This is a genomic window from Piezobacter thermophilus, from assembly GCF_055386745.1.
The window spans coordinates 2,500,001-2,609,475 of sequence record NZ_AP042380.1 but is presented as its reverse complement, the minus strand read 5'-3'; the positions used below and the strand labels follow the sequence as shown (position 1 = coordinate 2,609,475).

The following is a 109,475-nucleotide window of genomic DNA, read 5'->3' as shown; positions in this document are numbered from 1 at the left end:
GGTCTTTTCTTCCTCGGTTTCCTCGTCCACCAGAGTCACGGTGGCGCCGAACTTGATCGCCCCGTTCAGCGAGGCCGGATCGATCACCTCGGCGCGGCCCAGGATGCCTTCCAGCTCCTTGATCCGGCCTTCGATGAAGGACTGCTTTTCGCGGGCGGAATGGTATTCGGCGTTCTCCGACAGGTCACCATGTTCGCGCGCCTCGGCAATCGCCTTGATGATTGCCGGCCGCTCTTCGGACTTGAGCTGCTTCAGTTCTGCTTCCAGCGCGGCATAGCCCGCCGGGGTCATCGGGATCTTTTCCATTCTGTCCTGGTCCATCAATTGCCTCTGGCCCCGCTGCGGGTCGCAACGGGGCGAGTGTCAGGGTCGGATCATTCCTGACTCAATCGGGGGGCGGAAAGCAAGAGAAAGGCGCAAGCGGACCCCCGTCACCGGATCCGGCCGCGCCCCGGCCCCGTCCTGCCCCCCCCCTCGTGCCGCATGGTTTCGATTGACGTTGCGGTGCAGCAAACGTTATCCAACCGCGAAGCGAAATTGAGCCCCCGCGGGGTCGGGGGACGGTTCAGCGAGGGAGCGCCGCGATGTCCGGGATAGAACGCGAAGCGATGGAATACGACGTGGTGATCGTCGGGGCCGGCCCGGCCGGGCTTTCGGCGGCGATCCGCCTCAAGCAGCTTGATGCCGATCTGAACGTGGTGGTGCTCGAGAAGGGCTCCGAGGTCGGCGCGCACATCCTGTCGGGGGCGGTGCTGGACACCTGCGGGCTCGACCGGCTGATCCCCGACTGGAAGGAGCGCGGCGCGCCGATCACCGTGCCGGTGAGGAAGGACCGCTTCTACATGCTGGGCGAGGCCGGCGCGATGCGCATCCCCAACTGGCCGATGCCGCCGCTGATGTCGAACCACGGCAAGTATATCGTCAGCATGGCCAATGTCTGCCGCTGGATGGCCGAACAGGCCGATGCGCTGGGGGTCGAGATCTTCCCCGGCATGGCCTGTTCCGAGATCGTCTATGGCGAGGGCGGCGAGGTGAAGGGCGTGGTCGCCGGCGAGTTCGGAAAGAACCCCGACGGCACGCCGGGGCCGAACTACGAACCCGGCATGGAGCTGCTGGGCAAGTATGTCTTCATCAGCGAGGGCGTGCGCGGCTCGCTGGCCAAGGAGCTGATTGCCAGATACGACCTGAGCGCCGGCAAGGAGCCGCAGAAATTCGGCATCGGCATGAAGGAGATCTGGGAGATCGACCCGGCAAAGCACCGCGAGGGCACGGTCATCCACACCATGGGCTGGCCGCTGGGTGGCAATGCGGGGGGCGGCTCCTTCATCTATCACCTGGAGAACAACCAGGTCTATGTGGGCTTCGTGGTCCACCTGAACTACGCCAACCCCTGGCTCTACCCCTACATGGAGTTCCAGCGCTTCAAGCATCACCCGATGGTGGCCGAGTTGCTCGAGGGCGGCAAGCGCGTGGCCTATGGCGCGCGGGCGATCTCCGAAGGCGGCTGGCAGTCGATGCCGAAGATGGTGATGCCGGGGGCGGCGCTCTTGGGCTGCGCGGTGGGCATGGTCAACGTGCCGCGCATCAAGGGCAATCACAACGCCATGCTCTCGGGCATTGCCGCGGCCGAGGCCGCGCATGAGGCGATTGCCGCCGGGCGCGCCTCGGACGAGCTGACCGCCTATGAAGAGGCCGTGCGCGAGGGCGAGATCGGCAGGGATCTGAAGCGGGTGCGCAACGTCAAGCCGATGTGGTCGAAATGGGGCATGCTGCCCAGCCTGGCGCTGGGCGGGTTCGACATGTGGACCAACCAGCTGTTCGGCCTGTCGCTGTTCGGCACGCTGGGCCACGGCAAGACCGATGCCGAGGCCACCGAGCCGGCCGACCGGCACAAGCCCATCGACTATCCCAAACCCGACGGCCGGCTCAGCTTCGACCGGCTGACCAATGTCTCCTTCTCCTTCACCAATCACGAGGAGAACCAGCCCTGCCATCTGAAGCTGGCCGATCCCGAGCTGCCGATCCGGGTCAACCTGCCGAAATACGCCGAACCGGCGCAGCGCTACTGCCCGGCTGGCGTCTACGAGGTGATCGAGGAAGAGGGGCAGGCGCCGCGCTTTGTCATAAATTTCCAGAACTGCGTGCATTGCAAGACCTGCGACATCAAGGACCCCAGCCAGAACATCAACTGGACCACGCCCCAGGGCGGGGACGGGCCGAACTATCCCAACATGTAGGTCACAAGGACGGCAATGGCCGGGGCTGCGCGGGGACCGGCCATTGCCTGTCGGGCCGAGAAGACCTAGCTTGTGATTCAGCTCATGACGAAAAGCAGGTTCCTTCCCGTGTCATCGATTTTCCGGCGAGCGGCCCTGGCCGCAACCGCTCTGTCTCTGGTTCTGCCATCCCTGGCCGCTGCCCAAAGCATGTCGGGGGCCTACCTGGCCGGGCGCCAGGCCGTGTTCGAAAGCGATTTCGCCGCTGCCGCCCGCTATTTCGAACAGGTTCTGCAATACGATCCTGACAATCCGCGTTTCCTTGAAAACGAGATCCTGTCGCTGGTGGCGCTGGGGCGGTTCGACAAGGCCCTGGCCGTGGCGCAGCGGATGGAGGGGCTGGGCCTGGACAACCAGATGGCCAACATGGTCATCGCCGCCAGCCTTGCCGCCGAGGACCGCTATGACGATCTTCTCGGGCGGCTGGGCCGGGATTCGGGCGGCATCGGTCCGCTGGTCGATGGCCTGGTGCAGGGATGGGCGATGATGGGAAGCGGCACCGTCTCGGCCGCGATCGCCCGGTTCGAGAAGGTGGCGACGCGAAATGGCGTGCGCGGCTTCGCGCTGTATCACAAGGCGCTGGCGCTGGCCTCGGTCGGCGATTTCGAGGGTGCCGAGGCGGTGTTTTCCGGGAAGAACGGCCGGCAGTCGCTGTTTTCCCGCCGCGCGCTGGTGGCACGGGCCCAGATCCTGTCGCAACTGGATCGGGCGGACGCGGCGCTGAAGATGCTGGAGGATGCACTTGGCGGCGCTGATCCGGCGGTGGCACGGTTGATCGAGCGGCTGAAGTCGGGAGAAAGGCTGCCCTTCGATGTGATCCGTTCGCCGCGCGAGGGCATTGCCGAGGTGTTCTACTCGATAGGTGCCGCATTGCGCGGGGACGCGTCCGACGAATATGCGTTGCTTTACGCGCGTCTGGCGGAATATCTGAACCCCGGCCATGTGGAGGCGATGCTGCTGGCCGCCGATCTGCTGGAAAGCCTCGGCCAGCTCGACCTTGCCGAAGCGGCCTTCAAGCGCGTCCCGCCCGACAGCCCCGAACATTTTGCCGCCGAGTTGGGCCGGGCCGAGGTGCTGCGGCGTGCGGGCAAGCCGGATGCGGCGGTGGAGGTTCTGGAACAACTTGCGCGCGATTACCCGGACCAGCCGCAGGTCTATTCCTCGCTGGGGGATCTTCTGCGGCAGCAGGAAAACTACCGGGAAGCGGTGAAGGCCTATGACAAGGCGCTGAAGCTCACCCCGGAGGGGGCCGACAACCGCTGGTTCCTGTATTATGCACGCGGGATCGGATACGAGCGGCTGGACCGGTGGGAGAAGGCCGAGGCCGATTTCCGCAAGGCGCTGGAGCTCCGCCCGGATCAGCCGCAGGTGCTGAACTATCTGGGCTATTCGATGGTCGAGAAACAGGCCGATCTGGACGAGGCGCTGTCGCTGATCGAGCGCGCCGTCGCCGCCCGGCCCGACAGCGGCTATATCGTGGACAGCCTCGGCTGGGCCCTGTTCCGTCTCGGCCGCTACGAAGAGGCGGTCGGGCACATGGAGCGCGCGGTCGAGCTGATGCCGGTGGACCCGGTGGTCAACGATCACCTGGGCGATGTCTACTGGGCGGTGGGGCGCAAGCGCGAGGCGCGATTCCAGTGGCGCCGGGCGCTGTCCTTCATCCCCGAGGATGGCGGCGATGGCGAGGCCGATCCCGAACGCATCCGCCGCAAGCTGGAGATCGGGCTGGACGCGGTTCTGGCCTCGGAGGGCGCGCCGCCGCTGGTGAAGGTTGCCAATGGCGACAGGTGAGGTCTTCGCGGAGGAACTTGCCCCGGCGAAGGTCAACCTGACCCTGCATGTGACGGGGCGGCGGGGGGACGGATATCACCTTCTCGATTCGCTGGTGGTGTTTGCCGATTTCGGCGACCTGATCCGGGTGCGTGTGGCGCGCGGGGGGGTAACGCTGCGGGTGACCGGACCGACGGCCGGTGCGGTACCGCCGGGCGAGAGCAATCTGGTCATGCGTGCAGCGCGCCTCGCGGGGGCCGAGGGGGTCGAGATCACGCTGGAAAAGCATCTTCCGGCGGCGGCGGGCCTGGGGGGCGGGTCGTCGGATGCCGCCGCCACGTTGCGGGCGCTGCGCCGCATCCATGGTCGGCCTGAGCCCGATCCGGCCGTGCCCGATCCGGCCGTGCCCGATCCGGCCCTGCTGGGTGCGGATGTGCCGGTGTGTTTGCAGGCGGTCAGCGCGCGCATGTCCGGGATCGGCGACGAGGTGGTGCCGGTCACCGGCATTCCGCCGTTGCCCGCGGTGCTGGTCAATCCCGGCGTGGCGTTGCGTACGCCTGATGTTTTCGCTGCGCTGGAGCGGCGCGACCGGGCCCCGATGCCGGAGTTGCCCGCATTTGGCGGCGTTGCCGATTGCGCGGCCTGGCTGGCCGGGCAGCGCAACGATCTCCAGGAGGCGGCCGTGGGGTTGGTTCCGGTGATCGGGCAGGTTCTGGCCGTCTTGCACGGGTCCGGGGCGGCTCTGGCACGGATGAGCGGCTCTGGCGCGACCTGCTTCGGGCTGTTTTCCGACATGGAGGATGCGCGCCTGGCCGCGCGGCGGATTGCGGCGGCCGAGCCGGGATGGTGGGTGCGGGCGGTCACGCTGGCCACGGATTGATACCGTGGACAACCGGAGGCCCGCGGGGCGGGCCACGCCCTTCAGCCGCGCCCTGGCGTGCGCGGCGGTGCCTCCGGCGGGAGTATTTTCGGCAAGAGGAAGAGGAGAACGGGGTCAGTTGAGGCGGGCGACCACGTAGGCGGCAAGGTCGCTCAGCATCTGGCGCAGCTCGCTCTCGGGCAGGGGGGAAAGGGCGCGTCGCGCCTTTTCGGCCCAGGCGTTCGCGTCGTCCCGGGTCGCGTCGAGGGTGCCGTATTTGTGCATGAGCGACAGGGCGTGGTCGAGGTCGTCCGCCTCCTGCCGGCCCTTTTCGATGGTGCGCTGCCAGAAGGCGCGTTCTTCCGCGGTGGCGCGGGCGACGGCCTTGATGACGGGGAGGGTGAGCTTGCGTTCGCGGAAGTCGTCGCCCACGTTCTTGCCGGTGGCGCGGCTGTCGCCCTGGTAGTCCAGCAGGTCGTCGGCGATCTGGAAGGCGATGCCCAGCGCGTCTCCGTAATCGTGGAGCGCCCGGACCTGATCGTCGGGGGCTCCGGCGATCACCCCGCCCACCTGCGTGGCGGCGGCGAACAGTGCGGCGGTCTTGCCGCGCACCACCTTGAGGTAGGTCTCTTCCCCGGTGCGCAGGTCCTGGGCGGCGGTCATCTGCAGCACCTCGCCCTCGGCGATGGTGGCCGAGGCATTGGCGAGGATGTCGAGCACGCGCAGCGAGCCGGTCTCGACCATCAGCTGGAAGCTGCGCGAGAACAGGTAGTCGCCCACCAGAACGCTGGACTTGTTGTCCCAAAGCAGGTTGGCGGTGGGCCGGCCGCGGCGCCGGACGCTTTCGTCCACCACGTCGTCATGCAGCAGCGTGGCGGTATGGATGAATTCCACCGTCGCGGCCAGCCGGATGTGATGGTCGCCTTCGTAGCCGCACAGCCTTGCGGCGGCCAGCGTCAGCATCGGGCGCAGGCGTTTGCCGCCGGCTTCGACCAGGTGGGCGGTGACCTCGGGGATGCGCGGGGCATGTTCGGAGGCCATGCGCTGCCGGATCAGGTCGTTGACGGCGTCCATTTCCGCAGCCAGTGCCGCGGCAAGGCGTTCATGCGGTCCGGTTGCCGTGATCGTGTCCATCAGGCCCCTGCTTCAAGGCTCGACATTGCGGTGGCCTTGCCTTTAGATCCATCCCCATGAAGGAACTCTTGCGCAGCACGGATCCGACCGTCATCGCCTTTGCAACCGCCCTTCTCGAGGGCGAGGATATAGACTGCTTTGCAATGGACGTAAACATGAGTGTCCTCGAAGGTGGGATCGGGCTGTTCCCGCGCCGGCTGATGGTTCACGACGATGATTTCGACGCCGCGCTGGTGGTGATCCGCGACAACGAGATACCCTTGCGGTCGTGACCCGGATCGCGCAGGAGGAACTGACCCGCGATGCCTTTCTGGGCGGGCGGGTGCAGCTGTGGCAGCCGCGGCGCGGCTACCGGGCCGGGGTAGATCCGGTGTTTCTTGCCGCCAGCGTGCCGGCGCGGGCCGGGCAGACGGTTCTCGACCTCGGCTGCGGGGCGGGGGCTGCGGCATTGTGCCTCGGGGCGCGGGTAGGCGGGCTGCGGCTGACCGGGGTGGAGCTGCAGCCGGCCTATGCCGAGCTGGCCCGGCGCAATGCCGAGGAGAACGGGCAGCAGATGGAGGTGATCTGCGCCGACCTGACCGAGCTGCCCGATGAGTTGCGCCGCCGCTCCTTCGATCATGTCATTGCCAACCCGCCCTATTTCCGCGCCGGCGCGCATACCGGTGCACGCGATGCCGGGCGGCGCGTGGCGCTGGGCGGGGCCACGCCGTTGTCGGAGTGGATCGCGGTTGCCGCCCGGCGGCTGGCGCCGCGCGGGTTTTTCCACATGATCCAGCGCGCCGCGAGGCTGCCCGAGATGCTGGCCGGCTGCACCGGGCGGCTGGGGTCGGTCGAGGTTCTTCCCCTCATGGCGCGCCCCGGCCGTGCACCCGAACTGGTCATCCTGCGCGCCCGCAAGGGGGGACGCGCGGATTTTCGCCTGTTGCCGCCGGTCATCCTGCACCGCGGCCGCCAGCACCTGGGCGATCGCGAACATTACACGCCGGAAATCCTTGCCGTGCAAAGGGATGGCGCACCCATGCCCTGGCCGTCCGGGCGCCGGGGGTGAAACCGGTCCCGCCCGTATCCGCGCGCCCCGGAGGGCGTCTGCCCCGGTTGTTTCCGCCCCGCTGCGTACATATCTCGGATTCGCCACAACTTGTGCGTCCTCTCGCGTGACTCGACGCCGGGGATGTGGTCAACTCGAACTGTCATAGTTCAGAAGGAGGATTGCCATGAGCCTGAGCGCGCACCTGGAAGAACTGAAGAAGAAGCACGAGACGCTCGATCACGAGGTCGAGGAACTTCAACGAGCTCCGGGCATCGATACGCTCCAGCTGGCGGCCCTCAAGAAGCAGAAACTGAAGCTCAAGGAAGAGATCGAGAGGCTGTCCTCCTAGGACGACCCCGAACCGGTGCGAGCGGCGCGCGCGGCCAGACCCGCGCCGCCGGCGATCAGAAGGGCGGCGGCGACCAGCGCCCACGAGGGCGCCGCGATGCCCGCGCCCACGAGGATCAGCGTGGACAGCAACGGGGCGGCATAGGACGCGGTGCCCAGAAGCTGGATGTCGCCGTGCTTGACCCCGATATCCCAGACATAGAAGGCCGCCCCCACCGGGCCCAGCCCCAGGCCGATGGCCGCCGCCCAGCCCGGCAGGCCCGGGGGCCAGACGGTTTCCTCGAAAGCGAAATGCAGCCCCCACGAGGCTGCAGCCGTGACCAGGCAGAACACGGTAACCGAACTGGTCGGGATGTGGCCCAGGCGGCGCGACAGCACCGAATAGCCCGACCATGTCAGCGCGCACAGGAAAGCCAGCGCATACCCGGCCAGATAGGCCGCCCGGAACCCGCCGCCGCCCCCCGCGATGACAAGCGCCGCCCCGGCAAAGGCCGCAGAGGCGCCGATGAGGTGGCCGCGGCGCAGCCGCTCGCCCGGCAGCAGGCCGGAAAACAGCACGATCAGCAATGGCCACAGATAGGCGATCAGCCCGGCCTCGGCCGCCGGGGCCAGGCGCAGTGCCGAGAAATACAGCGCGTGATAGCCGAACAGGCCCAGCGCGCCGAAGGCATGGACCCGCAGGGGCACGCGGGCAAGGCCGGCAAGCTGCCCGGTGGCGGCGGTCCAGATCAGCCCCAGCGCGCCGCCGATGCTGAAGGCTATGGCGTTGAGCAGCAGCGGCGGCGTCGGCGCCGTGCCAACGGTCAGCAGGGCCAGCAGCGACCACATGAGAACGGCGGAAAATCCGATGGCGGTGGCGCGGGTTCTGCTCATGCGGCCCCCCTTGAGGGCGGATCGTTGCCTCCAGCCTCGGAGCATGTCGCTCAAAAGCGGGAACCGGTTTTGAGCTTCTCGGACATGCGTAAACAAGGGGGTGGAGCGTATCGGGTGAATGTGAATGAACGCGATATGCTCTAAGCGCATCGGTGGCAACGGGCAAGAGCGATGCGGAATGTCTCCTGCCGCGGCGGCGGAGATGAAACGGGCCGGTCCCGCAGGCCCGGCCCGATAGATTCCGGTAACGGAGGTTCAGACGAAGAACTGGCCACCATTGGCCGACACGGTGGAACCGGTGATGAAGCCCGCCTCGTCGGCGGCAAGGAACACCACGCAGCGGGCGATTTCCTCGGGCTCGCCCAGGCGACCGACGGGGATCTGGGCGATGATTGATTCGCGCACCTTTTCCGGCACCGCCATCACCATGTCGGTGGCGATATAGCCGGGGCAGACCGCGTTGGCGGTGATGTTGTAGCGCGCCCCTTCCTGCGCCAGCGACTTGATGATCCCCAGATCGCCGGCCTTGGTGGCGGCGTAGTTGACCTGCGCGAACTGGCCCTTCTGCCCGTTGATCGAGGAAATCACGATGACCCGACCGAACTTGCGTTCGCGCATCCCCGGCCAGACCGGGTGGATGGTGTTGAAAACGCCGGTCAGGTTGGTGTCGATCACCTCCTGCCACTGCTGCGGGGTCATCTTGTGGAACGGGGCGTCGCGGGTGATGCCGGCATTGGCCACGACCACGTCGATCGGGCCCAGATCGGATTCCACCCGGTCGATGCCGGCCTTGCTGGCCTCGTAATCGGCCACGTTCCACTTGTAGGTCGCAATTCCGGTCTCGTCGGCGAATTTTGCAGCCGCTTCGTCGTTGCCGGCATAGGTTGCGGCGACCTTGTAGCCCTCGGCCTTCAGGGCCCTGGAAATGGCCGCACCTATGCCGCGCGATCCGCCGGTGACGAGTGCAACTCTTGCCATGATGTCCTCCGTTTTGTGTCTTCTGTTGGTAACTCTGTTACGAAACTAATGCTGGATGCGCAATATTATTACCTAAAGAATATGCCGCACCGCGGTATATTTTTTGTCGCAAGGCAGCGAGGGGCTGTCTTTTCCCTGAAAGCAAAGGGGCGCCCGGACAGGGCGCCCCTATCGTCAGATGATGCGGATGCGATCGCGGGTTCAGGGGCGCTCGACGCACATGGCGACGCCCATCCCGCCGCCGATGCAGAGCGTGGCGAGGCCCTTCTTCGCGCCGCGGCGCTTCATCTCGAACAGCAGGGTGTTGAGGATCCGGTTGCCGCTGGCGCCGATCGGGTGGCCGATGGCGATGGCGCCGCCGTTGACGTTGACGATCTCGGGGTCCCAGCCCATGTCCTTGTTCACCGCCAGGGCCTGGGCGGCAAAGGCTTCGTTGGCCTCGACCAGGTCGAGGTCATCAACCGTCCAGCCGGCTTTTTCCAGCGCCTTGCGCGAGGCGGCGACGGGGCCAATGCCCATGATCGAGGGATCCACCCCGGCGGTGGCCCAGGAGACGATCCGGGCCAGCGGTTCGATGCCGCGCTTTTCGGCGTTCTCGGCGCTCATCAGCAGGACGGCGGCGGCGCCGTCGTTGATGCCGCTGGCATTGGCGGCAGTCACGGTGCCGTCGCGGGTGAAGGCCGGGCGCAGCTTCTGCATCGATTCGATACTGGCGCCGTGGCGGATGTATTCGTCCTTGTCCATCACGATGTCGCCCTTGCGGGTGCGGATGGTGAAGGGGATGATCTCGTCGTCGAATTTGCCCGCCTTTTGCGCGGCTTCCGCCTTGTTCTGGCTGGCGACGGCGAATTCGTCCTGCGCCTCGCGGCTGATCTGCCATTTTTCAGCGACGTTCTCGGCGGTCTGGCCCATGTGATAGCCGTTGAAGGCATCCCACAGCCCGTCGCGGATCATGGTGTCGATGAAGTCGAGATCGCCCATCTTGTGGCCGGCCCGCAGCGGCGCGGCGTGTGGGCTCATGGTCATGTTCTCCATGCCGCCGGCGCAGACGATGTCGGCATCCCCCAGCTGGATGTGCTGGGCGCCCAGCGCCACCGAGCGCAGCCCCGAGCCGCAGACCTGGTTGATGCTCCAGGCGGCGGCCTCGATCGGCAGACCGGCGTTCACATGCGCCTGCCGGGCCGGGTTCTGGCCCTGGGCGGCGGTCAGGACCTGGCCCATGATCGTTTCGGAAACCTCGCCCTTGTCGATGCCCGCGCGCTCGACGACGGCCTCGAGAACGGCGCGGCCCAGGTCGTGGGCCGGCGTGTTGGCGAAAGAGCCGCCAAAGCTGCCGACACCGGTGCGTGCGGCGGATGCAATAACTACGTTGGTCATGTGATCAGGGTCCTCTGCCATGATGCGCGCGCAACCCCCCGGCAGCACCGCCCCTGTCGCCGGCGTGCGACCGTTTCGTTTCGCGCTTCATGCAGGCGGAATAGCGGATTGCTGCAGGTGCAGCAACAGTCAGGGTGACACAGGGGGCGGACGGCAGGGCGCATCAGCGGGCTGCGCATCGGGCCGGCGGATTGCCTGAGGCCCAGCCGGGCCGGACGGTGGGCGCGCCGAACAGGTAGCCTTGCAGGCAATCGACGCCGTTGGCGACCAGGAATTCCGCGTCCTTCTCGGACTCGACCGATTCGGCGATGGTCAGCATGTCGAATTCCCGCGCGATCGCGAGCAGTGCCCGGGCGAGCGCCTGGTTGTCGGGGTTGGCATGGATGCCGCGCACGAACTGGCCGTCGATCTTCACCGCGTCGAAGAAGAAGTCGCGGAAATGGCGCAGCGCGATCTGCCCTGCGCCGAAATCGTCGAGCGCGAAGGCAATGCCGCGGCCGTGCAGCCTGTCCATGAAGTCGGTCACCAGTTCCGGCACGGTCATGGCCGAGCTTTCCGATATCTCGAGGATCAGGCGCTGACCCAGCGACGCGTCGCGGCCCAGATGGCGGTCGAGCACGCGCATCCAGCGCCGGTAGCCGATCGAGCGCGCCGACATGTTGATCGACAGCCGCAGATCGGGGTGGCGGGCCAGCATGCGCAGGCCGATGTCCAGGGCGATGCCGTCCAGTTCCCGCCCCAGTTCGGAGTTTTCGACGGCCGACATGAAGTCGCGTGCCGGAATCACCCGTCCCGTTGCGTCCAGCACCCGGATCAGCCCTTCGTGAAAGGCGGTGCCGTGCGGGGGGCGGGCCCGCATGACCGGCTGGAAGGCCAGCATGCAGTTGCGGTGCCGGATCGCGCGCTCCACCATGTTCAGCATGTCGCGGTCGCGCGCTGCGACTGCCGCGTTCAGCGGGCTGTCGCCCCCAGGCGGGATGTCGGCAAGTCGCTGGCGGCGCGTCGCTCGGTCGGCCATGTCTGCACCCGTTCGTTGGTTTTTGCCGGAGAGTCGGGAAAATCCGTTGATTGCGGGTTAAGCTTCGGGTTTGAATCGGATTTCGTTCAATATCGCGGGAACGGGTGCCATGGAGCGCTGCGGCTGGGTCGGGTCCGAGCAGATCTACAGGGATTATCACGACACCGAATGGGGCGTGCCCGAGCGCGACAGCCGCGCGCTTTGGGAGAAGCTTGTACTGGACGGGTTTCAGGCGGGGTTGAGCTGGATCACCATTCTGAAGAAGCGGGAGAATTTTCGCCGCGCCTTTGCCGGGTTCGATCCGGAGGTGATCGCGCGGTGGGGCGAGGAGGAGGTGAGGCGATTGCTGGGTGATGCGGGCATCGTGCGCCATCGCGGCAAGATCGAGGCAACCATCACCAACGCCCGTGCCTGGCTGGAGATCGAGGCGCGCGAGGGGTTCGACCGTTTCCTGTGGCGATATGTCGATGGCCGCCTCTTGGTGAATCATTGGCAATGCCTCGACGAGGTGCCCGTGGCGACGGCTCTTTCGGAACGGATCTCGAAGGATCTTCGGGCGGCGGGGTTCCGGTTCTGCGGGCCGACCATCGTCTATGCCTTCATGCAGGCGGTGGGCATGGTCAACGATCATCTTGTGAGCTGCCCGCGGCATGCGGAGGTGATGCGGCCTGACTGATGGCGGGCGGGGGAGGTGCGAAAGGGGGCTCTGCCCCCTCGGCCTGCGGCCTCACCCCCGGAGTATTTTGGGCAAGAGGAAGGGGGGCGGCGGGGATCAGCCGGTGCCGGATCGGCGGATGTCGGGGGGGGCGTGCCGCGTGGCGCTTGATCTGGTCGGTGGTCAGGCGCGAGCCGTCATGGCTCCAGCCCGGCGGGCCGAAGGCATAGCCGAGGCGTTCGCGCAGGGTCAGGCCGGGGCGGAACAGGTCGCTGAAGAGGGCGAGCCATTCGTGAAACGCCACCCGCAGGGGGTTGAAGGTGCCCAGGTTGCGGATCAGCCCGTAATCGGGGCGTTCGTCGTCGTTTTCGGGGACGAAGGTGCCGAAGAGCCGGTCCCAGACGATGAACACGCCGGCATAATTGGCATCCAGGTAGCGCGGGTTGCGGCCGTGGTGGACGCGGTGGTGCGAGGGGGTGTTGAAGATCGCCTCGAACCAGCGCGGCATCCGGCCGATGGTTTCGGTGTGGATCCAGAACTGGTAGATCAGGTTGAGCCCGCCCACGAACAGCACGATCGCCGGGTGAAAGCCGAGCAGGATCAGCGGCGCGCGGATGATCATCATGAAGGTGAAGGTGCCGGTCCAGCTCTGCCGCAGCGCCGTGGTCAGGTTGTAGTGCTGGCTGGAGTGGTGGTTGACGTGGCTGGCCCAGACCCAGCGGATGCGGTGTCCGAGGCGGTGCACCCAGTAATAGCGCAGATCGTCGAGCACGAAGCACAGCGCGACCACCGGCAGCGAGGCGCCCAGATCCAGCGGCGTGATCCGCCACAGCCACATGAAGAAGCCCCAGGTGACGAAGCCGAACGCGATGCCGGAGGCCACGTTGCCCGCGCCCATGATCAGCGACGTCACCGCGTCGCGGGTCTCGTAGCGGCCGCCCCGCCGTTTCCATGAGATCCAGAGGATTTCGGCCAGGATCGCCGCGATGAAGAGCGGAACGGCCAGCTGAACGACGTCCGGGTATTGGAGCGAAGCGGTCTCCTGCGTCATCGAATGCCCAGTTTCTCAAGCCAGATATCGCGTGATTCGGGGGGGATGTGCAGGCGGACCCTCGGGGCAGAGAAGTCGGAGAAGCGGATGGTCAGCCCGTTCGGATCCTCGGTGACATCGAAGTCGTGCAGGCGCCGGGCCGTGGGGTCGATGCCCATCGACCAGATCAGGCCCCTGCCTTCGCGGGTGAGGATCAGCGCGGCAAGCCCGTCGGGCGTGATCATGACCTCGACGGCTTCGTCATCGGGGAATTCGCGGTGCCATGCCGCCCGCGCGTCCTCGGGTGACATCGGCATGCGCCGTGACAGGCCCATCACGTGCAGCAGCACCGCGATACCCGCGATACCTCCGGCGACCAGAGCGATCAGGACCGATATCGACATGCTGAATGCCCCCTTTTTCATATGTGAAGAATGTGGGTGGCGTCTGTCAAACTTCTTCGTTGGGAAGGCGAGGGCGCGCGGCTGCGATCTTCCCATGCGTGCAGGGGGGGATCGGGGGCGTTCGTGCCGGCGCGCGCGGCAGGGGGAAGGGGTCGGGGCCTATTCGTGTGCGATCAGGGCGCGGACGATGGCTCGTGCGCTGTCGGATTCCCAGTCTGCCTCGCCCATGAGGCGGGCGATCTCGCGCCCCTTGGGGTCGATGATCACCGTTGCCGGCAGGCCGAGCACGCCCATCTTCCGGGCAAGGGCCATCTTCGGATCGGTATGGCCGGGCAGGTTGGTCACGTTGATCTGTTCGAAGAACTTTCGGATTGCGGTCGGCCGGTTGCGTCCCGTCGCCAGGGTGACGACCTCGAAGCGGTCGCCGCCGAATTCGTCCTGCAGCGCGGCCAGCATCGGCATTTCCTTGCGGCAGGGGGCGCACCAGGTGGCCCAGAAGTTCAGCAGCACGTATTTGCCCCGGAACATGGCCAGCGTGGCGCTGCCCGCCCCGTTTTCCAGCATGAAGGGGGTGTCGGGGACGGGGGTTGGCCGGTCGAGGAATTCCAGCTTGCGCATGTCGCCGTCGGCCAGCGCCCGCAGCGCGGCGATATCGGCGGCGGCGGCCGCGTTTGCACCCAGCGCGAGGGCCAGATAAAGGAGAGCGGAACGGATCAGGCGCATTTTTCCTCCAGAGGGGCACGACATGGCAGACCAGACCTCGAACCGCATGTGGGGCGGCCGCTTCGCCGCGGGGCCGGACGCGATCATGGAGGCGATCAACGCCTCGATCGGGTTCGACCGGCGGCTGGCGGCGCAGGACATTGCCGGCTCGCGGGCCCATGCCGCCATGCTGGCGGCCACGGGCATCATCAGCGATAGCGATGCCGAGGCCATAGATAAAGGGCTTGTCGCGGTCCTGGGCGAGATCGAGTCGGGCGATTTTGCCTTTTCGACGGCGCTGGAGGACATTCACATGAATGTCGAGGCGCGGCTGAAGGAGATCATCGGCGAACCGGCCGGCCGTCTGCACACCGCGCGTTCGCGCAACGACCAGGTGGCCACCGATTTCCGGCTGTGGGTGCGCGAGCAGCTGGACGCGGCGGCGGCGGGACTCGAGGCCCTGATGCGGGCGCTGCTGGCGCAGGCCGAGGCCGGCGCCGACTGGGTGATGCCGGGCTTCACCCATCTGCAGGTGGCGCAGCCGGTGACCTGGGGGCACCACATGATGGCCTATGTGGAGATGTTCTCGCGCGATCTGTCGCGGATGCGCGATGCGCGGGCGCGGATGAACGAATGTCCCCTGGGCGCGGCGGCGCTGGCCGGCACCTCGTTCCCGATCGACCGGGAGATGACCGCGAAGGCGCTGGGCTTCGATCGGCCCTGTGCCAACTCGCTCGATGCGGTCAGCGACCGCGATTTCGCGCTGGAGTTCCTCTCGGTAGCCGGCATCTGCGCCATGCACCTGTCGCGGCTGGCCGAAGAGCTGGTGATCTGGTCCTCGGCCCAGTTCCGCTTCGTCACCCTGTCCGACCGCTTCTCCACCGGCTCGTCGATCATGCCGCAGAAGAAGAACCCCGACGCGGCCGAGCTGATCCGCGCCAAGATCGGGCGCATCTTCGGGGCCAACGTGGCGCTGATGATGGTGATGAAGGGGCTGCCGCTGGCCTATTCCAAGGACATGCAGGAAGACAAGGAACAGGTCTTCGACGCCGCCGACAACCTGATGCTGGCGCTGGCGGCGATGGAGGGCATGGTGCGCGACATGACCGCCAATCGCGATGCCCTGGCGGCGGCCGCGGGCAGCGGGTTTTCCACCGCCACCGATCTTGCCGACTGGCTGGTGCGGGTGTTGGGCCTGCCCTTCCGCGAGGCCCATCACGTCACCGGCGCGCTGGTAGCGATGGCCGAGAAGGCGGGCTGCGACCTGCCCGATCTGGGCCTGGACGAGATGCGCTCGGTCCATCCCGGGATCACCGAAGATGTCTACAATGTGCTCGGCGTGGAAAATTCGGTAAACTCGCGCACATCCTACGGCGGCACCGCGCCGGCGCAGGTGCGGGCGCAGATCGCAGGCTGGAAGGAGCGGATCGGATGATGCGACGGGTGGTTCTGTCCCTTGCCCTTCTGTCGGCGCTTGCGGCCTGCGGCGCCGATGGCGAACCGGTGCCGCCGTCGCGGGCGGCGCCCTCGCCGCTGGCGGCCGGGTTCTGAGCGCCCGCCCCATGTCGGCGCTGCGCGCGGCATATCTCCTTCTGGCCCTGTGGGGGGCGGTGCAGCCGGGGCTGCTCATGGCCACCTGGCTGCGCGACAACGGCCCCGATCCGCAGGCGCTGCTCGCGGCCTGGATGGCGGGTGCGGCGAGCGGCGCGCTGTTCTGGCAGCTGGTGGTCGCATCGGCGGCGCTGGCGCTGTGGATCCTGGCCGAGGTTGCGGTGCGGCGCAACTGGGAGGCGCTGCTGGCCATTCCCGCCACCGCCCTGCTGGGGATCGGCTGTGGGCTGCCGCTCTATCTGTTCCTGCGCAGCCGGCCGGTGCGCTGAGACCGCCCGACCCCGCCCGGCAGCGGAGGGGCGGATTTACGATTGAACCATGCGCGGGTTTCTGTCTAATCGCGCGCATGGACCATTTCATCTACCGAGACGGCCGGCTGTACGCCGAGGACGTGCCCGTGGCCGAAATCGCGGCGGCGGTGGGCACACCGTTCTATGTCTATTCGACGGCCACGCTTCTGCGCCACTACGCGCTGTTCGAAGAGGCGCTGGAAGGCACCGATCACCTGATCTGCTATGCGGTGAAGGCGGCCAGCAACCAGGCGATCCTGACCACCCTGTCGCGCGCCGGCGCCGGCATGGACGTGGTTTCCGAGGGCGAATACCGGCGTGCCCGCGCCGCCGGCGTGCCGGGCGAGCGGATCGTGTTCTCCGGCGTCGGCAAGACCGCGGACGAGATTCGTACCGCGCTTTCGGGCGGCATCCGCCAGTTCAACGTGGAATCCGAACCCGAGATGGAGGTCGTGAACGCGGTGGCACTGGATCTGGGCAAGGTGGCGCCGGTTGCCTTCCGGGTGAACCCGGACGTGGATGCGCGCACCCATGCCAAGATCTCCACCGGCAAGGCGGAAAACAAGTTCGGCATCCCGATTGCGCGCGCGCGCGAGGTCTATGCCCGTGCGGCGGCCCTGCCGGGGCTGGAGGTGATCGGCATCGACATGCATATCGGCAGCCAGCTGACCGATCTCGAACCCTTCCGGCTGGCCTACGAGAAGATGGCCGCTCTGGCCGAAACCCTGCGCGCCGATGGCCACGACATTCGCCGCCTCGATCTCGGCGGGGGCCTGGGCATCCCCTATGCCCGGTCGAACGAGGTACCGCCCCTGCCGCGTGAATACGGCGCCATGGTCCGCCGCGTGCTTGGCCATCTGGGCTGCGAAATCGTGATCGAGCCGGGCCGGCTGATCGTCGGCAATGCCGGGCTGATGGTGACCCGCACCATCTATGTCAAGCGGGGCGAGGGGCGCGATTTCGTCATCGTGGACGCGGCGATGAATGACCTTGTCCGTCCGGCCATGTATGACGCCCATCACGACATCATCCCGGTCGAGGAGCCGGCGCCGGGTGCCGAAAAACACGCCTACGACATCGTCGGCCCGGTCTGCGAAACCGGCGACACCTTCGCCCGGGCGCGCGCCATGGCGCCGATTTCCGCCGGCGACCTTCTCGCCTTTCGCGGGGCGGGGGCCTACGGCGCGGTGATGGCCAGCGAATACAACACCCGCCCCCTCGTCCCCGAGGTGATGGTGAAGGGGGATCAATTCGCGGTTATCCGCCGACGCCCGAGCTTTGACGAAATCCTCAAACGCGATACCATCCCCGAATGGCTCTGACGCAATCCCGCGCGGGGCCGCGAAACTGCGCCCCGTGACCGGAAGGAGACCGCGCCATTGACCGCCCCGACGCCCGGCCCTGAAACCCTGCTGCGCCGTCTGCGCTGGCCGCTGGCGGCAACCTTGGCCGGGATGGTGGCGGAACGCGCGCTGCGCGCGTTCTGGCCGTTCTTCACCGTGGTCATGGCGGTACTGGCGGCGCTCATGCTGGGGGTGCAGGACGCGCTGCCGCAGGGGGGAGTGTGGATCATCGGAGCTGCCAGCATTCTGGCGGCGCTGGTGGCGCTGGTTTTCGCGGCACTGCGGTTTCGCTGGCCCGGCCGGGACGAGGTTCTGGCGCGCCTGGATACGACCGCGCCGGGGCACCCGATCAGCGCGGTGCTGGACCGGCAGGCGATCGGGGCGCGGGATGCGGCCAGCCGGGCAGTCTGGGCGGCCCACCAGGAGCGCATGGCCGCCCGCGCCAAACGGCTCCGCCCGCCCCGGCCCGATCTGCGCATCGCCCGGCTCGACCCTTACGCGCTGCGCTATTCGGCGATGCTGGCGCTGGCGGTGGCGCTGCTGTTCGGCTCGGTCTGGCGGGTGGGCTCGGTGGTCGATCTGGCGCCGGGCGGCGCGGCGGTGGCCGGCGGCCCGTCCTGGGAGGGCTGGCTGGAGCCGCCCCGCTATACCGGCCTGCCGACGATCTACCTGGCCGATGTCAAGCCCGGCGCCCCTCTGCGCGCGCCGAAGGGCAGCCGCGTCCTGCTGCGCCTTTACGGCGATCCGGGCGCGCTGGCGGTGACCGAAACCGTCTCGGGCGAGGCGGCGCCGCAGGCCGAGGGTCCGCAGGTCGAACGCGACCTGACCGTGAACCGCGACGGCATCCTGCGCATCGACGGGCCGGGGGGGCGCGAATGGGCGGTGGAGATGATCCCCGACACGCCTCCGGCCGTGACGGTTGCCGGCAAGGCCGAGCTGCGCCCGGGGGGGGCGATGACGCTGCCGTTCACGGCGCTGGACGATTACGGGATCGTATCGGGGCGGGCCACCATCGCGCTGGACCTGGCGGCGGTGGAGCGCCGGCACGGGCTGGCCGCCGAACCCGACCCGCGCGACCCCGTGACCGTCGATCTGCCGCTTCCCGTCATCGGCGACCGCTCGGCGTTCGAGGAGGCGTTGGTCGAGGATTTCTCGAAACACCCCTGGGCCAACCTGCCGGTGACGATCACCCTGACGGTGCGCGACGGTGCCGGGCAGGAGGGGCGCTCGGACTCCTTGTCGGTCCCCCTGCCGGCGCGGCGCTTCTTCGACCCGCTGGCGGCGGCGGTGGCCGAGCAGCGCCGCGACCTGCTGTGGGCGCGTGCCAACGCGCCGCGGGTGGCGCAGATCCTGCGGGCGGTCTCGAACCGCCCCGACGACATCTTCCGCAAGGAAACCGATTACCTGCGGCTGCGGTTCATCGTGCGGCAGCTGGAAGGCTACGCCCGCGCCGGCCTGACGCCGCAGCAGCAGGACGAGATCGCCGAGGCGCTGTGGAACCTTGCCGTGGCACTGGAAGAGGGTGACCTCAGCGACGCCCTGGAACGGATGCGCCGCGCGCAGGAGCGGCTTTCGCAGGCGATGAAGAACGGGGCCAGCGATGCCGAGATCGCCGAGCTGATGCAGGAGCTGCGCCGCGCCACCGACGATTACCTGCGGCAGTTGTCGCGCCAAGCACAGGAAAACGGCGAGAACGGGCAGCAGCCGCAGGGCGACAGCCTGCAGATGAGTCAGGACGACCTGCAGCGGATGATGGACCGCATCCAGGAGCTGATGGAACAGGGGCGCATGGCCGAGGCGCAGGAGGCGCTGCGCGAGTTCCAGCAGATGATGGAAAACATGCGGGTGACGCAGGGACAGGGCCGTTCCGGCCGGTCCGACGGGCAGCGGGCGCTGGACGATCTGGCCGAAACCCTGCGCCGTCAGCAGGGGCTGAGCGATCAGGCCTTCCGCGACCTGCAGGAACGGTTCGATCCTGATGCCCGTTCGGGGCAAGGCAATCGCAATCAGGGCGACCGGCAGCGCGGGGAAGGCCCCGAAGGCCGTGAGGGCCGCGGCCAGGGCCAGGATCAGGGGCAAGCGCCCCGGGGCGGCGGACCGGACGGCGGCGAAGGGTCCCTGGCCGATCGCCAGCAGGCCTTGCGCGAGGAATTGCGCCGCCAGCAGCAGGGGTTGCCGGGGGCGGGAACCCCCGAGGGCGACGCCGCCCGCGAATCGCTCGACCGGGCCGGGCGGGCGATGAAACGGGCCGAGGATGCGCTGCGCGAGGACGACCTGGCCGGCGCGCTCGATCGTCAGTCCGAAGCGATGGAGGCGTTGCGGGAGGGCATGCGGTCCCTGGGCGAGGCTCTGGCTCAGGCCCGGCGCGACCGGCAGGGGCAGGGCAGCAGCGAACGCGCCATGGGCGGGCAGGAGCGCGACCCGCTGGGGCGTCGTACGGGCAACAGCGGAGTTGCGGGAACCGAGCAGGATCTGCTGAACGGAGAGGATGTCTATCGCCGGGCGCGCGAACTTCTCGACGAGATCCGCCGCCGTTCGGGCGATGCAGAGCGCCCCCGGATCGAACGCGACTACCTGCGCCGGCTGCTGGATCGGTTCGGAGAGCGGCAGGGCAACGCGCCCTGATCCGGCGGTTCACACGCGACGGGAAACAGGGGCGGGTGCATGCCCTCTGCCGCACATTGCGTCGAATTCCGTCAGACGCGACATGTTCCGGTCGGTCGGGGCCGTGCGCTGGGGGGACTGCCGCCGGCGCGGCGCTCAGGGTTCGGCCCTGGGCAGCAGCGCGTTGGCCTGATCCTCCAGCCAGACGCGTGCCTGATCCACTAGGCCGGTATAGGCGGACAGCACCGGATCGAGCGCGGGCACCGCCGCCGAGATTGCCTCGGACTTGGCATAGACCACCGCTAGGGCCGCCGCTATTGCCAGCGCAACGGCGAAGCCGCGCAGGAAGCCGCTTTTTTCCGGGGCTTCGGGTTCGAATGCCTCTTCGCGCAGAAACGGGCCGATCTCGGTTCCGGGGGTGCGTTCCTCGCCGGGGCGGAGGGAAGAATTGATCTCCTCGATATCCGGCAGAAGATCGCGCCGCGAACCGGCATCCGCGGCCGCCCCGACCGTGTCTTCGCCCCGGATCCGGGCCATGCGCTCGCGTGCCTCGCGGCGGCGGCGTTCGTCCATTCCGTCACCGGCTTCCAGGCCCAGATCGGGCTGGGATTCCAGCGGTTGCCCTTCCTGCTCCCGCGCGCGCAGGCGGGCTTCGCGTTCGGCCTCTTCACGGAGAATCTCGGAAATGCCGGGGTCGATTTCCCGGCGCGCAGCGGCGGGGCGGCCGGCCGCGGTGCCGCCTTGTTCATGCGGAAAATCCCCCCCCGGCGGCGGGGCCTGCAAGGTTTCGGCAAGTTCGGGGTGATCGGGATGCACCTGATACCAGGTGTGACCGCAGTTCGAACATTGAACATCCCGCCCCTCGGGCGGGATCACTTCGTCCGGCACCTCATACTCGGCGTCACAGTTCGGACAAATGAGCCGCATTCTGCCTCCTCAAACCGGGCGCCTTGCGCCGGTCGAATTTTTTCCGGGATGATATGTGTTCGGCTTCGGAACGCAAAGAAGGATTTTTCCAGCATCGGGTATCGGCCCAAGGTTGCGTCAAATCTGCAGGCATTGCAACGGGCAGGATGCTGGGGCACAAGGTGGCGTGAGCGTCGGGAGGCAGCCGTGATCGAGCTGGACAATGTGGGATACAGCTATGGCGGAGGCGAATTGCTGCGCGAGGTCACGCTGCGCCTTGCGCCGGGTTCGTTCCATTTCCTGACCGGGCCTTCGGGGTCGGGCAAGACGACGCTGATCCGGCTGTGCTATGGTGCGCTGCATCCCGCCTCGGGACAGGTGCGGGTGTTCGATACCGATCTGCGCCGGCTCGACCGCGACCAGATGGCGCTGATGCGGCGGCGGATCGGCGTCGTGCATCAGGACTGCCGTTTTCTCGACCACCTTCCCGTGGCCGACAACATCGCCCTGCCGCTGATCGTGTCGGGGCGGGACGTGGGGGCGGAGGCGGGCAATCTCGCCGAGCTGATGAAATGGGTCGGGCTGGGGGCGCGGGCCGACGCGTTGCCGCCCGAGCTGTCGGGCGGCGAACGCCAGCGTGCGGCACTGGCGCGGGCCGTCATCATGTCGCCGGACGTGATCCTGGCGGACGAACCCACCGGCAATGTGGACTGGGAGATGTCGCAGCGCCTTCTGCGGCTGCTGGTCGAACTCAACCGGATGGGCAAGACGGTGCTGATCGCCAGCCACGACCTGGGCCTGATCCGCGCCGCCAAGAGCCAGGTTCAGGCGCGGGTGCTGCGGATCTCGGATCGGCGGGTGCAGCTCGCGGGGGCGGATCTGTGAAGCGCGGGGCCATACGGACGGTCCTTCTGGGCGATGCTCAGGCTGGGCGGCTGGTGCCGCCCAGCGGGCAGACCGCGCATCTGACCCTGTTCGTGGCCGGTGCCATGGCCTTTCTTGCCGTCTTTGCCCTGGCGCTGTCCCTGGCCGCGGGGCGGTTGGCCGATCGCTGGGCCGAGGAGCTGGCCCGCAGCGCCACCCTGAGGATCAGCGCGCCGGCCGACCAGATGGCGGCCCAGACCGAAGCGGCGCTGAAGATCCTGCGTCAGACCCCCGGCGTCGCCCGTGCCAGGGCGCTGAGCCGCGAAGAGCAGGCCGCGCTTCTGGCGCCGTGGTTCGGAGCCGGGCTGTCGCTTGAGGACCTGCCGGTTCCGCAGCTGATCGAGATCACCGCGGCCGAGACGGGATATGACGAGGCGGGATTGCGGCTGCGGTTGCAGGCGGCGGTGCCGGGGGCGGTGCTGGACGATCATTCCCGCTGGCGGCGGCCGCTGGTCAGGGCCGCGCACAGCCTGCGCCGGCTGGGCTGGATCTCGGTGCTGCTGATCGGGGGCGCCACCGCGGCGATGATTACCCTTGCGGCCAATGCGGCGCTGGCCGCGAACGCGCAGGTGATCGAGGTGCTGCGCCTCGTGGGCGCCCGCGACGGCTATATCGCCGGCGCCTTCATGCGCCGTTTCACCCTGCGGGCGCTGATCGGGTCGGCGGTCGGGACCGGGCTGGGCATGATCGGGGTCATGGCTCTGCCCGAGGCCTCGGCCGAGGGCGGGTTTCTCACCGGTCTGGGCTTTCAGGGGGCGGGCTGGCTGTTGCCGCTGGCGATTCCGCCGCTGGGGGCGCTGGTGGCGCTGGCCGCCACCTGGGCCGCCGCCCGGCGCAGGCTGAAGGAGCTGTCTTGAAGGGGCTGTCGTGATGGGCGGAGCGCTACAGTGGCTGCGGTCGCTGCTTTTCATCATTCAGGTGTATCTGGCCATGGCGGTGCTGGGCATCGGGTTTGCGCCCTGGGCGCTGGTATCGCGCCGCGGTGCGCTGGTGGCGTGCAAGCTGTATTGCCGCTGGGCGATGTGGACGGCGCGCTGGATGGTGGGCATCCGCTGCGAGATCCGCGGCGCGGTGCCGCAGGGCGAGGTGATGATTGCGGCCAAGCATCAGTCGTTCCTCGACATCCTCATGATCTTCGACGCGGTGCCCCGGCCCAAGTTCATCATGAAGCGCGAACTTCTCTGGACCCCGTTCATCGGGCTTTACGCGAAGCGGTTGGGCTGCATCCCCGTCGATCGCGGCAAGCGGGGCAAGGCACTGGCCAGGCTGGTGCGGGACGTGGCCGAGGAGTTCAAGGAGCCCGGCCAGCTCATCATCTACCCGCAGGGGACGCGGGTGCCTCCGGGCCAGTACCGCCCCTACAAGGTCGGGCCGGCAATCCTTTACCATCACCTCGGCCAGACCTGCGTGCCGGCGGCCACGAATGTCGGTCTGTTCTGGCCGAAGAAGGGCGTGATGCTGCGCCCCGGTGTTGCGGTGGTCGAATTCCTCGACCCGATCGCGCCGGGCATGGACCGCAAAGCCTTCATGGCCGAGATCGAGCAGCGGATCGAAGGGCGCTCGAACGAGCTGATGCGCGAGGCGGGGTTCGATCCCGGGCCGGGGGCGCCGGGGGGCGCTCAGGCGAAGGGATCCTCGGGGTAGCGCACCCGCGCCAGGTAGAGGCCATGAGGCGGGCAGACCGGGCCGCAGGCGGCGCGGTCGCGTGCCTGGAGTGCGGCGCGCACGTCGTCGGGGCTCCATGCGCCGGCACCGACGCGCTCCAGCGTGCCAATGAAGCTGCGCACCTGGTTGTGCAGGAACGAGCGGGCGCGGACGTGGAAATGCACCTCCGGCCCGGAGAGCCCCTCGGCCGGTTCGATCCGCAGCTCGTCCAGCGTCTTGACCGGGCTGGCCGCCTGGCAGATCGACGAGCGGAATGTGGTGAAGTCGTGGTGCCCGACGAGATGCGCCGCCGCCGCGCGCATGGCGGCGATGTCGAGCTGGTGTTTCACCTGCCAGACCAGCCCGTTTTCGACCGTGGCCGGCGCCCGGCGGATCAGGATGCGGAACAGGTATTGCCGTTCGACTGCCGAGAAGCGGGCGTGCCAGTCGTCATCCACCCGTGCGGCGGCGGTGATGGCGACAGGGAGGGGCTTGAGATGGTGGTTGAGGGCTTCGCTCAGGCGGAAGGGATCCCATTCGCGTTGCAGCTCGCAATGCGCGACCTGTCCCAATGCGTGAACGCCCGCATCGGTGCGACCGGCGGCGGCGATGGTATGGGGGCCGGGCTCCAGCCGCACCAGCGCGTCTTCGATCGCCGCCTGCACCGATGGGCGGTCCTTCTGTCTTTGCCAGCCGGCGAAGGGGGCGCCGAGATATTCGACTTTCAGGGCGTAGCGGGGCATGGGCGGGCTGGTAGCGCGGGCGGGTCGGCGGGGCAAGGGTGGATGCGCGGGCGAGGGGGCTGTCTGCCCCCTCTTGGCCCGTTCCGGGCCAATTCACCCCCGAGAGTATTTCGGGCAAGAGGAAGCGGGCAAGGTGCTGGCATGTGGGGCGGATCGCTTCTATCCTTGGGGCAGGCGGGATGATCGGGGTGCGGTGCAGGTGATTTCTTCGTTGGCGGACGGGGTCATGCGCGGGGTGGAAGCCGCCGGCGAGCGGGTTTCACAGGCCCTGTTCGAGCCGGTGATCCGGCTTGGCGTGACCGGGCTGGCGCGGTCGGGGAAGACGGTGTTCATCACCTCTCTGGTGGCCAATCTGATCGATCGCGGGCGGATGCACGGGCTGGCGGCGGCGCGGGAGGGGCGGATCGAGGCGGCGTTTCTTCAGCCCCAGCCCGACGACACGGTGGCGCGTTTCGATTACGAGGGGAATCTTGCCGCGCTGACCGGCGCCGATCCCCACTGGCCCGCGAGCACCCGGGCGGTGAGCGAGCTGCGTCTTTCGCTGCGGGTGCGACCGGCGGGGTTCCTGGCCGGGTTGTCGGGGCCGCGCAGCGTGCATCTGGATATTGTCGATTATCCCGGCGAGTGGTTGCTGGATCTGGTGCTGCTGGAGCGGGATTACGAGGGGTGGGCGGCGGACGTGCTGGCCCGGTTCGAGGGGCGGGATTTTGCCCGGGATTTCGTGGCGCGCGCCTGTGCTGCGGATCCGGGTGCCGACCATGACGAGGCGCTGGCGCAGGATCTGGCCCGGCGGTTTGCCGGGGTGCTGCGCGATGCCCGCGCGCGGGGCTGGCACGACTGCACGCCGGGCCGGTTCCTGCTGCCAGGCGATCTGGAGGGATCGCCGGTCCTGACCTTTGCGCCGCTGCCGGCGGCGGGGCGGTTGCGGCGCGGCTCTCTGGGGCGCGAGATGGCGCGCCGGTTCGAGGCCTACAAGAACCTCGTGGTCAAGCCGTTCTTCCGGGACCATTTCTCGCGCATCGACCGGCAGGTGGTGCTGGTCGATGTTCTGGGCGCCATTCATGACGGCCCGGCGGCGGTCGAGGACATGCGCCGGGCAATGGCGGGGATTCTGGGCGCCTTCCGGCCGGGGCGAAACGGCGTGCTGGCGCGGCTGCTGCATGGCAGGCGGGTGGAGCGGATCCTGTTTGCAGCCACCAAGGCGGATCATCTGCATCATGTCCAGCATCCGCGGCTCAGCGCGATCATGGAGGCGCTGACCCGTGACGCGCGCGAGCGGGCCCGCTTTGCCGGGGCCGAAACCGCCGGCATGGCCATTGCCGCGCTGCGGGTCACCACCGAGGAGATGCGCCGCCATGACGGGCGCGATCTGCCCTGCGTGCGGGGGCGCCTGGCCGGCGGGCGCGCGGCGGCGTTCTATCCGGGCGAGCTGCCCGAGGATCCCTCGCAGCTTCTGGGGCCGGCGCGGGCCGGGGCCGAGGCGTGGCTGGATGCCGAGTTTCAGGCCATGCGTTTCGAGCCGGCCCCGCTGACGCTGCGCCCCGGCGACGGCCCGCCACATATCCGGCTGGACCGGGCGGCCGAATTCCTGATCGGAGACCGGCTGTGACCGTCGAGCTGCGCCCCGCCAGGCCCACCGATGCCGGCGTCATTGCCGAGATCCTGTGGCGGTTCCAGCAGGAAACCGAGTGGATGCCCAAGCTCCACTCGGGCGCCGAATACGTGGCGTTCTGCGGCGCGATGATCGATTGCGGCTGGGTCACGGTGGCCTGTGTCGAGGGGCGGGTCCAGGGCTTTCTGGCCCGCGACGGGGCCGAGATCTGCGCGCTTTACGTGGCGCCCTGGGCCACGCGGGCGCGGATCGGGGCGCGGCTGCTGGATTTCGCCAAGGCGCGGGCGACGCGGCTGACGCTGAGGGTGTTCGAGGCCAACGCGCGCGCGCAGCGGTTCTATCTGCGCCACGGTTTCGTCGAGGTCGCCCGTGGCGACGGGGCCGATGTGGAGGAAAACCTGCCCTACATATCCTTCGTCTGGACCAGGGAGGAGCGGAAATGACCCGGGGCCCGATCCTTTTCGATGTCGGGGACAAGGACGCGCCGCATCCGTCGGTGGCCGATGCCCCGCCGGTTCCCGACCCCGGCGGAGCGGTGCCCTCCGGCGTGGCGGTGCAGCGGGCGGTGCATGCGGCCGGGCGGGCGCCGTCGCGGCTGGCGCGGTGGTTCTGGGGGCTGACGGCGGCGGTGATCGGGGCGGCGGTTTCCGTGGCCGCGTGGGATTTCGCCACCGGCCTCGTGCAGCGTGCGCCGGTGCTGGGCTGGATCGTGGGGGGGCTGCTGGTCGCGCTGGCGCTTGTGGTCCTGGCCATCCTTGTGCGCGAGGGGGCGGCGATTGCCCGGCTGGGGCGCATCGACGGGCTGCGCCGGGCGGCGGTGCAGGCGCTGGCGGCGCAGGATCTGGAAGCGGCCCGGGCGGTGGCGCGGCGGCTGGCGGCCTTCTACCGCGCCCGGGCCGAGACCCGCCGGGGTGCGGTGCGGCTGGAACAGCGCGTGGACGAGCAGTTCGAGGCCGACGCCCTGCTGGGGCTGGCCGAGGACGAGATCCTGGCGCCGCTCGACGCACGCGCCCTGCGCGAGGTGGAGGCGGCGGCACGCCAGGTGGCGACGGTCACGGCGCTGGTGCCGCTGGCGCTGGCGGATGTGGCCACCGCGCTGCTGGCCAGCCTGCGCATGATCCGGCGCGTGGCCGAGATCTATGGCGGGCGCTCGGGCCTGATCGGCAGCTGGCGGTTGACCCGCGCGGTGTTTGCCCATCTGGTGGCCACGGGGGCGGTCGCCGTGGGCGACGATCTGCTGGAACCGGTCCTGGGCGGGTCGATCCTGTCGAAGCTGTCGCGCCGCTTCGGCGAGGGGCTGGTCAATGGCGCGCTGTCGGCCCGCGTCGGCGTGGCGGCGATGGAGGTCTGCCGGCCGCTGCCGTTCTCGCCCCGTCATCGGCCCTCGGTCCGGGCGATCGTGGGCCGGGCGCTGGGCGGGCTGGTTCCGGGGCGGGGCGAAAGGCGGGATGTTTCAGAGGCGCCGTGACAGAGGATGAAGGGGAGGACAGGCCATGCCCGACAGCCGGGACGTTGCCGATCATTACACCAGCGGGTCGCTGCTGAAGAAGATCGAGGAAGGGCTGCGCGCGGCCGGCGCCGGGCGGCCGGTGCCGTTGGAGCTGCTGGCGGCGGTGGACGAACTGCACATCGGCGGGCGTGCGGCAACGGAGCTGCTGCTGGAGAGTCTCGGCTTGCGCGAGGGGCAGCGGGTTCTGGATGTCGGCTGCGGCATCGGGGGACCGGCGCGGTTTGCGGCACATGACTGCAAGGTCGAGGTGGTCGGCCTCGACCTCACCGCCGAGTTCGTCGAAACCGGCCGGGCGCTGACGGCGATGGCCGGGCTGAGCGACCGGGTGAGGCTGGTGCAGGGCAGCGCGCTGGAGCTGCCTTTCGGGGCGGGGGAATTCGATGCGGCGTGGATGATCCATGTCGGCATGAACATCGCCGACAAGCACCGCCTCGTGGCCGAACTGGCCCGCGTGCTCGCGCCCGGTGCGCGCCTTGCCATCTTCGACGTGATGAAGGTCGGACCGGGCGATATCGACTACCCCGTGCCGTGGGCGCAGGGGCCACGGCAAAGCGCGCTGGCCGCACCGGCGGTCTATCGCGAGGCGATCGCCGCGGCGGGGCTGGAGTTGCTGTCCGAGACCGACCGCACCGCCTTTGCCGAGGCCTTCTTCGCGCGCCGGGCCGCCGCGGCCGCTGGCGGCGAAGGGCCGCCGCCGCTGGGGCCGCACCTGGTGCTGGGCGCGGATGCGGGGCAGAAGATGGGCAACGTGGTCGCCAATCTGCGGGCGGGCAGGATCGCCCCGGTCCAGATGATTGCGCGCAAGCCCGGCTGACCTGCCGCGGCGGGGGGTGTCCCGGGGCGGGGCCGCTACGAGCCGTCTTCGCCCTGAAGATCGGCGTTGTTGGCCAGGATGTCGCGCAGGACGGCGGAGTCGTCTTCGTGTTCGACCCGTCCCAGAAGGTCGCGCCGCATGTAATAGGTCAGCACGGCAACCGAGCGCATGATGTCGTCCTGTTCGCGCGCGTCGAAGCGCTCATCCGTGATCGCCTTGTCGAGGCGTTGCAGCACGTCGTTGAAGTGGCGGATGACCAGGGCGCTGCCGATCATCGCCAGCTTGTGGTTGAGGATCCGCAGCTCGGCCAGTTCCGAGGGCTCCATCCGGCCGCGCTCCACCACCTCTCCGACATGTTCGATCAGCGCCTCGTAGATGGTGCTTTTCTGGTTGAGCAGAAGAACCTGGCCCTCCTTGCGCAATTCCAGTTCGGTCTGCTGGTTGAGCAGCAGCGCGGTGATCAGCACCGTGGCGATGGCGCCGATGAAGACCAGCAGAAGTTCCTGCGAAAAGGGAAAATCGCCGGCGATGCCATAGAAGAAGCGAAAGCCCAGATAGCCGGCGACAATGGTGACCAGCAGCAGCACCAGCAGGACGGTCCGGCTTTCCGGCAGTGGTTTCATGTGCGCATTCCCCAAGGCGGACTCGGGGCAAAGTCTTTCCCCCCTTTGCCCGCGGCGCAAGCGAAAAGCGCCGCCTGGGGCACTGGACGTCCCGGTGCCGGGCACCTATAAGGCGCGCCATGACCGGGCCGAGCCTCATCATCATTCGAATTATCTTCCCGGCGCTCTGAAACCTCTCGGGCGCCGGGCAAAGGCGCTGGAAACTTCGCGCCGACCGCTTTTTGATACAACCCGACCACCATCCGACATCCGAAGGACGCGATCCATGTGCGCCGACAGCCCCGACTACAAGGACAGCCTGAACCTGCCGCGAACCGATTTCCCGATGCGCGCCGGTCTGCCCCGGCGCGAACCGGGCTGGCTGGAGCGGTGGGAGCGGATCGGCATCTATGACCGCCTGCGCGAGAAGGGCGCGGCCGAGGGGCGCAAGCCCTTCATCCTGCACGACGGCCCCCCCTATGCCAACGGGCATCTGCATATCGGGCACGCGCTGAACAAGATCCTCAAGGACATGGTGGTGCGCAGCCACCAGATGATGGGGCATGATGCCCGCTATGTGCCCGGCTGGGACTGCCACGGCCTGCCCATCGAATGGAAGATCGAGGAGCAGTATCGCGCGAAGGGCCGCGACAAGGACGAGGTGCCGGTGATCGACTTCCGCCAGGAGTGCCGGAAGTTTGCCGAAGGCTGGATCGACATCCAGCGCGCCGAATTCAAGCGGCTGGGTGTGATCGGCAACTGGGACGATCCCTATCTGACCATGGATTACCACGCCGAGGCGGTGATCGCCGGTGAGTTCATGAAGTTCCTGATGAACGGGGTGCTCTACCAGGGCTCGAAGCCGGTAATGTGGAGCCCGGTGGAAAAGACCGCGCTGGCCGAGGCAGAGGTGGAGTATCACGACCACACCAGCCACACGATCTGGGTCAAGTTCCCGGTGGTGCGGGCGGTCGAGGCGACGGGTGCGCGATCGGATCTGCTGGGGGTGAACGTGGTGATCTGGACCACGACGCCGTGGACGATCCCCTCCAACCGGGCGGTGGCCTTCAACCCCGATCTCGCTTACGGGCTTTACGAGGTCACCGAGGCGCCCGAGGACAACTGGGCGCGCCCGGGCGAACGCTATCTTCTCTCGGACAGGCTGGCCGAAGAGGTGTTCCGGGCCGCCCGCGTCACCGGCTGGACGCGCCTGCGCGACGTCAGCGCCGATCAGCTCGACCTGATGATCTGCGCCCACCCCTTCCGCGGGATCGAAGGCGGGCAGGGCGAATGGGATTACGACGTGCCGATGCTGCCCGGCGCCCATGTCACCGACGAGGCCGGCACCGGCTTCGTCCACACCGCGCCCAGCCACGGCGCCGACGACTTCGTGCTGGGCGTGCGTCACGGGCTGAAGATGACCCACAACGTGACCGAGGACGGCGCCTTCCGCCCCGACCTGCCGCTGTTCGGTGGCCGTTTCATCATCACCCCCAGGGGCAAGGAGGGCGATGCCAACAAGGCGGTGATCGACAAGCTGGCCGAGGTCGGGGCACTGATCGCGCGCGGGCGTATCACCCATTCCTACCCCCATTCCTGGCGCTCCAAGGCGCCGGTGATCTACCGCAACACGCCGCAGTGGTTCGCAGCCATCGACCGCGAGGTGGGCGACGGGCAGGACGATTACGGCCGGACGATCCGCGAACGCGCGCTCACCTCCATCGACAGGCTGGTCAGGTTCACCCCGCCATCGGGGCGCAACCGGCTGCATGCGATGATCGAGGCCCGCCCCGACTGGGTGCTGAGCCGCCAGCGCGCCTGGGGCGTGCCGCTGACCTGCTTCGTGAAGAAGGGCGTGGCACCCGATGACGCCGATTTCCTGCTGAAAAACCCCGAGGTCAACGCCCGCATCATCGCCGCCTTCGAGGCCGAGGGCGCCGATGCCTGGTATGCCGAAGGGGCGAAGGAGCGCTTCCTCGCCGGCATCGTCGATCCGGACGATTTCGAACAGATCTTCGACATCCTCGACGTGTGGTTCGATTCGGGCTCGACCCATGCCTTCGTGCTGCGCGACCGCCCCGACGGCAGCCCCGACGGCATCGCCGACCTCTACCTGGAAGGCACCGACCAGCATCGCGGCTGGTTCCACTCCTCGCTGCTGCAGGCCTGCGGCACGAAGGGGCGCGCGCCCTACCGGGGCGTGCTGACCCACGGCTTCACGCTGGACGAAAAGGGCATGAAGATGTCCAAGTCGGTGGGCAACACCGTCGCCCCCGAGCAGGTGATCAAACAGTATGGCGCCGACATCCTGCGGCTGTGGGTGGCCCAGTCCGACTACACGGCAGACCTGCGCATCGGGCCCGAGATCCTCAAGGGCGTGGCCGACAGCTACCGGCGGCTGCGCAACACCATGCGTTTCATGCTGGGCTCTCTGGCCGATTTCGCGCCGGCCGACCGCACCGATCCGACCCGCATGCCGCCGCTGGAGCGCTGGGTGCTTCACCGGCTGGCCGAACTGGACGGCCATGTGCGCGAAGGCTATGCCCGCTACGACTACCAGGGCGTGTTCCAGGCCCTGTTCAACTTCTGCACCGTGGACCTGTCCGCCTTCTACTTCGACGTCCGCAAGGATGTGCTCTATTGCGACGGCGACACGCTGCGGCGGCGCTCGGCGCGCACGGTGCTGGACCTGCTGTTTCACCGCCTCACCACCTGGCTGGCACCGCTTCTGGTGTTTACCATGGAGGAGGTGTGGCTGGCGCGCTATCCGGGAGAGGACAGCTCGGTGCACCTTCAGGACTTCCCCGAAACCCCGTCCGGCTGGCGCGACGACGCGCTGGCCGAAACCGTGGCCCGGGTGCGCCGGGTGCGCCGGGTGGTGACGGCGGCGCTCGAGGTGCAGCGGCGCGACAAGGTGATCGGCTCCAGCCTCGAGGCGGCGCCGGTGGTGCATGTGGAGGATGGCAATCTGATGGCGCTCCTGCGCGGCATCGACCTGGACGAGCTGTGCATCACCTCGGGCCTGGTGCTCAGCGCCGACCCTATCCCGGCCGAGGCCTTCCGCCTGCCCGAGATCCCCGGCGTCGGTGTCGTGTTCGAGAAGGCCGAAGGCGAAAAATGCCTGCGCTGCTGGAAGTTCCTGCCCGATGTCGGAACCCATGCGCATCCCGGCGTCTGCCGGCGCTGCGACGAGGCGCTGGGCGGCACCCGATGATGACCCCCGGTCTTCTTCCCGGTCCTTTTCTGGCCGGAAATATCCCGGGGGTCCGGGGGCAGCGCCCCCGGCGCGGCCGTGCAGATGCCCGTGACGGCGGCGAGGAAGGCGGAACCGCCGGGAATGCGGCTGCCGGTCCGCCACCCTGACCCATGAGCGCGACGGTCTTTTTCGCGGTCCTTCTGGCGGCCCTGCTGCACGCGGGCTGGAACGCGCTGGTCAAGACCGGCACCAGCAAGCAGACGGCCATGCTGATCCTGACGCTCGGGCATGCGCTGATCGGAGTGGTGGTGGTTTCCACCCGATCCTTTCCCGCCGCGCAGGTCTGGCCCTGGCTGGCCGCCTCGGGCGCGATTCACATGGCCTATCAGCTGTTTCTGGCCTATGCCTACGAACAGGGCGACCTCAGCCGGGTCTATCCGATCGCCCGCGGCGCGGCGCCGATGATCGTGACGCTGGTCAGCGTGGCGGTCCTGCCGGACCCGGTTTCTCCGACCGAATATCTGGGCATCTTCGTGCTGGGCCTGGGCATCCTGACCATGTCGATGGGTGCGTTCAGGTCGGGAGAATCGCGCCGTCTCGTGCCGCTGGCGCTGGGCTCGGCGGTGGCGACGGCGGGCTATACGCTGACCGACGGGGTGGGCGCGCGCATCTCGGGCGATGCGGTGGCCTATGTGGGCTGGCTTCTGATCCTGTCGGCCGTCTTCTACACCCCGGTTCTGGTGGGGTTGCGCGGCAGTGTCGTGCTTCGGGCCAGCCCGCGCGCCTGGGGGGTGGGACTGTTGGCCGCAACCGCATCCTACGCCGCCTATGCCATGGTCGTCTGGGCCATGACGCAGGCCCCCATCGCCCTGGTGGCTGCGCTGCGCGAGACATCGATCCTGTTCGCGGTGCTGATCGGGTGGCTGGTTTTCGGCGATCGGATGGACCGGGGCAAGGCGCTTGCCGCCGGGCTGATCGTGGTTGGCGTGGTGCTGACCCGGCTGTAGATCGGGGCCCCGCCCGTGGCCCGGCGGCGTCATGTCGCCGGTTCGGGCCTGCGCATGCGCAAAATCGGTTGTGTTCCGGGCATTCGCGGCCCACGCTGGATGTCGGAAAGAGAAAAGGGACGGAAAAGGACGATGAGCAGCATTCAGGACCGTGCCGCCTTCAAGCTGGCGCTTCGCGACCGGATGATGGCGATCGAGGCCGAGGCGCTTGAGGCGGCCAAGGCGCATCATGACGAACTGCTGCGGGAATCGGTGCTGGACGACCGCGAGGGGCACGACAAGGAGGACGTGGCCGCCTCGCGCGAACACGCCGATCTGGCGGCGGCCTTCGACGGCCCGGTTCTGACCCATCACGCCAAGATCGACGTGCTGGAAAATCTCGACTTTTCGCTCACCGACACGGTGCAGCCCGGGGCAGTGGTGCTGCTGCCCGATCTGAGCTTCGTCGTCGCGGTGGCGACCGAGAAATTCGAAATTGGCGGCCGCACCTTCATGGGGATTTCACCGCAAAGCCCGATCTACAAGGCGATGGAGGGGCTCGGGGCGGGCGACAGCTTTACCCATGCCGGCAAGGAGTACGAGATTCAGGACGTTTTCTGACCTCTTTGCGCAGGGCTGCGTTCGGGGAAGATCTGCTGGACGATGCCGGCAAACAGCAGGTAGAGGCTGGTCACGATCAGCCCCCAATGCGCCCAGCTTTGCGGGTGGAAGTCGACCCAGGCCGCCCAGCCGGCAAAGAAGGTCCAGGCCAGCGCCGCAGGCAGGCTGACGCGCCGCCAGCGCCGGGTGCGCACGGGGTGGATGAATTTCAGCGGCACGAACATGGCGATGGCCAGGACCGTCACCAGCGCCAGGATCACCCAGAAGCTGGGCTTGAGCGCGAAGATCACCAGCACCACCATGTTCCAGCAGCCGGGAAAGCCGGAAAAGGAATTGTCCTTCGTCTTCATCCGGGTATCGGCGAAATACATGGCGCTGGCGAAGGTGATGACGATGATCGCCACCCAGCCGGTCCAGCCATCCATCAGCCCCGACTTGAACAGGGCGAAGGCGGGAATGAACACGTAGGTCAGGTAATCGATGATCAGGTCCAGCAGGTCGCCGTCGAATTCCGGCGCGTATCGCTTGACGTGATGGCGCCGCGCCAGCGGCCCGTCGATGCCGTCCACGAGGAAGGCGACCACCAGCCACAGGAACATCAGGCTCCATTCCCGGTCGGCGGCGGCCAGCATGGCCAGCATGGCAAAGACCGCTCCGGTGGCGGTAAAGAGATGGACGGACAGGGCCCTGAGTTGCGGTGTCATGGAACAGTGATGGAGGAATTCGCCCGCATTGGCAATTGCCGCGCCACCGGCGGATGATGCGCGGCCTGCGTCCGGCACACCCCGGAGCCGTGTGGCCGGGTGGGCCCGGGGCAGGGTGGCCGGCTCATCCCCGCAGGGGTGCGACCCGGTTCACATGCCCCATCTTGCGCCCCGGGCGGGTTTCGGCCTTTCCGTAAAGATGCAGTGCCACATGCGACTGCCGGGCCAGCTCGGGCACGCGCGCAATGTCGTCACCGATCAGGTTTTCCATCACCACGTCGGCATGGCGCCGGCCGTCGCCCAGCGGCCAGCCGGCGATGGCGCGGATATGCTGCTCGAACTGGTCCACGGCGCAGCCCTGCTGGGTCCAGTGGCCGGAGTTGTGCACGCGCGGGGCGATCTCGTTGACCAGCAGGCCCTGGGCGGTGACGAACAGCTCGACCCCCAGCACGCCCACGTAATTCAGCGCGCCCAGGATACGCGAGGCAATCAGCACCGCATCGCTGCGCTGCGCCGCGGACAGGCGGGCGGGCACGGTGGTGCGGCGCAGGATGCCGCCTTCGTGGACATTCTCGCCCGGGTCGAAGCAGGCGATCTCGCCGCTCATGCCGCGCGCGGCGATGACCGAGATTTCGTGGCTGAAGGGGACAAACCCTTCCAGTATGGCCGGCGCGCCCTCCATTCCGGCCAGGGCGGCGGCCGGGTCGTCGCCGGGGCCGATCCGCACCTGCCCCTTGCCGTCATAGCCGAAGCGGCGGGTTTTGAGCAGCGCCGGGGTGCCGATGCGATCCAGCGCCGCGCGCAGATCGTCGGTGTCGGCAATGTCGGCAAAGGGCGCGGTGCGCAGGCCCAGATCGTTCAGGAAGGTCTTTTCCGTCAGCCGGTCCTGGCTCACGCGCAGGGCCTCGCGCCTGGGCCGCACCGGCACCCGCGCCTCCAGCAGATCGAGCGCCGCGGTGGGGATGTTCTCGAACTCGTAGGTGATGACGTCCACATGTTCGGCAAAATCCGACAGGGCGGCGCTGTCGTCATAGCCGGCGGAGGTTATCCGTTCGGCCACATGGCCCGCGGGCGGGTTCTCGCCCGGCTCGAAGATGTGGCAGCGATAGCCAAGCCGGGCGGCCGCCACCGACAGCATCCGCCCCAGCTGCCCGCCGCCGAGGATGCCGATCACCGATCCGGGGGCAAGCGGCTCAGTCGTCATCGCGGGGCTCCTCGGGGATCGAGGCCGACAGCTCGGCCCTCCATGCTTCCAGCCGCTTTGCCAGCGCCGGATCGGACAGTGCCAGGATCTGCGCCGCCATCAGCCCGGCATTGGCTGCGCCCGCCGCGCCGATGGCCATGGTCGCCACCGGAAAGCCGCGCGGCATCTGCACGATGGAGTAAAGCGAATCCACCCCCGAAAGGGCGCGCGTGAGCACCGGCACGCCGATCACCGGCAGGCGGGTCTTGGAGGCCATCATGCCCGGCAGATGCGCAGCCCCTCCCGCGCCGGCGATGATCACGCGCAGGCCGCGCTCGACCGCCCCGCGCCCGTAATCCCACAGCCGGTCGGGTGTGCGATGGGCGGACACGATTCGCTTCTCGTGGGCGATGCCGAGTTCGTCGAGGATCCGGGCGGCCTCTTTCATGGTGGGCCAGTCCGACTGACTGCCCATGATGATTCCAACGCGGATTTCGGCCATTGCGACTCCCTCGTGCTGAAAGAGCGCGCACTATAGCCGAAACCGGGCGGCGGGCAATGCGGTGATGCGCGCGGATGCGCCCGCGCCGGGAGGGGTGGACACGCCCTCAGGCGATGATGTCGGGGGTCAGTTGATCCTCGATGAAGGCGATGCGGTCCTTCAGGCGAAGTTTCTGTTTCTTCAGGCGCTTGAGCGTGAGCTGATCGGCTGTTCCCTTTTCCTGCAACGCGGCGATCGCTTCGTCGAGATCCCGATGCTGTCGGCGAAAGACCTCCAGCTCGACGCGCAGGACTTCTTCGGTCTTCATGGACATGTCGGTCGGGGCATTCATGGGGCGACTCGGTCTGGTGATGATCGCGTGTGCGCAAGGATACGCCGAACGGGAAAAATCTCCTAGCTCTTGTTAACGCGCGATAATCTTCCCATATTCCGGGCAATGCGGTTGCCGCTTCGGGGCCGCAGCTCAACGTCGCTTTGGCAAAAGGACGAGAAACGTGTCGAAACTTACCCTTGCTTCATACCCGCATCTTCTGGGGTTCGAGCAGCTTGAACGCCTTCTGGAGAGGACGGCCAAGGCCGGCACCGAAGGCTACCCGCCCTACAACATCGAACAGACCTCGGATCATTCCTATCGGATCACGCTGGCCGTGGCCGGTTTCGCCGAGGAGGACCTGTCCATTACCGTCGAGGACCGCCAGCTGGTGATCCGCGGCCGCCAGACGGACGACAGCGAAGGCCGGGTGTTCCTGCATCGCGGGATCGCCGCGCGCCAGTTCCAGCGCGTGTTCGTCCTGGCCGACGGGGTCGAGGTTGGCGAAGCGGTGCTGGAAAACGGGCTTCTGCATGTGGACCTTGCCCTGGCCCGCCCCGAGACGGTGGTGCAGACGATCAAGATCAAGAGGGGGTAAGCGATGAATACGCCTTTCGATTTCAACGATGAAGGCCGCCGGATCGTCTATGTAAAGGCGGTGGACGTTGCCGACCTGCCCGAGAACATCCGGGCCGGCGCCGGCAATCGCGAACATTTCTATGCCGTGCATGACGCGGACGGCCAGCAGCTTGCGCTGGTGGCCGACCGCCGCCTGGCCTTTTTCCTCGCCCGGCAGCACGACTTGGCACCGGTCCCGGTGCATTGATGCAGGGCCGCACCGGCGCCCGGGCGCGAAGGCGGCCCGGTCGGGATGGCATGACCTGAATGCCGTGATCTGGAAACGGGGGCAGAAGACCTGTAGTTCGGCACCAAGGCCAGCCGCGACAGGAGAGCGCCCCCGATGACCACCGGACCCGCGATCGGATTTCTGCCCTATGGAACCCGGCTGGGCCCGGCGCTGGCGCGCATGCCGCTGGAACGTCTCAGCTGGCCTCTGGGGCTGCCATCACGGCTCGAGGGCGGCGTGGTCGGCGATCTCGGCCCAGAGGATCACCTCATCACCCTGCCCAATTCCTCGGTGCATTTCCGCCTGAAACGTGGAAGCCGGGCGCGCTTCTCGCTGGTCTTCGGCGAACCTTCGACCTTTCACGCAAGGCATCTGCGCCTGCTGCGCCTGACGCATCGCCGCTTCTTTCGGGTGCTCAGCTTCAACGAAGACCTGCTGGCCCGGATCCCGAACGGAATCTTCTTCCCCTTCGGCAGCACATGGGTGCCGGAATGGCGCCAGCTCGATCCGCAGAAGACCCGCATGGTGTCTCTGATTGCCTCGGCCAGGCGCGAATCCGAAGGGCACCGGCTGCGCCACGCGGTGGCCGAGCGGCTGCGGCACAGCGGGCAGGACGTGGAGATCCTCGGGCGCGGCTACTGCCCCTTCGCGCGCAAGGCCGAGGGACTGGCACCCTATCGCTATTCGGTGGTGATCGAGAACGTGCGCGAACGCAACTACTTCTCGGAAAAGCTGGTGGACGCGGTGCTGTGCGACACGGTGCCGATCTACTGGGGCTGCCCGAACATCGACCGCTTCGTGGACCCCTCGGGCATGATCCTGTGCGAAAGCGAGGCCGACATCCTCCGGGCGGTCGCAGCGGCCTCCCCTGAAGACTATGCCGCGCGGCTTCCGAAACTGCGGGCAATCCGCGAAACCATGGCGCGCTTTGGCGCGTTCGAACGCCGCGCGGCCGAGGCCGTGCGCGACAGCCTGCCTTCCTGATCCCGGCACCCTTCCTCTTGCCCAAAATACTCCCGCCGGAGGCATCGCGCGCGACCCGCGCGCGATTTCCGACCGCGCCAAGCCCGCCGGCGGAGCCGCAAGGATGGACCGGCAGGGTCAGAAAAAGCTCTGCGGGTCGATATCGACCGCCAGCCGCAAATCGCCACCCAGCCGCACAGGCGCGATCCAGCGCGCTATGGCCTGTTGCAGCGGTGCAGCCCGGTCGGCCCTGACCAGCAGGCGCATACGGTGCCGCCCCCGGATCCGGGCGATCGGTGCCGGGGCGGGGCCGAAAACCTGCGCCCCTATCTGCCGCAGCGGCGCATCGGCGCGCGCCAGGCGATTGCCCAGATCGGAGACTGCGGCCAGGTCGGTTCCCGACAGGATGATGCCGGCCAGGCGCCCGAAGGGCGGCATGCCCGCGGCCCGGCGCGCTTCGGCCTCGGCCTGCCAGAACCCCCTCTCGTCCCCCGACAGGATCGACCGGATCACCGGGTGATCGGGCTGATGGGTCTGCAGCAGCGCCAGCCCCGGCCGCTCCGCCCGCCCCGCCCGGCCCGCCACCTGCCGCATCAGCTGAAAGGTCCGCTCGGCCGCGCGCAGATCCGACCCCTGCAGGCCCAGATCGGCATCCACCACCCCCACCAGCGTCAGCCGCGGAAAATTGTGCCCCTTGGCCACCAGCTGGGTGCCGATCACGATGTCGGCCGCGCCCCGGGCGATTTCCTCGACCCTGGCCTTGAGCGCCCGCGCGCTGGCAAACAGGTCCGAGCTCAGCACCGCCAGCCGTGCTTCGGGAAAGGCTGCCGCGGCCTCTTCGGCCAGCCTCTCGATTCCGGGGCCCACCGGCGCCAGGCGTCCCTCGACTCCGCATGAGGGGCAGCTGTCGGGGATCGGTTGCGTCTGTCCGCACTGGTGGCACATGAGGCGTTTCAGAAAGCGGTGCTCGACCATGCGAGCGTCGCAATGATCGCAGCCGATCTGCCGGCCGCAGGCCCGGCACAGCGTCACGGGCGCATAGCCGCGGCGGTTGATGAACAACAGCGCCTGCTCGCCCCGGCCCAGCCGGTCCTCTACCGCCCGCCTGAGGGTCGGGGAAATCCAGCTGCCGGGCGGCATCTTCTCGGCCCGCATGTCGATCGCGCGCATCTCGGGCAGGATCGCCGGGCCGAAGCGTGCCCCCAGTTCCAGCCGCTCGTATTTTCCGGCCTCGGCATTGCTCCAGCTTTCCAGGCTGGGGGTGGCCGAGGCCAGCACCACCTGCGCGTCGCAGATCGAGGCCCGCAGCACCGCCATGTCGCGGGCGTTGTAGAGCACCCCGTCCTCCTGCTTGTATGAGGCGTCATGTTCCTCGTCCACGACGATCAGGCCCAGATCGCGGAACGGCAGGAACAGGGCCGAGCGGGCGCCCACCACCAGCGGCGCCTTGCCCTGCCCGGCCATGCGCCAGATGCGGCGGCGTTCGGTCATGGTGGCGCCCGAATGCCATTCCGCCGGCCGGGCGCCGAAGCGTTCCTCGACCCGGGCCAGGAACGCGCCGGTCAGGGCGATTTCGGGCATCAGCACCAGCGCCTGCCGCCCGCGGGAGAGGCATTCGGCCACCGCTTCGAGATAGACTTCGGTCTTGCCCGATCCGGTCACCCCCCACAGCAGCGTGGTGCCATAGCGCCCCGAGCGCACCCCTTCGCGCAGGCGCCGGGCCGCTGCCGCCTGATCTTGGGTCAGCGCCTTGCCGGGGCGGGAGGGATCGAGCGCGGGGAAGGGCAGGTCGCGCGGGGCGGCCTCCTCGCGCAGCGCGCCCTGCGCCACCAGCCCCTTGATGACCGAGGGCGTCACCCCCGCCTGCCGGGCCAGCTCGCCCAGGGTGAAGGAAAGGCCGCCGAATTCGTCCAGTACCTCCAGTACCCGGCGGCGGGCATCGGTCATCCGCCCGGGTTGGTGCGGGCCGCGGCGATAGATCTTGCGCATCGACGGCGGATCGCCCAGCCCCGGCGCGCGCGTGGCCAGCCGCAGCATCAGAGGCAGGGGTGTCAGCGTATAGTCCGCCGCCCGTTCGAGAAAGCGGCGCAATTCCTCGCGCATCGGCGCGGCGTCCAGAACCCGGACGATCCGGCGCACCCGCGAGAGGTCGAAATCCCCCTTGCCTGGCCCCCAGACCACGCCGATCACCTTGCGCGGGCCCAGCGGCACCTCGACGAAAGCGCCGAGCGCGCAGCCCCCTTCGGGCGCGCGATAGTCCAGCATGCGGTCCAGAGGCTGGGTGGTCAGCACCGCCACCAGCGCGCCTTCGTCGAAGAAATCCGGGTCTGTCGTCGCCTGCGCCATGTTCCCTGATCCGTCTGGCCGCCCGGGTCCGCGCGCCCCGACCGTTCCCCCGGCCTGCCGTCATCCGGCAACCGACGGGGTGGCGGCGGGGGTTTCCGCCGCTGCCCTCATGGGGTAATGCCAAGGCCGAGCAAGGCCAACCCATCAAAGGATGCGTGCAGATGAAATTCTTTGTCGATACCGCCGAAATCGACGCCATTGCCGAGCTGAACGAGCTTGGCATGGTCGATGGCGTGACCACCAACCCGTCGCTGATCCTGAAATCGGGCCGCGACATCCTGGAGGTGACGCGCGAGATCTGCGCGCTGATCGACGGCCCCGTTTCCGCCGAGGTGGTGGCGACGGAGGCGCAGGCGATGATCGCCGAGGGCCGCAAGCTGGCCGAAATCGCCCCCAACATCGCCGTCAAGGTGCCGCTGACATGGGACGGGCTGCGCGCCTGCAAGGTGCTGACCGGCGAAGGCCGGATGGTCAACGTCACGCTGTGCTTTTCCGTCAACCAGGCGATTCTGGCGGCCAAGGCCGGGGCGACCTTCGTGTCCCCCTTCATCGGGCGGCTTGATGACATCAACCTCGACGGGATGGAGCTGATTGCCGATATCCGCAGGGTCTACGACAATTACGGCTTTGACACGCAGATCCTGGCGGCCTCGATCCGCTCGGTGAACCATGTCGCCGAGAGCGCGCGGATCGGGGCCGACGTGGTCACCGCTCCGCCGGCCGTCATCCGGGCCATGGCCGGCCATCCGCTGACCGACAAGGGGCTGGCCGCCTTCCTGGCCGACTGGGAAAAGACCGGGCAGAAGATCCTCTGAGATCGTTCCGAAGCCGGGCGGCATCCTGCGCCCCGCCCGGTTTGCTGCGGAAAAAATCCCGCCACCGGGGCGATTTCTTGACCGCTCCGCCGAAAATGCGTGCTATAACCTCGCGCAAAACGAACCGAGGCAGACATGAGCAGCAGTCCGAAACTGGATGAAACCCTGCGCAGCGTGATCATTTCCCGCCCCGATGCGGTGCTGGATGACAAGGACGTGATGCATGCGCTGATCGCCGCGAACGAGAAGGCGATGGGCGGCAACATCGTCGATCTGCGCGGCATCGCGATGGAGCGGCTCGAATCCCGGCTGGACCGGCTCGAGGACACCCATCGCAGCGTGATCGCCGCCGCCTATGAAAACCTTGCCGGCACCAACCAGATCCACCGCGCGGTTCTGCGCCTGCTGGAGGCGCCGGATTTCGAGGCCTTTCTGCGCGATCTGGGCGGCGAGGTCGCCGACATCCTGCGGGTCGATGCGGTGCGCCTGGTGCTGGAATCGGCGCAGGAGACGGCGGATGGAGCGATTTCCCGGCTTGACGGCATCCTGACCGTGGCCGAGCCGGGCTTTTGCGACGACTACCTCACGCGCGGGCGTGGCGGTCCTGCGCGCGCGGTCAGCCTGCGCCAGATTCAGGACGGGTCGCCGCGCGTCTATGGCGAGGCCGCGGACTGGATCCGCTCCGAGGCCTGCCTGCGGCTGGATCTGGGGCCGGGGCGCTTGCCGGGGATGCTGGCGCTGGGGGCAGAGGACCCGCACCAGTTCACGCCTCAGCACGGCACCGACCTGCTGGCCTTCTTCGGCGGCGTGTTCGAACGCGCGATGCGCCGCTGGCTGGGATGAGCGCGATCTCGCCACATGCCGGCGATGCGTTGCGGCTGTGGCTCGAGGGGCAGCAGGCGCTGGCGGGGGCATCGGCCAACACGGTGACGGCCTATCGCGGGGATGTGGCGGAATTCCTCTCCTTCATGGCCGTGCACAAGGGGGCGCCGCAGGGGCTGGCGGCGCTGGAGCGGATCGGGGTCGGCGACATGCGGGCGTGGATGGCCCATATGCGCGGGCGCGGGATCGGCGCGCGTTCGCTGGCGCGCAAGCTTTCGGCGGTCAAGTCCTTCTATCGCTGGCTGGCCGAGCGCGAAGGCTTCGAACCCACCGCGGTCCTGTCCACGCGGGCGCCGAAGTTTCGCAGGAAACTGCCTCGTCCGCTGGCCGAGGATGCGGCAAGGGCGGTGATCGACGGGGTGGAGGTGTTCTCGGCGACGCCCTGGGTGGCGGCGCGTGACGTGGCGGTGGTCACGCTGCTCTATGGCTGCGGCCTGCGGATATCCGAGGCGCTGTCGCTGAAGGGGGCGGATGCGCCCCTGCCGGGGGTGCTCAGGATCACGGGCAAGGGCGGCAAGGAGCGCGTGGTTCCGGTGATCGATGCGGCCCGCGACGCGGTAGAGACGTATCTGCGCCTGTGCCCCTGGCCGTGCGAGGCGCAGGCGCCGCTGTTTCGCGGCGTGCGCGGCGGGGCGCTGTCGCCGCGGGCGATCCAGAAGGTCATGGCGCAGGTGCGGATGCAGCTGGGCCTGCCGGCAAGCGCCACGCCGCATGCGTTGCGCCACAGCTTTGCCACGCATCTTCTGTCCGCGGGCGGAGATCTGCGCGCGATCCAGGAGCTTCTGGGGCACGCATCGCTGTCCACCACGCAGGCGTATACGGCGGTGGACAGCGCCCGCCTGATGGAGGTTTACGAGCGCGCTCACCCGCGCGCCTGATCCCTTGTCCGTCGTCCCCTGTCCCTGCGGGGCCGCAGATCGCGCGTTCCGCGCGATGCCTCCGGCGGGGATATTTGTGGCCAGAAAAAGAGCCGGGTTGTGCAGGGGATGCCCTTGGCGGCGGGTCAGTCCTTGCCGAGTTTTTCTTCGAGCGCCTTGATCCGGGCCTCGAGGGCTGCGTTTTCCTCGCGCGCCTTGCGGGCCATTTCGCGCACCGCGTCGAATTCCTCGCGGGTCACAAAGTCGTGACCGGCCAGCCAGCGGTCGAGCATCGACTTCATGGCGGTTTCGGCCTCTTCCCGCGCGCCCTGGGCCACGCCCATCGCGTTGGTCATCAGTTGCGAGATGTCGTCGAGAATTCGGTTGCGGGTCTGCATGGCAGGGTCTCCGGTATGGGATGTTGCCCCCTGTATGCGCCAGGGCGCCGATCACGGCAAGGTCAACCGGGCAGTGTTGACTTGAAGCTTCGGGGAGGCCATGTCTGCCGCCATGCAGGCAGCCATCCGTTTCCCCGATATCTCGCCCGAACTCTTCTCGATCACGATTTTCGGGATGGAGTTCGCCCTGCGCTGGTACGCGCTGGGCTACATCTTCGGCCTTCTCATCGCGTGGCGCCTTGCCTTGCGCGCGGTTCGCCGGGCCGATCTGTGGCCGGGCGGCGCGCCGCCGATGACGGACCGGCAGATCGAGGATCTTCTGACCTGGATCATCATCGGCGTGATCGCGGGCGGGCGGCTTGGCTTCGTGCTGTTCTACCAGCCGGGCTATTACCTGGCCAATCCGGCCGAGATCCTCATGGTCTGGCGGGGCGGCATGTCGTTCCATGGCGGGTTCCTCGGGGTGGTGATCGCCGCCTGGATCTATACCGGACGGCACGGGATTCCCCGGCTGGCGGCGGCCGACATGATCGCCCATACGGTTGCGCCGGGCCTGTTTCTGGTCCGCATCGCCAATTTCATCAATGCCGAGCTTTGGGGGCGCCCCACCGATCTGCCATGGGGGGTGATCTTTCCGGGGGCGGCGGCCCAGTTCTGCCCCGGGGTCGAGGGGCTTTGCGCGCGCCATCCCTCGCAGCTTTACGAGGCGGCACTCGAGGGAATCGTGCTGGGGGCGGTGTTGCTGTGGCTGGTCTATCGCCGCGGGGCGCTGAAGCGCCCGGGCCTTGTTCTTGGCGTCTTCCTTGCCGGGTATGGCATCGCCCGTTTCCTGGTCGAGTTCGTTCGCCAGCCGGATGCGCAGTTCATTTCCCCCGGCAACCCGCTGGGGCTTGCCTTCCAGATCAACGGCTATGGCCTGACCATGGGGCAGGCGCTGTCGCTGCCGATGATCGCGGTCGGGCTGTGGTTTGTCCTGCGCGCGCGCCGTCAATCCGAAGCTGCATGAGCCTGCGCGACGAGCTGATCGCCCGGATCCGCGCGGGCGGTCCCGTCAGCCTGGCCGACTACATGGCCGAGTGCCTTCTGCACCCGGTGCATGGCTATTACGTCACCCGCGACCCTCTGGGGGCTGCGGGCGATTTCACCACCTCGCCGGAAATCAGCCAGATGTTCGGAGAGCTGATCGGCCTGGCGCTGGCGCAGTGCTGGCTGGATCAGGGCCGCCCTTCCCCCTTCACCCTGGCCGAGCTGGGCCCCGGACGGGGAACGCTCATGGCCGATCTTCTGCGCGCCGCGCGGGCCGTGCCCGGTTTCCTCGACGCTGCCCGGGTCGCGCTGGTCGAGGTCTCGCCGGCGCTGCGTGCGGAGCAGGCGCGCAGGCTTGGCAGCCATGATCCGCAATGGTTTGACGATGCCTCCCGGCTGCCCGAGGGGCCGCTTTTTCTGGTTGCCAACGAGTTCTTCGACGCCCTGCCGATCCGGCAGTTCGTCCGCTCCGGCACGGGCTGGTCCGAGCGGCTCGTGGGGCTGAGCGGTGATGCGCTGGGCTTCGGACTGGCGCCTCCGGCAGCGGTGCCGGCGCTGGCCCATCGCCTGGCCGACACCCGCGAAGGCGACGTGGTCGAGATCCGCCCCGGCGCCGGGCCGATAATGGCGCAGCTGGCGATGCGAATCTCCCGTCATGGCGGCGCGGCGCTGATCGTCGATTACGGCGGCTGGCGGTCGCTGGGCGATACCTTTCAGGCGCTGAAGGGGCACCGGTTCGCCGACCCGCTGGAAGAGCCCGGCCGGGCCGACCTGACGGCGCATGTGGATTTCGAGGCTCTGGCCCGGGCGGCAGCAGAGGCGGGAAGCGCCCATGGCCGCCTGACCCCGCAGGGGGTTTTCCTCGAACGGCTGGGGATTGCCGCCCGGGCGCAGGCGTTGGCCCGCGCGCTGGACGGGGACAGGCTGGAGGCCCATCTGGCCGCATATCGCCGGTTGACGCACCCCGACGAAATGGGAAACCTGTTCAAGGTGCTCGGCCTTCATCCGCCGGGTGCCACCCCACCGCCCGGACTGGACCCATGACGCTGGAAATCCTCACCTCGGATCGGCTTTCCCCGTTGCGACACGGGTTTTTCACCCGTCGGGGCGGGGCCTCGTCGGGCATCTTCGAGGGGCTGAACTGCGGACCGGGTTCCTCCGATCAGGCGGAGGCGGTCGCGCTCAACCGCCGGCGGGTGGCCGAGGCGCTGGAGGTGGCGCCGGAAGACCTGGTCGCCCTGCATCAGGTGCATTCCGCCCGGGTGATCGAGGTCACCGGCCCGATGGAGGGCCGCCCGCAGGCCGATGCGATGGTGACCGCGACGCCGGGGCTGGCGCTGACGATCCTCACCGCCGATTGCCAGCCGGTGCTGTTTGCCGATCATGCTGCCGGGGTGATCGGCGCCGCCCATGCCGGATGGCGCGGCGCGCTGGATGGTGTGCTGGAGGCGACGGTCGAGGCGATGGAGGCGCTGGGGGCACGGCGCGACAGGATCGTGGCCGTGATCGGGCCGGCGATCTCGCAGCAGGCCTACGAGGTCGGGCCTGAACTCATGGCCAGTTTCGTCGCCGACGATCCCGGGAACGTGCGCTTCTTCGCGCCCGGAAAGGACGGCCGGTACCATTTCGACCTGCCCGGCCACGGGCTCGACCGTCTGCGCCGGGCGGGGGTGGGGCGGGCGGAATGGACCGGCCATTGCACCTATTCCGATCCCCGGCGGTTCTTCTCATACCGCCGAAGCGTGCACCGGGGTGAGGCCGATTACGGACGGCTGCTGTCGGCCATCCGCCTCTGAACCGGCCGGGTTCCTGCCGCAACCTTGTCCGATACCCCGTTCGGCACATGGCCCGCTACATGGTTCGGTTCGGGGCGCCTGGCCCGGAATTTCCCCCAACCGGCCCAAACTCTGCCGCAATGCTTCGCGAGTCTGAACCCGGGCAAGACGCGGACCGCAACACGGGCAGGCGCCTCGGCCCGGCAACAACCGGCCCGATAACCGGATCGACCAAGACTGGCAGGAGCATCAAATCATGAAGACCGGAACCCGTTTCATCAAGTCGGTGATCAAGACCGCGAAATCCTGCGATACGCCCATGCCCTGGGCGCGCGGTTCGCGCCGGGCCGGATTCGTCGTCCGCCGCCGTGGTTCTTCCGAAAAGGCTTCGCTGCGCTCGGCCTGACAATCCTCCACTCTGGCAGCGGCACCCTGTTGTCGCGCGGCGTTGAACGGTCCCGGCCGGAGGCAGCGTGTGTCGACCGGGAGCGATAGGCCGTCCCGCCCGGTTCGGGTGGGGCGGCATCTTCTGACTGATTCCCGGCGAATTGTGGCAGGACTGTTCATGCTGCGTGAAAGATCGGATTCGGTGCGGGGGACTGGTGACGGATTCGCGGACAGTATTGGCCGAATTTTGACAATTGCGGCGGGAATTGGACATGATTTGGGTACTTCAGATGCTGACAACTTCAAAACCTGTCCGTCTGTCGTTGTCGGTGGGGGCCGACGCGGATGTGACCCGACCTGGAAGGGCATGACCGATGGCGATCCCCCACACGCTCGTTCGCGCGGCGCGCAACGCAATCGAGACCAGCGCCATTCTCAAGGATCCGGCTGCCATGCGCAGCCCGAACCGGCCGCAGCTTCGTCGCTGCCGTATCGCTGCGCTTGGCGAGAAGGGGCAGATCATCGAGCATACCCATATCACGCCGGTCCTGCCGCTGTTCGAGAACGCCTTCTGCGCCTTCTCGCGCGGTTCGCTGATCGAAACCGAATCGGGGCCGATGGCGATCGAGGACATCATGCCCGGCGACCGGGTCGTGACCCGTGACGGTCCGGCCCTGCCGGTGATGTGGAAAGGATCGACGCAGGTCTTGCCGGGGCGGCCGGATGCCTCGGGCCGAAGCGTTGCGCTGACCCGCATCATGTCCGACAGTTTCGGGATCGAGCGGCCGATGTCCTCCATCATCGCCGGCCCGGCCGCGCGGATCCTGCGCACGCCGGGGCATTTGCGCCGGATATTGGGAAGTGCGCCGACGCTGGTTCCGGTCTCCGAATTCGTCGATGGCCTGAGCGTGATCGAGACCGCCCCGCCGACTCCGGTCGAGCTGTATCATCTCTGCCTCGAGCGGCACGCGGTGATCCGGGTTTCGGGGCTGGAATTCGAGACCTACCACCCCGGCATCAATGCGCTGCGCATGACCAGCCACGCGATGAAGTCATTGTTTCTGAGCCTGTTTCCGCATGTGGGCGATGCGGCCGATTTCGGGCCGCTGGCCTGTCCGCGCGCGGGTGATGCAACCCCCGTACCGCTGACTGCCTGAAGCGCGCCGGCCTCCGGGCGGCCGGTGGCGGGAGGGGGCGGAGCAGGGGGCTCTGCCCCCTCCGGGCCTGCGGCCCGTTCACCCCCGGAGTATTTGGAAGCAAGAGGAAGAGGCGGGGGGCGTAGTGCGGGAGGCGGTCGGGCGATCGCGCTGCGGGGTCAGGGGGCGCGGCCGAGGCGTTCTTCGAGAACGTCGAAGGGCACGCCCGGTTCGTCCTTGGCGTCGCGGATCACCAGCGAAGTCTTGACGGAGGCGACGTTGGGGGCGGTCAGCAGCTCTCCGGTCAGGAAGCTCTGGAAGCTGGAGAGGTCCGGTGCCACGCATTTGAGGATGAAATCCACCTCGCCGTTGAGCATGTGGCATTCGCGCACCAGCGGCCAGTTGCGGCAGCGCTCCTCGAAGGCGCTGAGAGCCGATTCGGCCTGGTTGTCCAGCCCGACCATCACGAAGACCTGCACCTCGAAGCCCAGCGCGCGGGCGTTGATGTCGGCGTGATAGCCGCGGATCAGCCCCGATTCCTCGAGCGCGCGCACCCGTCGCAGGCAGGGAGGCGCCGATATGCCCACGCGTCTGGCAAGTTCCACATTGGTCATCCGGCCATCAGCCTGAAGCTCGGCCAGAATTTTTCGGTCAATCGGGTCCAGTCGTGAGGCGACCATTTCAGGCTCCCAGAATTTTGCGTTTCTTATAGCAGCGCCCCGAGCGTGCGCAACAATGTTTCACTGCGGCGCAACAATCTTGTTCGCGCGCCGGTGCCGGGCGTCATGCGGCAGGATGGGGGGTTTCCGCCGCCGGCCGGGGTGTCTATATCCACGCCGCAATGCCGCAAATGCGGCCCCGCTGCGATCTTCCGATCGGCCGGGCCGTGCCAGACGAATGGGGGACATCATGGCCGACACGCGTCACACGAAGGTTCTGATCATCGGCTCGGGCCCGGCCGGCTACACGGCGGGCATCTATGCCGCGCGCGCCATGCTCGAACCCGTTCTGGTTCAGGGGATGGAGCCGGGCGGGCAGCTGACCATGACGACCGAGGTGGAAAACTATCCCGGCTTTGTCGAGGTGCAGGGCCCGGATCTGATGATGAAGATGCAGGAGCATGCGCAAGCCACCGGCTGCGAGATCGTATCCGACATCATCACCGCGCTGGATCTGTCGCAGCGGCCCTTCCGTGCCAGCGGTGACAGTGGCACCGTCTATTCCGCCGATGCGGTGATCCTCGCCACCGGGGCGCGGGCGAAATGGCTGGGGCTGCCCTCCGAGGAGAAGTTCAAGGGCCACGGCGTCAGTGCCTGCGCCACCTGCGACGGATTCTTCTATCGCGGCGAGGAGATCGTGGTGGTCGGTGGCGGCAACACGGCGGTGGAAGAGGCGCTGTTCCTGACCAAGTTCGCCTCGAAGGTGACGCTGATCCACCGCCGCGACGAGTTGCGCGCCGAAAAGGTGTTGCAGGAGCGCCTGTTCCGCAACCCGAAGATCGAACCGCTGTGGTTCCACACGCTGGAAGAGGTGCTGGGTTCGGAGGATCCGCTGGCGGTGACGGGCGTGAAGGTCAGGAACGTGAAGACGGGTGACGTGACCGAAATCCCCTGCAAGGGGGTGTTCATTGCCATCGGTCACGCGCCGGCCAGCGAACTGGTCAGGGACCAGTTGGAGACCCATATGGGCGGTTACGTGAAGGTCGAGCCGGGTTCGACCCGGACCTCGGTTCCCGGCGTGTTTGCGGCCGGTGACCTGACCGATCACGTCTATCGCCAGGCGGTGACCAGCGCGGGCATGGGGTGCATGGCGGCGCTGGATGCCGAGGCCTTTCTGGCGGCCGAAGAGGCCGGTTGAGGGGCGGCAGGGGGCTCTGCCCCCTCCGGGCCTGCGGCCCGTTCACCCCCGGAGTATTTGAGGCAAGAGGAAGGGCGGGGCCGCGTGCGTGCGGGCGGAGATCGTCTGCCTCCGGATCGGCGCGTCTCGGGGAAAACGGTGTGCTTTGGTGCCGCGGGGCGTGACATCATCCCGATTTTCGCCGTTTTTTGCCGGCCCAACTGGACATTTTCCCCGTTCAGCGGCTATGCCCCCGCGTGATCGGGCCGGCAGGGTCCGCGATACGGGCAACCTGAGAGATTTGACATGACGATGCTTGCGAACCTCGCTCCGATCTCGGAGCTTTATGTTTCCTATGATTCCGCCCAGAAACTGAAGGCCGAGGCCGCCGGTCTGAAAAGCCACGATCTGACCCCCCGCCAGATCTGCGACCTGGAACTGCTGATGAATGGCGGGTTCAATCCGCTCAAGGGGTTCCTGAGCGAGGAGGACTACGACAGCGTCGTTGAAACCATGCGCCTTGCCGACGGCACGCTGTGGCCGATGCCGATCACGCTGGACGTGTCCAGGGAATTTGCCGAAAGCATCGAGATCGGCGAGGACATCGCCCTGCGCGACCAGGAGGGGGTAATCCTGGCAACCATGACCGTCACCGACCGCTGGGTGCCGGACAAGGCGCGCGAGGCCGATAAGGTCTTTGGCGCCGATGATGTGGCCCATCCGGCGGTGAACTATCTGCACAATACCGCCGGCAAGGTCTATCTGGGCGGGCCGGTGGTCGGCATCCAGCCGCCCGTGCATTACGATTTCAAGGCCCGCCGCGACACCCCGAACGAGTTGCGCGCCTATTTCCGCAAGCTGGGCTGGCGCCGCATCGTCGCCTTCCAGACCCGGAACCCGCTGCACCGGGCGCACCAGGAACTGACCTTCCGCGCCGCCCGCGAGGCCCAGGCCAACCTGCTGATCCATCCGGTGGTGGGACTGACCAAGCCCGGCGACGTGGACCATTTCACCCGCGTGCGCTGCTACGAGGCGGTGCTGGACAAGTATCCGGCGGCCACCACCACCATGAGCCTGCTCAACCTGGCCATGCGCATGGCCGGCCCGCGCGAGGCGGTCTGGCACGGCATCATCCGCCGCAATCACGGTTGCACCCATTTCATCGTCGGGCGCGACCATGCCGGACCCGGCAAGAACTCGGCCGGCGAGGATTTCTACGGCCCCTATGATGCCCAGGAGCTGTTCCGCCAGCACCAGGAGGAAATCGGCATCGAGATGGTGCCCTTCAAGCACATGGTCTATGTGCAGGAACGCGCCCAGTACGAGCCGGCCGACGAGATCCCCGACCGCGACAAGGTGACGATCCTGAACATTTCGGGGACCGAGCTGCGCCGCCGGCTGCGCGAGGGGCTGGAGATCCCCGAGTGGTTTTCCTTCCCCGAGGTGGTCGAGCAGCTGCGCCGCCGCTATCCGCCGCGCAGCCAGCAGGGCTTCACCGTGTTCTTCACCGGCTTTTCGGGCTCGGGAAAATCGACCATTGCCAATGCGCTGATGATCAAGCTGATGGAGATGGGCGGGCGGCCGGTGACGCTGCTCGATGGCGATGTGGTGCGCAAGAACCTGTCGTCCGAGCTGGGCTTTTCCAAGGAGCATCGCGATCTCAACATCCGCCGGATCGGCTTTGTCGCCGCCGAGATCACCAAGAACGGCGGCATCGCCATCTGTGCGCCGATCGCCCCCTATGCCGCCACCCGCCGCGCCGTGCGCGAGGAGATCGAGCAGTATGGCGCCTTCGTCGAGGTCCATGTGGCGACCAGCCTCGAAGAGTGCGAACGGCGCGACCGCAAGGGCCTCTACAAGCTGGCGCGCGAGGGCAAGATCAAGGAGTTCACCGGCATCTCGGACCCCTATGACGTGCCGGAAAACCCAGAACTGCGGCTCGATACCGAGAATGTCGAGGTCGATCACTGCGCCCACCAGGTGCTGCTCAAGCTCGAAAGCATGGGGCTGATCGCCGGCAGCTACTGAGCGGGACGCGACGGGCCGGCCGCTGACGGACCCGGGCCAGGAACGGCAGGCGGGGAGGGGGCGCTGCCCCCTCTTGCCCCATGCCGGGGCAATTCACCCCCGGAGTACTTCCGGCAAGAGGAAGGAAGGGGGGCGTTGTCATGATTTCCGCCTCCCGGTAACGGCAATCCTTTTCATCCTGCGGGCATGGCGGTCTTCATGGCCGGCTCAAGGCACTTGCGCCCGGGCATGCACCCGCCCCCGCAACCGCACAGCCTTGGCAAAAGGCTTTCCGGAAAGGCGCGGCAACACCCCTTCCTTCCTCTTGCCCCCAAATACTCCGGGGGTGAACGGGCCACAGGCCCGGAGGGGGCAGCGCCCCCTCGCCGGACACGGGTGCCCCTCTCAGGCGGGCAGGGCCTCGGGGCCACGGTCGAGCAGGAAATCCGTGGCCATCGCCCCGACCCACATGCTGAACAGCGCCAGCCACGCGGTGCCGACAAGGATCGAGGTGCCGGTGACGCCGGCGCCGATCGCGCATCCCCCCGCCAGCATGCCGCCAAAGCCCATCAGGGCCGCCCCGACCATGGAGCGGCGCATGGGTGTGACTCCGCTGAAGGCCTGGAATTTCAGCTCCCGCGTGAGCAGCGCGGCGAGGAAGGCGCCCAGGAAGACTCCGGGGATCAGGCCGATGTCGAAGCGCAGCAGCGGGTTGCTGTCAAGCACGAACATCAGCATGTTGGCCGAGGGGCCTGTGAAGGTGATGCTGTTGACCTGAACCGGCTCGAAGGAGACCTGCGCCAGCGCATAGGTCAGCACCCAGCCCACCGCAACCGAAAAGCCCACGCCCGAGGCGAAGACCAGCCGCGAAGGGCCGATCCGGTTGGCGCGGGCCAGCACCAGCGCAAGGGCCGCGATGGCGCCTCCGGTTGCCAGCCCGCCCCATGACGGCAGCCCCAGCGCCACCAGAAGATCGAGGTTGTGCCCGCCCGATGTCACCCACATCCCGGCCAGCGCGTTGCGCAGCGGCGCGAGCATCCCGTGCAGGCTCATCTGCGCGACGACCGCGAAGATCAGCCCGGACACGATCGAGCGCAGGTTCCCCGTCGCCGCCAGCACCAGAAGCCGCCCCGAGCAGCCCCGCGTCAGGATCATGCCGACGCCGAACAGAAGCCCGCCGATGATCGCGCCCGACCAGCTTCCCGGTACGGCCATCATGCGCGCCTCGTCGCTGTCCATGAGACCGGCCAGCCGCGCCGCCTGCACCCAGACCAGCGCGGTGGAAAAGGTCAGCAACCAAACGGCAACCGAACTGCCCATCCGGCCGCGGGCGAATTCGACCGTCGCCGCGCGCAGGCAGAAGCGCGACCTTTGCGCGGCCACGCCGAACATGACGCCGGCGATCAGGCCGAACAGGGCGGCGGTATTGCCTTCTCCCAACCGGTCGAGCAGTGCAATCAGGTCCATGACACCCTTTCCATGCCGGGGGACTTCGGCCCGTGGATAGACGTGCGCGCGGGGGCATGCCTTGACCAAAGTCATAAACATTCCGGTAACGGCATGTGACATTTCGTAGCCGCTGCCGGCTTGACCTCGTGCCGCCACGCCCCTAGAGCATGTCGCGTTCATTCACATTCGCACGACATGCTCCAGCCCCTTGTTTTCGCATGTCCGAGAAGCTCAAAACCGGTTCTCACTTTTGAGCGACATGCTCTTGGCGCATGGCGAACCGGACCGGAGATGCCTGATGCCGACCTTCACTGCACTGACGACGCTGAAAGGAAAACCTGCGGCGCAGGCGCTGGGCGAGGCGCTGGAGCGCATGCAGGTGCCTCCCGACGGTGTCGGCGTGTTCGAGATGGAGGACGGCTCGGGCCTGTGGGAAGTGGGCGCCTATTTCACCGCCCGTCCCGACGAGGCGGCGCTTGCGGTGCTGGCGGCGGCCTTCGATGCGGCCCCTTTCGTGGTGTCGGAGCTGCCGGAAACCGACTGGGTCGCGCATGTCCGGCGCGAACTGGCCCCGGTCAGGGCCGGGCGGTTCTTCGTCTATGGCAGCCACGATGCGGACAAGGTGCCGCCGGGCGTGGAGCCGCTGCTGATCGAGGCGGCGATGGCCTTCGGCACCGGTCATCACGGAACCACACTGGGCTGTCTGCGGGTGCTCGACCGGCTGATCGACCGCGGGTTCGTGGCCGCGCGGGTGGCCGATATCGGCTGCGGGACGGCGGTGCTGGCCATGGCCGCGGCGCGGGTCTGGGACGGGGTGTTCATCGCCGGCGACATTGACCCGGTGGCGGTCGAGGTGGCCCGGGCCAACCTGGCGGCCAACGGCCTGGAGGGGCGCGTCGGGTGTGTCGAGGCCGCGGGTTTCAATCACCCCGTTCTTGCCGGCAATGCGCCTTTCGACCTGATCTTCGCCAACATCCTGAAGGGCCCGCTGGTGGCGCTCGCGCCCGACCTGGTCAGACATCTTCGGCCGGGCGGGCAGGCGATCCTTTCGGGGATTCTGGCCGAACAGGCCGACGAGGTGGCGCAGGTCTATGCGCGCGAGGGAGCCGGCGAGGTCGCGCGCGAGCAGATCGGCGACTGGGTGACGCTGCATCTTGCCCGGTCGGCATGAATCCTCCGCAATGTGGCGCGAATGTGGCGCCTGCCCATTTTCCGCCGGAAACGGGGGGTAGGGTGGCGGCCTGATCGGGCGGGGGCTGCATGGACACGGGTCGCCGGATGGATCGGGGTCAGCTTGAATTTGCCGAACGCCTGCGCCGACTGGGGTGCAAGCATGGTGCGATGGCACATGGCCATGTGCCTCACCTGCGCGCCGATGGCCTGATCATTCCGCGGCCGCGCCGGGCACGGCGGCGTTTCTCCCTCGGGCCGCTTCTCTTCGGCATTTTCGCGCTGCTGCTGTTCAAGGGGATCTTCCTGTTCTATCTGGGGCCGGCGGATTATGCCGACCGCCTGGCGCGGCTGGAACGGGGAAGCGTCATCGAACGGGCCGGCGCGCGGGTGATGCGTCCCGATCCCGTCTCGGAGTGGATCGCGGCGCGGATCCGCTCGGGCCTGCGCTGAGCGCGACAAGAAAAACGGCGCCGCGCGAGCTGTGTCACGCGGCGCCGGCTTCGCCCTCGGGGAGGAGGAACAAGGGCGGAAGGTTCAGCGGGTCAGCCGGCCGGTGGCGATCGCATCGATGTCGCCGCGGGTCAGGCCGATGTCCTCAAGCTCCCGATCGGTCAGCGCCGACAGGGCCTTGCGGGTCTTGCGGGCGTCGTTCCACGCGGCGACCGTGCCGGCAAGAGATGCAAAGACGGAGCCGATGCGGCCGACGAGGCCGTGACCGGTGTGGGTGGTTTCAATCGCAGCCATATCCGTGTCCTCTGGGTTGGGGGTGTGCACTGGTATCGTTCCCGGCGCGATCTAGTGGGCGTTTCGGCAACCGACAAGCGCAGGTATTGCAAGGTCCGTATGCGATGCCTGCATGGCTCTTCACGCAGGTTTCAGTCTTGAAATGAAACCGGAAAACCCGTTCCCGGAATGTCGTTTTCTGCACCGCAGCATGTCGTTTTCGGATCATTTGCCGCCCGGATTCGGGTTCGGCCGGAGATCGCGCCGGTGGGCAAAACGGTTGGATCATGTTCGCCTTTCGTGCTAGTGCATCGAAAAAGCGACATTTCGGGCAGGGTCAGGGGCAGTCCATGCGCATCATCGGCATCGATCCGGGACTTCGCACCCTTGGCTGGGGCGTGATCGAATCACGGGGCAGCCGCCTCGGCCATGTGGCCAACGGGCAGCTGAGCCCGACCGGTGCCGATCTGGCGGCGCGGCTGTTGTCGCTTCACGTGCAGTTGCGGGAAATCGTTGCCTGCCATGCTCCCGACTGCGCCGCGATCGAACAGACCTTCGTGAACAAGGACGGCGCCGGGACGCTGAAGCTGGGGCAGGCCCGGGGTGTGGCGCTGCTGACGCTGGCTCAGGCGGGGCTGCCGGTGGGGGAATATGCGCCCAACAGGGTGAAGAAGACGGTGGTCGGGGTGGGGCATGCCGACAAGGTGCAGGTGCAGCACATGGTGCGGCTGCAGCTGCCCGGCTGCGAACCGGCGGGGGCGGATGCGGCGGATGCGCTCGCCATCGCCATCTGCCACGCCTATTACGGGGGCGGGCGGCAAAGGCTGCGCGAGGTCGGGACATGATCGGCAGGTTGACATGATCGGAAGGTTGACGGGGCGGCTGGATTACCGGGCATCGGATCATGTCCTGATCGACGTGCACGGCGTCGGCTATATCGTCCACTGCTCGGAGCGGACACTGGCGGTGCTGCCCGGCCCGGGCGAGGCGGTGTCGCTTTATACCGATCTGGTGGTGCGCGAGGATCTGATGCAGCTGTTCGGCTTCACCAGCCTTGCCGAAAAGGAATGGCACCGCCTTCTGATGGGGGTGCAGGGGGTGGGGGCGAAGGTGTCGCTGGCCATTCTGGGCGCGCTGGGGCCCGACGGGGTGAGCCGCGCGATCGCCCTGGGCGACTGGGCCGCGGTCAAGGCGGCCAAGGGGGTCGGGCCGAAGCTGGCGCAGCGCATCGTGCTGGATCTGAAGGACAAGGCGCCTTCGGTGATGGCGATGGGGGACAGCGGCGGCGATTCGATGCAGGTGTCTTCCGGCGACGTGATCGAACGAGCGGCCGACCCGGTGGCCTCGTCCGCGGCCGCGCCCCGGACCCGCCCGGGCCGGGCGTCGGTGAGTGCGCAGGCCGATGCCCTGTCGGCGCTGGGCAATCTGGGATACGCGCCGGGCGAGGCGGCGGCGGCGGTGGCCGAGGCGGCCGGCGTCGATCCGGGGGCGGATGCGCCGGCGCTGATCCGTGCGGCATTGAAGCTGCTGGCGCCGAAAGGGTAGGCTGAGACATGACCGGAAGCGACCCGACCCTGCGCCCCGATCCGCTGCCCGAGGACAACGACCGCGCGCTGCGTCCGCAGGTTCTGGACGAATTCATCGGGCAGGCCGAGGCCCGGGCCAATCTGCGCGTCTTCATCGAAAGCGCCCGGCGCCGGGGCGAGGCGATGGATCACACGCTGTTTCACGGCCCCCCCGGTCTGGGCAAGACCACGCTGGCGCAGATCATGGCGCGCGAACTGGGGGTGAATTTCCGCATGACCTCGGGGCCGGTTCTGGCCCGCGCCGGCGATCTGGCGGCGATCCTGACCAATCTCGAGGCCCGCGACGTGCTGTTCATCGACGAGATCCACCGCCTCAACCCGGCGGTGGAGGAGGTGCTCTATCCCGCGCTGGAGGATTTCGAGCTGGATCTGGTCATCGGCGAGGGCCCGGCCGCGCGCACCGTTCGGATCGAGTTGCAGCCCTTCACGCTGGTGGGGGCGACGACACGGATGGGGCTGTTGACGACGCCGTTGCGCGACCGCTTCGGCATCCCCACGCGGCTGCAGTTCTACACGGTGGACGAGCTGCACGAGATCGTCACCCGCAACGCCCGCAAGCTGGGCGTGGCGGCGGATGCCGATGGCGTGCGCGAGATCGCCCGCCGCGCGCGCGGGACGCCACGCATTGCCGGGCGCCTGCTGCGCCGGGTGGTGGATTTCGCGGTGGTGGAGGGCGACGGGAAGATCACCCGGGCGCTGGCCGATGATGCGCTGACCCGGCTGGGGGTGGATCATCTGGGCCTGGATGGCGGCGACCGGCGCTATCTGCGGCTGATCGCCGAAAACTATGGCGGCGGGCCGGTGGGGATCGAGACGCTTTCGGCGGCGCTGAGCGAAAGCCGCGATGCGCTGGAGGAGGTGATCGAGCCGTTCCTTCTGCAGCAGGGGTTGATCCAGCGCACCCCGCGCGGGCGGATGCTGGCGCAGAAGGCGTGGGCGCATCTGGGGCTGCCGGTGCCCAGGCGGCAGGACGATCTTTTTGCCTGAGAGGGCGGGAGCGCTCTTTCATGCCTCCGGCGGGAGTATTTGGGGCAAGAGGAAGTCCATATCGGGATTGCGGCGGCGGATCCTGTCGTTCGGGGCGCGCGCGGTTTCGGGCCCGGGCGGATCTGATGGCCGGGTTTGGTCAAGGGAGGGCTGGTCATGTCGGATGCACGGCATTGGGACAGGGTGTACGGAAACCGCGACGAGGAGGAATTGACATGGTTCGAGGCCCGGCCCGAACCGTCATTTTCTCTGGTCACCGGGCTGGCCGGGCCGGAGGATGCCGTTGTTGACGTGGGGGGCGGCGCGTCGCGGCTGGTCGATGCGCTGCTGGAGGCGGGGTATCGGGATCTGACGGTGCTGGATCTGTCGGAGCGGGCGATCGAACTTGCGCGGGCGCGGCTGGGTGCGCGGGCGAGGGCGGTGACGTGGGTCGTGGCGGATGTGACCCGCTGGCGTCCGGCCCGGCATTACCGGTTGTGGCATGACCGGGCGGTGTTTCATTTCCTGATCGGCGAGGGGGATCGCGCGGCTTATGTGGCAGCGATGGCAACGGCTGTGGCGCCGGGGGGACACGCGGTGATCGCGATCTTCGCCGATGACGGGCCGGAGCGGTGTTCGGGGCTGCCGGTGGTGCGCTATGCGCCTCGGGCGCTGGCGGCCGAGCTGGAGCGTCATGCGCCGGGGATCTTCCGGGCCGAGAGGTGGTTGCGGCACGATCACGTCACCCCGCGCGGGGCGGTGCAGAAGTTCCAGGTTTCGGTGTTCCGCCGCGTCGCGTGATTGCCGTCTTGCCGGGGCCGGGCGAAGCTGATTGAGTGCGGCGCGAGCGTTGCGGGGAGCATGGGCAAGATGGTCGTTCACACCTATCCGGTTCAGGTTTTCTATGAAGACACCGACATGGCCGGCATCGTCTATCACGCCAACTATCTGCGCTATATCGAGCGGGCCCGCTCGGACTGGGTGCGCAGTCTGGGCAACGATCAGAATGCCATGCGCGCGGCGGGCATCGTCTGGGTGGTGCGGCGGATCGAGGCCGACTACATCTCGGCCGCGAAATTCGAGGACCAGCTGCTGGTCGAGACCTCGATCGCCTCGATGACCAATGTGCGGCTGGTGATGGACCAGCTGGTGACGCGCGCGGGCCAGCCGATCTTTCGTGCCCGCGTCACGGCGGTGTGCATGAACAGCGCCGGAAAGCCGGTGCGCCTGCCGGCAGAGATTCGCGCATTGCAGGACGGGTAGGGAATCGGCGCCTCGGTTGCGGTGGCAATCCGCCCCGAACTGGGATAGGGTCTGCCCGGACAAGGCCGGCGGAAAACGGCCGCTGAACAAAGAGCAGGCAGATGGAAGCAGAAACTCTGACGCTGGCCCAGGGGATCGATTTCTCCCTTTGGGGGTTGTTCGCGCGCGCGACGCTCACGGTGAAGTTCGTGGTGATCGTGTTGCTGCTGTCGTCGTTCTGGTCCTGGGCGATCATCATCCAGAAGATCATCACCTATCGGGCCGCCCGGCGCGAGGCCGAAAGTTTCGACCGCGCCTTCTGGTCCGGCGAGCCCCTGGACCAGCTGTTCGAGCAGATCGGGCCGCAGCCGGCGGGCAGTTCGCGGCGCATCTTTGCTGCCGGCATGACCGAGTGGCGCCGCTCGCATCGCAATGATGGCGGGCTGATTGCCGGGGCGCAGGCCCGCATCGACCGGTCGATGGACGTGGCCATCGCCAAGGAGGCCGATTTCCTGCAGCGCGGGTTGACGGTGCTGGCGACAATCGGTTCGACCGCCCCCTTCGTCGGCCTGTTCGGGACGGTCTGGGGGATCATGAACGCGTTCATCGAGATCGCCCAGCAGCAGAACACCAACCTGGCCGTCGTCGCTCCTGGCATTGCCGAGGCGCTGATGGCCACCGCGCTTGGCCTTCTGGCGGCGATTCCGGCGGTGGTGTTCTACAACAAGTTCAGCGCCGACAGCGACCGCATCGTGGCCGGTTACGAGGCCTTCGCCGACGAGTTTGCGACGATCCTGTCGCGGCAGCTGGACGCCTGAGCCATGGGCGCGGGGATCCAGCCGGGAACGGGGGGCACGAGCCGCCGGCGCCGCGACCGGCATCGCCGGACGCGGCCGATGTCGGAAATCAACATCACCCCATTCGTGGACGTGGTCCTGGTGCTGCTCATCATCTTCATGGTGGCGGCGCCGCTGATGACCGTGGGCGTGCCGGTGAAGCTGCCGAAAACCGCCGCTTCGGCCCTGCCCGGCGACCGGGAAGAGCCGCTGACCGTGACCATCACCGCCAGCGGCGAGGTGCAGATCCAGACCACGCCGGTTTCGCGCGACACGCTGGTGGCCAAGCTGCGCGCCATCGCGGCGGAACGGGAAGGCGACCGCGTCTACCTGCGCGCCGACGGCTCCATCCCCTACGAGGTGGTGATGCAGGTGATGGGGGCGCTGAATGCGGGCGGGTTTTCCAACGTGGGTCTCGTGACCGATACCGGGGGCCCGACCCTGGACGGGCAGGACGAGTGAGGCGGGGCGGTGCAGACCGGCACCAAGATTTCGGCGATCGCGCATCTGGCCCTGGTCGGCTGGGCGGTGTTCGGCGCATCGCTTGAACCCGAACCGCTGCCCTTCGAGGTCAGCGACGTGTCGATCGTCACCGCCGAGGAATTTGCCGCCCTGACCGCCGAACCGGCGGTTCCCGACCTGGCGCCGCAGCCGCTCGCCCCGTCGCCGCCCGGCGCGGCCACCGATACCCCCGATGTTGCCGCCCCGGCCGAGGCGCCACCCGACCGGACCCGGCCCGACCCGGCCCCCGAACCGGTGGCCGAGGATACCCCGGCCCCGGCCGCTGATCTGTCCGGCCCCGAGGCACCGCCCGAGGACGCCCCGCCGCTGCCCCCCGTTCTGGAAGAGCCCGACCGCGAGGTCGCCGTTCTCACGCCCTCGCCTCTGGCTCGGCCCAGGTCGCGCCCGGCGGACCGGGTCGCGCCGCAGCCGGTCGCCCCGCCCCCGCCCGATGCGCGGCCGGACGAGGTTGCCTCCCCCGCCGTTGTGCCGGACGAGACCGGCGAGACCGAACGCCCCGAGCAGCAGCAGACCGCGCCAGAGGCGGCCACCGACCGGATCGTGACCGAGGCCGAGAAGGGGCGCGAGGTGGCCCCGGCGCAGTCGCTTCGCCCCCGCGCGCGCCCGGCGCGCCCGGTGGCGGTCGCGAAGGAAAAGGAAAGGCCGGCGCCGAAACCGCCGGCGGACACGCGCAAGGCGGTCAACGCGGCGCTGGCCGAGGCGCTGGGCGGCGCCGCCCCGTCGCCTGCGGCACCCCTTGGCCCGCCGCTGACCGCCGGCGAAAGGGAGGCGCTTCGCCTTGCCGTGTCGCAATGCTGGAACGTGGGGTCGCTGTCGTCCCAGGCGCTGCGCACGACCGTGGTCGTCTCGGTGTCGATGAAACGGGACGGCAAGCCGGAGATCGGCAGCATCCGGATGCTGTCGAGCCAGGGGGGAACGGCTGCGGCGGCGAGGCAGGCCTTCGAGGCCGCGCGGCGCGCGATCATCCGCTGCGGGGCGAGCGGCTACAGGCTGCCTCTCGAAAAATACGACCAGTGGCGCGATATTGAGATTACATTCAACCCGGAAAGGATGCGGATCAAATGACGAAGTATCTGGTGGGGGTTCTTCTGGGCATGGTTCTGGCGGCGGCCCCGGCGCTGGCGCAGAACGGGCCGCTCAGGATCGAGATCACCGAGGGCGTGATCGAACCGATGCCCTACGCGGTTCCCGAATTCGTGCCCGACAGCCCGGCGGCGGCGGAGTACGCCCGCAACATCACGCAGGTGATCCTGTCCGATCTGACGGGAACCGGCCTGTTCCGGGACATTCCGGCCTCGGCCCAGATCGGCAAGGTGACGGATTTCAATGCGCCGGTGCAGTTTGCCGACTGGAAGGCGGTCAATGCGCAGGCGCTGGTGACCGGGGCGGTGTCGCTTTCGGGGTCGAGGCTGACCGTGCGGTTCCGCCTGTGGGACGTGTTCGCGGGGACCGAGCTGGGCAACGGCCTGCAGTTCGCCGGCCCGGCCGACGGCTGGCGGCGCATGGCGCACAAGGTTGCCGATACGGTTTACAGCCGGATCACGGGCGAGGGGGCCTATTTCGATACCCGCGTGGTGTTCGTTGCCGAAACCGGGCCCAAGAACGACCGGCGCAAGCGGCTTGCGATCATGGATTACGACGGCGCCAACCTGCAATACCTGACCGACAGTTCCGCGATCGTGCTGGCGCCGCGGTTCTCGCCCACCGGCGACCGGGTGCTCTACACCAGCTACGAAAGCGGCCTGCCGCGCATCTACGTGATGGATGTGGGCAAGGTCCGGCGCCGGGTGCTGCCGACGCTGGAAGGCACGATGAGCTTTTCCCCGCGCTTTTCGCCCGATGGCAGGACGGTGGTCTATTCGATGACGCAGGGCGGCAATACCGACCTTTATGCCATGAACATCGCCACCGGCAGGAGCGTGCGGCTGACCAACGCGCCATCGATCGAGACGGCGCCCAGCTTTTCCCCCGACGGGTCGCGGATCGTGTTCGAAAGCGACCGCTCGGGCACCCAGCAGCTCTACATCATGCCGGCGACGGGGGGCGAGGCACGGCGGATCAGTTTCGGCAAGGGGCGCTACGGCACGCCGGTCTGGTCGCCACGCGGCGATCTGATCGCCTTCACCAAGCAGAACAAGGGCCGCTTTCATATCGGCGTGATGCGCACCGACGGCAGCGAGGAGCGCCTGCTGACGGCGTCGTTCCTCGACGAGGGGCCGACCTGGGCGCCGAACGGGCGGGTCATCATGTTCACCCGCGAAACCCAGGGCGCGAACGGGCGGTCGTCGCTTTACACGGTGGACATCACGGGGCGAAACCTGCGTCAGCTGCGCACCCCCGACGGCGCCACCGACCCCTCGTGGTCGCCGTTGCAGAAGTGATCGCGCGGGGGCGGGCCCGGCAAGTTTCCTTGCCGCGCCGGCTGTGGTAAGAACGGGACAACGAGACGACGAAAAGGACGAGGCAACGGCATGAACATTCTGGGCAAGATTTCGGCGGTCTTCGCCGTCATGACGCTGGCGGCCTGCGCCGGCGGCACGGGAGGCGGCGATTCCGGCTATGCCGGCAACGCGGCGGCGGGCGATCCCACCTCGCCGGTCTATTTCCAGCAGGCGATCGGGGACCGGGTCTTCTTCGCGGTGGACCAGTCCACCCTGTCGGACGAGGCGCGGGCGACGCTCGAGGCGCAGGCTCGATGGCTGATCAGCAATCCCGACTACACGGCGGTGATCGAGGGCCATGCCGACGAGCGCGGCACGCGCGAATACAACCTCGCGCTGGGGGCGCGGCGGGCCAACGCGGCGCGGGAATTCCTGATCTCGCGCGGGGTGGCGCCGAACCGGCTGACCACGATCAGCTATGGCAAGGAGCGCCCGGTGGAAATCTGCAGCAGCGAAAGCTGCTATTCCAAGAACCGGCGCGCGGTGACCGTTCTGGCATCGGATCTGACGGGCTGACACGACATGCGCGGGATCGTTGTGACGCTGATCTGCGTGCTCGCATTCGGGGCCGTGCCGGCGATGGCGCAGGATCGGGGGCAGACCCTGGCGGACATCCGCCAGGAACTGACCGTTCTTTACGTGGAAATGCAGCGCCTGAAGCGTGAACTTTCCACCACCGGCGCGCCGATGGCCAATCTCGCGCAGACCGATATCTTCGACCGCGTGGCCGCGATCGAGGCCGAATTGCAGCGCCTGACCGCCGAGACCGAGCAGCTGAGCTATCGCATCGACCGGATCGTGAAGGACGGCACCAACCGGATCGGCGATCTCGAATTCCGGTTGGTGGAACTGGAAGGCGGCGATGTGAGCAAGCTTGGCGAAACCACCACGCTGGGCGGCGATCCCGACATGCCGCTTCCGCTGGATGGCAGCGACGGGCAGGGGCCGGAGATGGAACTCGCGGTCGGCGAGCAGGCCGATTTCGATGCTGCGAACAAGGCGCTGGAAGAGGGCGACTATCAGACGGCGATCGATCTTTTCACGCGGTTCGACGCGGCCTATCCGGGCAGCCCGCTGGCGCCGCAGGCCAATCTTGCCCGCGGCCGGGCCCTGGCGGCGCTGGGCAACACCCGCGAAGCGGCCCGGGCCTATCTGGCCAGTTTCACCGGCGACCCGGCGGGCGTCACGGCGCCCGAGGCGCTGTACGAACTGGGTGCGGCGCTGGGGCAGCTTGGCCAGACCGCCCAGGCTTGCATCACGCTGGGAGAGGTGGGCGCGCGCTTCCCCTCGTCGGACGCGGTTTCCCGCGCCCGGGAGGAGATGGACGCGCTGGGATGCTCCTGACCCCCGAGGACGCCGCGATCGTCCGCCGGGTCTGCGGCGCCTTCATCGATGCCCCGCAAAGGCGGATCGGCATTGCCGTGTCGGGGGGTGGCGATTCGGTGGCGCTCATGCACATTCTGGCCCGGGGGCTGGGGGAGAGAGCGGATTTCCACCTGTTCGCGGCCACCGTCGATCACGGCCTGCGCGCGGCGGCCGCGGCTGAGGCCCGCGCCGTGGCCGCGCTGGCCGGCCGGCTGGGCATTGCGCACGACATCCTTGAATGGCGGGGATGGGACGGTGCCGGCAACCTCCAGGCAAGGGCGCGTGCGGCGCGCTATGAGCTTCTGGCCGAATGGGCGCGCCGCCGCCGGGTCGAGGTGCTGGCGCTGGGGCACACGGCCGACGATCAGGCCGAGACGGTCCTGATGCGGCTGGCCCGTTCTTCCGGCGTGACCGGGCTTGCCGCGATGGCGCCCGAGCGCAGGCAGGACGGATTGATCCTGCGCCGGCCGCTTCTGGGGCTGCGCCGGGCCGAGTTGCGCGACTACCTGCGCCGCAACGATGTACCCTGGGCCGAGGATCCGGGCAACGAGGACACCGCCTTCAACCGCATCCGCGCGCGCCGCGCGCTGGAGGTTCTGGCGCCTGTGGGCATCACCGTCGAGGCGCTGGCGGGTGTGGCGCGGAACATGCGCGCGGCGCGCGAGGCCATTGAATGGCACGCATTGCAGGCCGCCCGCGATCTGGTGCGGCTTGATGGCGGCGATCTTCTGTTCGACCTGTCGGGCTTTTGCGATCTGCCCGGCGAGACAGCCAGGCTGCTTCTGGTCAGGGCGGTGCAATGGATCGGCGGGTGTGAATACCCGCCTCGGAGCCAGCCGGTGGCTGCCGCCCTGGCGGCTGTGCGGGCGGGTGAAACGGTGACGCTTGCAGGCTGCCTTCTGCGCCGCGAGGGGGGCGGCACGCTGCGCATCTGCCGCGAACATGCCGCTGTCGCCGGCCTGCGGACCTCCGTGGGCGAGATCTGGGACCGCCGCTGGAGGCTCACGCGCGCGGGCGGGGCCGAAGCGGGGCTGGAAGTCGGTGCGCTCGGCCCCGAAGGGCTGGCCGCGGTGGCGGATTGGCGCGCATGCGGGCGGCCGCGGTGGTCACTGCTGGCCTCGCCGGCGGTGTGGCGGGGAGACGAACTGATCGCCGCCCCGCTGGCCGGAATGGCCGATGGCTGGCGGGCGGAACCCTGCGCAGGCGCCGGAGACTTCTTCGCCACGATTTTATCGCATTGAACCTGCCCCCAGTATCACTATTTTAGAAGCCTGCAGGCCATTTTTCCCCCGTGGCCGGAATTCTGGGAGACTTCTTCTTGGGCAACGCACGCAACATCGCCTTCTGGGTCGTTCTGTTCCTTCTGGTTCTGGCGCTCTTCAACCTGTTCAGCGGCTCGGGCGGGACGCTGCAGAGCCGCGAGATCACATTCTCCGATTTCGTCAGCGCGGTGAACGAGGGCAAGGTCGCCCAGGTCACGCTGGATGGCGAACAGGTCCGCTTCCGCACCAAGGACGGACAGGACTTCGTGACCATCAGGCCCGAAGATGCACAGATCACTGACCTGCTGCTGGAAAAGAACATTCCCCTGCGCGCCGAAAAGCAGGAACAGTCGGGGTTTCAATCCTTCATCATGACCCTTCTGCCCTTCCTGCTGCTGATCGGGGTGTGGATCTATTTCATGAACCGGATGCAGGGCGGCGGAAAGGGCGGGGCGATGGGCTTCGGCAAGAGCCGGGCCAAGCTGCTGACCGAGAAGCATGGCCGCGTGACCTTCGACGATGTGGCCGGAATCGACGAGGCCAAGGAAGAGCTTGAGGAAATCGTCGAGTTCCTGCGCAACCCGCAGAAGTTTTCGCGCCTTGGCGGCAAGATCCCCAAGGGGGCGCTGCTGGTGGGGCCGCCGGGCACCGGCAAGACACTGCTGGCGCGGGCCATTGCCGGCGAGGCAGGCGTGCCCTTCTTCACCATCTCGGGTTCCGATTTCGTGGAAATGTTCGTGGGCGTGGGCGCCTCGCGCGTGCGCGACATGTTCGAACAGGCCAAGAAGAACGCGCCCTGCATCGTCTTCATCGACGAGATCGACGCCGTGGGCCGCCACCGCGGTGCCGGCTATGGCGGCGGCAATGACGAGCGCGAGCAGACGCTGAACCAGCTTCTGGTGGAAATGGACGGCTTCGAGAGCAACGAAGGGGTCATCATCCTGGCGGCGACCAACCGCAAGGACGTGCTCGACCCGGCGCTTTTGCGCCCCGGCCGCTTCGACCGGCAGGTGACGGTGGGCAATCCCGACATCAAGGGGCGCGAAAAGATCCTTCAGGTGCATGCGCGCAAGGTGCCGCTGGGGCCGGATGTGGATCTGCGCATCATCGCCCGCGGCACGCCCGGCTTCTCGGGCGCCGATCTTGCCAACCTGGTGAACGAGGCGGCGCTGATGGCCGCCCGCACCGGCAAGCGTTTTGTCACCATGGAGGATTTCGAGAGCGCCAAGGACAAGGTGATGATGGGGGCCGAGCGGCGCTCGATGGTGCTGACCGCCGAGCAGAAGGAAAAGACCGCCTGGCACGAGGCCGGCCACGCGGTTGTCGGTCACCTTCTGCCGCTGTGCGATCCGGTCTACAAGGCGACGATCATCCCGCGCGGCGGCGCGCTGGGCATGGTGGTCAGCCTGCCCGAGATGGACCGGCTGAACTGGCACAAGGACGAGTGTGAACAGAAGCTGGCCATGACCATGGCCGGCAAGGCCGCCGAGATCATCAAGTACGGCGAGGATCACGTCTCGAACGGGCCGGCCGGCGACATCCAGCAGGCCAGCCAGCTGGCCCGCGCCATGGTGATGCGCTGGGGCATGTCGGAAAAGGTGGGCAATATCGACTATGCCGAGGCGCATGAGGGCTACCAGGGAACGACCGCCGGCTTCTCGGTGTCTGCCCATACCAAGGAGCTGATCGAGGAAGAGGTCAAGCGTTTCATCCAGGAAGGCTATGAACGCGCCTACCAGCTGCTGACCGAGCACAGGGAAGAGTGGGAGCGCCTGGCCGAGGGGCTTCTGGAATACGAGACCCTGACCGGGGAAGAGATCGAACGGGTGATGCGGGGCGAGCCGCCCCATTCCGACGATGACGAGGGCAGCAAGCCGGATCAGGGAGCGGTGACCAGCGTCGCCTCGATCCCCCGGACCAGGCCCCGCAAGTCGCCGCCCAAGGGCGGGATGGAGCCCGAGCCCACCGCCTGACGGGCGGTGCCGGACACGACACCCCCGGAGCCTGCGCTCCGGGGGTTTTTCTTGCGGCTGCGGGCGGGCCGGGCCGAAGACGGAACCTGCCCGTTTCCGATCCGGAACCGCGCGGCGTGCCCGCGACGTTTCGGGGTCGGAAGATGTCGCAATCCGGAGCCTTCCCGGCGTGGCTCGGCGTTATGGGTAGCATGACGCCGGTGCGTGCCGGCCGCGACGGACATATTTCGGGGAACCGGTTCATGAGCTACAAGACCGATATCGAGATCGCCCGCGAGGCAAGGAAGAAACCCATCCAGGAAATCGGCGCGAGGCTGGGAATCGACAGCGACCATCTTCTGCCTTACGGCCACGACAAGGCGAAGGTGAGCCAGGAGTTGATCGACTCGGTACAGACGCGCGAGAACGGCAAGCTGATCCTCGTCACCGCGATCAACCCCACCCCTGCCGGCGAGGGCAAGACCACCACCACGGTGGGTCTTGGCGACGGGCTGAACCGGATCGGCAAGAAAGCCGCAATCTGCATCCGCGAGGCCAGCCTCGGCCCCTGTTTCGGGATGAAGGGCGGCGCCGCGGGGGGCGGGCGCGCGCAGGTGGTGCCGATGGAGGACATGAATCTTCACTTCACCGGCGATTTCCACGCCATTACCAGCGCCCACAACCTGCTGGCGGCGATGATCGACAACCACATCTACTGGGGCAATGAACTTGGCATCGACGAACGCCGGGTCACCTGGCGGCGGGTGGTGGACATGAACGATCGCGCCCTGCGCGATATCGTGGTCTCTCTGGGCGGCGTGGCCAACGGCTTTCCGCGCCAGACCGGGTTCGACATCACCGTGGCCAGCGAGGTGATGGCGATTCTCTGCCTTGCCCGGGATCTCGACGACCTGCAGACCCGGCTGGGCAACATCATCGTCGCCTATCGCCGCGACCGCAGCCCGATCACCTGCCGCGACCTCAAGGCCGACGGGGCGATGACGGTGCTCTTGAAGGACGCGATGCAGCCCAACCTGGTGCAGACGCTGGAGAACAATCCCGCCTTCGTCCATGGCGGGCCGTTCGCCAACATCGCGCACGGCTGCAATTCGGTGATCGCCACCACCACGGCGCTGAAGCTGGCCGACTACGTGGTGACCGAAGCCGGCTTCGGCGCCGATCTGGGGGCCGAGAAGTTCATGGACATCAAGTGCCGCAAGGCGGGGCTGGCGCCGGATGTCGTGGTGCTGGTGGCCACCGTGCGGGCGATGAAGATGAACGGCGGCGTGGCGCGTGCCGATCTGGATGCCGAGAACGTGGCCGCCGTGGCCGAGGGCTGCCCGAATCTCACCCGCCACATCGCCAATCTCAAGCTGTTCGGGGTGCCGGTGGTGGTGGCGATCAACCATTTCGTCTCCGACACCGAGGCCGAGATCGAGGTGATCCGCCAGAGCGCCGAGGCGCAGGGGGCCGAGGCGATCGTCTGCCGGCACTGGGAGCTGGGCTCGGAAGGCACGGTTGAGCTGGCCGAGCGGGTGGCCCAGCTGGCCGATGCCGGGGTGGCGCAGTTCGCGCCGCTTTATCCCGACGACATGCCGCTGTTCGAGAAGATCGAGACCATCGCCCGGCGCATCTATCACGCCGACGAGGTACTGGCCGACAAGAAGATCCGCGATCAGCTGCGCGCGTGGGAGGATGCGGGCTTCGGTCATCTGCCGATCTGCATGGCCAAGACGCAGTATTCGTTTTCGACCGATCCGAACCTGCGCGGCGCGCCTACCGGCCACTCGGTGCCGGTGCGCGAGGTGCGCCTGTCGGCCGGCGCCGGCTTCGTGGTGGTGATCTGCGGCCAGATCATGACCATGCCGGGCCTGCCGCGCCACCCGGCGGCGGAAACCATCGGATTGAACGACCTGGGCCAGATCGAAGGGTTGTTCTGAGGCGCGAAATGGGGTTTGTGCGGGCCGGATGAGTCTGGCCCGCAGGAGCCCGAAGATGGGGGAACCGATCCCGCCGGCACATTGCCGTTCGATGGCCGAACTTCGCCGCGAGATCGATGCGTTGGATCGGCGGATCGTGGCCATGCTGGCCCGCCGCGCCGCCTGCATCGACCGTGCGATCGAACTGAAGCCGTCCGAGGGCTTGCCCGCCCGGATCCCGGATCGGGTGCAGGCGGTCATGGACAACATCCGCGCCGAGGCCCTTGCCACCGGGCTTGACCCGGCCCTGGCCGAGGAGATCTGGCACAGGTTGATCGAATGGTCGATCGCCCGCGAGGAGCGGGTGCTCGGTCCGCAACGCAAGGAGTATCCATGCGAGCCGCAGTGATTGATGGAAAGGGCATCGCCGCCCGGATGCGCGAAGAGGTGGCGCGGGAGGCTGCCGAACTGGCCCGCGAGGGCTGGCCGCCGCGGCTGGTGTCGCTGATGGTGGGTGAAAGCGCCGCGGCGGAACTTTACGTTCGCAACCAGCGCCGCAACGCGGAATCGGCGGGCGTCGAGTTCGAGGCGCGGGAATACCCGGCCGAGACCTCGCTGGAGCAGCTCATCGGCATCGTGCAGGGGCTGAATGCCGATCCGCGGGTGAACGGCATCATCATCCAGCGGCCGCTGCCCGATCACATCCCCGTCAAGGTGCTGCAAAAGGCCGTGCATCCGCTCAAGGACGTCGAGGGGATGCACCCCGCCTCGATCGGCAACATCGTCTACAACGACCTTGCGTTGGGCCCCTGTACGGCGGTGGCGGCGGTCGAGATCCTCAAGACCCTGCCGCTGAAGATCGAGGGGCTGGAGGTCACGGTGATCGGCCATTCCGAGATCGTCGGCAAGCCGATCGCGTTTCTGCTCATGGGGCTGGGGGCGACGGTGACGGTGTGTCACCACATGACCCGGCACGTGGCGATGCACAGCCGCGCGGCGGATGCGGTCTTCGTCGCGGTGGGCAAGCCGGGGCTGGTCACCGGCGATATCATCAAGCCGGGCGCGGCGCTGATCGACATCGGCATCAACCGGGTCGAGACGCCGGAGGGGGCGAAGACGGTGGGCGACGCCGATTTCGACAGCTGCGCGCAGGTGGCGGGGTGGATCACGCCGGTTCCGGGCGGGGTCGGGCCGGTGACGGTGGCCACGCTGATGAAGAACGCGGTTCTGGCGACGCGGATGCAGAAGGACCAGTACCGGGAGATGTTCGCCCGGACGGATGTATAGAGGGGACAGGCAGATGGCGGCACGGATCATTGATGGCAAGGCATTCGCGGCGGATGTGCGCGCGAAGGTGGCGGCGCATGTGGCGCGGCTGAAGCAGGAACATGGCATCACCCCCGGTCTGGCGGTGGTGCTGGTGGGCGAGGATCCGGCAAGCCGGGTCTATGTGCGCTCGAAGGGGCGGCAGACCGTCGAGGTCGGCATGAACTCCTACGAGCACAAGCTGCCGACCGAGACCTCGGAAGAGGAACTCCTGGGCCTGATCGGGCGGCTCAATGACGACCCGGCGGTGCATGGCATCCTGGTGCAGCTGCCGCTGCCCGCTCATCTGGACGAAAGCCTGGTCATCAACGCCGTGGACCCGGCCAAGGACGTGGACGGGTTCCACATCTCGAATGTGGGGCTGCTGGCGACGGGGCAGAAGGCGATGGTGCCCTGCACGCCTCTGGGCTGCCTGATGATGCTGCGTGATGTGCATGGGGATCTCGCAGGGCTCGAGGCGGTGGTGATCGGGCGCTCGAACATCGTCGGCAAGCCGATGGCGCAGCTTCTGCTGCGCGACAGCTGCACCGTGACCATCGCCCATTCACGTACCCGCGATCTGCCGGGTGTGGTGCGCCGCGCCGATATCGTGGTGGCCGCCGTGGGCCGGCCCGAGATGGTGCCCGGGGACTGGATCAGGCCGGGGGCCACGGTGATCGATGTCGGCATCAACCGTATCGACGCACCGGAAAGGGGCGAGGGCAAGACCCGGCTGGTGGGAGATGTGCATTTCGACAGCGCGTGCGAGGTAGCCGGCGCCATCACCCCGGTGCCCGGTGGCGTGGGTCCGATGACCATCGCCTGCCTTCTGGCCAACACGCTGACCGCCTGCTGCCGGGCGCATGGCCTGCCCGAACCCGAAGGCCTGACCGCCTGAGCCGGCAGCGGCAGCGTCATCATGCCGCCCCGGAAAGGATCCGGGGGTGCACGCCAAGGGCAGCGAGCTGTTCGTCCACGAAGGCGGTTTCGGCAGCCGTCAACCGCTGGTGGCGGGGATAGCGCGGCGCGGCGCGGTCGTTCAGCACCGGCGCTTCCCAGCCGGTCGTGGTGGCGAAGAAACGCGCGGCTCCGTCCGTGCCGAATTCGCGCAGATAGCCCTGCACCACCACGTCGATATAGCTCAGCAGGATCGGGTGCCGTGCGGTTGGCCGGCCATGGCGGTCCTCGGGCACCGCATAGACCGCGATTTCGACCTCTCGCTCCAGCGGGTGGGTGACCCTGTCGGTCACGGCAAGGCGCACGTAGGCCCATTCCCGCCGGTCCAGCGCCGTCCAGTCATCGTTCGGGACATGGGCGATCATGCCGTCGATCTCGGCGCCGGGGTCGGGCAGCGCCGTCAGGAAGGCCACCGGGCGCAGGTCGGTATGGCACCATGCACGGCGCCAGCCCTTCAGCCTTGCCGGCTGCAGGTCGGGAAAATCGTGGGTGGCGCGGTTCACGAGGCTGCCATAGCCGAAGAAACAGGGGTCTGCCATGCGGTTCGCCGATCCGGTTTCCGAAACTTCGTCAATTGATGTATGTCAAACCGGTTTTTAGCCGGATATGCAATAAGCGACGATATTCGCAACGCGGGAGAGAATCGTGCGCATCACGAAACGGACCAACATCGCCATCAGGCTGTTGATGTACTGCGCCGCCAATGGCGACCGGTTGGTCACGAAATCGGAGATTGCCGAATGCTGCAACGTCTCCGAGAATCACCTGGCGCAGGTCATCAATCAGCTGAGCCAGCTGGGTTTTCTCAGGACCCAGCGCGGGCGCAACGGTGGCATGAACCTGGCGCGGCCGGCAGATCAGATCCGGATCGGCGACGTGTTCCGGCATGTCGAAGGCGGCTTGCCGATCGCCGAGTGTTTTGCCGATGCCGACAACAGCTGTCCGCTGAAGGATGCCTGCCGGTTGCGGGTGGCGCTGACGGATGCGGCGCAGGCCTTCTATGCCGCGCTGGACGAGATCACGCTGGACTCGCTGGTGTGCGACAATGTCGATCTGATCCGCATCCTTCAGCCGGTCAAATGCGCCGCGGCCTGAGGCCGGTCATTCGCGGGCTCTGAGAACGCGGGCCGGGCGGGTGCTCAGCGGCCGCCAGGCGAAGGCGAGCCCGGCCAGAAGCGTGGCCAGCGCGCCGCCGGCGACGATGCCGACGGCCGAGGGCCAGATGACCGAATACTGCGTATCCAGGATCCGCGTGGTGATGGCCCATCCTCCGGCAATGCCGGCAGCCAGCGCCACGGCCCCCGCCGCGGCGCCGAGAAGGGCGGCGCGCAGGGCGAAGCTGCTCAGGATGCGGCGGCGGCTGGCGCCGAGGGTTCTGAGGATGGCCGCCTCGGCGGTGCGGTTCCCGGTTCCGGCGGCGGCGGCGCCGACGAGGACGAGAAACCCGCTCAGCAGCGATGCGCCGGCCGCCCACGAGGTGGCAGCAGCCAGCCCTTCGAGCAGTTCGGAGACGCGTTCGATGGCGTCGCGGACACGGATTGCGGTGATGTTGGGGAACATGCGGGCCAGGTCGCGCAGGATCGGGGCTTCGGCGGTTTCAGCCACATAGACGGTGGCGATGAAGCTGTGCGGTGCTCCGGCGATGGCGGCGGGGTTCATGGTCAGAACGAAGCCGATGCCGGCGGTCGTGAAATCGACCTCGCGAAAGCTGGTGATGGTCGCGGTGATGTCGCGGCCCAGGATGTTGACGGTGATCGAATCGCCCAGCTTCAGCCCGATCTCGGCGGCCTCTTCGGCGGCGAAGCTGACTTGCGGCGGGCCGTCATAATCCTTCGGCCACCATCTGCCCGCAGTCAGACGGGTCCGGGGCGGCATTTCGGCGGCATAGGTGATGCCCCGGTCGCCGGTGACGACCCAGTGATTGCCGGCCACTTCCCGCGCCGGGCGGCCGTTGATGCGGGTGATGACGCCGCGCAGCATCGGAGCGGTCTGCACCTGGCGCACCGCCGGGTCGGCCTCCAGGCGGGCGCGAAAGCGGTCGATCTGGTCCTGCTGGATGTCCACGAAGAAATAGGAGGGGGCGATCTTCGGCAGGTTGCCGGTCAGCGCATTGCGCAGATTGCCGTCGATCTGCCCGACCGCGGCCAGCACCGACAGGCCCAGACCCAGCGACAGCACGACAGAGGTCGTGCCCTCGCGGGGGCCGGCGATCGAGGCCAGCGCCCAGCGCAATGCCGGCCGGCCCCGCGCGGCCAGGGCGGCGCCGCGGGCCAGCGCCCGGATGGCCAGCGATGCCAGCGCGAGCAGGCCCAGGATGCCGGTGATGCCGGCGGCGGTCCACAGTGTCAGGAGGGGCGCGCCGCCAAACCATGCGGCCGCGCCCACCAGCAGCGCCAGCCCGACCGCCACGGCCAGCAGGTGGCGGGGCGCCGGCAGCAGACGGGCCGCGCCCAGCGCATCCCGGAACAGCGTGGCGGCCCGGACCTCTTCGGTGCGGGCAAGCGGCCACAGGGTGAAGATGAAGGCGGTGAGCAGCCCGTACAGCGCCGCTTCGAGCAGCGGGCCGGGGTAGAGGCCGAACGCGGCCGGCACCGGCAGGCGGTCCTGAAGAAGCGGGCCGAGGAGGAGCGGGACCGCCCCGCCCAGGACCAGACCGATGACGATGCCCAGAAACGACAGTGCGCCGACCTGGATGAGATAGGTCCAGAAGATGGTGGCGCGGTCGGCTCCCAGCGTGCGCAGCGTGGCGATGACATCGGTCTTGGCGTCGATATGGGCGCGCACGGCGGCCGATACGCCGACGCCGCCCACGGCCAGCCCCGACAGCCCGACCAGGATCAGGAAGGCGCTCAGCCGCCGGACGAACTGTGTCACGCCGGGGGCGCCATCGCGGGCATCGCGCCAGCGCACCCCGCGCGCGTCGAACGCCGCCTTCGCCTCGCGCGCCAGCGCGGCCAGGTCGGCGCCCGGCGGCAGGACGAGCCGGTATTTCGTATCGAACAGCGTGCCCGGAGCCAGAAGCCCCGACCCGGCCAGCGCCGGGGTGGCGACGATGGTTCGCGGCCCCAGCCCGAACCCGTCCGCCGCGGCATCGGGTTCGCGCGCGAGCGCGGCCATCAGCACGAATTCCTGCGTGCCAAGGCGAAAGCGGTCTCCGAGACTCAGGCCCAGCCGGTCGATCAGTGCCCGTTCCATCACCGCGCCGGGCAGGCCGTCGCGCCCGGCAAGCGCCTGCGCCACGGACATCCGGGGGATCAGCGAAACCGTCCCGACCAGCGGCCAGGCATCATCCACCGCCTTGACCCGGGTGAGCGCCCGTTCGCTGCGTCCGTTGCGTTCGACCACCGCCATCGAGCGGAAATCGACCACCTCCGAGATGCGCTCGGCCCGCCCGGCCATCCAGGCGCGTTCCTCATCGGAGGCGAAGCGATAGGTAAAATGCATCTCGGCATCGCCGCCCAGAAGGGTCGCCCCCTCGCGCTTGAGCCCGGTTTCGATCCCGCTGCGGATCGAGCCAATGGCCGCGATGGCGGCCACGCCGAGGGCGAGGCATGCCAGCAGGATGCGAAAGCCGCGCAGGCCTCCGCGCAGTTCGCGCCGGGCCAGACGGGCGGCGATGCGCAGGCTCACGGGGCGGCCCTTTGTGCCTCGGCGCTGGCGATCCGGCCATCGCGCAGGCGGATCACCCGGTCGCAGCGCGCGGCCAGCTCTTCGGCATGGGTGACCAGCACCAGCGTGGCGCCGTGGCGATCGCGCAGGCCGAAGAGCAGGTCGATGATGGCGGCGCCATTGGCCGCGTCCAGATTGCCGGTGGGCTCGTCCGCCAGAAGGATGTCGGGCCGCGGAGCCGAGGCCCGCGCCAGTGCCACCCGCTGCTGTTCACCTCCCGACAGCTGGGTCGGGTAATGGCCGGCGCGATGGGCCAGGCCGACCAGCTCCAGCTCGGCCATGGCGCGGTCGAAGGCGTCGCGCCGTCCCGCCAGTTCCAGCGGCGTCGCCACGTTTTCCAGGGCCGTCATGGTCGGGATCAGGTGGAAGGACTGGAACACCACGCCGAAGTGGTCGCGGCGCAACCGGGCCAGGGCATCCTCGTCCATGGTCGTCAGATCCCGGCCCAGCGCGAAGACGCGCCCGCGCGTGGCCCGCTCCAGCCCGCCCATCAGCATCAGCAGCGAGGATTTCCCCGACCCCGACGGCCCCACCAGCCCGACCGCCTGCCCGCGCGGCACGTCGAGCGTGATCGAATGCAGGATATCGACGGGTCCGGCATTGCCTTCGAGCGAAAGACACGCATCCTGCAATGAGAGAACGGGTTCGGTCATGGGCCCTTTCCGGCAATGTCGCCATTCGGGATATGGAGCAGCGAAGGTGTTGCGCAAGGTGCTTTTCGGTTTGTTCTTTGCCCTGTGGGGTTTCGGCGTCACGGCTCAGCCGGTCACGATCGTCGCCCTGGGGGACAGTCTGACCCAGGGTTACGGGCTGCCGCAGGACGAGGGCTTCGTCGCGCAGATGCAGCGCTGGCTGCGCGAAAGGGGGGCCGATGTGCGGCTGGTCAATGCCGGCGTGTCGGGAGATACCACGGCCGGGGGGGCGGCGCGCGTGGACTGGACGCTTACGCCCGAGGTGGACGGGCTGATCGTGGCGCTGGGCGGAAACGATCTGCTGCGCGGGATCGACCCTGCATCAAGCCGCGCGAACCTTGAAAGAATACTCGAGCGGGCGGATGCGGCCGGGGTTCCGGTGCTGCTGGTGGGAATGCAGGCGCCGGGGAATTTCGGCCCCGAATACAAGGCCGCCTTCGACGCGATGTATCCCGAACTGGCAGCCGAGCACGGGGCGCTGTTTGCGGAAAGCTTTTTCGGCGGGATTGCCGGGAAGGAGGCAACTCCGGCCGAGCTTCTGCCCTGGATGCAGGCTGACGGGATTCATCCCAATGCCGAAGGGGTGGCGCGCATCGTTGCCGCGCTGGGGCCTAAGGTTCTGGAACTGGTGGAGCGTGCGCGGGGCGGCTAGGGCGTCATCTCGCGCCCGATTGCATCCACCGTGCCCGGGCGCGGTCAGCTGCCTGGCTCCTGGCGGTTGGTTGAATCGGGCCCGGCGCGACACGCTTTGGTGCGGGCGCCGGATCCGGGTGCAGGACGCGCGCGGGGCGCGCATCCTGCCATCGTCAGATGCCGGTAAGATCAGGCGAGCGCCAGGTTGGTGGCGCTTTCGCGGCCGTCACGGCCGGATTCGATGTCGAAGGTCACCTTCTGGTTGTCGCGCAGTTCGGTCAGTCCCGAACGCTCGACGGCCGAGATGTGGACGAAAACGTCCCGCGACCCGCCATCGGGTGCGATGAAGCCATAACCTTTGGTGGTGTTGAACCATTTCACGGTGCCAGTGGCCATTCCGTGGTCTCCTTAGTTTCATTTGCTGCCCGCGGAAGTGCGGCAGCCCGGCGTCGTTGGTCTGGATCGATAGACTGAACGCCGTGAAAGGAGACAGCTGGTCGACAAGATAACGGTAGCAGAGCCGGATATGACCCCTCGTGCCGCGAATTGCAAGGGCGAATTCGTGGCAACGGTGGGAACCGGGCCGTTGCGTTACGTCAATTTGGTTCTATATCGAAATTCGAATATGTTTTCGTACGAGGAAAGGAACCGAGATGGCGGGGAAGAAACTGACCTGTCTGGAATGCGGGCAGGTGAACCGTGTGCCCGAGGAAAAACTGGGTGCGAACCCGAAATGCGGCACCTGTGGCGCGCGGCTGATCACCGACAAGGCGATCGAGGTCGATCTGGCCACGATGGAAAAGGCCGCGCGCAATGACGATCTGCCGCTGGTGGTGGATTTCTGGGCGCCGTGGTGCGGGCCGTGCCGGATGATGGCGCCAGAGTTTTCCAAGGCAGCACAGGCGCTGAAGGGCCGGGCGCGGCTGGTGAAGCTGAACACCGAAGAGCACCAGGCCGCGGGCATGAAATACGGAATTCGCGGGATTCCGACGATGGTCGAATTCAAGGGCGGGCGCGAGGCCAAGCGGCAGTCGGGGGCCATGCGCGAACCCCAGATCGTGGGCTGGGTGCAGGGCTGAACCCTTGCGCCTTCGCCGCATGGACAAGGCCCCGCGCGGCCCTTTCACCTGCGCGGGGCCTTGAGCCAGCAACGGGCCGGCTCCGGCTATTTCTTCTGCCAGGTTTCGCTGTCGCAGAAACCCAGGGCGCAGCCCTTGATCGACAGGCTGTCCTTCATGAACACCACGGTTCCGTTGAAGCTCATGAACCGGGGCATGTCGGGGTGCTTCATCTTGCGCCCGGTCCAGGACCCGTTCGCCTGTTCGGTCATGCCGTTGCACATCTCGTAGCCGTCCGAGACGCGCGTGCAGAACAGTCGTCCGTCCTTTACCGAGACGTTCACCTCCTGTCCGCCCTTGCGGACATAGATTTCGGCGCTGGCGGACTGGGCAATGACGGCAACGACCACGGCGGCGCCGAAGCCGGTCAGGATCTTTCGCATGTTTCTTTCCTCCCTGTGGTGCGACAAATATGCCGCAAATCAAATATCAGAAAAAGAGAATATTCCGGCAATCGGCATGACTGCGACATATCGGAACGGGAGCGGGCAAGGCGAATGCCCCGCATCCATGCCCCCGCAGACATGCCATGGAAGGAAGGGGGCAGTGCGGCTCGGCGGCCACGGGCCCGCCCTTTCGCGAACTCTTCGCTGCGACGCGGCGCTTGACAGGGGGGTGGCGATGGGGCAGACGGGGCGGAAGGTTGCATTGCCGCGTGAGCAAACCATGCCCGTCCGCCGGGCATGACAGCGCATCCCCCATCCAGTTCCCCATCACGCAGGGTTCTGCCGTCAGGGTCGGACGCGCGGGAAACGCCTGCATGTCCCGAGGCCTTGACGCACCCTCCTGCGCCGCGCATGCCGCGCGGTCAGTCAATGAAACCGTGCGCGGCCCGTGGGGCGCGTGCGGCGCGAAAAGGAAAACACTTGTTCGATTTCGACATGCTCGGCCTTGCGCCGGCCCTCAACGAGGCGCTTGCCCGCGCTGAACTTTCACAACCGACCCCGATTCAGAACCAGGCGATTCCGCTTGCGCTGGAGGGGCACGACATCATGGGCCTTGCCCAGACCGGCACCGGCAAGACGCTGGCCTTTGCGCTGCCGCTGGTCGATCATCTTCTGGCGGCACCCGGGAAACCGGCCCCGAAAACCGCCAGGGCGCTGATCCTGGCGCCGACGCGCGAGCTGGCCAACCAGATCGCCGAGAGCATCCAGGTCCTGACCGGCCGGACCCGGCTGCGCATCGCGGTTGTGGTCGGCGGAAAACCCATTCACCGGCAGATTGCGGCGCTGGGGCGTGGCACCGATATCCTGGTGGCCACGCCGGGGCGGTTGATCGACCTGATGGATCGCGGAGCGGTGGACCTTGGCACCGTGCGCCATCTGGTGCTGGACGAGGCCGATCAGATGCTGGACATGGGGTTCATCCACGCCCTGCGCCGGATCGCGCCGCGACTGGGCACGCCGCGCCAGACCATGCTGTTCTCGGCCACCATGCCGAAGCAGATGGAGGAGCTCGCCCGCGCCTATCTGAGCGATCCGCGCCGGGTGCAGGTGGCGCCTCCGGGCAAGGCCGCCGACAAGATCGCCCAGTCGGTCCATTTCCAGGAAAAATCGGCCAAGCCCGCCAGGCTGCGCGAAATTCTGTCGCGCGACCCGGAGGCGATGACACTGGTTTTCGCCCGCACCAAGCACGGGGCCGAAAAGCTGATGAAGGGGCTGGTGGCCGACGGCTATAACGCGGCCTCGATCCACGGCAACAAGAGCCAGGGCCAGCGCGACCGGGCGATCAGGGCCTTCCGGGAGAGCAGGATCAAGGTGCTGGTGGCCACCGACGTGGCCGCGCGCGGGATCGACATTCCCGGTGTTGCCCAGGTCATCAACTACGATCTGCCGGAGGTGCCGGAAAACTATGTCCACCGCATCGGCCGCACCGCGCGTGCCGGTCAGGATGGCGAGGCAATCGCCTTCTGTTCGCCGGACGAGGCCGATTACCTCTACCGCATCGAGAGGCTGATGAGCATCGAGATCCCGGTGGCCAGCGGCACCCGGCCCGAACAGGGCGAGGGGCGTCGCGCCGGGTCCGGCTCCGGTGCGCGCCGCGGACGCGGCAAGGCGCCGCGCAGCGGGGCCGGGCATTCGGCCGGTGGCGGTCGCCGCCGCTCGCGCAGCCGGCGCGCGGCCTGAGCCCGACCGCGCAGCGACGGGCTGCGGGGTGTTGAACCGCAGCACTATTGACCGGCCCTTTCCGCAAGGGCCGGGAAATCCATGTTCATCGAAACGGGAAAATGTGATAGAGCTTCACTCGAGATTGAAGGAGACTCACGATGTTGATCCGAAATGCCATTTTGATCGGGGCGACGGTCGGTCTTGTTGCGACGACGGTCTTTGCCCAGAGCACGCCTCCCCTGCAGGGCGAGATTGACTGCACGAACCCGATCAACGCCGAAAACGAAGTCTGCCTGGGGCTGGCCGAAAGTGCCGCGGCCGCAGGTGCAGGTGCAGGTGCGGGTGCGGCTGCAGGTGGGGCCACGGCCTTCGCCCCCTTGGTCGGACCGGTCGCGGGTGCGCTGGGGCTGGGCGTGCTTGCGGCGGCCGGTGGTGGCGGATCGACCTTTTCGACCTCGACCACGGGAACCAACTGACCGCCTGACGACATTCGGAATGCACCATTTCGACGGGTCCGCCGAGTCCGGCCGGGCCCGTTTTCCGTTTCCGGAAAATTCTACTCTTATCCTCCGGTCATGACCTGAGCCGGGCAACCCTCCCTTAACCGCTCCGTGATGAGCTCGTCCCGCGCGTGGGGGCGCGGGGCCGTCCGTTTGCCGGGCGGCGGAATCGTGGGGTGGTTCAATGGAATTCGGGCTTTCGGCCGCTTTGCGGTCGCGGGTGAGTTGTGTCCTGTCGGGCCGGGGTTGTCGGCCCGTGCATGTCGGAGCACTGTTTCTTGCAGCGCTGATCCTGGCGTCTGGGGTGGCCAATCAAGGGTTTGCCCAGCAATCGGCATCGCTGCCGGCGCTGGTGATACGTTATGATCGCGGGGGCTATGTTCTGGACCGGCTGAGGCAGATCAGCCGGTTGCGCCGCAGCGGCCGGAAAGTCGAGATCACCGGCTCGGTCTGCTATTCTTCCTGCACGATGCTGCTGGGGCTGCCCCAGACCTGCATTTCACAGCGCACGGTTTTCGGGTTTCACGGGCCTTCGGCCGGCGGCAAACCACTGCCGCGGGAGGAATTCGAGTACTATTCGCGCGTGATGGCGCGCTATTACCCGGAACCGTTGCGCGACTGGTTCATGCGCGAGGGGCGGTTTCGCATTCACCGGCTGTTCCGCATTCGCGGAAGCCGGATCATAGCCATGGGCATCCGGGAATGCGGCCGGCCGGGGGATGGCAGGCAGGCGCGCAACGCGACCGGGCACCGCGTTGGCGGGGGGCGGACGGGTCGGCTCTAGCCCCGGCCCATCATTCCCGCGAGGGGGCTGCGCCGGGTTGAGAGACCCGCGCCAGCACCGGAGAAAGTGGCAAATCTGGTGCCCGATCAATGAAATCAGGCCATATCTGGCAAATTTTTTCGGGAATTTTCCGGAAAAGTTTGCGAAATGCGGACAAATGTGGCAATTCTTGGGCAATCAATGAGGCCGTATCGAGCAGGTAATCGGTCACGACAGTCTGGTAACGGGATTTGGGCGAACCCTCCGGGTTCTCCCGGTCGGTGATGGTCGGTTCGAACCTGCCCGCAGGCGGCGATGCTTTGCTTTGGGCGGTTTGATGCGAAGAGTCGCGTTTTTGTTGACCGGAACAGGTGCCCTGGTGGCGGGGCTTACCCCTGCCTTGCCGCAGAACCTGTCGACCTATGGCACGCCGGGCCTGATCGACATGCCGACCGCCCAGGATCTCCCCGACGGCAATCTCGCCGGCACGGCCACCCTGTTTCGAAACTCCAACCGCAACACGGTGACCTTCCAGTTGCTGCCGCGCGTCTATGGCAGTTTCCGCTACTCCTATCTGGGCGATTTCAAGCCGGGCGGGGTCGGTCGGCTTTATGACCGCAGTTTCGACGTGCAGTTCATGCTGCAGGAGGAAACGGAAACCCGTCCGGCCGTGGCGATCGGCCTGCGCGACATCACTGGCACCGGCGTCTATTCCGGCGAATACCTCGTTGCCACCAAGACCTTTGCCGACCGGCTTTCTCTGACCGGCGGGATCGGCTGGGGCCGACTGGCCGGGCGCGGCGGTTTCACCAATCCGCTGGCGATTTTCGGGACTCGGTTCAGGATCCGTCCATCCGGGATTAATAACCCCGGTGGTCAGTTTAACACCGGAAAGTGGTTTCGAGGGGATGCTGCGCTATTCGGGGGAGTCGAGTATCGATACTCCGATCGACTGTCGTTCCTGGCAGAGTACTCATCTGATGTATACTCAAGGGAAACTGCCAATTTCGGCTTCAAGGTGAATTCGCCGATCAATCTTGGCGTCAGCTACCGGTTCCGCAACGGCGCGGCGCTGAGCGGGTATTACCTGTACGGATCCACCTTCGGCGTGCAGCTCAGCTACAGCTTCGATCCGAGGAAACCTGCCGCCCCCGGCGGGCAGGGCAGGGCGGCGCCGGCGCTGCTGCCGGTGGACCGGGTCGCGCTGGCAAGCTGGAATCTGCCCGACCGCCCGGCCGATGCGCCCTCGGCCCGTGACGTGCTGCGCGTGCGGCTGGACGAACAGGGCCTGCTCCTGACCGGCTACGAGGTGCGCGGCAACCGCGCCACCATCGAGATCGAGAACCGCCGCTATCAGGCCAACGCGCAGGCCGTCGGGCGCGCAGCCCGTGCCATGGCCAACACCCTTGACCCTTCGGTCAGCGAGTTCGTGGTCATCCTGCAGAAACAGGGCGTGCCGATCACCTCGGTCACGATCCGGCGAAGCGACCTCTACGAGTTCGAAAACCACGTGGACGGGGCGTGGCGGTCCTATTCGCGGGCGCGCGTCGATGACGGGTTGCCGGGGCTTCGGGGCGGCACGCTCGACGGTGTCTATCCGCGGTTCGGCTACCGGTTCGGCCCCTTCGTGCAACTGTCCTTCTTCGACCCGGACAATCCGCTGCGCTACGAGGTCGGAGCCGACCTGCAGGGCGACTACACGATCCGCCCGGGTTTGGCGCTGTCGGGGCTGCTGCGGCTGCCGGTGTTCGGCAATCTCGCCGATACCACGCGCGTGTCGGATTCGGTCCTGCCGCATGTGCGGTCGGACTGGCCGCGATATGCGAAGGAATCCGATCTGCGCATCAATCACCTGACGGCGGAGTACATCTGGCGGCCGTCGTCGAACACCTTCGCGCGGGTGACGGCCGGTTACCTGGAAGAGATGTATGGCGGCGTTTCGGCGGAAATGCTGTGGTACCCGGTCGGCAGCCGGCTGGCCCTGGGCGGAGAGATCAACTATGCCCGGCAGCGCAACTTCGACATGAAGTTCGGTTTCCGGGACTATGACGTGGTGATGGGGCATGCCTCGCTCTACTACGAGTTCCCGGGCGATTTCCGTGCCCGGATCGACGCTGGCAGGTACCTGGCCGGTGACTGGGGGGCGACATTCAGCCTGGACCGTGAATTCAACAATGGCTTCAAGATCGGCGCGTTCTTCACGCTGACCGATGTCTCGGCCACCGATTTCGGCGAAGGATCCTTCGACAAGGGGATCCGGTTCGAAGTGCCGCTGAGCTGGTTCACGCGCAAACCCAGCCGGACGCGGCTGAAACAGACGATCCGGCCGATTCTGCGCGATGGCGGCGCGCAGCTCAATGTGCGCAACCGGCTCTATGAATACACCCGCGAGGAACGTGCCAACGGGTTGCAGGCGAAATGGGGGCGGTTCTTCAGATGAGATGGCCGGTTGCACTCTCCGTCGCGGCGTTGATCCTCGTCGCCGCCTGTTCGAACCAGACCGAGGATTACGCGATGGTGCCGGCGCTGGTGAACCCGGCCGGCCAGCCGCCCGATGCCCGCGCTGCGGCGCTGTATCGCGCGGGCGCGCCGCGCATGGAGGTTTCGTTCCTGGGGAATGGCAAGCGGGGACTCATGGTGCTGGAGGCAACGCGTGACGGGGTTGAAACCTGGCGCTCGGCCGACGGCGCCACGCTGATCTTGCAGCGCGGAATGATCCGCGGCACCCGCGGCTTCGGCGAGGGGCTGATGGCCTCGGATGTCTCGCAGTCGCTTTCCAAGGTGCTGCGCGGCGGCGAAGGGCCTGCAAACCGGTTTCACAGCTATCTGACGGGGAACGACCAGATCGTCACGCGCAGCTATCGCTGCATGATCCGCAACAGGGGATTGCGGAGCCTCGATCTGGGGGGGCGGAGCGTGCGGACGCGGCTGATGTCGGAAACCTGCCGCAACGTGGACCAGGAATTCGAGAACCTCTACTGGGTGGCCGCCGACGGCAGCCGGATCGTGCAGTCGCGCCAGTGGATCGGCGATTTCCTCGGGTCGGTCGCCACGCGCTCTGTCCGGTGATGCATGTGTCGGCGCCCCGAACCGGGCGCGCGGCCGGCATGATCGGCGGTACTGGCGACCCCGGAAGGACTCGAACCCTCAACCTGCTGATTAGAAGTCAGCTGCTCTATCCAGTTGAGCTACGGGGCCGGTTTGCCGCGCGAAATCTGCCGCGTCAGCCTGTCTTAACCGCGACAGGGCGGGGCATCAAAGCGAAAACGCCGATCGCCTGCCGCCCGGCGCCGCCACGGGGGCCTCAATGCGTCCAGGGGGCGCGGCGCTCGTGGGCGAAATTTTCGCCATATCCGCGCGGGCGGATGTTGAACCGGCGCTCATGCGGCTCCAGCACCTCGGCGTCGATCCCGTGTTCCCGGGCGTATTCCAGCGCCGCCTCCTTGCTGTGGAACCGCAGCCTGACCTGGCTTTGGGTGTCGCGCGACGAGGTCCAGCCCATCAGCGGATCCACCTCGCGGGGCGCGGCGGGGGCGAATTCCAGCACCCAGTTGCGGGTCCGGGCGGTACCCGAGGTCATGGCGTTCCTGGCGGGTTTGTAGATACGCGCGCGCATCGCACACTCCTTGCAGCTCGTCGCCGTCCTTATGCGCGAGAGGCGCCTTGCCGGCAAGGCCCGAATTGTCACGGGGGGCAGGGGCGGGGCACGGTGCGCAAAGCCCCTTGACCGGAACAAAATGCGTCCACACCTTGCCGGCAGAGGATCATGCCCATGCCATATGCCCATTCCGATTCGGCCCGCGCCCTCGCCCATGCCCCGGCGCAGGGTCCCCGCGCCCGCCCCAAGCTCGAGGGCGGCCGGCGATTCGTCATGCATACCGAATTCGAGGCCGCCGGAGACCAGCCCCAAGCCATCGCCGAACTGGCCGAGGGGATCGAGACCGGCGAGCGCGACCAGGTTCTGCTGGGCGCCACCGGCACCGGCAAGACCTTCACCATGGCCCGGGTGATCGAGGAGACCCAGCGCCCGGCGATCATCCTCGCCCCCAACAAGACCCTGGCCGCCCAGCTTTACGGGGAATTCAGGTCGTTCTTTCCCGACAACGCGGTGGAATACTTCGTCAGCTACTACGACTACTATCAGCCCGAGGCCTATGTGCCGCGCTCGGACACCTATATCGAGAAGGAATCCCAGATCAACGAGCAGATCGACCGCATGCGCCACTCGGCCACGCGGGCGCTGCTGGAACGCGACGACGTGATCATCGTCGCCTCGGTCAGCTGCATCTACGGCATCGGCAGCGTCGAGACCTACGGCGCCATGACCCAGGACCTGGAGGCGGGCGGGTCCTACGACCAGCGCCGGATCATCGCCGATCTGGTGGCCCAGCAATATCGGCGCAACGATGCCGCCTTTGCCCGCGGCAGCTTCCGGGTGCGCGGCGACAGCCTGGAAATCTGGCCCGCCCACCTGGAGGATCGCGCCTGGCGGCTGTCCTTCTTCGGGGAAGAGCTGGAATCGATCACCGAGTTCGACCCGCTCACCGGCGAGCGGACCGGCCGCTTCGAGCGGATCCGCATCTATGCCAATTCGCACTACGTGACGCCGAAACCGACGCTGAAACAGGCCATCGTGGAGATCAGGAAAGAGTTGCGCCAGCGTCTCGACCAGCTGGTGGGCGAGGGCAAGCTGCTGGAGGCCCAGCGGCTCGAGCAGCGCACCAGTTTCGATCTCGAGATGCTGGAGGCCACCGGCGTGTGCAACGGCATCGAGAACTATTCGCGCTACCTGACCGGGCGCAAGCCGGGTGAGCCGCCGCCCACGCTGTTCGAGTTCATCCCCGACCATGCCATCGTCTTTGCCGACGAATCCCACGTCACCATCCCGCAGATCGGCGGCATGTATCGCGGCGACTACCGGCGCAAGTTCACCCTGGCCGAGCACGGGTTCCGCCTGCCCTCCTGCATGGACAACCGGCCACTGAAGTTCGAGGAATGGGACGCCATGCGCCCGCAATCGATCTTCGTCAGCGCCACGCCGGGTCCGTGGGAGCTGGAGCAGACCGGCGGCGTCTTCGTGGAACAGGTGATCCGCCCCACCGGGCTGCTGGACCCGGAGGTCGAGATCCGCCCCGTCGAGGCCCAGGTGGACGATCTTCTGGACGAGGTGCGCAAGGTGGCGGGCCGGGGGCTGCGCACGCTGGTGACCACGCTGACCAAGCGCATGGCCGAGGATCTGACCGAATACATGCACGAACAGGGCATCCGGGTGCGCTACATGCATTCGGACATCGACACCATCGAGCGTATCGAGATCCTGCGCGACCTGCGTCTGGGGGCCTTCGACGTGCTGGTGGGCATCAACCTGCTGCGCGAGGGGCTGGACATTCCCGAATGCGGGCTGGTGGCGATACTGGATGCGGACAAGGAGGGCTTCCTGCGTTCGGAGACCTCGCTGATCCAGACCATCGGGCGGGCGGCGCGCAATGCCGAGGGCCGGGTCATCATGTATGCCGACCGGATCACCGGCAGCATGGAACGGGCGCTGAAGGAAACCGACCGGCGCCGGGCCAAACAGATCGCCTATAACGAGAAGCACGGCATCACCCCCGAAACGGTGAAGAAGAATGTCGAGGACGTGATGGCCGGGCTCTGGCAGGGCGACGTGGATCTTTCCCGCGTCACCGCGACGGTGGACAAGCCGTTGGTCGGGGCGAACCTGGCGGCGCATCTGGAGGCGCTGAAGGCCGAGATGCTGAAGGCGGCCGAGAACCTCGAATTCGAAGAGGCCGCCCGCCTGCGCGACGAGATCAGGCGGCTGGAGGCGGTGGAGCTTGCCGTGGCCGACGACCCGCTGGCGCGCCAGTCTGCGGTGGAGGCGGCGGCAGGCGCGGGGGGGCGATCGACCGCCGGCCGCCCGGGACAGCGGGGCGGGAAGGGACGCCGCAAGGGGCGGTACTGAACCGCGGCCGGCAGCGACATGGGCCGGGGGCGGGAATCGCGGCGGTCTGCGCCCGCCGCGATGCCTCCGGCGGGAGTATTTGGGGCAAGAGGAAGGGGGGTGGAGCGGCCCGCCGGGCCGAGGCCGGTGTCCTGACGGCCTGCGGTTCAGCTCCAGCTCACATCGCCCAGAAAGATATAGCCGGCGCCGTAGATCGTCTTGATCAGGCGCGGGTTTCTGGGGTCCTCGCGCAGCTTGGTGCGCAGGCGCGAGATGCGCACATCCATCGCCCGGTCGAAGCTCTCGCCCGCCGCACCGCCCAGCGACTCCTGCATCTGCGCGCGCGAGATCAGCCGCCTGGGGCTTTCCAGGAACAGCCGCAGCACCTCGCCTTCGGCATGGCTGAAGGGGGTTTCCACACCGGTTTCGTCCTCGAGCACATAGCGGTCGAAATGCGCCGTCCAGCCGTTGAAGCGGGCGGTGTTGCCGGCCTGCTGCGGGGGGCGGGAGCCGCGCAGACGGGCGCGGATGCGGGCCACCACCTCGGCCGGGTCGAAGGGTTTGGTGATGTAGTCGTCGGCGCCCAGTTCCAACCCGGCCACCCGGTCCTGCACCTGCGCCCGCCCCGAGATGATGATGACCGTGGCCCCCCGTTCCAGCGCCAGCCGGTGCACCAGTGCCAGCCCGTCGGTATCGGGCAGTGACAGGTCCACAAGGCAGACATCCGGCACCGCCCGCTTCAGCGAGGCCTCGAATTCGCGCGCCCGGGCAAAGCTCTGGGTGCGGAAGCCGGCCTCTTCCAGCGCATCGGTCAGTATCCGGCGGATTTCCGGTTCGTCGTCGAGGATGGTGACGAGGGGTGCGGTCATCTTTGGGGCTCCGGTCGGATCAGGGCGGCGAGATCTTCCTGCGAGAAGGGTTTGCGCAGCACCGGTCCGCGCGCGGCGGCGGCGCGATAGAGCGGATCCTCGGCGGGCAGCGAGGTCATCAGCACGCAGGGGCGCTCAGGCGTTTCGATCCGCGCGCACAGATCCAGCCCGGTGGCCTCGCCGCGCAGGCGGATGTCGGACAGCACCAGCCTGATGTCGTCCAGCTCGGCCGCCAGCGCCACTGCCTCGTCCACCGATTCGGCCTCGATCACCGAGAAACCCAGCCCCATCAGCATGTCGCGGAAACCCGCGCGCAGCTCGGCGCTGTCCTCGACCAGCAGCGCCAGGCCCCGTTCGGCGGCCACCGCCTCGCGCCAGGGCAGGCGCAACGTCACCTGCGCGCCGCCGGCGGTGTTGGCCAGGCGCAGGTCGCCCCCGGCCAGTTTCACCATGTCATAGACCATCGGCAGGCCCAGCCCCGAGCCTTCGCCGCCCTTGGTGGTGAAGAACGGGTCCAGCGCCTGCGCCAGCGCCTCGCGGGAAAAGCCGGGGCCGGTATCGGTGACCGAGATCTCGACCCAGGTGCGGCCGACGCAATGGGCGCTGACGGTGATCTGGCCGGAACTGCCGCAGGCGTCGCGGGCGTTCAGGATCAGGTTCAGCAGCGCATCCTGCAACATCCCCGCATCCAGCATCAGCATCGTGTCGGGGGTGTGGTCGAGAACGCTCAGCCCCACCCCGCGCGGCAGGCTGGGCGTGGCCAGGACCCGCAGATCCTCCAGCAGCACATGCAGGTCGGTCGCCCGCGGCCGCAGGGTGCGCCGGCCGGTCATGTCGGCGATCCGGTTGAGAAGCCGCCCGCCCCGGCGGGCCGCGGCCAGCGTGCCTTCGACCAGTTCCCGGGCGCCGGGAGGCAGTTCCATGCGCGCCAGCCGGCTCTGCATGCCCATGATGATGGTCAGCAGGTTGGAAAAGTCGTGCGCCAGCCCCGAGGTCATCTGCGCCGCCAGCGCCCGGCGCCGCGACTGCTGCAGGGCCACCCGTGCCTGGGTTTCCTCGGTGATGTCCATGGACAGGATGTAGGCCCCGCCCGCCGGGTCGGGGGTGAAGGCCACGCGGATGCGCCGCGAATCGTGGTCCTCGGTGAATTCGAAGACCGAGCTTTCCCCGGCCAGCGCGGCCTTGAGGTGGGGTTCGATCCGGGCGTATGCGAAGGGGCCCAGCGCGTCGCGGATGTGCAGCCCGACGATCTCGGACGGTCGCCCCGGCAGGACCGAGCTGAGCCGGCGGTTGGAATAGGTGTAGTAGCCCTCGGGGTCCACATGCGCGATATGCGCTGGCATCATCTCGGTGGTCAGGCGGGTGCGGGCCTCGATCTCGGTCAGCTGGCGCTTGGCCTCTTCCAGCGCGGTGATGGTGGCGGCCAGCTTGCGGTTGGTGGCGGAAAGCTCTTCGGCATGGGCCAGCAGCTGGTCGGACAGCTCGGCCGAGCGCGTGCGCAGAAGCTGCTCGACCCGCTTGGTGCGGGTGATGTCGGTGTAGACCGCAACCCACCCCCCCTGCGGCAGTGGCGCGCCCTCGACCGAGATCACCTGGCCGTTGGCGCGGGTGCGTTCGAGGTAGTGCGGCTCGAACGCCAGGGCCTGATCGACGCGGGCCTGCACGAAGGCCTCCGCGTCGTCGATCTCGCCGTATTCGCCGTTCAGGACCAGGTGGCGGATGGTCTCGTCGAAGCGCGCGCCCGGTGTCACCAGGTGATCGGGCAGGTTGAACATCTCCTTGAAACGCCGGTTGCACACGGCAAGGCGCAGCTCGCTGTCATAGATGGACAGGGCCTGTGCGATCAGGTTCAGACCTGCTTCGGTCATTGCCCGCTGCTGCTGGTCGGCTTTGTTCATTCCGGCACTCTCTCCTGCGGGCAGGGCTATCACCCCCTGCTGGTCGGCGCCAAGAGGGGGCGGGCGGGAATCGTTGCCCGTTACGGTCCTCCGGGCGGCCGAAGGGGCATTGTAACAATTCGTAAGGATTGGGAAAACATCAGGAAAAAATTGACGCGCAGGAATTCTCCTGATCTGTTTCGCGAGGGAATCGCACAAGCGTTCTTGTCCGGCCAGGGGGATGGCCGGAATGGGAGGAAGGAAAATTGGCTCAGACGCAGTCGGGCGCCGAGGGGCTCAGGTCCCTGCCGGCGCTGCTTCAACGCAACGCCACGAAGTTCGCCAACCGGCCCGCCTATCGGGAAAAGGAGTTCGGCATCTGGCAGTGCTGGACCTGGGCCGAGACCGAAAAGGAAATCGAGGCGCTGGCGCTGGGGTTCATTAACCTTGGCGTGAGGGAGGGCGATTTCATCGCCATCATCGGTCGCAACCGGCCCTACATGTACTGGTCGATGGTCGCGGCGCAGTCGGTGGGCGCGGTTCCGGTGCCGCTCTACCAGGACGCCGTGGCCGAAGAGATGTCCTATGTGCTGGGCCATTGCGGGGCGCGCTTCGTGATTGCCGGCGATCAGGAGCAGGTGGACAAGGTCATCGAGATCCAGGACCGGCTGCCCAGCCTTGAGCATGTGATCTATCTCGATCCGCGCGGTCTGCGGAAATACGATCACACCCGCCTGCACCAGTACAGCCACATCCAGAACCAGGGCCGCGCGGCCTATGACGAGCTGATCGGCGAGTTGAAGCGCCGCCGCGAGGCGCTGGATTACGACAGCACCTGCGTGATGCTCTACACCTCGGGCACCACGGGCAAGCCCAAGGGCGTGGTGCTGTCGAACCGCAACGTGATCGAGAGCGCGAAGAACTCGGCCGAGTTCGACAACCTCACCGAGGAGGAGGAGATTCTCTCCTACCTGCCGATGGCCTGGGTGGGGGATTTCATCTTCTCGATCGGTCAGGCCTACTGGTGCGGGTTCTGCGTGAACTGCCCCGAAAGTCCCGACACCATGATGATCGACCTGCGCGAGATCGGGCCGACCTATTTCTTCGCACCGCCGCGGGTGTTCGAAACCCAGCTGACCAACGTGATGATCCGCATGGAGGACGCGGGGGCGCTGAAATACGCGCTGTTCCACCATTTCATGGATTTCGCCAAGGGCGGCGCGGGCGAGAAATACGGGATGCCGCGGCGCAAGCGCAGCGTTCTGACGCTGAAGCGGCGGCTGGTGCGGGCGTGGCGCTATGCCATGGGCGTGGGCTTTGCCATCGAGACGCTGATCGAGAACGCGATCCGGCTGTTCTTCTACAAGCTGCGTTACGGAAAGGATGCGCGCAAGCATTTCAGGGCCAGCGATCCGCTGGGTCTGTGGCTGTATCCCGAGCCGCTGCGGAGCTATTTCAAGTATCGCACGGGCGATGTGCTGATCTACGGCCCGCTCAAGGACACGCTGGGCTTCGGCCGGATCCGCGTGGCCTATACCGCGGGCGAGGCGATCGGGCCGGAGATCTTCGATTTCTTCCGCAGCCTCGGCATCAACCTCAAGCAGCTCTACGGCCAGACCGAGGCCACCGTTTTCATCACCGTCCAGCCCGACGGGCAGGTCAGGGCCGACACGGTGGGGGTGCCGGCGCCCGACGTGGAGATCCGCATCGACGAGAACGGCGAGATCTACTACCGCAGCCCCGGCGTCTTCGTGGAGTATTTCAAGAACCCCGAGAGCACTGCCTCGACCAAGGATGCCGAGGGCTGGGTGGCCACGGGCGATGCCGGCTTCTTCGACAAGGAAAGCGGGCATCTGCGCATCATCGATCGGGCGAAGGATGTGGGCAAGCTGGCCGACGGGCGAATGTTCGCACCCAAGTTCGTCGAGAACAAGCTCAAGTTCTATCCCGACATCCTGGAGGCGGTGCTGTTCGGCAACGGGCGCGACTTCTGCGTGGCCTTCATCAACATCGACCTGACCGCGGTGGGCAACTGGGCCGAGCGCAACAACATCGCCTATGCCTCGTATCAGGAGCTGGCCGGGCATCCGCAGGTTCTGGATTCGATCCAGAAGCATGTGGAGGAGGTCAACGAGAGCGTCGCTCGGGACCCGATGCTGTCGGGTTGCCAGATTCACCGCTTCGTGGTGCTGCACAAGGAGCTGGATGCCGATGACGGCGAACTGACCCGCACCCGCAAGGTGCGCCGGCGCATCATCGAGGAGAAATATGCCGACATCATCGAAGCGCTTTACGACGGATCGTCGAAGGTCAGCACCGAAACCGAGGTGACCTACGAGGACGGTCGCAAGGGATCGATCCGCGCCACGCTGGAGATCCGCGACGCCCGTGTGGTGGAGGATCCGAAGAGGATGGCGGCGGAATGACGGATGTGACGCGAAACATGGCGCAACGGGCCGCTGCGCGGCGATTTCATGCCTCCGGCGGGAGTATTTCTGGCAAGAGGAAGGGGCGGTCACATGCTTGACGCATCCGGGAACGGATACATCACCGAGGACGGCCGCAAGATCGGCGGCGTGGTGATGGAAATGAAGAACATCACCCTGCGCTTTGGCGGCGTGGTGGCGATCAAGGACATCAGCTTCGACATCCGCGAGGGCGAGATCCGCGCCATCATCGGCCCCAACGGCGCCGGCAAGTCGTCGATGCTGAACGTGATCTCGGGATTTTACGTGCCGCAGGAGGGGGAGGTCTGGTTCCGTGGCGAGAGGCGCCCGCCCATGAAGCCCTACGAGGTTGCCCGGCAGGGGATCGCGCGGACCTTCCAGAACATCGCCCTGTTCGAGGGCATGAGCGTTCTCGACAACGTGATGACCGGACGGTTGACCCACATGAAGACCGGGCTGATGGCGCAGGCAATCTGGAAGGGCAAGGCCGAGGAGGAAGAGACCGCCAACCGTGAGGTGGTCGAGAAGGTCATCGACTTCCTCGAAATCCAGCATATCCGCAAGACACCGGTGTCGCGTCTGCCCTACGGGCTGAAGAAGCGGGTGGAGCTTGCCCGTGCGCTGGCAGCCGAGCCGAAGCTGCTGCTGCTGGACGAGCCGATGGCGGGCATGAACGTCGAGGAGAAGGAGGACATGAGTCGTTTCATCCTCGACGTGAACGACGAATTCGGCACCACCATCACCCTGATCGAGCACGACATGGGGGTGGTCATGGATCTGTCCGACCGGGTGGTGGTGATGGATTACGGCCGCAAGATCGGGGACGGAACCCCGGACGAGGTACGCAACAATCAGGAAGTCATCGACGCCTATCTGGGGGTGGCACATGACTGAGCATCCGATGGATATTTTGGGAGGCGTTCATGTCTGACCAGCTGGTTTTCTCGATCGAGGTTTTCCTCAACGGCCTGATGGCAGGGGTGCTTTATTCGCTGGTCGCGCTGGGTTTTGTGCTGATCTACAAGGCGTCGGGGATCTTCAACTACGCGCAAGGGGTGATGGCGCTGTTTGCCGCGATGACCCTGGTGGGGATCATGGAGGGGCAGGTGCCCTTCGCAGGTCTCATCAACGCGACCTTCGGCACCGAGATTCGCAATTTCGGGTGGACGGTTCCGGCATTTGCGGGGATTGCGCTGACCGTCGGGGTGATGATCGTTCTGGCCTGGGCGGTGCATCAGTTCGTCATGCGCCATCTGGTCGGGCAGGATCCGATCATCCTGTTCATGGCGACGATCGGGCTGGCCTATTTCCTGGAAGGCGTGGCCGATCTCATGTGGGGGTCGGAGATCAAGACCCTCGATATCGGTCTGCCGATGGGGCTGAACGAGACCATCGACCGGGTCACCTACGAGATTTTCGGCTACGGGTTCTTCATCGACAACCTGGACATCGTGGCGACCGTGATCGCGGCGCTTCTGGTGATCGCGCTGGTCCTGTTCGCGCAATACACCAAGCAGGGCCGGGCCATGCGCGCCGTGGCCGACGACCATCAGGCGGCGCTGTCGGTGGGGATCGACCTGGATTTCATCTGGGTGATGGTGTGGTCGGTCGCCGGCTTCGTGGCGCTGGTTGCCGGCGTCATGTGGGGCGCCAAGTCGGGCGTGCAGTTCTCGCTGTCGCTGATCGCGCTGAAGGCGTTGCCGGTGCTGATGCTGGGCGGGTTCACTTCGATCCCCGGTGCCATCGTCGGCGGGCTGATCATCGGCGTGGGCGAGAAGCTTTTCGAATTCTGGGTCGGTCCGCTGGTGGGCGGCGCCACGGAGAACTGGTTCGCCTACGTGCTGGCGCTCATTTTCCTGGTGTTCCGCCCGCAGGGCCTGTTCGGGGACAAGATCATCGAAAGGGTATGACCGCCGGGAGGAAGCCGCGTCACCGGACTATCAGGGAGGAACGGGTGACATGAACAAGCTGATCGCCATCGTGAACGTCATCGCATGGTCGGGATTCTGGGCCTTCGGGTTCCTTGCGTTCAGCGCCGGCGACCATTCCGACGGTCACCTGGTCATCGCCGCGCTTCTTGCCCTTGCCGGGCTGGTGGTGGGGATCATCGCCTATCGCAGACTCATCCGCGCCGCCGAAGAGAGCGGCATCGCGAAGAAAGACAACCAACTGGATGCGGCGGCGCGAAACCGTGCGCACTCTGAAGAGGGCCTGTAACACATGTTCTACCGCGAAGCCGGAGACTTCAAGGTCTCCTACCAGCAGGACAGCCAGACGTTTCCGATCAAGTTTGACCGGTACCGATACTATTTCGTGCTGGTGGTGGCCTTCCTGGTCATTCCGTTCTTCATCAACGACTACATGGCCAACGCGCTGCTGCTGCCGTTCCTGATCTATGCCATCGCGTCGATCGGGCTGAACATCCTCACCGGCTATGCCGGGCAGGTCAGCCTCGGGACCGGGGGGTTCATGGCGGTGGGGGCCTACGCGATCTACAAGCTGATGACCGCCTTTCCGGACGTCAACATGTTCATCCTCGTGATCGTCGCCGGGCTCATCACCGCGGTGGTCGGGGTTCTGTTCGGGCTTCCCAGCCTGCGGATCAAGGGGTTCTACCTGGCGGTTGCCACCTTGGCCGCGCAGTTCTTCCTGGTGTGGCTGTTCAACCGGGTGCCGTGGTTCTACAACTACTCGGCCTCGGGCCAGATCAGCGCGCCCGAACGCGAGGTGTTCGGCATCATCGTCACCGGACCCAACGCGTCGGCCTGGGCGACCTACATGTTCAGCCTGATCTTCCTGACGGCCAGCGCGATCATCGCGCGCAACCTGACCCGCGGGGCGCTGGGGCGGACCTGGATGGCGATCCGCGACATGGACATCGCGGCCGAGATCATCGGGGTGAACCCGCTCCAGGCCAAGCTGACCGCCTTTGCGGTAAGCTCGTTCTTCGTCGGGATTTCGGGGGCGCTGTTCTTCGCGCTCTATCTGGGCGCGGTCGAGGTGGGTGAGGCCTTCGGCATCCAGAAATCCTTTCTGGTGCTGTTCATGGTGATCATCGGCGGGCTGGGATCGATCTTCGGTTCCTTCGCGGGCGCGGCGTTCCTCGTGGTGCTGCCGGTGGCGCTGAAATTGGTGGGCGTGGACCTGCTGGGCTGGCCCACCGACATCGTGTCGCATCTGCAACTGGTGATCGTGGGGGCGCTGATCATCCTGTTCCTGGTCCTCGAACCGCACGGGCTGGCGCAGCTGTGGCGGGTGGCCAAGGAGAAACTTCGACTCTGGCCCTTCCCGTACTGAGGCGGGACGGACCGACACCTCGCGGGGGCGACCCCGCACAACATCGGATGACACCATAGGGAGGACATGACCCGATGAGAAAGAAACTGACAGCACTGGCACTGGGCGCGGCGCTGGTCGCCGGACCCGCGATGGCGGAACTGGTGTTCCCCTCGCTCAGCTACCGCACCGGCCCATATGCCGCCAACGGGATCCCCTTCGCGGACGGGTATCAGGACTACATGACCCTGATCAACGAACGCGACGGCGGCATCGGCGGCGAAAAGATCAAGGTGGTCGAGTGCGAAACCGGCTACAACACCGAAAAGGGGGTGGAGTGTTACGAATCCACCAAGGGCCAGGGCGCGCTGCTCTATCAGCCGCTTTCGACCGGCATCACCTACCAGCTGATCCCCAAGGCCTCGGCCGACGGGATCCCGATCCACTCGATGGGTTACGGGCGCACCTCGGCCGCCAACGGCAAGGTGTTCAAGTGGGTGTTCAACTATCCCACCAACTACTGGAACGGCGCCTCGATCGCGATCAAGTACATCAAGAGCGTCGAGGGTGACCTGAAGGGCAAGAAGATCGCGCTGCTGTATCACAACTCGGCCTACGGGAAAGAGCCGATCCGCACCCTGCAGGAACTGTCGAAGAAGCACGGCTTCGAACTGGTCCTGCTGCCGGTCGATCACCCCGGCCAGGAGCAGAAGTCGCAGTGGCTGCAGATCCGCCGCGAGCGCCCCGATTACGTGCTGATGTGGGGCTGGGGGGTGATGAACCCGGTCGCCATTCAGGAAGCCGCCAACATCCGCTTCCCGATGGACAAGTTCATCGGCATCTGGTGGTCGGGATCGGAAAACGACGTGAAGCCGGCCGGTGCTGCCGCTGACGGCTACAAGGCGCTCAACTTCCACATGCCCGGTGCGAATTTCCCGATCTTCGACGATCTGAAGAAGTATGTCATCGACGCCGGCAAGGCCGCCGGTGCCGGGGATCAGGTCGGCACGGTGCTTTACAACCGCGGCATGTATGCGGCGATGCTGGCGGTCGAGGCCGCGAAGAAGGCGCAGGAGCTTTCCGGCAAGGCCCAGATCACCCCGGCCGACATGCGCGACGGCATGGAAGCGCTGGAGATCACCGAGGAAACCCTGGCCAAGCTGGGCCTGCCCGGCTTCGGTCCCGCGTTCAAGGTGAGCTGCGCCAATCACGGCGGCGACGGTCGCGGTCTGGTACAGCAGTGGGATGCCAAGGCCGAGGCCTGGAAGGTCATCACCGACTATATCGAGCCCGATTCGGAGGTGATCCAGCCGCTGATCGAGGAAGATTCGATGGCCTATGCCAAGGAAAACAACATCGAACTGCGCGATTGCAACTGAGTGATCGCCGGCCCCGGGCACAACCCGGAGCCGCGACAGGAAACGGTGCGGCGATGCGTCGCCGCACCTCTCCCGCAGCCCCGGAGCGCATACCGGGACGAGATGAGGACAAACCCTGATGCTGGATGCCGCCAAGACCACGCAGACGCAGGTCGAGACCCTGCTCGAGATCAACAATATCGAGGTGATCTACAACCACGTGATCCTCGTGCTCAAGGGCGTGAGCCTGAACGTGCCCAAGGGCGGGATCACGGCGCTTCTGGGGGGCAACGGCGCCGGCAAGACCACGACGCTGAAGGCGGTTTCCAACCTGCTGCACTCCGAGCGCGGCGAAGTCACCAAGGGCAGCATCATCTATCGCGGCCAGCGGATACAGGATCTGGAACCGGCCGAACTGGTGAAGATGGGTGTGATCCAGGTCATGGAGGGCCGCCACTGCTTCGAGCATCTGACGGTCGAGGAAAACCTGCTGACCGGGTTCTATACCCGCTCTGACGGCAAGGCCGCGATGGAGCGCGACCTCGAACTCGTCTATTCCTATTTTCCGCGCCTGAAGGAACGCCGCCGCAGCCAGGCCGGCTATACCTCGGGCGGCGAGCAGCAGATGATCGCGATCGGCCGGGCGCTGATGGCCAACCCCGAGACGATCCTGCTGGATGAACCCAGCATGGGGCTTGCCCCGCAGCTGGTGGAGGAGATCTTCGAGATCGTGAAGGATCTCAACGAAAAGGAGGGTGTGTCCTTCCTGCTGGCCGAGCAGAACACCAATGTGGCGCTGCGCTTCGCGCATTACGGATACATCCTGGAAAACGGCCGGGTGGTGATGGACGGCCCCGCCGCCGAGCTGCGCGAGAACCCGGACGTCAAGGAATTCTACCTGGGCGTGTCCGAAGAGGGCCGCAAGTCCTTCCGCGACGTGCGCTCCTATCGCCGGCGCAAGCGGTGGCTGAGCTGACGGCTTCGCAGCCGCGAAACAACGACAGGGCCGGGCCGGAAACGGATTTCGGCCGCAACAAACGGGATCAGGCAAGCGGTCGCGCCTTTCGTGCGGCGCCTGGAGGGATGAAGGATGAGCCAGTATTACGACGCGTTGGAAACCCGCTCTGCCGACGAGCGTGCCGCGGCCATTGCCGAGGCGCTGCCGCGGCAGATCGCCCGGGCGAAATCGGCGCCGGGCTATGCCGGGTCGCTGGACGGGGTGGATCCGGCCGAGATCACCACCGTCGAGGACCTGGCTGCCCTGCCGGTCCTGCGCAAGTCCGAGCTGAGCCGCGCGCAGGCGGAAAATCCGCCCTTCGGCGGGTTCACGCTCAAGCCGCCGCATGGCTTCGCGCACATCTTCCAGTCGCCGGGACCGATCTACGAACCGGGCGGGACCGAACATGACTGGTGGCGGATGGGCCGGTTCCTGCACGCAGCCGGTATCGGCCGGGGCGACATCGTGCAGAACTGCTTCGGCTATCACCTGACGCCCGCGGGCATGATCTTCGAGAACGGCGCGCGGGCGGTGGGGGCGGCGGTGCTGCCCGCCGGCACCGGCCAGACCGAGCTTCAGGTCACTGCCGCCCATGACGTGGGCTCGACGGCTTACGCGGGCACGCCGGATTACCTGAAGGTGATCCTCGACAAGGCCGAGGAGATGGGGGTGAAGCTGAACTTCTCCAAGGCCGTGGTCGGGGGCGGTGCCCTGTTCCCGTCGCTGCGCCAGGAGTATGCCGATCGCGGCATCACCTGCCTTCAGAACTATGCCACTGCCGATCTGGGCAACATTGCCTACGAGTCCGAGGCGATGGAGGGGATGATCGTGGACGAGGGCGTGATCGTCGAGATCGTCACCCCCGGCACCGGCGACCCGGTGGCGCCGGGCGAGGTGGGCGAGGTGGTCGTGACCTCGCTCAATCCCGACTATCCGCTGATCCGCTTTGCCACCGGCGATCTCAGCGCGGTGATGGAAGGGGCCAGCCCCTGCGGGCGCACCAACATGCGCATCCGCGGCTGGATGGGCCGGGCCGACCAGACCACCAAGATCAAGGGCATGTTCGTGCGTCCCGAACAGGTGGCGCAGCTGGTGGCCAAGCATGACGAGATCCTCAAGGCGCGTGTCATCGCCACCCGCGAGGGCGAGATGGACGCGATGACCGTCAAGGTCGAATCCGAGGGCGGCGACCCTTCGGCCTTTGCGCGTTCGGTGGTCGAGGTGCTCAAGCTCAAGGGGCGGGTCGAGATCGTGCCGCCGGGGACACTGCCCAGGGATGGTCTGGTGATCGAGGATCAGCGCAAATACGACTGACTTGCATTTTCGATCTGGCATTTCCGACTGAAATGGTCGAATAAGGGGTGGGGCGCCAGTTGCGCCCCGCCTTCGCCATTCATCAGGAATTCGGATTTGGCCGAAACCGTCCGATACGCCGAACATGGTTCGCACCGGCATCACGCCCGCGGCACGCGGGCGATCGGCGTGCTGGCCAATGTGGTTGCCCTTGCCTGCCTGCTGCCGATGGTGGCAGTGGCGCTGGCGGCGCTTACGGGGGGTACCGACACGATTGCCCATCTGATGCAGACCGTCCTGCCGCGCTATACGGCGACCACCCTGGCGCTGGTGGTGCTGGTGGCCATCGGCACCTTTGCCATCGGGGTCGGCGCGGCGTGGCTGGTGACGATGACCCGCTTTCCCGGCGTCCGGGTGCTGGAGATCGCGCTGGTCCTGCCGCTGGCCTATCCGGCCTATGTGCTGGCCTATGCCTATACCTATCTTCTGGATCACGCGGGCATCGTCCAGTCCACCCTGCGCGCGGTCATGGGCTGGGGGCCGCGCGACTACTGGTTCCCCGAGGTGCGCTCGCTGCCCGGCGCGGCGGTGATGCTGATCCTCGTCCTCTACCCTTACGTCTATCTGCTGGCGCGCGCGGCCTTTCTTCAGCAAAGCGCTTCGGCCTTCCTGGCCGCCCGGGCGCTGGGCCGGAGCCCGTGGCAGGCGTTCCTGCGGGTCAGCCTGCCGATGGCGCGGCCGGCGATCGCGGCGGGGGTGCTGCTGGCGGTGATGGAGACGATCGCCGATTTCGGTACGGTGGCCCATTTCGGCGTCCAGACCTTCGCCACCGGCATCTACAGCAGCTGGTTTTCCATGGCCGACCGGGCGGCGGCGGCGCAGCTGGCGTTGTTCCTGCTCGGCTTTGCCCTGCTTCTGGCGGTGACCGAGCGCATCCAGCGCGGGCAGGCCCGGTATCACGGTGCAGGCAAGCGCCACGCGACAATGCCACCGGCGCAGCTGCACGGCGTGCGCGCGGCGCTGGCATTCCTTCTGTGCATCGTTCCCGTGATCTTTGGATTCCTGCTGCCGGCGGTGGTCCTGTTCGAAATGGGGCTGGGGTCCGAGCAGGACCTGTTCAGCCCCCGCTATGTCGGTTTCATCCGCAATTCCCTGACGCTGGCCAGCATTGCCGCCGTGGTCACGGTGCTGGCGGCGATCTGCGTGGGGTTTTACCAGCGGTTGCAGCCGGGGCGGCGCTCGGCCATGGCCGCCTACGTGGCGCGGCTGGGCTATGCGGTGCCGGGCGGGGTGATCGCGGTGGGGCTGATCGTGCCCTTCGCGGCCTTCGACAATGCCGTGGACGCGTGGATGCGCGCAACCTTCGGCATCTCCACCGGCCTGCTCCTGACCGGCTCGATCTGGCTGCTGGTGGCCGCGTACGTGGTGCGGTTTCTGGCTTCGGCCCTTGGCGCCTACGAAGGTGGGCAGAGCATGATCCACGCCAACATGGATGCCGCCGCCCGGTCGCTGGGGCAGACGCCGCTGGGCACGCTGCGCCGGGTGCATCTGCCGATCCTGACCCCCAGCCTGCTGACCGCGCTGCTGATCGTCTTCGTGGACGTGATGAAGGAATTGCCCGCCACGCTCATCATGCGCCCGTTCAATTTCGACACCTTGGCGGTACAGGCCTACCGGCTGGCCTCGGACGAGCGGCTGGAAGGGGCGGCGGTGCCTTCGCTCGTCATCGTCGCGGTGGGACTGCTGCCGGTGATCCTGATCTGCCGGCAGGTGGGGCGGCGCGGCTGAATCGCCCGGCCCGCCCGCCGCCCCCCCCGCGCCCCCCTTCCTTCCTCTTGCCGGCAAATACTCCGGGGGTGAATTGCCCCGCGGGGGCAAGAGGGGGCAGCGCCCCCTTCCCCCCGGCAGCTCATGCCCTACCGCAGCGCCCGCCCCTTCACGATCGCCTCTGCCCCGAAGCGGCGCCGGATCTCGTCGGCGGCGCGTTCGGCGCGGCTGCGGCGGACCGCGCCGGGGTCGAGCAGGTCGCCCGACTTGTCCGCATCCGCCTCCGGCCCCAGCCCGGACAGGCCGCAGCCCAGCAGCCTGAACGGGCCGGCCTCGTCCAGCTGATCGAACAGCGCCCGCGCCGTGCGATAGATGCGGTCGGCCAGCTGGGTGGGTTCGCGCAGCGAGGCGCGCCGGGTCAGCAGCCGGTGATCGGCGCGCTTGAGCTTGAGCGTCACCACGCGCCCGGCCAGCCCCCTGGCCTTGGCGCGGTCGGAAACTTTCTCGGCCATGCGCCACAGGTGGCCGTCCAGGATCTCCGGGTCGTCCGTGTCTTCGGCGAAGGTGGTCTCGTTGGAGATCGACTTGATCGGCGCGTCGGGCGATACGCGCCGGTCGTCCTGCCCGCGCGCGAGATGCCACAGCCGCTCGCCCATCGCGCCGAACCAGGCATGCAGGGCTTCGCGGTCCCATCGCAACAGGTCGGAAATCGTGCGAATCCCCGTGCGTGCCAGCGACTCTTGCGCCGCCGGTCCGATGCCCCAGATCAGGCTGACCGGGCGCTCGCGCAGGAAATCGGCGGTCTCGGCGCGGCCGATCACCGAAAATCCCCGCGGCTTGTCCAGATCCGAGGCCACCTTGGCCAGGAACTTGTTGTGCGACAGCCCGATCGAGCCGGACAGGCCAAGCTCCTGCTGCATCCGCCTGACAAGGCGGGCCAGCATCACCGCCGGCGGGGCTCCGTGCAGCCGTCTCGTGCCGGACAGGTCCAGGAAGGCCTCGTCCAGCGACAGCGGTTCCACGGCGGGGGTGAGCTCCTCCATCATCGCGCGGATACGGCGCGAGACGGCGGCATAGACCTCCATGCGCGGGCGGATCACCACCGCATCCGGGCACAGCCGCAGTGCCTGGAACATCGGCATGGCCGAGCGCACACCGCGTATCCGCGCCACATAGCAGGCGGTAGAGACGACCCCGCGCCGCCCGCCGCCGATGATCACCGGCTTGTCGGCCAGGTCGGGGTTGTCACGTTTTTCCACCGAGGCATAGAAGGCGTCGCAATCCATATGCGCAATGGTCAGTTCGAACAGCTCGGGATGCGCGACCACCCGCGGGCTGCGGCAGGCCGGGCAGCGGGGACCGGCGTCGAAGGCGGTCAGGCAGTCGCGGCAGAGGGCGGGCATCGGTCTGGCCTTGCAAAGAGCGGAACCCCGATTGCGGCATGTTGCAGCCGATCGAAAACGATCATCCGGCAAACGCAGGCCAAGCGCAAGGCAGCTGCCCGCCTGGGCGGGCGCGAAGAAGGGAAGGGGAGAAGGCCGGGGACCGATCCGACGGAAAGACCCCCCGCCGATTCGAGCGGGGGGAGGTCACGAACCTCAGGAAGAGCAAGGTCCGTCGGGGAGTGTCTCAATGCAAGACTCGCCCAGAATCGCCCCCGGGCAAAGGCAGGAGTGGCGGTACGTCAAAGATGCGCCTCAGCTGTGCCATTCAGGGCACATGACGCCTCAGGCCGCGCCCAGTTCCGCCACGATCGCCCGGGCGGCCTTGCGCGGATCGGTGGCCTGCCAGACGGGGCGGCCGACGACGATGTGATCGGCCCCGTTCGCGATGGCCTGCGCGGGGGTTGCCACCCGCTTCTGGTCGCCGTGCGCGCTACCGGCCGGGCGCACCCCCGGCGTCACGATCAGCCGCCCCTGCGCCTCGGGCAGGGCGCGGATGGGTGCCGCCTCGTGCGGCGAGGCGATGACCCCGTGGGCGCCGGCCTCGAATGCGCGCCCGGCGCGTTCCTGGACCAGGTCGCGGATCTCTCCGGGCTTGATGAGGGCCTCGTCCAGGTCCTGCCGCTCCAGCGAGGTCAGAATGGTCACGGCGAGGATCCTCAGATTGCTGCCGGCCGCGCCCTGGACGGCGGCGCGGACCACATGCGGGTCGCCATGGACGGTGAGGAAATCGAGATCGAACTGCGCCAGCCCACGCACGGCGGCCTCGACGGTGGCGCCGATGTCGAACAGCTTCATGTCGAGGAATATGCGCTTGCCGTGTTCCTGCTTGAGCTCATTGGCAAGCGCCAGCCCGCCGCCGGTGAGCATGCCCAGCCCGATCTTGTAGAAGCCGACCGCATCGCCGATCCGTTCGGTCAGCTCCAGCGCCTGCACAGCGTTGGGGAGGTCGAGGGCAACGATCAGGCGGTCATCGGGCATGGCATGGGCCTTTTGCGGTTGAACGGTCGCACCCGTCTATGCCCGCCGCGCCGCGTCAGCACAAGGCGGCAGCGCGCTAGTGGGGGGCGGAAATCACCTGTCGCCGCGGCGGTGCAGATTGCCGGTGGAACGGAAAAAATCCGTGACGGAGGGGGGTTGAACCGGATCGGGCCGGTCCCAAATTGAGGGTGAGGCCCGAACCGGGGCGTGCCGCGAAGCGGGCGCCGGCAAGACGGGCGCTTGAAAGGAGACAAAGACATGGACTTCAACAAGTTCACCGACCGCGCACGCGGTTTCCTGCAGGCTGCACAGACCATTGCCTCGCGGGAGGAGCATCAGAGACTGATGCCCGAGCACCTTCTCAAGGCATTGCTGGATGACGATCAGGGGCTGGCCAGCAATCTGATTGCCCGCGCCGGCGGTTCGCCCGAGCGCGTGGTCGAGGCGCTGGAAGGGGCGCTGAACAAGATCCCGCGGGTCAGCGGCGACAGCGGTCAGGTCTATCTCGATACGCTGACCGGCCGGGTTCTGGACGAGGCCGAGAAGATCGCCACCAAGGCCGGCGACAGCTTCGTGCCGGTCGAACGGATCCTGATGGCCCTGGCGATGGTGAAATCCGGCGCGAAGGAGGCGCTGGAGGCCGGCGCCGTGACCGCGCAGAAGCTGAACGCCGCGATCAACGACATCCGCAAGGGGCGCACCGCCGATTCGGCCAGCGCCGAGGAAGGCTATGACGCGCTGAAGAAATACACCATCGACCTGACCGAACGCGCCCGCGAGGGCAAGATCGACCCGATCATCGGCCGCGACGAGGAAATCCGCCGCACCATGCAGGTGCTTTCCCGCCGGACCAAGAACAACCCGGTGCTGATCGGCGAACCGGGCGTCGGCAAGACGGCGATTGCCGAGGGGCTGGCGCTGCGCATCGTCAATGGCGACGTGCCCGAAAGCCTGCGCAACAAGAAGCTGCTGGCGCTGGACATGGGCGCGCTGATCGCCGGGGCCAAGTATCGCGGCGAGTTCGAAGAGCGCCTCAAGGCCATCCTCAAGGAGATCGAGGCCGCCGCCGGCGAGATCATCCTGTTCATCGACGAAATGCACGTTCTGGTCGGGGCGGGCAAGACCGACGGCGCGATGGATGCGGCGAACCTGATCAAGCCGGCTCTGGCCCGGGGCGAGCTGCACTGCGTCGGCGCGACCACGCTGGACGAGTATCGCAAATATGTCGAGAAGGACGCCGCCCTTGCGCGTCGTTTCCAGCCGATCTTCGTCAATGAACCGACGGTCGAGGACACGATTTCGATCCTGCGCGGCATCAAGGAGAAATACGAGCTGCACCACGGGGTGAAGATCTCGGATTCGGCGCTGGTGGCCGCGGCGACGCTGTCGCACCGCTACATCACCGACCGCTTCCTGCCGGACAAGGCCATCGACCTGATCGACGAGGCGGCCAGCCGGCTGCGGATGCAGGTGGACAGCAAGCCCGAGGAGCTCGACCAGCTCGACCGGCAGATCCTGCAGCTGCAGATCGAGGCCGAAGCCCTGCGCAAGGAAACCGACGCGGCCTCGAAGGAGCGGCTGGAGAAGCTTGAAAAGGAACTGGCCGAGCTGCAGGAGCGCAGCGCCGAGCTGACCGCCCGCTGGCAGGCCGAGCGCGACAAGCTGGCGACGACCCGCGACCTGAAGGAGCAGCTCGACCGGGCGCGTGCCGAGCTGGAAATCGCCAAGCGCGAGGGCAACCTGCAGCGCGCGGGCGAGCTCAGCTATGGCGTGATCCCCGAGCTCGAGAAGAAGCTGGCCGAGGCCGAAAAGCAGGAGGCCGAAGGGCTGATGGTCGAGGAAACCGTCCGCCCCGAGCAGATCGCCCAGGTGGTCGAACGCTGGACCGGCATCCCCACCTCGAAGATGCTGGAGGGCGAGCGCGAGAAGCTCCTGCGCATGGAAGAGGAGCTGCACAAGCGCGTGGTCGGCCAGGATCAGGCGATCCGGGCGGTGGCCAATGCGGTGCGCCGGGCGCGGGCCGGGCTCAACGACCCGAACCGGCCGCTGGGTTCGTTCCTGTTCCTCGGTCCCACCGGCGTCGGCAAGACCGAGCTGACCAAGGCGGTTGCCGAATATCTCTTCGACGACGACGACGCGATGGTGCGCATCGACATGTCCGAGTTCATGGAGAAACACTCGGTCGCGCGTCTGATCGGCGCCCCGCCGGGCTATGTCGGCTATGACGAGGGCGGCGTGCTGACCGAAGCGGTGCGGCGCCGGCCCTACCAGGTGATCCTGTTCGACGAGGTGGAAAAGGCCCACCCGGACGTGTTCAACGTGCTCTTGCAGGTGCTCGATGACGGCGTGCTGACCGACGGCCAGGGCCGCACGGTGGACTTCAAGCAGACGCTGATCGTGCTGACCTCGAACCTCGGCAGCCAGGCGCTCAGCCAGCTGCCCGAGGATGCGGATGCCGCCGATGCCAAGCGCGACGTGATGGATGCGGTGCGGGCGCATTTCCGGCCCGAATTCCTCAACCGGCTGGACGAGATCATCATCTTCGACCGGCTCAGCCGCAAGGACATGGACGGGATCGTCGAGATCCAGCTGTCGCGCCTGCAACAACGTCTGGCGGCACGCAACATCCGGCTGGAACTGGACGATGCCGCACGCAAGTGGCTGGCCGACGAGGGGTACGACCCGGTGTTCGGTGCCCGCCCGCTCAAGCGGGTTATCCAGACCGCGCTGCAGAACCCGCTGGCCGAGATGCTGCTGGCTGGCGAGATCCGCGATGGCGACACGGTGCCGGTCACTGCCGGGCCCGACGGCCTCATCATCGGCGAGCGGCTGGGCACCACCGACCGGCCGCGGCCCGACGAGGCGGTCATCCACTGAGCCTCGGCTCCACCCCTGTCAAGCTTCTGGCGGCCCCCGGTATTCCGGGGGCCGTTTCATGTTCACGGGGGGCTCTGCCCCCCGCACCCCCCGGAGTATTTCCGGCAAGAGGAAAGGAGCCATATTCGTCCTTCCCTTCCTCTTGCATAAAATACTCCGGGGGTGAGGCCCGCAGGGCCGAGGGGGCAGAGCCCCCTTTCGAATGCTGCAAACGTCCCGGCGGATGTCCGGAAGGCGGTTACTCCAGCGCCTGTTTCACGATCGTGTCGAGAAACGCCTGCACCTCCTGCATTTCGCCTTCGGGATAGGTTCTGTAGCCCACTATGACCTTGCCCGGATCGTCCGCCAGTTCGGCGACGAAGATGCCGTAGGGGCAGAAGGCGATGTTCATGGGGTTGGCCTCCATGACCTTGCGTGACAGTCGCGCCGAGCAGAACTGGTATACCTCGGCCTTGACGAACAGGACCTTGTCGGATCCCACGTCGGCGCGGGTGCGTTCCAGCATGTCGCCCACGTGGCTGATGGAATCGATCACCAAGCCCTGATCGGTGATGGCGTTCTCGACGCTGAAGAGTACGTCGTCGAAGTTTTCCTCGGTCGTGTATGTCACCCAGCCCTGGGCCGCCGCGACGGTGGCGGTCAGGGAAAGGGCGGTTGCAAGCAACAGGTGTTTCATCTTTGGTCCTCCTCCGCATCCGGCCGGCTTGCCTCCGTCCGGTAATACCCGCACTCTAGCAGCGATCAAGCGACGTGCATTGCTTCACGTCAAACTTGCGGGGTAGGCGCATGAGTTCCGCTTTCGGCATACTGGAACTGCTGGCTTTCGGCTTTCTCGTCGTCATTGGCCTGCTGGTCGGCGTGGCGGTGGTTCTTTTCTTCATCGACCGTTTCCAGACGGCGGATGCGATTCGGCGCAATTATCCGGTGATCGGCCGGTTCCGCGGCCTTTTCATGCAGCTGGGAGAATTCTTCCGGCAGTATTTCTTCGCGATGGATCGCGAAGAGCTGCCTTTCAACCGGGCACAGCGGGACTGGGTATATCGGGCGGCCGACGGGAAAAGCAACACGGTCGCCTTCGGCTCGACCCGCAACCTGACGGTTCCGGGAACGCCGGTCTTCGTCAATTCCCCCTTTCCGCCACTGCACGACCAGCACACGCGAAGCGAACCTCAGCTGATCGGGGCGCAGGCGCGTGTGCCCTACCTGGCGCCGTCCTTCTTCAACATCTCGGGCATGAGCTATGGCGCGCTGTCGAAACCGGCGGTGGATGCGCTCAGCCATGGGGCGAAGCAGGCCGGAATCTGGCTCAATACCGGCGAGGGCGGTCTCAGCGAGTGCCACCTCGCGGGGGGCTGTGACATCGTTTTCCAGATCGGGACCGCCAAGTATGGCGTGCGCGACCGCGACGGTCGGCTTGACGACGACAGGCTGCGCGCGGTGGCCGCGCATGAACAGGTGCGGATGTTCGAGATCAAGCTTGCCCAGGGGGCCAAGCCGGGCAAGGGCGGCATCTTGCCTGCGGCGAAGGTGACGCCCGAAATCGCCCGGATCCGCGGGATCGAACCGGGCCGGGACAGCCTCTCGCCCAATCGCCACGCCGAGATCGACAGTTTCGAGGATCTGCTGGATTTCGTCGCCCATGTCCGCGAGGTGACGGGCAAGCCGGTGGGGATCAAGACGGTGATCGGGGCAGAGTCCTCGGTGCGTGCCCTGTTCGAGGCGGTCCTTGCCCGCGGTGCGGCGGCGGCACCGGATTTCATCACCATCGACGGGGGCGAGGGCGGGACGGGGGCGGCGCCGATGCCGTTGATGGATCTCGTCGGCATGTCCATCCGCGAGGCCCTGCCGCTGGTTGCCGGGCTGCGCGAGGAATACGGGTTGAAGGAGCGGGTCCGGCTGATCGCCAGCGGCAAGCTGGTCAATCCGGGCGATGTTGCCTGGGCGCTGGCGGCGGGGGCGGATTTCGTGACCTCGGCCCGCGGCTTCATGTTCGCGCTGGGCTGCATCCAGGCGATGAAGTGCAACCGCAATACCTGCCCCACCGGTATAACCACCCACGATCCGCGCCTGCAGAAGGGGCTGGTGGCCGAAAGCAAGTATGAGCGCGTGGCCCGCTATGCCCGGCGGATCATCGACGAGGTCGAAACCATCGCCCATTCGGTCGGCGTGGCCGAGCCGCGCCTGATCCGTCCTCGCCATGTGCGGATCGTTCAGCCCGACGGCAGCAGCATTCCGATGAACGAACTGCGCAAAGGTTACAGAAGGGTCGCTGAATCGTGAGTCGGCTTGTGTTGGACGGATGAGGCCAAACCGCTAGGTCGGTTGAAGGAAACGAACGGAGTGCAAGATGGCCCACAGATGGACGAACGACCTGACCGAGGCGGATGTGACCCCCCATGCCGTCTGGCTGAACCGGCGCCAGATCATGGCGGGACTGGCCGGAGGGATCGCTGGCGCGGGACTTGCCGCGCTGGCCGGTCCGGCGGCGGCGGCCGGCGATGATCTGGAGCCGAACAGCTGGAAGGAGATCACCAGCTACAACAATTTCTACGAATTCGGCACCGGCAAGAGCGATCCGTCCGAACGGGCCGGGGCGCTGACGACCCGTCCCTGGACCGTCACCATCGACGGGCTGGTGGAGCGGCCCGGCGACTACCCCCTGGGCGAGATCCTGTCGAAGATGACCATCGAGCGGCGCATCTACCGGCTGCGCTGTGTCGAAGCCTGGTCGATGGTGGTGCCGTGGGACGGGTTCGAACTGGCCGACCTGCTGGGTATGGCCGGGGTGAAGGAGGGGGCGAAATACGTCGCCTTCGAGACCCTCCTGCGGCCCGAGGAAATGCCGGGCCAGCGCTATCCGGTGCTGGAGTGGCCCTATGTCGAGGGGCTGCGGCTGGACGAGGCCATGCACCCGCTGACGATCATGGCCACCGGGCTTTATGGCAAGCCGCTGCCCAATCAGAACGGTGCGCCGCTGCGGCTGGTGGTGCCGTGGAAATACGGGTTCAAGTCGATCAAGTCGGTGGTGCGGATCACGCTGACCTCCGATCAGCCTCCGACCTCGTGGAACAAGGCCAATCCGCGCGAATACGGGTTCTACAGCAACGTCAATCCGAATGTGGACCACCCGCGCTGGAGCCAGGCGACCGAGCGGCGTGTGGGCGGGGGGCTGTTCTCGCGCCGCCAGCCGACCTTGATGTTCAACGGCTACGAAAGGGAAGTGGCATCGCTTTACGAGGGTATGGATCTTGCGAAATACTACTGACCTCGTGGCGGGATGGCTCAACGGGCGGTTCCGGCAGGTGCCGGTGTGGCTGGTCTATCTGACCGGCGCG

The 109,475-nt window shown here is 67.4% G+C and carries 108 protein-coding genes and 1 tRNA gene (2 of these 109 running past the window's edge); 75 read left to right on the top strand and 34 right to left on the bottom strand.

The window, feature by feature from the left end; all coding sequences use genetic code 11:
* Positions 1–306 carry the 5' portion of a transcription elongation factor GreA gene (greA, locus tag ACZ5CM_RS12605; protein ID WP_464639123.1) on the bottom strand. The gene continues 165 nt to the left of window position 1, outside the view, so only the first 306 of its 471 coding nucleotides appear in the window; the start codon lies at positions 304–306; its stop codon lies off the left edge, out of view.
* A gap of 278 nt (positions 307–584) precedes the next feature.
* Between greA and ACZ5CM_RS12600 the strand changes: the two genes are divergently transcribed.
* From ACZ5CM_RS12600 to ACZ5CM_RS12590, 3 genes are all read left to right on the top strand, one after another.
* Positions 585–2,237, top strand: a complete 1,653-nt coding sequence (locus ACZ5CM_RS12600) for an electron transfer flavoprotein-ubiquinone oxidoreductase (RefSeq protein ID WP_464639122.1) — start codon at positions 585–587, stop codon at positions 2,235–2,237.
* A gap of 84 nt (positions 2,238–2,321) precedes the next feature.
* Positions 2,322–4,067, top strand: coding sequence for a tetratricopeptide repeat protein (locus ACZ5CM_RS12595; protein ID WP_464639121.1), 1,746 nt, complete (start codon positions 2,322–2,324; stop codon positions 4,065–4,067).
* The gene (locus ACZ5CM_RS12590) at positions 4,054–4,926 is read left to right on the top strand and encodes a 4-(cytidine 5'-diphospho)-2-C-methyl-D-erythritol kinase (protein WP_464639120.1); all 873 of its coding nucleotides are present in this window, start codon (positions 4,054–4,056) and stop codon (positions 4,924–4,926) included. Before ACZ5CM_RS12595 ends, ACZ5CM_RS12590 begins: the two co-directional genes overlap by 14 nt.
* A 114-nt stretch (positions 4,927–5,040) precedes the next feature.
* Here ACZ5CM_RS12590 and ACZ5CM_RS12585 read toward each other — a convergent pair whose 3' ends face one another.
* The gene (locus ACZ5CM_RS12585) at positions 5,041–6,039 is read right to left on the bottom strand and encodes a polyprenyl synthetase family protein (RefSeq protein ID WP_464639119.1); all 999 of its coding nucleotides are present in this window, start codon (positions 6,037–6,039) and stop codon (positions 5,041–5,043) included.
* A 56-nt stretch (positions 6,040–6,095) separates the two neighbouring features.
* Here ACZ5CM_RS12585 and ACZ5CM_RS12580 point away from each other — a divergent pair, with 56 nt between their 5' ends.
* The 3 genes from ACZ5CM_RS12580 to ACZ5CM_RS12570 all read left to right on the top strand — a co-directional run bounded on the left by ACZ5CM_RS12580 (position 6,096) and on the right by ACZ5CM_RS12570 (position 7,418).
* Entirely contained in the window at positions 6,096–6,311 is a 216-nt protein-coding gene (locus ACZ5CM_RS12580; protein WP_464639118.1) for a putative signal transducing protein, read from the top strand.
* Positions 6,308–7,087: a tRNA1(Val) (adenine(37)-N6)-methyltransferase gene (locus tag ACZ5CM_RS12575; protein ID WP_464639117.1), complete on the top strand. Its 780-nt coding sequence runs from the start codon at positions 6,308–6,310 to the stop codon at positions 7,085–7,087. Before ACZ5CM_RS12580 ends, ACZ5CM_RS12575 begins: the two co-directional genes overlap by 4 nt.
* A 166-nt stretch (positions 7,088–7,253) precedes the next feature.
* Complete coding sequence (locus ACZ5CM_RS12570) at positions 7,254–7,418, top strand: DUF465 domain-containing protein (RefSeq protein WP_464639116.1); 165 nt, start codon at positions 7,254–7,256, stop codon at positions 7,416–7,418.
* On the opposite strand, the gene yddG is transcribed toward ACZ5CM_RS12570, so the two are convergent.
* The 4 genes from yddG to ACZ5CM_RS12550 form a co-directional block, all read right to left on the bottom strand.
* The gene (gene yddG, locus ACZ5CM_RS12565; protein ID WP_464639115.1) at positions 7,415–8,290 is read right to left on the bottom strand and encodes an aromatic amino acid exporter YddG; all 876 of its coding nucleotides are present in this window, start codon (positions 8,288–8,290) and stop codon (positions 7,415–7,417) included. The two genes, ACZ5CM_RS12570 and yddG, sit on opposite strands and share 4 nt — an antisense overlap.
* A 255-nt stretch (positions 8,291–8,545) precedes the next feature.
* Positions 8,546–9,268, bottom strand: a complete 723-nt coding sequence (gene phbB, locus ACZ5CM_RS12560) for an acetoacetyl-CoA reductase (RefSeq protein ID WP_464639114.1) — start codon at positions 9,266–9,268, stop codon at positions 8,546–8,548.
* A 201-nt stretch (positions 9,269–9,469) separates the two neighbouring features.
* Positions 9,470–10,645 (bottom strand): acetyl-CoA C-acetyltransferase, encoded by a 1,176-nt coding sequence (locus ACZ5CM_RS12555; RefSeq protein WP_464639113.1) that lies wholly within the window; start codon positions 10,643–10,645, stop codon positions 9,470–9,472.
* A 163-nt stretch (positions 10,646–10,808) separates the two neighbouring features.
* Entirely contained in the window at positions 10,809–11,663 is an 855-nt protein-coding gene (locus ACZ5CM_RS12550) for an EAL domain-containing protein (RefSeq protein ID WP_464639112.1), read from the bottom strand.
* A gap of 109 nt (positions 11,664–11,772) precedes the next feature.
* Here ACZ5CM_RS12550 and ACZ5CM_RS12545 point away from each other — a divergent pair, with 109 nt between their 5' ends.
* A complete protein-coding gene (locus ACZ5CM_RS12545) occupies positions 11,773–12,339 on the top strand; it encodes a DNA-3-methyladenine glycosylase I (protein WP_464639111.1) in 567 nt (188 codons plus the stop codon).
* On the opposite strand, the gene ACZ5CM_RS12540 is transcribed toward ACZ5CM_RS12545, so the two are convergent.
* From ACZ5CM_RS12540 to ACZ5CM_RS12530, 3 genes are all read right to left on the bottom strand, one after another.
* The gene (locus ACZ5CM_RS12540) at positions 12,284–13,369 is read right to left on the bottom strand and encodes a sterol desaturase family protein (RefSeq protein WP_464639110.1); all 1,086 of its coding nucleotides are present in this window, start codon (positions 13,367–13,369) and stop codon (positions 12,284–12,286) included. The genes ACZ5CM_RS12545 and ACZ5CM_RS12540 overlap by 56 nt on opposite strands.
* Positions 13,366–13,752, bottom strand: a complete 387-nt coding sequence (locus ACZ5CM_RS12535) for a hypothetical protein (RefSeq protein ID WP_464639109.1) — start codon at positions 13,750–13,752, stop codon at positions 13,366–13,368. Before ACZ5CM_RS12535 ends, ACZ5CM_RS12540 begins: the two co-directional genes overlap by 4 nt.
* Before the next feature lie 159 nt (positions 13,753–13,911).
* Entirely contained in the window at positions 13,912–14,475 is a 564-nt protein-coding gene (locus ACZ5CM_RS12530; protein ID WP_464639108.1) for a TlpA family protein disulfide reductase, read from the bottom strand.
* A 22-nt stretch (positions 14,476–14,497) separates the two neighbouring features.
* Between ACZ5CM_RS12530 and argH the strand changes: the two genes are divergently transcribed.
* The 4 genes from argH (at position 14,498) to ACZ5CM_RS12510 (ending at position 20,323) form a co-directional block, all read left to right on the top strand.
* Complete coding sequence (argH, locus tag ACZ5CM_RS12525; protein ID WP_464639107.1) at positions 14,498–15,889, top strand: argininosuccinate lyase; 1,392 nt, start codon at positions 14,498–14,500, stop codon at positions 15,887–15,889.
* A gap of 127 nt (positions 15,890–16,016) precedes the next feature.
* The gene (locus tag ACZ5CM_RS12520) at positions 16,017–16,334 is read left to right on the top strand and encodes a DUF2834 domain-containing protein (RefSeq protein ID WP_464639106.1); all 318 of its coding nucleotides are present in this window, start codon (positions 16,017–16,019) and stop codon (positions 16,332–16,334) included.
* Between the two features lie 77 nt (positions 16,335–16,411).
* Positions 16,412–17,677 carry a diaminopimelate decarboxylase gene (gene lysA / locus ACZ5CM_RS12515; RefSeq protein ID WP_464639105.1) on the top strand — a complete coding sequence of 422 codons (1,266 nt, stop codon included), beginning with the start codon at positions 16,412–16,414 and terminating at the stop codon, positions 17,675–17,677.
* A 57-nt stretch (positions 17,678–17,734) separates the two neighbouring features.
* Positions 17,735–20,323, top strand: coding sequence for a TIGR02302 family protein (locus tag ACZ5CM_RS12510; RefSeq protein WP_464639104.1), 2,589 nt, complete (start codon positions 17,735–17,737; stop codon positions 20,321–20,323).
* 135 nt (positions 20,324–20,458) lie between these two features.
* Here ACZ5CM_RS12510 and ACZ5CM_RS12505 read toward each other — a convergent pair whose 3' ends face one another.
* Positions 20,459–21,229 (bottom strand): zinc-ribbon domain-containing protein, encoded by a 771-nt coding sequence (locus ACZ5CM_RS12505; RefSeq protein WP_464639103.1) that lies wholly within the window; start codon positions 21,227–21,229, stop codon positions 20,459–20,461.
* A gap of 186 nt (positions 21,230–21,415) precedes the next feature.
* Here ACZ5CM_RS12505 and ACZ5CM_RS12500 point away from each other — a divergent pair, with 186 nt between their 5' ends.
* The 3 genes from ACZ5CM_RS12500 to ACZ5CM_RS12490 are packed head-to-tail and all read left to right on the top strand — an operon-like array spanning position 21,416 to position 23,776.
* Complete coding sequence (locus ACZ5CM_RS12500) at positions 21,416–22,093, top strand: cell division ATP-binding protein FtsE (RefSeq protein WP_464639102.1); 678 nt, start codon at positions 21,416–21,418, stop codon at positions 22,091–22,093.
* On the top strand, positions 22,090–22,989 hold the full coding sequence (locus ACZ5CM_RS12495; RefSeq protein ID WP_464639101.1) for a cell division protein FtsX: 900 nt from the start codon (positions 22,090–22,092) through the stop codon (positions 22,987–22,989). Before ACZ5CM_RS12500 ends, ACZ5CM_RS12495 begins: the two co-directional genes overlap by 4 nt.
* Before the next feature lie 13 nt (positions 22,990–23,002).
* The gene (locus tag ACZ5CM_RS12490; RefSeq protein ID WP_464639100.1) at positions 23,003–23,776 is read left to right on the top strand and encodes a lysophospholipid acyltransferase family protein; all 774 of its coding nucleotides are present in this window, start codon (positions 23,003–23,005) and stop codon (positions 23,774–23,776) included.
* Here the strand turns inward: ACZ5CM_RS12490 and truA are convergent.
* Entirely contained in the window at positions 23,752–24,519 is a 768-nt protein-coding gene (gene truA / locus ACZ5CM_RS12485) for a tRNA pseudouridine(38-40) synthase TruA (RefSeq protein ID WP_464639099.1), read from the bottom strand. The genes ACZ5CM_RS12490 and truA overlap by 25 nt on opposite strands.
* 226 nt (positions 24,520–24,745) lie before the next feature.
* Here truA and ACZ5CM_RS12480 point away from each other — a divergent pair, with 226 nt between their 5' ends.
* From ACZ5CM_RS12480 to ACZ5CM_RS12465, 4 genes are read left to right on the top strand one after another with little or no spacing between them, the layout of a single operon-like run.
* Positions 24,746–26,128 (top strand): YcjX family GTP-binding protein, encoded by a 1,383-nt coding sequence (locus ACZ5CM_RS12480; protein WP_464642596.1) that lies wholly within the window; start codon positions 24,746–24,748, stop codon positions 26,126–26,128.
* Positions 26,125–26,574, top strand: coding sequence for an N-acetyltransferase family protein (locus ACZ5CM_RS12475; protein WP_464639098.1), 450 nt, complete (start codon positions 26,125–26,127; stop codon positions 26,572–26,574). Before ACZ5CM_RS12480 ends, ACZ5CM_RS12475 begins: the two co-directional genes overlap by 4 nt.
* On the top strand, positions 26,571–27,599 hold the full coding sequence (locus ACZ5CM_RS12470) for a YcjF family protein (RefSeq protein ID WP_464639097.1): 1,029 nt from the start codon (positions 26,571–26,573) through the stop codon (positions 27,597–27,599). Before ACZ5CM_RS12475 ends, ACZ5CM_RS12470 begins: the two co-directional genes overlap by 4 nt.
* A 25-nt stretch (positions 27,600–27,624) precedes the next feature.
* Positions 27,625–28,455 (top strand): SAM-dependent methyltransferase, encoded by an 831-nt coding sequence (locus ACZ5CM_RS12465; RefSeq protein WP_464639096.1) that lies wholly within the window; start codon positions 27,625–27,627, stop codon positions 28,453–28,455.
* A gap of 35 nt (positions 28,456–28,490) precedes the next feature.
* Here ACZ5CM_RS12465 and ACZ5CM_RS12460 read toward each other — a convergent pair whose 3' ends face one another.
* Entirely contained in the window at positions 28,491–29,078 is a 588-nt protein-coding gene (locus ACZ5CM_RS12460; protein WP_464639095.1) for a hypothetical protein, read from the bottom strand.
* Between the two features lie 265 nt (positions 29,079–29,343).
* On the opposite strand from ACZ5CM_RS12460, the gene ileS reads away from it, so the two are divergent.
* From ileS to ACZ5CM_RS12445, 3 genes are all read left to right on the top strand, one after another.
* Positions 29,344–32,271 carry an isoleucine--tRNA ligase gene (gene ileS / locus ACZ5CM_RS12455; RefSeq protein WP_464639094.1) on the top strand — a complete coding sequence of 976 codons (2,928 nt, stop codon included), beginning with the start codon at positions 29,344–29,346 and terminating at the stop codon, positions 32,269–32,271.
* A 152-nt stretch (positions 32,272–32,423) separates the two neighbouring features.
* Positions 32,424–33,260 (top strand): EamA family transporter, encoded by an 837-nt coding sequence (locus ACZ5CM_RS12450; protein ID WP_464639093.1) that lies wholly within the window; start codon positions 32,424–32,426, stop codon positions 33,258–33,260.
* Positions 33,261–33,392: 132 nt separating this feature from the next.
* The gene (locus ACZ5CM_RS12445) at positions 33,393–33,860 is read left to right on the top strand and encodes a hypothetical protein (RefSeq protein WP_464639092.1); all 468 of its coding nucleotides are present in this window, start codon (positions 33,393–33,395) and stop codon (positions 33,858–33,860) included.
* Here the strand turns inward: ACZ5CM_RS12445 and ACZ5CM_RS12440 are convergent.
* The 4 genes from ACZ5CM_RS12440 to ACZ5CM_RS12425 form a co-directional block, all read right to left on the bottom strand.
* Positions 33,845–34,564, bottom strand: coding sequence for a CDP-alcohol phosphatidyltransferase family protein (locus ACZ5CM_RS12440; protein WP_464639091.1), 720 nt, complete (start codon positions 34,562–34,564; stop codon positions 33,845–33,847). The two genes, ACZ5CM_RS12445 and ACZ5CM_RS12440, sit on opposite strands and share 16 nt — an antisense overlap.
* 124 nt (positions 34,565–34,688) lie before the next feature.
* A complete protein-coding gene (locus ACZ5CM_RS12435) occupies positions 34,689–35,768 on the bottom strand; it encodes a 5-(carboxyamino)imidazole ribonucleotide synthase (protein WP_464639090.1) in 1,080 nt (359 codons plus the stop codon).
* Positions 35,758–36,249 (bottom strand): 5-(carboxyamino)imidazole ribonucleotide mutase, encoded by a 492-nt coding sequence (purE, locus tag ACZ5CM_RS12430; RefSeq protein WP_464639089.1) that lies wholly within the window; start codon positions 36,247–36,249, stop codon positions 35,758–35,760. The genes ACZ5CM_RS12435 and purE overlap by 11 nt, the downstream gene beginning before the upstream one ends.
* Positions 36,250–36,355: 106 nt before the next feature.
* Entirely contained in the window at positions 36,356–36,580 is a 225-nt protein-coding gene (locus tag ACZ5CM_RS12425) for a YdcH family protein (RefSeq protein ID WP_464639088.1), read from the bottom strand.
* A 163-nt stretch (positions 36,581–36,743) separates the two neighbouring features.
* Here ACZ5CM_RS12425 and ACZ5CM_RS12420 point away from each other — a divergent pair, with 163 nt between their 5' ends.
* From ACZ5CM_RS12420 to ACZ5CM_RS12410, 3 genes are all read left to right on the top strand, one after another.
* The gene (locus ACZ5CM_RS12420; RefSeq protein WP_464639087.1) at positions 36,744–37,157 is read left to right on the top strand and encodes an Hsp20 family protein; all 414 of its coding nucleotides are present in this window, start codon (positions 36,744–36,746) and stop codon (positions 37,155–37,157) included.
* 3 nt (positions 37,158–37,160) lie between these two features.
* Complete coding sequence (locus ACZ5CM_RS12415) at positions 37,161–37,385, top strand: DUF1150 family protein (protein WP_464639086.1); 225 nt, start codon at positions 37,161–37,163, stop codon at positions 37,383–37,385.
* Between the two features lie 135 nt (positions 37,386–37,520).
* Positions 37,521–38,390, top strand: coding sequence for a glycosyltransferase family 10 domain-containing protein (locus ACZ5CM_RS12410; RefSeq protein ID WP_464639085.1), 870 nt, complete (start codon positions 37,521–37,523; stop codon positions 38,388–38,390).
* Between the two features lie 117 nt (positions 38,391–38,507).
* On the opposite strand, the gene ACZ5CM_RS12405 is transcribed toward ACZ5CM_RS12410, so the two are convergent.
* The gene (locus ACZ5CM_RS12405; protein ID WP_464639084.1) at positions 38,508–40,715 is read right to left on the bottom strand and encodes a primosomal protein N'; all 2,208 of its coding nucleotides are present in this window, start codon (positions 40,713–40,715) and stop codon (positions 38,508–38,510) included.
* A gap of 161 nt (positions 40,716–40,876) precedes the next feature.
* Between ACZ5CM_RS12405 and fsa the strand changes: the two genes are divergently transcribed.
* The 3 genes from fsa to ACZ5CM_RS12390 all read left to right on the top strand — a co-directional run bounded on the left by fsa (position 40,877) and on the right by ACZ5CM_RS12390 (position 43,290).
* Positions 40,877–41,530 (top strand): fructose-6-phosphate aldolase, encoded by a 654-nt coding sequence (fsa, locus tag ACZ5CM_RS12400; protein WP_464639083.1) that lies wholly within the window; start codon positions 40,877–40,879, stop codon positions 41,528–41,530.
* Positions 41,531–41,665: 135 nt separating this feature from the next.
* A complete protein-coding gene (locus tag ACZ5CM_RS12395) occupies positions 41,666–42,373 on the top strand; it encodes a DUF484 family protein (protein ID WP_464639082.1) in 708 nt (235 codons plus the stop codon).
* Positions 42,370–43,290, top strand: a complete 921-nt coding sequence (locus ACZ5CM_RS12390; protein ID WP_464639081.1) for a tyrosine recombinase XerC — start codon at positions 42,370–42,372, stop codon at positions 43,288–43,290. The genes ACZ5CM_RS12395 and ACZ5CM_RS12390 overlap by 4 nt, the downstream gene beginning before the upstream one ends.
* A 125-nt stretch (positions 43,291–43,415) precedes the next feature.
* Here the strand turns inward: ACZ5CM_RS12390 and ACZ5CM_RS12385 are convergent, their stop codons facing one another.
* Positions 43,416–43,667 (bottom strand): accessory factor UbiK family protein, encoded by a 252-nt coding sequence (locus ACZ5CM_RS12385; RefSeq protein WP_464639080.1) that lies wholly within the window; start codon positions 43,665–43,667, stop codon positions 43,416–43,418.
* 112 nt (positions 43,668–43,779) lie between these two features.
* On the opposite strand from ACZ5CM_RS12385, the gene lgt reads away from it, so the two are divergent.
* The 5 genes from lgt (at position 43,780) to ACZ5CM_RS12360 (ending at position 48,012) form a co-directional block, all read left to right on the top strand.
* Positions 43,780–44,673 carry a prolipoprotein diacylglyceryl transferase gene (lgt, locus tag ACZ5CM_RS12380; protein WP_464642595.1) on the top strand — a complete coding sequence of 298 codons (894 nt, stop codon included), beginning with the start codon at positions 43,780–43,782 and terminating at the stop codon, positions 44,671–44,673.
* On the top strand, positions 44,670–45,737 hold the full coding sequence (locus ACZ5CM_RS12375; protein ID WP_464639079.1) for a class I SAM-dependent methyltransferase: 1,068 nt from the start codon (positions 44,670–44,672) through the stop codon (positions 45,735–45,737). Before lgt ends, ACZ5CM_RS12375 begins: the two co-directional genes overlap by 4 nt.
* The gene (pgeF, locus tag ACZ5CM_RS12370) at positions 45,734–46,489 is read left to right on the top strand and encodes a peptidoglycan editing factor PgeF (RefSeq protein ID WP_464639078.1); all 756 of its coding nucleotides are present in this window, start codon (positions 45,734–45,736) and stop codon (positions 46,487–46,489) included. Before ACZ5CM_RS12375 ends, pgeF begins: the two co-directional genes overlap by 4 nt.
* Positions 46,490–46,724: 235 nt before the next feature.
* Positions 46,725–46,874, top strand: a complete 150-nt coding sequence (locus tag ACZ5CM_RS12365) for a hypothetical protein (protein ID WP_464639077.1) — start codon at positions 46,725–46,727, stop codon at positions 46,872–46,874.
* 355 nt (positions 46,875–47,229) lie between these two features.
* Positions 47,230–48,012 (top strand): Hint domain-containing protein, encoded by a 783-nt coding sequence (locus tag ACZ5CM_RS12360; RefSeq protein WP_464639076.1) that lies wholly within the window; start codon positions 47,230–47,232, stop codon positions 48,010–48,012.
* A gap of 158 nt (positions 48,013–48,170) precedes the next feature.
* Here ACZ5CM_RS12360 and ACZ5CM_RS12355 read toward each other — a convergent pair whose 3' ends face one another.
* Positions 48,171–48,671, bottom strand: a complete 501-nt coding sequence (locus ACZ5CM_RS12355) for an Lrp/AsnC family transcriptional regulator (protein ID WP_464639075.1) — start codon at positions 48,669–48,671, stop codon at positions 48,171–48,173.
* Positions 48,672–48,900: 229 nt separating this feature from the next.
* On the opposite strand from ACZ5CM_RS12355, the gene trxB reads away from it, so the two are divergent.
* Both trxB and ACZ5CM_RS12345 read left to right on the top strand, forming a co-directional pair.
* Positions 48,901–49,848 (top strand): thioredoxin-disulfide reductase, encoded by a 948-nt coding sequence (trxB, locus tag ACZ5CM_RS12350; protein WP_464639074.1) that lies wholly within the window; start codon positions 48,901–48,903, stop codon positions 49,846–49,848.
* Positions 49,849–50,133: 285 nt separating this feature from the next.
* Entirely contained in the window at positions 50,134–51,855 is a 1,722-nt protein-coding gene (locus ACZ5CM_RS12345; RefSeq protein ID WP_464639073.1) for a bifunctional sulfate adenylyltransferase/adenylylsulfate kinase, read from the top strand.
* Between the two features lie 384 nt (positions 51,856–52,239).
* On the opposite strand, the gene ACZ5CM_RS12340 is transcribed toward ACZ5CM_RS12345, so the two are convergent.
* Positions 52,240–53,301: a YeeE/YedE family protein gene (locus ACZ5CM_RS12340; RefSeq protein ID WP_464639072.1), complete on the bottom strand. Its 1,062-nt coding sequence runs from the start codon at positions 53,299–53,301 to the stop codon at positions 52,240–52,242.
* A 280-nt stretch (positions 53,302–53,581) separates the two neighbouring features.
* Here ACZ5CM_RS12340 and ACZ5CM_RS12335 point away from each other — a divergent pair, with 280 nt between their 5' ends.
* Positions 53,582–54,454 carry a 50S ribosomal protein L11 methyltransferase gene (locus ACZ5CM_RS12335; protein WP_464639071.1) on the top strand — a complete coding sequence of 291 codons (873 nt, stop codon included), beginning with the start codon at positions 53,582–53,584 and terminating at the stop codon, positions 54,452–54,454.
* Between the two features lie 89 nt (positions 54,455–54,543).
* Positions 54,544–54,906 (top strand): hypothetical protein, encoded by a 363-nt coding sequence (locus ACZ5CM_RS12330; protein WP_464639070.1) that lies wholly within the window; start codon positions 54,544–54,546, stop codon positions 54,904–54,906.
* A gap of 84 nt (positions 54,907–54,990) precedes the next feature.
* On the opposite strand, the gene ACZ5CM_RS12325 is transcribed toward ACZ5CM_RS12330, so the two are convergent.
* Positions 54,991–55,200 carry a DUF1127 domain-containing protein gene (locus tag ACZ5CM_RS12325; RefSeq protein ID WP_464639069.1) on the bottom strand — a complete coding sequence of 70 codons (210 nt, stop codon included), beginning with the start codon at positions 55,198–55,200 and terminating at the stop codon, positions 54,991–54,993.
* Between the two features lie 329 nt (positions 55,201–55,529).
* Between ACZ5CM_RS12325 and ruvC the strand changes: the two genes are divergently transcribed.
* The 17 genes from ruvC to folD all read left to right on the top strand — a co-directional run bounded on the left by ruvC (position 55,530) and on the right by folD (position 71,473).
* The gene (gene ruvC / locus ACZ5CM_RS12320; RefSeq protein ID WP_464639068.1) at positions 55,530–56,024 is read left to right on the top strand and encodes a crossover junction endodeoxyribonuclease RuvC; all 495 of its coding nucleotides are present in this window, start codon (positions 55,530–55,532) and stop codon (positions 56,022–56,024) included.
* Between the two features lie 13 nt (positions 56,025–56,037).
* Positions 56,038–56,724 carry a Holliday junction branch migration protein RuvA gene (ruvA, locus tag ACZ5CM_RS12315; RefSeq protein ID WP_464639067.1) on the top strand — a complete coding sequence of 229 codons (687 nt, stop codon included), beginning with the start codon at positions 56,038–56,040 and terminating at the stop codon, positions 56,722–56,724.
* Positions 56,725–56,732: 8 nt separating this feature from the next.
* On the top strand, positions 56,733–57,752 hold the full coding sequence (ruvB, locus tag ACZ5CM_RS12310; protein ID WP_464639066.1) for a Holliday junction branch migration DNA helicase RuvB: 1,020 nt from the start codon (positions 56,733–56,735) through the stop codon (positions 57,750–57,752).
* A 156-nt stretch (positions 57,753–57,908) separates the two neighbouring features.
* Positions 57,909–58,532, top strand: coding sequence for a methyltransferase domain-containing protein (locus tag ACZ5CM_RS12305; protein ID WP_464639065.1), 624 nt, complete (start codon positions 57,909–57,911; stop codon positions 58,530–58,532).
* Positions 58,533–58,592: 60 nt separating this feature from the next.
* Complete coding sequence (gene ybgC / locus ACZ5CM_RS12300) at positions 58,593–58,994, top strand: tol-pal system-associated acyl-CoA thioesterase (protein ID WP_464639064.1); 402 nt, start codon at positions 58,593–58,595, stop codon at positions 58,992–58,994.
* 101 nt (positions 58,995–59,095) lie between these two features.
* Positions 59,096–59,791: a protein TolQ gene (gene tolQ / locus ACZ5CM_RS12295; RefSeq protein WP_464639063.1), complete on the top strand. Its 696-nt coding sequence runs from the start codon at positions 59,096–59,098 to the stop codon at positions 59,789–59,791.
* 3 nt (positions 59,792–59,794) lie between these two features.
* Complete coding sequence (tolR, locus tag ACZ5CM_RS12290; protein ID WP_464639062.1) at positions 59,795–60,271, top strand: protein TolR; 477 nt, start codon at positions 59,795–59,797, stop codon at positions 60,269–60,271.
* A gap of 9 nt (positions 60,272–60,280) precedes the next feature.
* Positions 60,281–61,396, top strand: a complete 1,116-nt coding sequence (locus ACZ5CM_RS12285) for an energy transducer TonB (RefSeq protein WP_464639061.1) — start codon at positions 60,281–60,283, stop codon at positions 61,394–61,396.
* The gene (gene tolB / locus ACZ5CM_RS12280; protein ID WP_464639060.1) at positions 61,393–62,712 is read left to right on the top strand and encodes a Tol-Pal system beta propeller repeat protein TolB; all 1,320 of its coding nucleotides are present in this window, start codon (positions 61,393–61,395) and stop codon (positions 62,710–62,712) included. The genes ACZ5CM_RS12285 and tolB overlap by 4 nt, the downstream gene beginning before the upstream one ends.
* Positions 62,713–62,802: 90 nt before the next feature.
* Positions 62,803–63,288: a peptidoglycan-associated lipoprotein Pal gene (gene pal / locus ACZ5CM_RS12275; protein ID WP_464639059.1), complete on the top strand. Its 486-nt coding sequence runs from the start codon at positions 62,803–62,805 to the stop codon at positions 63,286–63,288.
* Between the two features lie 6 nt (positions 63,289–63,294).
* Positions 63,295–64,116, top strand: coding sequence for a tol-pal system protein YbgF (gene ybgF, locus ACZ5CM_RS12270; RefSeq protein WP_464639058.1), 822 nt, complete (start codon positions 63,295–63,297; stop codon positions 64,114–64,116).
* On the top strand, positions 64,107–65,378 hold the full coding sequence (gene tilS, locus ACZ5CM_RS12265; protein WP_464639057.1) for a tRNA lysidine(34) synthetase TilS: 1,272 nt from the start codon (positions 64,107–64,109) through the stop codon (positions 65,376–65,378). Before ybgF ends, tilS begins: the two co-directional genes overlap by 10 nt.
* 77 nt (positions 65,379–65,455) lie before the next feature.
* Complete coding sequence (gene ftsH / locus ACZ5CM_RS12260) at positions 65,456–67,372, top strand: ATP-dependent zinc metalloprotease FtsH (RefSeq protein WP_464639056.1); 1,917 nt, start codon at positions 65,456–65,458, stop codon at positions 67,370–67,372.
* Between the two features lie 242 nt (positions 67,373–67,614).
* Positions 67,615–69,291, top strand: a complete 1,677-nt coding sequence (locus ACZ5CM_RS12255) for a formate--tetrahydrofolate ligase (protein WP_464639055.1) — start codon at positions 67,615–67,617, stop codon at positions 69,289–69,291.
* A gap of 91 nt (positions 69,292–69,382) precedes the next feature.
* Positions 69,383–69,679 carry a chorismate mutase gene (locus ACZ5CM_RS12250; RefSeq protein ID WP_464639054.1) on the top strand — a complete coding sequence of 99 codons (297 nt, stop codon included), beginning with the start codon at positions 69,383–69,385 and terminating at the stop codon, positions 69,677–69,679.
* Positions 69,664–70,557 (top strand): bifunctional 5,10-methylenetetrahydrofolate dehydrogenase/5,10-methenyltetrahydrofolate cyclohydrolase, encoded by an 894-nt coding sequence (locus tag ACZ5CM_RS12245; RefSeq protein ID WP_464639053.1) that lies wholly within the window; start codon positions 69,664–69,666, stop codon positions 70,555–70,557. The genes ACZ5CM_RS12250 and ACZ5CM_RS12245 overlap by 16 nt, the downstream gene beginning before the upstream one ends.
* Before the next feature lie 13 nt (positions 70,558–70,570).
* Positions 70,571–71,473, top strand: coding sequence for a bifunctional methylenetetrahydrofolate dehydrogenase/methenyltetrahydrofolate cyclohydrolase FolD (gene folD / locus ACZ5CM_RS12240; protein WP_464639052.1), 903 nt, complete (start codon positions 70,571–70,573; stop codon positions 71,471–71,473).
* Positions 71,474–71,492: 19 nt separating this feature from the next.
* Here the strand turns inward: folD and ACZ5CM_RS12235 are convergent, their stop codons facing one another.
* Positions 71,493–72,071, bottom strand: coding sequence for a gamma-glutamylcyclotransferase family protein (locus tag ACZ5CM_RS12235; RefSeq protein WP_464639051.1), 579 nt, complete (start codon positions 72,069–72,071; stop codon positions 71,493–71,495).
* A gap of 106 nt (positions 72,072–72,177) precedes the next feature.
* On the opposite strand from ACZ5CM_RS12235, the gene ACZ5CM_RS12230 reads away from it, so the two are divergent.
* Positions 72,178–72,627, top strand: a complete 450-nt coding sequence (locus ACZ5CM_RS12230; protein WP_464639050.1) for an RrF2 family transcriptional regulator — start codon at positions 72,178–72,180, stop codon at positions 72,625–72,627.
* A gap of 6 nt (positions 72,628–72,633) precedes the next feature.
* Here ACZ5CM_RS12230 and ACZ5CM_RS12225 read toward each other — a convergent pair whose 3' ends face one another.
* Together ACZ5CM_RS12225 and ACZ5CM_RS12220 are read right to left on the bottom strand one after the other, a co-directional pair.
* Positions 72,634–75,162, bottom strand: coding sequence for an ABC transporter permease (locus tag ACZ5CM_RS12225; RefSeq protein WP_464639049.1), 2,529 nt, complete (start codon positions 75,160–75,162; stop codon positions 72,634–72,636).
* Positions 75,159–75,854, bottom strand: a complete 696-nt coding sequence (locus tag ACZ5CM_RS12220; RefSeq protein ID WP_464639048.1) for an ABC transporter ATP-binding protein — start codon at positions 75,852–75,854, stop codon at positions 75,159–75,161. Before ACZ5CM_RS12220 ends, ACZ5CM_RS12225 begins: the two co-directional genes overlap by 4 nt.
* Between ACZ5CM_RS12220 and ACZ5CM_RS12215 the strand changes: the two genes are divergently transcribed.
* Positions 75,853–76,545 (top strand): arylesterase, encoded by a 693-nt coding sequence (locus ACZ5CM_RS12215; protein WP_464639047.1) that lies wholly within the window; start codon positions 75,853–75,855, stop codon positions 76,543–76,545. The two genes, ACZ5CM_RS12220 and ACZ5CM_RS12215, sit on opposite strands and share 2 nt — an antisense overlap.
* A gap of 170 nt (positions 76,546–76,715) precedes the next feature.
* Here ACZ5CM_RS12215 and ACZ5CM_RS12210 read toward each other — a convergent pair whose 3' ends face one another.
* Complete coding sequence (locus tag ACZ5CM_RS12210; RefSeq protein ID WP_464639046.1) at positions 76,716–76,922, bottom strand: cold-shock protein; 207 nt, start codon at positions 76,920–76,922, stop codon at positions 76,716–76,718.
* Between the two features lie 257 nt (positions 76,923–77,179).
* Here ACZ5CM_RS12210 and trxC point away from each other — a divergent pair, with 257 nt between their 5' ends.
* Positions 77,180–77,605 (top strand): thioredoxin TrxC, encoded by a 426-nt coding sequence (gene trxC / locus ACZ5CM_RS12205; protein ID WP_464639045.1) that lies wholly within the window; start codon positions 77,180–77,182, stop codon positions 77,603–77,605.
* Positions 77,606–77,691: 86 nt separating this feature from the next.
* On the opposite strand, the gene ACZ5CM_RS12200 is transcribed toward trxC, so the two are convergent.
* Positions 77,692–78,027, bottom strand: coding sequence for a hypothetical protein (locus ACZ5CM_RS12200; RefSeq protein WP_464639044.1), 336 nt, complete (start codon positions 78,025–78,027; stop codon positions 77,692–77,694).
* Positions 78,028–78,510: 483 nt separating this feature from the next.
* On the opposite strand from ACZ5CM_RS12200, the gene ACZ5CM_RS12195 reads away from it, so the two are divergent.
* From ACZ5CM_RS12195 to ACZ5CM_RS12185, 3 genes are all read left to right on the top strand, one after another.
* Positions 78,511–79,770 (top strand): DEAD/DEAH box helicase, encoded by a 1,260-nt coding sequence (locus tag ACZ5CM_RS12195; RefSeq protein ID WP_464639043.1) that lies wholly within the window; start codon positions 78,511–78,513, stop codon positions 79,768–79,770.
* Positions 79,771–79,910: 140 nt separating this feature from the next.
* Entirely contained in the window at positions 79,911–80,228 is a 318-nt protein-coding gene (locus ACZ5CM_RS12190; protein WP_464639042.1) for a hypothetical protein, read from the top strand.
* A gap of 328 nt (positions 80,229–80,556) precedes the next feature.
* A complete protein-coding gene (locus tag ACZ5CM_RS12185; protein ID WP_464639041.1) occupies positions 80,557–81,036 on the top strand; it encodes a hypothetical protein in 480 nt (159 codons plus the stop codon).
* 10 nt (positions 81,037–81,046) lie between these two features.
* Here ACZ5CM_RS12185 and ACZ5CM_RS12180 read toward each other — a convergent pair whose 3' ends face one another.
* Positions 81,047–81,247 carry a hypothetical protein gene (locus tag ACZ5CM_RS12180; protein WP_464639040.1) on the bottom strand — a complete coding sequence of 67 codons (201 nt, stop codon included), beginning with the start codon at positions 81,245–81,247 and terminating at the stop codon, positions 81,047–81,049.
* A 126-nt stretch (positions 81,248–81,373) separates the two neighbouring features.
* Between ACZ5CM_RS12180 and ACZ5CM_RS12175 the strand changes: the two genes are divergently transcribed.
* On the top strand, positions 81,374–83,455 hold the full coding sequence (locus tag ACZ5CM_RS12175) for a YjbH domain-containing protein (RefSeq protein WP_464639039.1): 2,082 nt from the start codon (positions 81,374–81,376) through the stop codon (positions 83,453–83,455).
* Complete coding sequence (locus ACZ5CM_RS12170) at positions 83,452–84,084, top strand: YjbF family lipoprotein (protein WP_464639038.1); 633 nt, start codon at positions 83,452–83,454, stop codon at positions 84,082–84,084. Before ACZ5CM_RS12175 ends, ACZ5CM_RS12170 begins: the two co-directional genes overlap by 4 nt.
* 52 nt (positions 84,085–84,136) lie before the next feature.
* On the opposite strand, the gene ACZ5CM_RS12165 is transcribed toward ACZ5CM_RS12170, so the two are convergent.
* Positions 84,137–84,213: transfer RNA gene (locus ACZ5CM_RS12165), tRNA-Arg, on the bottom strand.
* A 106-nt stretch (positions 84,214–84,319) separates the two neighbouring features.
* A complete protein-coding gene (locus ACZ5CM_RS12160; RefSeq protein WP_464639037.1) occupies positions 84,320–84,631 on the bottom strand; it encodes an ETC complex I subunit in 312 nt (103 codons plus the stop codon).
* A gap of 156 nt (positions 84,632–84,787) precedes the next feature.
* On the opposite strand from ACZ5CM_RS12160, the gene uvrB reads away from it, so the two are divergent.
* Entirely contained in the window at positions 84,788–86,977 is a 2,190-nt protein-coding gene (uvrB, locus tag ACZ5CM_RS12155) for an excinuclease ABC subunit UvrB (protein ID WP_464642594.1), read from the top strand.
* Between the two features lie 146 nt (positions 86,978–87,123).
* On the opposite strand, the gene ACZ5CM_RS12150 is transcribed toward uvrB, so the two are convergent.
* On the bottom strand, positions 87,124–87,825 hold the full coding sequence (locus tag ACZ5CM_RS12150; RefSeq protein WP_464639036.1) for a response regulator transcription factor: 702 nt from the start codon (positions 87,823–87,825) through the stop codon (positions 87,124–87,126).
* A complete protein-coding gene (locus tag ACZ5CM_RS12145; protein WP_464639035.1) occupies positions 87,822–89,723 on the bottom strand; it encodes a hybrid sensor histidine kinase/response regulator in 1,902 nt (633 codons plus the stop codon). The genes ACZ5CM_RS12150 and ACZ5CM_RS12145 overlap by 4 nt, the downstream gene beginning before the upstream one ends.
* A gap of 245 nt (positions 89,724–89,968) precedes the next feature.
* On the opposite strand from ACZ5CM_RS12145, the gene ACZ5CM_RS12140 reads away from it, so the two are divergent.
* The 9 genes from ACZ5CM_RS12140 to ACZ5CM_RS12100 all read left to right on the top strand — a co-directional run bounded on the left by ACZ5CM_RS12140 (position 89,969) and on the right by ACZ5CM_RS12100 (position 100,861).
* Positions 89,969–92,128, top strand: a complete 2,160-nt coding sequence (locus tag ACZ5CM_RS12140; protein ID WP_464639034.1) for an AMP-binding protein — start codon at positions 89,969–89,971, stop codon at positions 92,126–92,128.
* Positions 92,129–92,221: 93 nt separating this feature from the next.
* Positions 92,222–93,043 (top strand): ABC transporter ATP-binding protein, encoded by an 822-nt coding sequence (locus ACZ5CM_RS12135; protein WP_464639033.1) that lies wholly within the window; start codon positions 92,222–92,224, stop codon positions 93,041–93,043.
* Between the two features lie 29 nt (positions 93,044–93,072).
* A complete protein-coding gene (locus ACZ5CM_RS12130) occupies positions 93,073–94,059 on the top strand; it encodes a branched-chain amino acid ABC transporter permease (protein ID WP_464639032.1) in 987 nt (328 codons plus the stop codon).
* A 49-nt stretch (positions 94,060–94,108) separates the two neighbouring features.
* Positions 94,109–94,366 carry a hypothetical protein gene (locus ACZ5CM_RS12125; RefSeq protein ID WP_464639031.1) on the top strand — a complete coding sequence of 86 codons (258 nt, stop codon included), beginning with the start codon at positions 94,109–94,111 and terminating at the stop codon, positions 94,364–94,366.
* 3 nt (positions 94,367–94,369) lie between these two features.
* Positions 94,370–95,446, top strand: coding sequence for a branched-chain amino acid ABC transporter permease (locus ACZ5CM_RS12120; protein WP_464639030.1), 1,077 nt, complete (start codon positions 94,370–94,372; stop codon positions 95,444–95,446).
* A 74-nt stretch (positions 95,447–95,520) separates the two neighbouring features.
* Positions 95,521–96,804 (top strand): ABC transporter substrate-binding protein, encoded by a 1,284-nt coding sequence (locus ACZ5CM_RS12115; protein ID WP_464639029.1) that lies wholly within the window; start codon positions 95,521–95,523, stop codon positions 96,802–96,804.
* 118 nt (positions 96,805–96,922) lie between these two features.
* Complete coding sequence (locus tag ACZ5CM_RS12110; protein ID WP_464639028.1) at positions 96,923–97,759, top strand: ABC transporter ATP-binding protein; 837 nt, start codon at positions 96,923–96,925, stop codon at positions 97,757–97,759.
* 114 nt (positions 97,760–97,873) lie between these two features.
* Complete coding sequence (locus tag ACZ5CM_RS12105; protein ID WP_464639027.1) at positions 97,874–99,094, top strand: phenylacetate--CoA ligase family protein; 1,221 nt, start codon at positions 97,874–97,876, stop codon at positions 99,092–99,094.
* Between the two features lie 96 nt (positions 99,095–99,190).
* Positions 99,191–100,861 carry an ABC transporter permease gene (locus ACZ5CM_RS12100; protein WP_464639026.1) on the top strand — a complete coding sequence of 557 codons (1,671 nt, stop codon included), beginning with the start codon at positions 99,191–99,193 and terminating at the stop codon, positions 100,859–100,861.
* A 128-nt stretch (positions 100,862–100,989) separates the two neighbouring features.
* On the opposite strand, the gene ACZ5CM_RS12095 is transcribed toward ACZ5CM_RS12100, so the two are convergent.
* Complete coding sequence (locus tag ACZ5CM_RS12095) at positions 100,990–102,243, bottom strand: DNA polymerase IV (protein ID WP_464639025.1); 1,254 nt, start codon at positions 102,241–102,243, stop codon at positions 100,990–100,992.
* A 324-nt stretch (positions 102,244–102,567) separates the two neighbouring features.
* Entirely contained in the window at positions 102,568–103,263 is a 696-nt protein-coding gene (gene pyrF / locus ACZ5CM_RS12090) for an orotidine-5'-phosphate decarboxylase (RefSeq protein WP_464639024.1), read from the bottom strand.
* 258 nt (positions 103,264–103,521) lie between these two features.
* Here pyrF and clpB point away from each other — a divergent pair, with 258 nt between their 5' ends.
* Positions 103,522–106,140 (top strand): ATP-dependent chaperone ClpB, encoded by a 2,619-nt coding sequence (clpB, locus tag ACZ5CM_RS12085; protein ID WP_464639023.1) that lies wholly within the window; start codon positions 103,522–103,524, stop codon positions 106,138–106,140.
* Positions 106,141–106,378: 238 nt separating this feature from the next.
* Here the strand turns inward: clpB and ACZ5CM_RS12080 are convergent, their stop codons facing one another.
* Entirely contained in the window at positions 106,379–106,816 is a 438-nt protein-coding gene (locus tag ACZ5CM_RS12080; protein ID WP_464639022.1) for a DUF302 domain-containing protein, read from the bottom strand.
* Positions 106,817–106,926: 110 nt separating this feature from the next.
* On the opposite strand from ACZ5CM_RS12080, the gene ACZ5CM_RS12075 reads away from it, so the two are divergent.
* The 3 genes from ACZ5CM_RS12075 to msrQ all read left to right on the top strand — a co-directional run.
* On the top strand, positions 106,927–108,420 hold the full coding sequence (locus tag ACZ5CM_RS12075; RefSeq protein WP_464639021.1) for an FMN-binding glutamate synthase family protein: 1,494 nt from the start codon (positions 106,927–106,929) through the stop codon (positions 108,418–108,420).
* Between the two features lie 67 nt (positions 108,421–108,487).
* Positions 108,488–109,405 (top strand): protein-methionine-sulfoxide reductase catalytic subunit MsrP, encoded by a 918-nt coding sequence (msrP, locus tag ACZ5CM_RS12070; protein ID WP_464639020.1) that lies wholly within the window; start codon positions 108,488–108,490, stop codon positions 109,403–109,405.
* Positions 109,389–109,475: the start of a protein-methionine-sulfoxide reductase heme-binding subunit MsrQ gene (gene msrQ, locus ACZ5CM_RS12065; protein ID WP_464639019.1), read on the top strand. 537 nt of this gene lie beyond the right edge of the window; the window shows 87 of its 624 coding nt (coding positions 1–87); it begins with the start codon at positions 109,389–109,391; its stop codon lies off the right edge, out of view. Before msrP ends, msrQ begins: the two co-directional genes overlap by 17 nt.

What these genes read in the sequence shown, in the direction of transcription:
- ACZ5CM_RS12335 (WP_464639071.1), top strand. Translation starts at nt 53,582, where the DNA reads ATGCCGACCTTCACTGCACTGACGACGCTGAAAGGAAAACCTGCGGCG.
- ACZ5CM_RS12110 (WP_464639028.1), top strand. Translation starts at nt 96,923, where the DNA reads ATGCTGGATGCCGCCAAGACCACGCAGACGCAGGTCGAGACCCTGCTC.
- ACZ5CM_RS12340 (WP_464639072.1), bottom strand. Translation starts at nt 53,301, where the DNA reads ATGGACCTGATTGCACTGCTCGACCGGTTGGGAGAAGGCAATACCGCC.
- ACZ5CM_RS12105 (WP_464639027.1), top strand. Translation starts at nt 97,874, where the DNA reads ATGAGCCAGTATTACGACGCGTTGGAAACCCGCTCTGCCGACGAGCGT.
- ACZ5CM_RS12245 (WP_464639053.1), top strand. Translation starts at nt 69,664, where the DNA reads ATGCGAGCCGCAGTGATTGATGGAAAGGGCATCGCCGCCCGGATGCGC.
- ACZ5CM_RS12355 (WP_464639075.1), bottom strand. Translation starts at nt 48,671, where the DNA reads ATGGTCGCCTCACGACTGGACCCGATTGACCGAAAAATTCTGGCCGAG.
- ACZ5CM_RS12490 (WP_464639100.1), top strand. Translation starts at nt 23,003, where the DNA reads ATGGGCGGAGCGCTACAGTGGCTGCGGTCGCTGCTTTTCATCATTCAG.
- ACZ5CM_RS12530 (WP_464639108.1), bottom strand. Translation starts at nt 14,475, where the DNA reads ATGCGCCTGATCCGTTCCGCTCTCCTTTATCTGGCCCTCGCGCTGGGT.
- phbB (WP_464639114.1), bottom strand. Translation starts at nt 9,268, where the DNA reads ATGGCAAGAGTTGCACTCGTCACCGGCGGATCGCGCGGCATAGGTGCG.
- ACZ5CM_RS12415 (WP_464639086.1), top strand. Translation starts at nt 37,161, where the DNA reads ATGAATACGCCTTTCGATTTCAACGATGAAGGCCGCCGGATCGTCTAT.
- ybgF (WP_464639058.1), top strand. Translation starts at nt 63,295, where the DNA reads ATGCGCGGGATCGTTGTGACGCTGATCTGCGTGCTCGCATTCGGGGCC.
- ACZ5CM_RS12360 (WP_464639076.1), top strand. Translation starts at nt 47,230, where the DNA reads ATGGCGATCCCCCACACGCTCGTTCGCGCGGCGCGCAACGCAATCGAG.
- ACZ5CM_RS12535 (WP_464639109.1), bottom strand. Translation starts at nt 13,752, where the DNA reads ATGTCGATATCGGTCCTGATCGCTCTGGTCGCCGGAGGTATCGCGGGT.
- ACZ5CM_RS12160 (WP_464639037.1), bottom strand. Translation starts at nt 84,631, where the DNA reads ATGCGCGCGCGTATCTACAAACCCGCCAGGAACGCCATGACCTCGGGT.
- ACZ5CM_RS12215 (WP_464639047.1), top strand. Translation starts at nt 75,853, where the DNA reads ATGGGCCCTTTCCGGCAATGTCGCCATTCGGGATATGGAGCAGCGAAG.
- ACZ5CM_RS12210 (WP_464639046.1), bottom strand. Translation starts at nt 76,922, where the DNA reads ATGGCCACTGGCACCGTGAAATGGTTCAACACCACCAAAGGTTATGGC.
- ACZ5CM_RS12235 (WP_464639051.1), bottom strand. Translation starts at nt 72,071, where the DNA reads ATGGCAGACCCCTGTTTCTTCGGCTATGGCAGCCTCGTGAACCGCGCC.
- ACZ5CM_RS12410 (WP_464639085.1), top strand. Translation starts at nt 37,521, where the DNA reads ATGACCACCGGACCCGCGATCGGATTTCTGCCCTATGGAACCCGGCTG.
- ACZ5CM_RS12250 (WP_464639054.1), top strand. Translation starts at nt 69,383, where the DNA reads ATGGCCGAACTTCGCCGCGAGATCGATGCGTTGGATCGGCGGATCGTG.
- pyrF (WP_464639024.1), bottom strand. Translation starts at nt 103,263, where the DNA reads ATGCCCGATGACCGCCTGATCGTTGCCCTCGACCTCCCCAACGCTGTG.
- ACZ5CM_RS12120 (WP_464639030.1), top strand. Translation starts at nt 94,370, where the DNA reads ATGTTCTACCGCGAAGCCGGAGACTTCAAGGTCTCCTACCAGCAGGAC.
- ACZ5CM_RS12135 (WP_464639033.1), top strand. Translation starts at nt 92,222, where the DNA reads ATGCTTGACGCATCCGGGAACGGATACATCACCGAGGACGGCCGCAAG.
- lysA (WP_464639105.1), top strand. Translation starts at nt 16,412, where the DNA reads ATGGACCATTTCATCTACCGAGACGGCCGGCTGTACGCCGAGGACGTG.
- lgt (WP_464642595.1), top strand. Translation starts at nt 43,780, where the DNA reads ATGCAGGCAGCCATCCGTTTCCCCGATATCTCGCCCGAACTCTTCTCG.
- ACZ5CM_RS12550 (WP_464639112.1), bottom strand. Translation starts at nt 11,663, where the DNA reads ATGGCCGACCGAGCGACGCGCCGCCAGCGACTTGCCGACATCCCGCCT.
- ACZ5CM_RS12390 (WP_464639081.1), top strand. Translation starts at nt 42,370, where the DNA reads ATGAGCGCGATCTCGCCACATGCCGGCGATGCGTTGCGGCTGTGGCTC.
- ACZ5CM_RS12375 (WP_464639079.1), top strand. Translation starts at nt 44,670, where the DNA reads ATGAGCCTGCGCGACGAGCTGATCGCCCGGATCCGCGCGGGCGGTCCC.
- ybgC (WP_464639064.1), top strand. Translation starts at nt 58,593, where the DNA reads ATGGGCAAGATGGTCGTTCACACCTATCCGGTTCAGGTTTTCTATGAA.
- ACZ5CM_RS12470 (WP_464639097.1), top strand. Translation starts at nt 26,571, where the DNA reads ATGACCCGGGGCCCGATCCTTTTCGATGTCGGGGACAAGGACGCGCCG.
- ACZ5CM_RS12540 (WP_464639110.1), bottom strand. Translation starts at nt 13,369, where the DNA reads ATGACGCAGGAGACCGCTTCGCTCCAATACCCGGACGTCGTTCAGCTG.
- ACZ5CM_RS12435 (WP_464639090.1), bottom strand. Translation starts at nt 35,768, where the DNA reads ATGACGACTGAGCCGCTTGCCCCCGGATCGGTGATCGGCATCCTCGGC.
- ACZ5CM_RS12520 (WP_464639106.1), top strand. Translation starts at nt 16,017, where the DNA reads ATGTCGGCGCTGCGCGCGGCATATCTCCTTCTGGCCCTGTGGGGGGCG.
- ACZ5CM_RS12115 (WP_464639029.1), top strand. Translation starts at nt 95,521, where the DNA reads ATGAGAAAGAAACTGACAGCACTGGCACTGGGCGCGGCGCTGGTCGCC.
- ACZ5CM_RS12600 (WP_464639122.1), top strand. Translation starts at nt 585, where the DNA reads ATGTCCGGGATAGAACGCGAAGCGATGGAATACGACGTGGTGATCGTC.
- ACZ5CM_RS12460 (WP_464639095.1), bottom strand. Translation starts at nt 29,078, where the DNA reads ATGAAACCACTGCCGGAAAGCCGGACCGTCCTGCTGGTGCTGCTGCTG.
- ACZ5CM_RS12465 (WP_464639096.1), top strand. Translation starts at nt 27,625, where the DNA reads ATGCCCGACAGCCGGGACGTTGCCGATCATTACACCAGCGGGTCGCTG.
- ACZ5CM_RS12325 (WP_464639069.1), bottom strand. Translation starts at nt 55,200, where the DNA reads ATGGCTGCGATTGAAACCACCCACACCGGTCACGGCCTCGTCGGCCGC.
- ACZ5CM_RS12450 (WP_464639093.1), top strand. Translation starts at nt 32,424, where the DNA reads ATGAGCGCGACGGTCTTTTTCGCGGTCCTTCTGGCGGCCCTGCTGCAC.
- uvrB (WP_464642594.1), top strand. Translation starts at nt 84,788, where the DNA reads ATGCCATATGCCCATTCCGATTCGGCCCGCGCCCTCGCCCATGCCCCG.
- ACZ5CM_RS12075 (WP_464639021.1), top strand. Translation starts at nt 106,927, where the DNA reads ATGAGTTCCGCTTTCGGCATACTGGAACTGCTGGCTTTCGGCTTTCTC.
- trxC (WP_464639045.1), top strand. Translation starts at nt 77,180, where the DNA reads ATGGCGGGGAAGAAACTGACCTGTCTGGAATGCGGGCAGGTGAACCGT.
- msrP (WP_464639020.1), top strand. Translation starts at nt 108,488, where the DNA reads ATGGCCCACAGATGGACGAACGACCTGACCGAGGCGGATGTGACCCCC.
- ruvA (WP_464639067.1), top strand. Translation starts at nt 56,038, where the DNA reads ATGATCGGAAGGTTGACGGGGCGGCTGGATTACCGGGCATCGGATCAT.
- ACZ5CM_RS12305 (WP_464639065.1), top strand. Translation starts at nt 57,909, where the DNA reads ATGTCGGATGCACGGCATTGGGACAGGGTGTACGGAAACCGCGACGAG.
- tolR (WP_464639062.1), top strand. Translation starts at nt 59,795, where the DNA reads ATGGGCGCGGGGATCCAGCCGGGAACGGGGGGCACGAGCCGCCGGCGC.
- ruvC (WP_464639068.1), top strand. Translation starts at nt 55,530, where the DNA reads ATGCGCATCATCGGCATCGATCCGGGACTTCGCACCCTTGGCTGGGGC.
- ileS (WP_464639094.1), top strand. Translation starts at nt 29,344, where the DNA reads ATGTGCGCCGACAGCCCCGACTACAAGGACAGCCTGAACCTGCCGCGA.
- ACZ5CM_RS12095 (WP_464639025.1), bottom strand. Translation starts at nt 102,243, where the DNA reads ATGCCCGCCCTCTGCCGCGACTGCCTGACCGCCTTCGACGCCGGTCCC.
- pal (WP_464639059.1), top strand. Translation starts at nt 62,803, where the DNA reads ATGAACATTCTGGGCAAGATTTCGGCGGTCTTCGCCGTCATGACGCTG.
- tolQ (WP_464639063.1), top strand. Translation starts at nt 59,096, where the DNA reads ATGGAAGCAGAAACTCTGACGCTGGCCCAGGGGATCGATTTCTCCCTT.
- ACZ5CM_RS12365 (WP_464639077.1), top strand. Translation starts at nt 46,725, where the DNA reads ATGAAGACCGGAACCCGTTTCATCAAGTCGGTGATCAAGACCGCGAAA.
- ACZ5CM_RS12220 (WP_464639048.1), bottom strand. Translation starts at nt 75,854, where the DNA reads ATGACCGAACCCGTTCTCTCATTGCAGGATGCGTGTCTTTCGCTCGAA.
- ACZ5CM_RS12255 (WP_464639055.1), top strand. Translation starts at nt 67,615, where the DNA reads ATGAGCTACAAGACCGATATCGAGATCGCCCGCGAGGCAAGGAAGAAA.
- trxB (WP_464639074.1), top strand. Translation starts at nt 48,901, where the DNA reads ATGGCCGACACGCGTCACACGAAGGTTCTGATCATCGGCTCGGGCCCG.
- ACZ5CM_RS12585 (WP_464639119.1), bottom strand. Translation starts at nt 6,039, where the DNA reads ATGGACACGATCACGGCAACCGGACCGCATGAACGCCTTGCCGCGGCA.
- ACZ5CM_RS12440 (WP_464639091.1), bottom strand. Translation starts at nt 34,564, where the DNA reads ATGACACCGCAACTCAGGGCCCTGTCCGTCCATCTCTTTACCGCCACC.
- ACZ5CM_RS12385 (WP_464639080.1), bottom strand. Translation starts at nt 43,667, where the DNA reads ATGCAGACCCGCAACCGAATTCTCGACGACATCTCGCAACTGATGACC.
- fsa (WP_464639083.1), top strand. Translation starts at nt 40,877, where the DNA reads ATGAAATTCTTTGTCGATACCGCCGAAATCGACGCCATTGCCGAGCTG.
- ACZ5CM_RS12145 (WP_464639035.1), bottom strand. Translation starts at nt 89,723, where the DNA reads ATGAACAAAGCCGACCAGCAGCAGCGGGCAATGACCGAAGCAGGTCTG.
- ACZ5CM_RS12080 (WP_464639022.1), bottom strand. Translation starts at nt 106,816, where the DNA reads ATGAAACACCTGTTGCTTGCAACCGCCCTTTCCCTGACCGCCACCGTC.
- ACZ5CM_RS12150 (WP_464639036.1), bottom strand. Translation starts at nt 87,825, where the DNA reads ATGACCGCACCCCTCGTCACCATCCTCGACGACGAACCGGAAATCCGC.
- ACZ5CM_RS12345 (WP_464639073.1), top strand. Translation starts at nt 50,134, where the DNA reads ATGACGATGCTTGCGAACCTCGCTCCGATCTCGGAGCTTTATGTTTCC.
- ACZ5CM_RS12570 (WP_464639116.1), top strand. Translation starts at nt 7,254, where the DNA reads ATGAGCCTGAGCGCGCACCTGGAAGAACTGAAGAAGAAGCACGAGACG.
- ACZ5CM_RS12395 (WP_464639082.1), top strand. Translation starts at nt 41,666, where the DNA reads ATGAGCAGCAGTCCGAAACTGGATGAAACCCTGCGCAGCGTGATCATT.
- ACZ5CM_RS12130 (WP_464639032.1), top strand. Translation starts at nt 93,073, where the DNA reads ATGTCTGACCAGCTGGTTTTCTCGATCGAGGTTTTCCTCAACGGCCTG.
- ACZ5CM_RS12330 (WP_464639070.1), top strand. Translation starts at nt 54,544, where the DNA reads ATGGACACGGGTCGCCGGATGGATCGGGGTCAGCTTGAATTTGCCGAA.
- ACZ5CM_RS12480 (WP_464642596.1), top strand. Translation starts at nt 24,746, where the DNA reads ATGCGCGGGGTGGAAGCCGCCGGCGAGCGGGTTTCACAGGCCCTGTTC.
- tilS (WP_464639057.1), top strand. Translation starts at nt 64,107, where the DNA reads ATGCTCCTGACCCCCGAGGACGCCGCGATCGTCCGCCGGGTCTGCGGC.
- tolB (WP_464639060.1), top strand. Translation starts at nt 61,393, where the DNA reads ATGACGAAGTATCTGGTGGGGGTTCTTCTGGGCATGGTTCTGGCGGCG.
- folD (WP_464639052.1), top strand. Translation starts at nt 70,571, where the DNA reads ATGGCGGCACGGATCATTGATGGCAAGGCATTCGCGGCGGATGTGCGC.
- clpB (WP_464639023.1), top strand. Translation starts at nt 103,522, where the DNA reads ATGGACTTCAACAAGTTCACCGACCGCGCACGCGGTTTCCTGCAGGCT.
- ACZ5CM_RS12200 (WP_464639044.1), bottom strand. Translation starts at nt 78,027, where the DNA reads ATGCGAAAGATCCTGACCGGCTTCGGCGCCGCCGTGGTCGTTGCCGTC.
- ACZ5CM_RS12405 (WP_464639084.1), bottom strand. Translation starts at nt 40,715, where the DNA reads ATGGCGCAGGCGACGACAGACCCGGATTTCTTCGACGAAGGCGCGCTG.
- ACZ5CM_RS12445 (WP_464639092.1), top strand. Translation starts at nt 33,393, where the DNA reads ATGAGCAGCATTCAGGACCGTGCCGCCTTCAAGCTGGCGCTTCGCGAC.
- ACZ5CM_RS12580 (WP_464639118.1), top strand. Translation starts at nt 6,096, where the DNA reads ATGAAGGAACTCTTGCGCAGCACGGATCCGACCGTCATCGCCTTTGCA.
- ACZ5CM_RS12555 (WP_464639113.1), bottom strand. Translation starts at nt 10,645, where the DNA reads ATGACCAACGTAGTTATTGCATCCGCCGCACGCACCGGTGTCGGCAGC.
- ACZ5CM_RS12170 (WP_464639038.1), top strand. Translation starts at nt 83,452, where the DNA reads ATGAGATGGCCGGTTGCACTCTCCGTCGCGGCGTTGATCCTCGTCGCC.
- truA (WP_464639099.1), bottom strand. Translation starts at nt 24,519, where the DNA reads ATGCCCCGCTACGCCCTGAAAGTCGAATATCTCGGCGCCCCCTTCGCC.
- ACZ5CM_RS12425 (WP_464639088.1), bottom strand. Translation starts at nt 36,580, where the DNA reads ATGAATGCCCCGACCGACATGTCCATGAAGACCGAAGAAGTCCTGCGC.
- argH (WP_464639107.1), top strand. Translation starts at nt 14,498, where the DNA reads ATGGCAGACCAGACCTCGAACCGCATGTGGGGCGGCCGCTTCGCCGCG.
- ACZ5CM_RS12595 (WP_464639121.1), top strand. Translation starts at nt 2,322, where the DNA reads ATGACGAAAAGCAGGTTCCTTCCCGTGTCATCGATTTTCCGGCGAGCG.
- ACZ5CM_RS12505 (WP_464639103.1), bottom strand. Translation starts at nt 21,229, where the DNA reads ATGCGGCTCATTTGTCCGAACTGTGACGCCGAGTATGAGGTGCCGGAC.
- yddG (WP_464639115.1), bottom strand. Translation starts at nt 8,290, where the DNA reads ATGAGCAGAACCCGCGCCACCGCCATCGGATTTTCCGCCGTTCTCATG.
- ACZ5CM_RS12590 (WP_464639120.1), top strand. Translation starts at nt 4,054, where the DNA reads ATGGCGACAGGTGAGGTCTTCGCGGAGGAACTTGCCCCGGCGAAGGTC.
- ACZ5CM_RS12125 (WP_464639031.1), top strand. Translation starts at nt 94,109, where the DNA reads ATGAACAAGCTGATCGCCATCGTGAACGTCATCGCATGGTCGGGATTC.
- pgeF (WP_464639078.1), top strand. Translation starts at nt 45,734, where the DNA reads ATGACGCTGGAAATCCTCACCTCGGATCGGCTTTCCCCGTTGCGACAC.
- ruvB (WP_464639066.1), top strand. Translation starts at nt 56,733, where the DNA reads ATGACCGGAAGCGACCCGACCCTGCGCCCCGATCCGCTGCCCGAGGAC.
- ACZ5CM_RS12545 (WP_464639111.1), top strand. Translation starts at nt 11,773, where the DNA reads ATGGAGCGCTGCGGCTGGGTCGGGTCCGAGCAGATCTACAGGGATTAT.
- purE (WP_464639089.1), bottom strand. Translation starts at nt 36,249, where the DNA reads ATGGCCGAAATCCGCGTTGGAATCATCATGGGCAGTCAGTCGGACTGG.
- ACZ5CM_RS12190 (WP_464639042.1), top strand. Translation starts at nt 79,911, where the DNA reads ATGTTGATCCGAAATGCCATTTTGATCGGGGCGACGGTCGGTCTTGTT.